At 70.2% G+C, this 114,136-nt stretch carries 104 protein-coding genes and 5 pseudogenes (1 of these 109 cut by a window edge); 55 read left to right on the top strand and 54 right to left on the bottom strand.

The features are described 5' to 3' along the window. Positions 1 to 162: the 5' end (the start) of a nuclear transport factor 2 family protein gene (locus M2271_RS00545; RefSeq protein WP_280885024.1), read on the bottom strand. The gene continues 321 nt to the left of window position 1, outside the view; only the first 162 of its 483 coding nucleotides appear in the window; it begins with the start codon at positions 160 to 162; its stop codon lies off the left edge, out of view. A 214-nt stretch (positions 163 to 376) separates the two neighbouring features. Between M2271_RS00545 and M2271_RS00540 the strand changes: the two genes are divergently transcribed. Beyond that, positions 377 to 826 (top strand): nitroreductase family deazaflavin-dependent oxidoreductase, encoded by a 450-nt coding sequence (locus M2271_RS00540; protein WP_280885023.1) that lies wholly within the window; start codon positions 377 to 379, stop codon positions 824 to 826. Between the two features lie 61 nt (positions 827 to 887). Here M2271_RS00540 and M2271_RS00535 read toward each other — a convergent pair whose 3' ends face one another. Next, the gene (locus M2271_RS00535; protein WP_280885022.1) at positions 888 to 1,889 is read right to left on the bottom strand and encodes a cation diffusion facilitator family transporter; all 1,002 of its coding nucleotides are present in this window, start codon (positions 1,887 to 1,889) and stop codon (positions 888 to 890) included. 144 nt (positions 1,890 to 2,033) lie between these two features. On the opposite strand from M2271_RS00535, the gene M2271_RS00530 reads away from it, so the two are divergent. Continuing rightward, on the top strand, positions 2,034 to 3,059 hold the full coding sequence (locus M2271_RS00530; RefSeq protein WP_280885021.1) for a glutathione S-transferase C-terminal domain-containing protein: 1,026 nt from the start codon (positions 2,034 to 2,036) through the stop codon (positions 3,057 to 3,059). A gap of 14 nt (positions 3,060 to 3,073) precedes the next feature. Then, positions 3,074 to 3,370, top strand: coding sequence for a DUF4235 domain-containing protein (locus tag M2271_RS00525; protein ID WP_280885020.1), 297 nt, complete (start codon positions 3,074 to 3,076; stop codon positions 3,368 to 3,370). 368 nt (positions 3,371 to 3,738) lie between these two features. On the opposite strand, the gene M2271_RS00520 is transcribed toward M2271_RS00525, so the two are convergent. After that, complete coding sequence (locus M2271_RS00520) at positions 3,739 to 4,131, bottom strand: VOC family protein (protein ID WP_280885019.1); 393 nt, start codon at positions 4,129 to 4,131, stop codon at positions 3,739 to 3,741. Positions 4,132 to 4,384: 253 nt separating this feature from the next. On the opposite strand from M2271_RS00520, the gene M2271_RS00515 reads away from it, so the two are divergent. Next, positions 4,385 to 4,747, top strand: a complete 363-nt coding sequence (locus M2271_RS00515; RefSeq protein ID WP_280885018.1) for a DUF1304 domain-containing protein — start codon at positions 4,385 to 4,387, stop codon at positions 4,745 to 4,747. A gap of 7 nt (positions 4,748 to 4,754) precedes the next feature. Beyond that, complete coding sequence (locus M2271_RS00510; RefSeq protein ID WP_280885017.1) at positions 4,755 to 5,318, top strand: TetR/AcrR family transcriptional regulator; 564 nt, start codon at positions 4,755 to 4,757, stop codon at positions 5,316 to 5,318. A gap of 175 nt (positions 5,319 to 5,493) precedes the next feature. On the opposite strand, the gene M2271_RS00505 is transcribed toward M2271_RS00510, so the two are convergent. Both M2271_RS00505 and M2271_RS00500 read right to left on the bottom strand, forming a co-directional pair. Then, the gene (locus M2271_RS00505; protein ID WP_280885016.1) at positions 5,494 to 6,600 is read right to left on the bottom strand and encodes an NAD(P)-dependent alcohol dehydrogenase; all 1,107 of its coding nucleotides are present in this window, start codon (positions 6,598 to 6,600) and stop codon (positions 5,494 to 5,496) included. 33 nt (positions 6,601 to 6,633) lie between these two features. Continuing rightward, positions 6,634 to 8,088: an aldehyde dehydrogenase family protein gene (locus M2271_RS00500; RefSeq protein WP_280885015.1), complete on the bottom strand. Its 1,455-nt coding sequence runs from the start codon at positions 8,086 to 8,088 to the stop codon at positions 6,634 to 6,636. 115 nt (positions 8,089 to 8,203) lie between these two features. Here M2271_RS00500 and M2271_RS00495 point away from each other — a divergent pair, with 115 nt between their 5' ends. Both M2271_RS00495 and M2271_RS00490 read left to right on the top strand, forming a co-directional pair. Then, complete coding sequence (locus M2271_RS00495) at positions 8,204 to 8,641, top strand: MarR family transcriptional regulator (protein ID WP_280885014.1); 438 nt, start codon at positions 8,204 to 8,206, stop codon at positions 8,639 to 8,641. 87 nt (positions 8,642 to 8,728) lie between these two features. Then, a complete protein-coding gene (locus tag M2271_RS00490) occupies positions 8,729 to 9,157 on the top strand; it encodes an anti-sigma factor antagonist (protein WP_280885013.1) in 429 nt (142 codons plus the stop codon). 186 nt (positions 9,158 to 9,343) lie between these two features. Here the strand turns inward: M2271_RS00490 and M2271_RS00485 are convergent, their stop codons facing one another. Further along, positions 9,344 to 10,297, bottom strand: coding sequence for a ribose-phosphate pyrophosphokinase (locus M2271_RS00485; protein WP_280885012.1), 954 nt, complete (start codon positions 10,295 to 10,297; stop codon positions 9,344 to 9,346). A gap of 376 nt (positions 10,298 to 10,673) precedes the next feature. Here M2271_RS00485 and M2271_RS00480 point away from each other — a divergent pair, with 376 nt between their 5' ends. The 3 genes from M2271_RS00480 (at position 10,674) to M2271_RS00470 (ending at position 13,497) form a co-directional block, all read left to right on the top strand. Then, complete coding sequence (locus tag M2271_RS00480; RefSeq protein ID WP_280885011.1) at positions 10,674 to 11,336, top strand: DUF4230 domain-containing protein; 663 nt, start codon at positions 10,674 to 10,676, stop codon at positions 11,334 to 11,336. Positions 11,337 to 11,539: 203 nt separating this feature from the next. Continuing rightward, complete coding sequence (locus M2271_RS00475) at positions 11,540 to 12,094, top strand: VanZ family protein (RefSeq protein ID WP_280885010.1); 555 nt, start codon at positions 11,540 to 11,542, stop codon at positions 12,092 to 12,094. A gap of 173 nt (positions 12,095 to 12,267) precedes the next feature. After that, a complete protein-coding gene (locus tag M2271_RS00470) occupies positions 12,268 to 13,497 on the top strand; it encodes a family 16 glycosylhydrolase (protein ID WP_280885009.1) in 1,230 nt (409 codons plus the stop codon). 84 nt (positions 13,498 to 13,581) lie between these two features. Here M2271_RS00470 and M2271_RS00465 read toward each other — a convergent pair whose 3' ends face one another. Beyond that, a complete protein-coding gene (locus M2271_RS00465) occupies positions 13,582 to 13,818 on the bottom strand; it encodes a hypothetical protein (protein ID WP_280885008.1) in 237 nt (78 codons plus the stop codon). Positions 13,819 to 14,159: 341 nt separating this feature from the next. Between M2271_RS00465 and M2271_RS00460 the strand changes: the two genes are divergently transcribed. Next, the gene (locus M2271_RS00460) at positions 14,160 to 15,197 is read left to right on the top strand and encodes a PHP domain-containing protein (protein ID WP_280885007.1); all 1,038 of its coding nucleotides are present in this window, start codon (positions 14,160 to 14,162) and stop codon (positions 15,195 to 15,197) included. A 786-nt stretch (positions 15,198 to 15,983) separates the two neighbouring features. Here the strand turns inward: M2271_RS00460 and M2271_RS00455 are convergent. Continuing rightward, the gene (locus M2271_RS00455) at positions 15,984 to 16,337 is read right to left on the bottom strand and encodes a hypothetical protein (protein ID WP_280885006.1); all 354 of its coding nucleotides are present in this window, start codon (positions 16,335 to 16,337) and stop codon (positions 15,984 to 15,986) included. 118 nt (positions 16,338 to 16,455) lie between these two features. After that, positions 16,456 to 16,986 (bottom strand): annotated as a pseudogene (locus M2271_RS00450) (phosphotransferase); the annotation flags it as partial. A 501-nt stretch (positions 16,987 to 17,487) separates the two neighbouring features. Here M2271_RS00450 and M2271_RS00445 point away from each other — a divergent pair. Next, positions 17,488 to 17,982 (top strand): FBP domain-containing protein, encoded by a 495-nt coding sequence (locus M2271_RS00445; RefSeq protein ID WP_280885005.1) that lies wholly within the window; start codon positions 17,488 to 17,490, stop codon positions 17,980 to 17,982. A gap of 211 nt (positions 17,983 to 18,193) precedes the next feature. Here the strand turns inward: M2271_RS00445 and M2271_RS00440 are convergent. The 4 genes and pseudogenes from M2271_RS00440 to M2271_RS00425 form a co-directional block, all read right to left on the bottom strand. Then, positions 18,194 to 18,385: pseudogene (locus M2271_RS00440) on the bottom strand (aldo/keto reductase); the annotation flags it as partial. A gap of 44 nt (positions 18,386 to 18,429) precedes the next feature. After that, positions 18,430 to 19,140 (bottom strand): TetR/AcrR family transcriptional regulator, encoded by a 711-nt coding sequence (locus M2271_RS00435; RefSeq protein WP_280885003.1) that lies wholly within the window; start codon positions 19,138 to 19,140, stop codon positions 18,430 to 18,432. A 135-nt stretch (positions 19,141 to 19,275) separates the two neighbouring features. Further along, a complete protein-coding gene (locus tag M2271_RS00430) occupies positions 19,276 to 19,644 on the bottom strand; it encodes an MmcQ/YjbR family DNA-binding protein (protein WP_181652256.1) in 369 nt (122 codons plus the stop codon). Further along, the gene (locus M2271_RS00425; RefSeq protein WP_280885002.1) at positions 19,641 to 20,036 is read right to left on the bottom strand and encodes an MmcQ/YjbR family DNA-binding protein; all 396 of its coding nucleotides are present in this window, start codon (positions 20,034 to 20,036) and stop codon (positions 19,641 to 19,643) included. The genes M2271_RS00430 and M2271_RS00425 overlap by 4 nt, the downstream gene beginning before the upstream one ends. A gap of 132 nt (positions 20,037 to 20,168) precedes the next feature. Here M2271_RS00425 and M2271_RS00420 point away from each other — a divergent pair, with 132 nt between their 5' ends. Next, the gene (locus M2271_RS00420) at positions 20,169 to 21,104 is read left to right on the top strand and encodes an AraC family transcriptional regulator (RefSeq protein ID WP_280885323.1); all 936 of its coding nucleotides are present in this window, start codon (positions 20,169 to 20,171) and stop codon (positions 21,102 to 21,104) included. A gap of 54 nt (positions 21,105 to 21,158) precedes the next feature. Here the strand turns inward: M2271_RS00420 and M2271_RS00415 are convergent, their stop codons facing one another. Beyond that, entirely contained in the window at positions 21,159 to 22,151 is a 993-nt protein-coding gene (locus M2271_RS00415) for an aldo/keto reductase (protein ID WP_280885001.1), read from the bottom strand. A gap of 124 nt (positions 22,152 to 22,275) precedes the next feature. On the opposite strand from M2271_RS00415, the gene M2271_RS00410 reads away from it, so the two are divergent. After that, entirely contained in the window at positions 22,276 to 22,905 is a 630-nt protein-coding gene (locus tag M2271_RS00410) for a TetR family transcriptional regulator (protein WP_280885000.1), read from the top strand. Positions 22,906 to 22,990: 85 nt separating this feature from the next. On the opposite strand, the gene M2271_RS00405 is transcribed toward M2271_RS00410, so the two are convergent. The 3 genes from M2271_RS00405 to M2271_RS00395 form a co-directional block, all read right to left on the bottom strand. After that, a complete protein-coding gene (locus M2271_RS00405) occupies positions 22,991 to 24,013 on the bottom strand; it encodes a zinc-binding dehydrogenase (protein ID WP_280884999.1) in 1,023 nt (340 codons plus the stop codon). Between the two features lie 58 nt (positions 24,014 to 24,071). Continuing rightward, positions 24,072 to 25,508, bottom strand: coding sequence for a carboxylesterase family protein (locus M2271_RS00400; protein WP_280884998.1), 1,437 nt, complete (start codon positions 25,506 to 25,508; stop codon positions 24,072 to 24,074). A gap of 122 nt (positions 25,509 to 25,630) precedes the next feature. After that, the gene (locus tag M2271_RS00395) at positions 25,631 to 26,356 is read right to left on the bottom strand and encodes an aminotransferase class V-fold PLP-dependent enzyme (RefSeq protein ID WP_280884997.1); all 726 of its coding nucleotides are present in this window, start codon (positions 26,354 to 26,356) and stop codon (positions 25,631 to 25,633) included. 353 nt (positions 26,357 to 26,709) lie between these two features. Here M2271_RS00395 and phzG point away from each other — a divergent pair, with 353 nt between their 5' ends. The 4 genes from phzG to M2271_RS00375 all read left to right on the top strand — a co-directional run bounded on the left by phzG (position 26,710) and on the right by M2271_RS00375 (position 30,716). Then, a complete protein-coding gene (phzG, locus tag M2271_RS00390; protein WP_280884996.1) occupies positions 26,710 to 27,348 on the top strand; it encodes a phenazine biosynthesis FMN-dependent oxidase PhzG in 639 nt (212 codons plus the stop codon). A 127-nt stretch (positions 27,349 to 27,475) separates the two neighbouring features. Then, the gene (locus M2271_RS00385; RefSeq protein WP_348539137.1) at positions 27,476 to 27,787 is read left to right on the top strand and encodes an AfsR/SARP family transcriptional regulator; all 312 of its coding nucleotides are present in this window, start codon (positions 27,476 to 27,478) and stop codon (positions 27,785 to 27,787) included. A 333-nt stretch (positions 27,788 to 28,120) separates the two neighbouring features. Further along, positions 28,121 to 29,374, top strand: coding sequence for an aromatic acid exporter family protein (locus M2271_RS00380; protein WP_280884995.1), 1,254 nt, complete (start codon positions 28,121 to 28,123; stop codon positions 29,372 to 29,374). Positions 29,375 to 29,501: 127 nt separating this feature from the next. Further along, entirely contained in the window at positions 29,502 to 30,716 is a 1,215-nt protein-coding gene (locus tag M2271_RS00375) for a lactonase family protein (protein ID WP_280884994.1), read from the top strand. An 11-nt stretch (positions 30,717 to 30,727) separates the two neighbouring features. Here the strand turns inward: M2271_RS00375 and M2271_RS00370 are convergent, their stop codons facing one another. From M2271_RS00370 to M2271_RS00330, 9 genes are all read right to left on the bottom strand, one after another. Next, positions 30,728 to 31,588: a pentapeptide repeat-containing protein gene (locus M2271_RS00370; RefSeq protein ID WP_280884993.1), complete on the bottom strand. Its 861-nt coding sequence runs from the start codon at positions 31,586 to 31,588 to the stop codon at positions 30,728 to 30,730. 185 nt (positions 31,589 to 31,773) lie between these two features. Then, positions 31,774 to 33,075 carry an alpha/beta fold hydrolase gene (locus M2271_RS00365; protein ID WP_280884992.1) on the bottom strand — a complete coding sequence of 434 codons (1,302 nt, stop codon included), beginning with the start codon at positions 33,073 to 33,075 and terminating at the stop codon, positions 31,774 to 31,776. 100 nt (positions 33,076 to 33,175) lie between these two features. Next, on the bottom strand, positions 33,176 to 34,201 hold the full coding sequence (locus M2271_RS00360; protein WP_280884991.1) for a LacI family DNA-binding transcriptional regulator: 1,026 nt from the start codon (positions 34,199 to 34,201) through the stop codon (positions 33,176 to 33,178). 79 nt (positions 34,202 to 34,280) lie between these two features. Next, positions 34,281 to 35,693, bottom strand: a complete 1,413-nt coding sequence (locus M2271_RS00355; protein ID WP_280884990.1) for a BNR repeat-containing protein — start codon at positions 35,691 to 35,693, stop codon at positions 34,281 to 34,283. Between the two features lie 24 nt (positions 35,694 to 35,717). Next, positions 35,718 to 36,041, bottom strand: a complete 324-nt coding sequence (locus M2271_RS00350; protein ID WP_280884989.1) for an L-rhamnose mutarotase — start codon at positions 36,039 to 36,041, stop codon at positions 35,718 to 35,720. 14 nt (positions 36,042 to 36,055) lie between these two features. After that, a complete protein-coding gene (rhaS, locus tag M2271_RS00345) occupies positions 36,056 to 37,141 on the bottom strand; it encodes a rhamnose ABC transporter substrate-binding protein (RefSeq protein WP_280884988.1) in 1,086 nt (361 codons plus the stop codon). Positions 37,142 to 37,154: 13 nt separating this feature from the next. Continuing rightward, the gene (locus M2271_RS00340) at positions 37,155 to 38,162 is read right to left on the bottom strand and encodes an ABC transporter permease (RefSeq protein ID WP_280884987.1); all 1,008 of its coding nucleotides are present in this window, start codon (positions 38,160 to 38,162) and stop codon (positions 37,155 to 37,157) included. Further along, positions 38,155 to 39,240 (bottom strand): ABC transporter permease, encoded by a 1,086-nt coding sequence (locus M2271_RS00335; RefSeq protein WP_280884986.1) that lies wholly within the window; start codon positions 39,238 to 39,240, stop codon positions 38,155 to 38,157. The genes M2271_RS00340 and M2271_RS00335 overlap by 8 nt, the downstream gene beginning before the upstream one ends. A 55-nt stretch (positions 39,241 to 39,295) precedes the next feature. After that, positions 39,296 to 40,813, bottom strand: a complete 1,518-nt coding sequence (locus tag M2271_RS00330) for a sugar ABC transporter ATP-binding protein (RefSeq protein WP_280884985.1) — start codon at positions 40,811 to 40,813, stop codon at positions 39,296 to 39,298. A 249-nt stretch (positions 40,814 to 41,062) separates the two neighbouring features. Here M2271_RS00330 and rhaI point away from each other — a divergent pair, with 249 nt between their 5' ends. From rhaI to M2271_RS00290, 8 genes are all read left to right on the top strand, one after another. Further along, entirely contained in the window at positions 41,063 to 42,232 is a 1,170-nt protein-coding gene (gene rhaI, locus M2271_RS00325; protein ID WP_280884984.1) for an L-rhamnose isomerase, read from the top strand. A 243-nt stretch (positions 42,233 to 42,475) separates the two neighbouring features. Beyond that, positions 42,476 to 44,515 carry a bifunctional aldolase/short-chain dehydrogenase gene (locus tag M2271_RS00320; RefSeq protein WP_280884983.1) on the top strand — a complete coding sequence of 680 codons (2,040 nt, stop codon included), beginning with the start codon at positions 42,476 to 42,478 and terminating at the stop codon, positions 44,513 to 44,515. Next, positions 44,512 to 45,960 (top strand): rhamnulokinase family protein, encoded by a 1,449-nt coding sequence (locus M2271_RS00315; RefSeq protein WP_280884982.1) that lies wholly within the window; start codon positions 44,512 to 44,514, stop codon positions 45,958 to 45,960. The genes M2271_RS00320 and M2271_RS00315 overlap by 4 nt, the downstream gene beginning before the upstream one ends. Positions 45,961 to 46,031: 71 nt before the next feature. Beyond that, positions 46,032 to 46,787, top strand: coding sequence for a (Fe-S)-binding protein (locus M2271_RS00310; RefSeq protein WP_280884981.1), 756 nt, complete (start codon positions 46,032 to 46,034; stop codon positions 46,785 to 46,787). Beyond that, entirely contained in the window at positions 46,784 to 48,271 is a 1,488-nt protein-coding gene (locus tag M2271_RS00305; protein WP_280884980.1) for a LutB/LldF family L-lactate oxidation iron-sulfur protein, read from the top strand. Before M2271_RS00310 ends, M2271_RS00305 begins: the two co-directional genes overlap by 4 nt. Beyond that, positions 48,268 to 48,936 (top strand): LUD domain-containing protein, encoded by a 669-nt coding sequence (locus M2271_RS00300; protein WP_280884979.1) that lies wholly within the window; start codon positions 48,268 to 48,270, stop codon positions 48,934 to 48,936. The genes M2271_RS00305 and M2271_RS00300 overlap by 4 nt, the downstream gene beginning before the upstream one ends. 134 nt (positions 48,937 to 49,070) lie before the next feature. Beyond that, positions 49,071 to 49,856, top strand: a complete 786-nt coding sequence (locus M2271_RS00295) for an ABC transporter ATP-binding protein (RefSeq protein ID WP_280884978.1) — start codon at positions 49,071 to 49,073, stop codon at positions 49,854 to 49,856. Positions 49,857 to 49,859: 3 nt separating this feature from the next. After that, positions 49,860 to 51,191, top strand: a complete 1,332-nt coding sequence (locus M2271_RS00290) for an FtsX-like permease family protein (RefSeq protein ID WP_280884977.1) — start codon at positions 49,860 to 49,862, stop codon at positions 51,189 to 51,191. Positions 51,192 to 51,405: 214 nt separating this feature from the next. On the opposite strand, the gene M2271_RS00285 is transcribed toward M2271_RS00290, so the two are convergent. Then, complete coding sequence (locus tag M2271_RS00285) at positions 51,406 to 52,107, bottom strand: SDR family oxidoreductase (protein ID WP_280884976.1); 702 nt, start codon at positions 52,105 to 52,107, stop codon at positions 51,406 to 51,408. Between the two features lie 470 nt (positions 52,108 to 52,577). Between M2271_RS00285 and M2271_RS00280 the strand changes: the two genes are divergently transcribed. After that, positions 52,578 to 53,600, top strand: a complete 1,023-nt coding sequence (locus tag M2271_RS00280; RefSeq protein ID WP_280884975.1) for a LacI family DNA-binding transcriptional regulator — start codon at positions 52,578 to 52,580, stop codon at positions 53,598 to 53,600. A gap of 243 nt (positions 53,601 to 53,843) precedes the next feature. Here M2271_RS00280 and M2271_RS00275 read toward each other — a convergent pair whose 3' ends face one another. Together M2271_RS00275 and M2271_RS00270 are read right to left on the bottom strand one after the other, a co-directional pair. Continuing rightward, the gene (locus M2271_RS00275) at positions 53,844 to 55,391 is read right to left on the bottom strand and encodes a hypothetical protein (protein WP_280884974.1); all 1,548 of its coding nucleotides are present in this window, start codon (positions 55,389 to 55,391) and stop codon (positions 53,844 to 53,846) included. A gap of 344 nt (positions 55,392 to 55,735) precedes the next feature. Continuing rightward, positions 55,736 to 56,479: an MgtC/SapB family protein gene (locus M2271_RS00270; protein WP_280884973.1), complete on the bottom strand. Its 744-nt coding sequence runs from the start codon at positions 56,477 to 56,479 to the stop codon at positions 55,736 to 55,738. A 260-nt stretch (positions 56,480 to 56,739) separates the two neighbouring features. Between M2271_RS00270 and M2271_RS00265 the strand changes: the two genes are divergently transcribed. The 5 genes from M2271_RS00265 to M2271_RS00245 all read left to right on the top strand — a co-directional run bounded on the left by M2271_RS00265 (position 56,740) and on the right by M2271_RS00245 (position 61,391). After that, positions 56,740 to 57,645, top strand: a complete 906-nt coding sequence (locus M2271_RS00265) for a sugar ABC transporter permease (RefSeq protein WP_280884972.1) — start codon at positions 56,740 to 56,742, stop codon at positions 57,643 to 57,645. Further along, on the top strand, positions 57,642 to 58,559 hold the full coding sequence (locus M2271_RS00260) for a carbohydrate ABC transporter permease (protein WP_280884971.1): 918 nt from the start codon (positions 57,642 to 57,644) through the stop codon (positions 58,557 to 58,559). The genes M2271_RS00265 and M2271_RS00260 overlap by 4 nt, the downstream gene beginning before the upstream one ends. Positions 58,560 to 58,623: 64 nt before the next feature. Next, the gene (locus M2271_RS00255) at positions 58,624 to 59,997 is read left to right on the top strand and encodes an extracellular solute-binding protein (protein ID WP_280884970.1); all 1,374 of its coding nucleotides are present in this window, start codon (positions 58,624 to 58,626) and stop codon (positions 59,995 to 59,997) included. A gap of 99 nt (positions 59,998 to 60,096) precedes the next feature. Next, positions 60,097 to 60,711, top strand: coding sequence for a hypothetical protein (locus tag M2271_RS00250; protein WP_280884969.1), 615 nt, complete (start codon positions 60,097 to 60,099; stop codon positions 60,709 to 60,711). Beyond that, a complete protein-coding gene (locus M2271_RS00245; protein WP_280884968.1) occupies positions 60,708 to 61,391 on the top strand; it encodes an HAD family phosphatase in 684 nt (227 codons plus the stop codon). The genes M2271_RS00250 and M2271_RS00245 overlap by 4 nt, the downstream gene beginning before the upstream one ends. A gap of 267 nt (positions 61,392 to 61,658) precedes the next feature. On the opposite strand, the gene M2271_RS00240 is transcribed toward M2271_RS00245, so the two are convergent. The 3 genes from M2271_RS00240 to M2271_RS00230 all read right to left on the bottom strand — a co-directional run bounded on the left by M2271_RS00240 (position 61,659) and on the right by M2271_RS00230 (position 63,902). After that, a complete protein-coding gene (locus M2271_RS00240; protein ID WP_280884967.1) occupies positions 61,659 to 62,018 on the bottom strand; it encodes a cupin domain-containing protein in 360 nt (119 codons plus the stop codon). Between the two features lie 142 nt (positions 62,019 to 62,160). Then, positions 62,161 to 63,138 carry a threo-3-hydroxy-L-aspartate ammonia-lyase gene (locus M2271_RS00235; RefSeq protein WP_280884966.1) on the bottom strand — a complete coding sequence of 326 codons (978 nt, stop codon included), beginning with the start codon at positions 63,136 to 63,138 and terminating at the stop codon, positions 62,161 to 62,163. Then, positions 63,135 to 63,902 (bottom strand): PAS domain-containing protein, encoded by a 768-nt coding sequence (locus M2271_RS00230; protein ID WP_280884965.1) that lies wholly within the window; start codon positions 63,900 to 63,902, stop codon positions 63,135 to 63,137. Before M2271_RS00230 ends, M2271_RS00235 begins: the two co-directional genes overlap by 4 nt. A gap of 198 nt (positions 63,903 to 64,100) precedes the next feature. Here M2271_RS00230 and M2271_RS00225 point away from each other — a divergent pair, with 198 nt between their 5' ends. Beyond that, the gene (locus M2271_RS00225; protein WP_280885321.1) at positions 64,101 to 65,309 is read left to right on the top strand and encodes an MFS transporter; all 1,209 of its coding nucleotides are present in this window, start codon (positions 64,101 to 64,103) and stop codon (positions 65,307 to 65,309) included. On the opposite strand, the gene M2271_RS00220 is transcribed toward M2271_RS00225, so the two are convergent. Next, on the bottom strand, positions 65,306 to 66,544 hold the full coding sequence (locus tag M2271_RS00220) for a transposase (RefSeq protein ID WP_280884964.1): 1,239 nt from the start codon (positions 66,542 to 66,544) through the stop codon (positions 65,306 to 65,308). The genes M2271_RS00225 and M2271_RS00220 overlap by 4 nt on opposite strands. A 212-nt stretch (positions 66,545 to 66,756) precedes the next feature. Here M2271_RS00220 and M2271_RS00215 point away from each other — a divergent pair, with 212 nt between their 5' ends. The 3 genes and pseudogenes from M2271_RS00215 to M2271_RS00205 form a co-directional block, all read left to right on the top strand. Further along, complete coding sequence (locus tag M2271_RS00215) at positions 66,757 to 67,944, top strand: beta-galactosidase (RefSeq protein WP_280884963.1); 1,188 nt, start codon at positions 66,757 to 66,759, stop codon at positions 67,942 to 67,944. A gap of 333 nt (positions 67,945 to 68,277) precedes the next feature. Then, a complete protein-coding gene (locus M2271_RS00210; protein ID WP_280884962.1) occupies positions 68,278 to 69,345 on the top strand; it encodes a LacI family DNA-binding transcriptional regulator in 1,068 nt (355 codons plus the stop codon). 48 nt (positions 69,346 to 69,393) lie between these two features. Further along, a pseudogene (locus tag M2271_RS00205) lies at positions 69,394 to 69,744 on the top strand (alpha/beta hydrolase fold domain-containing protein); the annotation flags it as partial. A gap of 80 nt (positions 69,745 to 69,824) precedes the next feature. Here M2271_RS00205 and M2271_RS00200 read toward each other — a convergent pair. From M2271_RS00200 to M2271_RS00140, 13 genes are all read right to left on the bottom strand, one after another. After that, positions 69,825 to 70,955: a low temperature requirement protein A gene (locus M2271_RS00200; RefSeq protein ID WP_280884961.1), complete on the bottom strand. Its 1,131-nt coding sequence runs from the start codon at positions 70,953 to 70,955 to the stop codon at positions 69,825 to 69,827. 38 nt (positions 70,956 to 70,993) lie between these two features. Further along, the gene (locus M2271_RS00195; protein ID WP_280884960.1) at positions 70,994 to 71,314 is read right to left on the bottom strand and encodes a hypothetical protein; all 321 of its coding nucleotides are present in this window, start codon (positions 71,312 to 71,314) and stop codon (positions 70,994 to 70,996) included. 343 nt (positions 71,315 to 71,657) lie between these two features. After that, the gene (locus M2271_RS00190) at positions 71,658 to 72,074 is read right to left on the bottom strand and encodes a hypothetical protein (protein ID WP_280884959.1); all 417 of its coding nucleotides are present in this window, start codon (positions 72,072 to 72,074) and stop codon (positions 71,658 to 71,660) included. A 110-nt stretch (positions 72,075 to 72,184) separates the two neighbouring features. Further along, complete coding sequence (locus tag M2271_RS00185; protein ID WP_280884958.1) at positions 72,185 to 72,352, bottom strand: hypothetical protein; 168 nt, start codon at positions 72,350 to 72,352, stop codon at positions 72,185 to 72,187. A 609-nt stretch (positions 72,353 to 72,961) separates the two neighbouring features. Further along, positions 72,962 to 73,813 (bottom strand): endo alpha-1,4 polygalactosaminidase, encoded by an 852-nt coding sequence (locus M2271_RS00180; RefSeq protein WP_280884957.1) that lies wholly within the window; start codon positions 73,811 to 73,813, stop codon positions 72,962 to 72,964. Continuing rightward, the gene (locus tag M2271_RS00175) at positions 73,810 to 74,478 is read right to left on the bottom strand and encodes a spherulation-specific family 4 protein (RefSeq protein WP_280884956.1); all 669 of its coding nucleotides are present in this window, start codon (positions 74,476 to 74,478) and stop codon (positions 73,810 to 73,812) included. The genes M2271_RS00180 and M2271_RS00175 overlap by 4 nt, the downstream gene beginning before the upstream one ends. After that, the gene (locus M2271_RS00170; RefSeq protein ID WP_280884955.1) at positions 74,475 to 75,380 is read right to left on the bottom strand and encodes an NAD(P)-dependent oxidoreductase; all 906 of its coding nucleotides are present in this window, start codon (positions 75,378 to 75,380) and stop codon (positions 74,475 to 74,477) included. Before M2271_RS00170 ends, M2271_RS00175 begins: the two co-directional genes overlap by 4 nt. A 4-nt stretch (positions 75,381 to 75,384) precedes the next feature. Beyond that, a complete protein-coding gene (locus tag M2271_RS00165) occupies positions 75,385 to 76,098 on the bottom strand; it encodes a sugar phosphate nucleotidyltransferase (RefSeq protein WP_280884954.1) in 714 nt (237 codons plus the stop codon). 46 nt (positions 76,099 to 76,144) lie between these two features. Then, a complete protein-coding gene (locus M2271_RS00160; protein WP_280884953.1) occupies positions 76,145 to 77,152 on the bottom strand; it encodes an SDR family NAD(P)-dependent oxidoreductase in 1,008 nt (335 codons plus the stop codon). Between the two features lie 229 nt (positions 77,153 to 77,381). Then, the gene (locus M2271_RS00155; RefSeq protein WP_280884952.1) at positions 77,382 to 78,728 is read right to left on the bottom strand and encodes a hypothetical protein; all 1,347 of its coding nucleotides are present in this window, start codon (positions 78,726 to 78,728) and stop codon (positions 77,382 to 77,384) included. Next, positions 78,725 to 80,218 (bottom strand): GT4 family glycosyltransferase PelF, encoded by a 1,494-nt coding sequence (pelF, locus tag M2271_RS00150; protein ID WP_280885320.1) that lies wholly within the window; start codon positions 80,216 to 80,218, stop codon positions 78,725 to 78,727. Before pelF ends, M2271_RS00155 begins: the two co-directional genes overlap by 4 nt. A 197-nt stretch (positions 80,219 to 80,415) precedes the next feature. Then, a complete protein-coding gene (locus tag M2271_RS00145; RefSeq protein ID WP_280884951.1) occupies positions 80,416 to 82,599 on the bottom strand; it encodes a hypothetical protein in 2,184 nt (727 codons plus the stop codon). A gap of 846 nt (positions 82,600 to 83,445) precedes the next feature. Next, positions 83,446 to 84,411: a pirin family protein gene (locus tag M2271_RS00140; RefSeq protein ID WP_280884950.1), complete on the bottom strand. Its 966-nt coding sequence runs from the start codon at positions 84,409 to 84,411 to the stop codon at positions 83,446 to 83,448. 95 nt (positions 84,412 to 84,506) lie between these two features. Here M2271_RS00140 and M2271_RS00135 point away from each other — a divergent pair, with 95 nt between their 5' ends. After that, complete coding sequence (locus M2271_RS00135; RefSeq protein ID WP_280884949.1) at positions 84,507 to 84,662, top strand: hypothetical protein; 156 nt, start codon at positions 84,507 to 84,509, stop codon at positions 84,660 to 84,662. A gap of 104 nt (positions 84,663 to 84,766) precedes the next feature. After that, complete coding sequence (locus tag M2271_RS00130) at positions 84,767 to 85,114, top strand: tetratricopeptide repeat protein (RefSeq protein ID WP_280884948.1); 348 nt, start codon at positions 84,767 to 84,769, stop codon at positions 85,112 to 85,114. A gap of 116 nt (positions 85,115 to 85,230) precedes the next feature. Here M2271_RS00130 and M2271_RS00125 read toward each other — a convergent pair whose 3' ends face one another. Next, positions 85,231 to 86,634: a PepSY-associated TM helix domain-containing protein gene (locus tag M2271_RS00125; RefSeq protein ID WP_280884947.1), complete on the bottom strand. Its 1,404-nt coding sequence runs from the start codon at positions 86,632 to 86,634 to the stop codon at positions 85,231 to 85,233. A gap of 149 nt (positions 86,635 to 86,783) precedes the next feature. Between M2271_RS00125 and M2271_RS00120 the strand changes: the two genes are divergently transcribed. Next, on the top strand, positions 86,784 to 87,431 hold the full coding sequence (locus M2271_RS00120; RefSeq protein ID WP_280884946.1) for a peptide deformylase: 648 nt from the start codon (positions 86,784 to 86,786) through the stop codon (positions 87,429 to 87,431). 29 nt (positions 87,432 to 87,460) lie between these two features. On the opposite strand, the gene M2271_RS00115 is transcribed toward M2271_RS00120, so the two are convergent. Continuing rightward, positions 87,461 to 88,894 (bottom strand): NAD(P)/FAD-dependent oxidoreductase, encoded by a 1,434-nt coding sequence (locus M2271_RS00115; protein ID WP_280884945.1) that lies wholly within the window; start codon positions 88,892 to 88,894, stop codon positions 87,461 to 87,463. Positions 88,895 to 89,016: 122 nt separating this feature from the next. Here M2271_RS00115 and trxA point away from each other — a divergent pair, with 122 nt between their 5' ends. After that, on the top strand, positions 89,017 to 89,403 hold the full coding sequence (gene trxA / locus M2271_RS00110; RefSeq protein ID WP_280884944.1) for a thioredoxin: 387 nt from the start codon (positions 89,017 to 89,019) through the stop codon (positions 89,401 to 89,403). A gap of 102 nt (positions 89,404 to 89,505) precedes the next feature. Here trxA and M2271_RS00105 read toward each other — a convergent pair whose 3' ends face one another. From M2271_RS00105 to M2271_RS00095, 3 genes are all read right to left on the bottom strand, one after another. Further along, complete coding sequence (locus tag M2271_RS00105; protein ID WP_280884943.1) at positions 89,506 to 90,942, bottom strand: benzaldehyde dehydrogenase; 1,437 nt, start codon at positions 90,940 to 90,942, stop codon at positions 89,506 to 89,508. A gap of 321 nt (positions 90,943 to 91,263) precedes the next feature. Continuing rightward, complete coding sequence (locus tag M2271_RS00100) at positions 91,264 to 92,310, bottom strand: LacI family DNA-binding transcriptional regulator (protein WP_280884942.1); 1,047 nt, start codon at positions 92,308 to 92,310, stop codon at positions 91,264 to 91,266. Between the two features lie 59 nt (positions 92,311 to 92,369). Next, positions 92,370 to 93,032, bottom strand: a complete 663-nt coding sequence (locus M2271_RS00095) for a helix-turn-helix domain-containing protein (protein WP_280884941.1) — start codon at positions 93,030 to 93,032, stop codon at positions 92,370 to 92,372. Between the two features lie 117 nt (positions 93,033 to 93,149). On the opposite strand from M2271_RS00095, the gene M2271_RS00090 reads away from it, so the two are divergent. Further along, a complete protein-coding gene (locus M2271_RS00090; protein WP_280884940.1) occupies positions 93,150 to 93,713 on the top strand; it encodes an NAD(P)H-dependent oxidoreductase in 564 nt (187 codons plus the stop codon). A 126-nt stretch (positions 93,714 to 93,839) separates the two neighbouring features. On the opposite strand, the pseudogene M2271_RS00085 reads toward M2271_RS00090, so the two are convergent. Continuing rightward, positions 93,840 to 94,022: pseudogene (locus tag M2271_RS00085) on the bottom strand (LysR family transcriptional regulator); the annotation flags it as partial. Between the two features lie 196 nt (positions 94,023 to 94,218). Here M2271_RS00085 and M2271_RS00080 point away from each other — a divergent pair. The 14 genes and pseudogenes from M2271_RS00080 to M2271_RS00015 all read left to right on the top strand — a co-directional run bounded on the left by M2271_RS00080 (position 94,219) and on the right by M2271_RS00015 (position 110,134). Continuing rightward, positions 94,219 to 95,193, top strand: a complete 975-nt coding sequence (locus M2271_RS00080) for an alpha/beta hydrolase (RefSeq protein ID WP_280884939.1) — start codon at positions 94,219 to 94,221, stop codon at positions 95,191 to 95,193. Positions 95,194 to 95,499: 306 nt separating this feature from the next. Beyond that, a complete protein-coding gene (locus tag M2271_RS00075) occupies positions 95,500 to 96,489 on the top strand; it encodes a helix-turn-helix domain-containing protein (protein WP_280884938.1) in 990 nt (329 codons plus the stop codon). A gap of 169 nt (positions 96,490 to 96,658) precedes the next feature. After that, a complete protein-coding gene (locus tag M2271_RS00070) occupies positions 96,659 to 97,117 on the top strand; it encodes a MarR family transcriptional regulator (RefSeq protein WP_280884937.1) in 459 nt (152 codons plus the stop codon). Between the two features lie 225 nt (positions 97,118 to 97,342). After that, the gene (ppk2, locus tag M2271_RS00065; protein WP_280884936.1) at positions 97,343 to 98,251 is read left to right on the top strand and encodes a polyphosphate kinase 2; all 909 of its coding nucleotides are present in this window, start codon (positions 97,343 to 97,345) and stop codon (positions 98,249 to 98,251) included. Positions 98,252 to 98,621: 370 nt separating this feature from the next. Continuing rightward, on the top strand, positions 98,622 to 99,167 hold the full coding sequence (locus M2271_RS00060; RefSeq protein ID WP_280884935.1) for a hypothetical protein: 546 nt from the start codon (positions 98,622 to 98,624) through the stop codon (positions 99,165 to 99,167). A gap of 120 nt (positions 99,168 to 99,287) precedes the next feature. Continuing rightward, a pseudogene (locus M2271_RS00055) lies at positions 99,288 to 99,413 on the top strand (hypothetical protein); the annotation flags it as partial. A 16-nt stretch (positions 99,414 to 99,429) separates the two neighbouring features. Then, a complete protein-coding gene (locus M2271_RS00050) occupies positions 99,430 to 99,612 on the top strand; it encodes a hypothetical protein (protein WP_280884934.1) in 183 nt (60 codons plus the stop codon). 311 nt (positions 99,613 to 99,923) lie between these two features. Further along, positions 99,924 to 101,066, top strand: coding sequence for a LacI family DNA-binding transcriptional regulator (locus M2271_RS00045; protein WP_280884933.1), 1,143 nt, complete (start codon positions 99,924 to 99,926; stop codon positions 101,064 to 101,066). Positions 101,067 to 101,365: 299 nt separating this feature from the next. Continuing rightward, positions 101,366 to 102,763, top strand: a complete 1,398-nt coding sequence (locus tag M2271_RS00040; protein WP_280884932.1) for an extracellular solute-binding protein — start codon at positions 101,366 to 101,368, stop codon at positions 102,761 to 102,763. Position 102,764: 1 nt separating this feature from the next. Next, the gene (locus M2271_RS00035) at positions 102,765 to 103,664 is read left to right on the top strand and encodes a sugar ABC transporter permease (protein WP_280884931.1); all 900 of its coding nucleotides are present in this window, start codon (positions 102,765 to 102,767) and stop codon (positions 103,662 to 103,664) included. A 47-nt stretch (positions 103,665 to 103,711) separates the two neighbouring features. Next, positions 103,712 to 104,590, top strand: a complete 879-nt coding sequence (locus tag M2271_RS00030) for a carbohydrate ABC transporter permease (protein ID WP_280885319.1) — start codon at positions 103,712 to 103,714, stop codon at positions 104,588 to 104,590. Between the two features lie 128 nt (positions 104,591 to 104,718). Then, a complete protein-coding gene (locus tag M2271_RS00025; protein ID WP_280884930.1) occupies positions 104,719 to 106,854 on the top strand; it encodes a beta-galactosidase in 2,136 nt (711 codons plus the stop codon). Positions 106,855 to 106,982: 128 nt separating this feature from the next. Next, on the top strand, positions 106,983 to 108,719 hold the full coding sequence (locus tag M2271_RS00020) for an RICIN domain-containing protein (protein WP_280884929.1): 1,737 nt from the start codon (positions 106,983 to 106,985) through the stop codon (positions 108,717 to 108,719). Between the two features lie 323 nt (positions 108,720 to 109,042). Next, positions 109,043 to 110,134, top strand: coding sequence for an acyl-CoA desaturase (locus M2271_RS00015; RefSeq protein ID WP_280884928.1), 1,092 nt, complete (start codon positions 109,043 to 109,045; stop codon positions 110,132 to 110,134). Positions 110,135 to 110,463: 329 nt separating this feature from the next. Here the strand turns inward: M2271_RS00015 and M2271_RS00010 are convergent, their stop codons facing one another. Both M2271_RS00010 and M2271_RS00005 read right to left on the bottom strand, forming a co-directional pair. Further along, positions 110,464 to 110,676, bottom strand: a complete 213-nt coding sequence (locus M2271_RS00010; protein ID WP_280884927.1) for an MbtH family protein — start codon at positions 110,674 to 110,676, stop codon at positions 110,464 to 110,466. 77 nt (positions 110,677 to 110,753) lie between these two features. Then, positions 110,754 to 114,122, bottom strand: coding sequence for an amino acid adenylation domain-containing protein (locus M2271_RS00005; protein ID WP_280884926.1), 3,369 nt, complete (start codon positions 114,120 to 114,122; stop codon positions 110,754 to 110,756). Between the last annotated feature and the right edge of the window lie 14 nt (positions 114,123 to 114,136).

Here is a 114,136-nt window from a genome sequence, read left to right as displayed (position 1 = left end):
CCAAGGGGTCGCGACGCCGCCGTGCGCGTCCTCGGGCCAGTTCAGCTCCCAGTCGACCCGCTCGGCGTACAGTTCGGCGATCCGCTCCGGGTCGCCCTCGCCGATCCGCAGCAGCAGGCCCTCGACCACAGCGCGGGTCGTCGTGCCGGTGGTCATCGTCATGACGCTCCCCTCTCGTTCGGTTCCGTCCGACGGCTGTCGCGCCGGATGGTTCTCGACTGTGCCGTACGTGATCCGCCGGCGCGATGACCCCCGAAGTAATGGCGGGGTGCCGTTTGGGGTCGTAGGGGAACCCGGTAAGGATGAATTCCGCACGGTTCGATGTTGAACCGCGTGGCGAGCAAGCCGTATCGACGACGACGATGGGACGGATGCCATGCCTCTCAAGGGCGAGTACCAAGCGAGCCCGGAGCAGTGGGTGCGCGACCAGGTGGAGCTGTATGAGAGCTCCGGCGGCACCAAGGGGACGACGCTGATGGACACCGGGATGCCCGTCATCCTGCTGACCACCCGGGGCGCGAAGAGCGGCAAGCTCCGCAAGACGCCGCTGATGCGCGTCGAGCACGAGGGCCGCTACGCCGTCGTCGCCTCCAAGGGCGGGGCGCCCGAGCACCCGGTCTGGTACTACAACGTCAATGCCGACCCGCAGGTGGAGCTGCAGGACGGCCCGGCGAAGTGGGACATGACGGCCCGTGAGGTCACCGGGGCGGAGAAGGCCGAGTGGTGGGAGCGTGCGGTCGCGGCCTTCCCGCCGTATGCCGACTACCAGACGAAGACGGACCGGGAGATCCCGGTCTTCGTGCTGGAGACCGTCGAGGGGAACTGAACCGCCGGAAAAAATCCTGCCCGGGGGACGCATGGACCCGCGTCCCCCGGGCACCTGACCGTCAGGCCCCGCCGCGCTCCCCCGTCGCGGCGGGGCTTTCTCGTGCCTCCGCCGTCGCGGCGGGGCTTTCTCCTGCCTCCGCCGCGGGCCGGTCGGTCACGTCGAGGAAGATCTGGTCCGTCTCGGAGACGATGCTCGCGATCGACCGCTTGATCCGTACGGCGACCTCCTCGACCCGTTCGCTGTCCAGGCCGGGCATCAGGTCGACGCGAGCGGCCACCAGGACCGAGTCCAGGCCCATCTTCATCGTGAACAGCGCCTCCACACTGTCGATCTCGGGCTGGGCCTCCAGCAGTGCCCGGATGCGGCCGCTGGACTCCGGGTCGGCGGCCTCGCCGATCAGCTGGGCGCGTGCGTCGCGCCCCAACCCGTAGGCGACGCACACGAGCAGCGCGCCGATCGCCAGAGACGCGGACGCCTCCCACACGACGTTCCCGGTGACCATGTGCAGCGCCATGCCGATCATCGCGAGGGTGACGCCGAGCACCGCGGTGCCGTCCTCGGCGACGACCGTGCGCAGCGCCGGGTCGCGCAGACCCGCACCGCTCCCGCCCTGCCGGCGCACCTGGTACAGGGCCCGGAACAGCGAGGTCCCCTCGGCGAGGAGGGCGACACCCAGCACGATCAGGCCCGCCACGTACCCGCTGAACGTCTCCTCGGCACCGTTGCGCAGGGCCTCGACGCCCTGGAAGAAGGAGAAGCAGCCGCCCATCACGAAGATCCCGACGGCCGCCAGCAGCGACCAGAAGAACCGCTCCTTGCCGTAGCCGAAGGGATGGCGCCGGTCGGCCGGGCGGCGGCTGCGGCGCAGCGCGGCCAGGAGGAAGACCTCGTTGAGGCTGTCGGCCACGGAGTGCGCGGCCTCCGACAGCAGTGCGGGTGATGCGGTGAGCAGACCGCCCACTGCCTTGGCGACGGCTATCACCAGGTTCGCCGCGAGCGCCACCAGTACGGTGACGCGCGTCTTACGGTCGGCCTTCTGGCTTGAGGATGTCCCTGTCACCTCCGCCGACTGCCCCGACCGGTACGACTCATACCGTGCCGTCGGCGGAAAACGGGGAACGCGTTCACCAGAGCGGGCGCACGGCGCCGCGCGCAATGCAGCGCACAGCGGCGGGCGCACCGCGGAGCACGGCAAGGAGGAGACATGGGTGCCGGCGAGGACGGCAACAGCGCATACGGCAGGAAGGCGTTCAAACGGTCCAGGAGCCACTTCGCGGACCGGATCACCGCCGACGGCAGGGACGGCTGGCCGGTGGATGCGGGCCGCTACCGTCTCGTGGTCAGCCGCGCCTGCCCGTGGGCGAGCCGGGCGGTGGTCTCCCGGCGACTCCTCGGGCTGGAGGGCGCCCTCTCCCTCGCGATCACCGATCCGATCCAGGACGACCGCAGCTGGCGCTTCACCCTGGACCCGGACGGCCGCGACCCGGTCCTCGGCATCCGCTACCTCGGCGAGGCCTACGACCGGCGGGAGACCGACTACCCGGGCGGGGTGAGCGTGCCGGCGATCGTGGATGTGCCGAGCGGGCAGCTGGTCACCAACGACTACCAGCAGCTCACCCTGGACCTCGCCACCGAGTGGACGGCCCTGCACCGGGAAGGGGCGCCCGACCTGTATCCGCGGGCTCTGCGCGACGAGATCGACTCGGTGATGGCGGAGGTCTACGAGGACGTCAACAACGGCGTCTACCGTGCGGGCTTCGCCACCGACCAGGAGGAGTACGAGGCCGCGTGCGCCGGTGTGTTCCGCCGCCTGGAGCTGCTGACACCACGGCTGGGCCGGCAGCGCTATCTGGTCGGCGACACGATCACCGAGGCGGACATCCGGCTGTTCACCACACTGGTCCGTTTCGACCCCGTCTATCACGGTCACTTCAAGTGCAACCGGTGGAAGCTGGCGGAGAACGCGGTGCTGTGGGCGTACGCCCGTGACCTCTACCAGACGCCGGGCTTCGGCGACACCGTCGACTTCGACCACATCAAGCGGCACTACTACCAGGTACACACCGGCGTCAATCCGACCGGCATCGTGCCTCTCGGACCGGATCTGTCGGGCTGGCTGACGCCCCATCGCCGGGAGCAGCTGGGCGGCCGGCCGTTCGGCGACGGGACACCCCCGGGTCCGGTGCCGGCGGCCGAGACGGTCCCGGCCCACCACCGAGCCACCCGCTGACCAAGGAGACTCACGTGACGAAGAAGAAGAAGCTGCCCCTCGCCTACAAGCCCCTCGGCTTCGTACTGGGCTGGACGAGCGGAACGCTGGCGGGACTGGCGTTCCAGAAGACCTGGAAGGCGATCCGGCACGAGGACGACGCGCCCGACGCCCTGGACCGGGACCGCCGCTGGGGAGAGATCCTGCTGGCCGCCGCGGTCCAGGGCGCCCTCTTCGCCGTGGTCCGCAGCGCGGTGGACCGCGCGGGCGCCAAGGCCATCGAACGCTCCACCGGCGTCTGGCCGGCCGGTGAAAAGGGCGGCCGCGACTGACGCGGGCCCCGACCGGGTCCGGATGCACCCACAGCAGCATCCGGACCCGGGCTGGTCCTTCCGGGTCGCTCAGGACCGCGGGCCGCGCTGCTCGGTCCGGGCGTAGTCGTCGTACACCGCGTGCGGCGCGGTCCGGCTGTAGCCGCCGTACACCCCGTACGGCTCGGATGCGTCACCCCCGGCCGACGCCGGACGCCTGCCGGCCCTGTGGCCCGCGGTGCCGACGGACGCCTGGCGTCCCGCGGTGCCGGCGGACGCCTGCCGGCCCGCGGTGCCGGCGGACGCCTGCCGGCCCGCTCCGAGGGCCCCGGGTGGTCCCGGCGACGCCCGGGACCACCCTGGCCGACCCTGGACGCCTCGGCGGGTGCTCAGCCCTGCTTGGGTGCTGTCGACGGGATGAGGCGGAGGGTGAAGGAGTGGCCGGCCGGGTCGGCGAAACCGCGTTCCTCGTAGGGGCCGGTCACGTCCTTCGTCTCCAGTGGGCGCCCGCCGAGTCCGATGACCCGGCGTTCCGCCGCGTCCAGGTCCTCCACCACGAAGTCGAGGTGGGCCTGGAGGGCGTTCTCGGGACGGGGCCAGCTCGGCGGTGTCGCGTTCACGTCTCGGCGGAACGCCAGCCGCAGCCCGTCGCCGCCCCTGATCTCCACCCGGTTGGCGCTTTCGTGCGTCTGCTCGGCCTCCAGCAGCTCCTTGTAGAACACCGCGAGCTTCTCCGGCTCGGCACAGTCGAGCACGACGACACCCGCTTTCACCAAGGCCATGTCTCCTCCGAAGGTTTCGGGGCGCGGGACGTTCGTGTCCCGCTGCCCGGTACGTTGCGGATATCCCGAGCCGCCCGATTCAGTCGGTGACCGGTGACTTCCCGAGCCGACGGGGGCTCTTTCCCGCCGAACGCCTCGTTCCGGCCCAGACGTCAGTTCTTGGGCAGGCGCCCACGGAAGCTGGACATCTGTTCATGTATGCTGGACACCTGTCCATGTAATCGCCTGCTCGACATGAAGGAGCGCTCCGCACGTGGAGGTTTTCGCGAAGGTGCTGGTCGGCCTGGTGGCCGTCCTGCACGCCTACATCCTGGTGATGGAGATGTTCCTGTGGCAGAAGAAGCCCGGCCGGGCACTGCACGGCTTCGACCGTGAGATGGCTCGGGCGACCGCTCCCATGGCCGCCAATCAGGGGCTCTACAACGGCTTCCTCGCGGCCGGTCTGGTCTGGGGCCTGATCGCCGCGGATCCGACCGGCTTCCGCGCCCAGGTGTTCTTCCTGTGCTGTGTCGTGGTCGCCGGCGTGTTCGGGGCCGTCACGGCGAACCGTCGGATCCTGTTCGCGCAGGCCCTGCCGGGCGTGCTCGCCCTGGGCGCCGTCCTGATCGCGCGGTGAGCCGGTGGTGAGCCGTGCCGGGCCCGAGGACCCGCGGGCCGCGCGTACCCGGGAGCGCCTGCGCCGGGCCCTCCTCGACGAGTGCGCCGAGCGTCCCCTGGCGGAGGTCGGCGTGGCCGCGCTGGTGCGGCGGGCGGGGGTCGGACGGGCCACGTTCTATGTGCACTACGCCGACCTGGAGGCGCTGGCGGTCGATGCCTGCGCGGATGTCGTACGGGAGGCCGTGGAGGCGCTGCACGCCTGGCGCGGGCGGCCCGACCCGGTGCACGCGCCGCCCGCGCTGGCGGTGTTCTTCGCGTCGCTGGCTCCGCATGCCGCCCTGTACCGGGCCCTGCTGGCTCCGGGCGGTGGCGGCCCGCTCGGGCGGGTTCTGCACCGGGACCTGCGGGCCCACAGCCTGCGTGAGCGCGAACTCGCCGGCGCGGCGGACGCGCCCCTGATCGCCTCGGCCGTCGCCGCCACCTTCGCCGGGGTGCTGGCCGACTGGCTGCACGGGCTCCTCGAAGCCGACGCCGCCGGCATCGCCGACGAGGTCTGGCAGCTGCTGGTCGCCCTGCACGCCAGCAGGTGAGCGCTCTTCGCGGCCCAGGCCCTTGTTCCCCGCGGTCGGGCCACTTCTCCACGTCGTCAGGGGTGCGGACGTACGCCGTCCCGGTACGGTCAGCCACAGCCCCGGCCTCAGCCACAGCCGCCAGTCGCCAGTCGCCAGTCGCCGTACCGGTATCCGGTTCGCGGGCGTCGACGGGTCAGAAGACGAGCACCGGCTTGATCGCCTTGCCCGCGACCATGTCCCGTACCGCCTGATCGATGTCCGCGAACGGATAGCTGCTGATCAGGCGGTGCAGCGGGAGCCGGCCCTCCTTCACCAGGCGGACCAGGGCGGGGATGAAGGTCTGCGTCTCGGCGTCGCCGAGGGTGAGGCCGACGACCTGCTTGCCGCCCAGCATCCCGTTGACGTCCAGGGCGACCTCGGTGCCGAACGCCGGGGCTCCGACGATGACGAGGGTGCCGCGGGCGGCGAGCGCGTCCACGCCCTGGCGCAGGACGGCGGCGCTGCCCGTGGTCTCCACGATGCCGTCCGCGCCCTGACCGCCGGTGATCTCCGCGAGGGCCTCACCGAGGTCGGCCTCGCCGGCGTGGACGGTGTGGGTGGCGCCCAACTCCTTGGCCAGCGACAGCCGTTCGCCGACCCGGTCCACGGCGACGATGGTGGTGGCCGGGGTGAGGGCGGCGGCCATGACCGCCGACAGGCCGACGGCTCCGGCGCCGAGGACGACGATCGTGCTGCCGGTGACCGGCTTCAGCACGTTCCACACGGCGCCGACACCGGTCTGGACGCCGCAGCCCAGCGGGGCGATCGACGCCAGCGGTACGTCCGGGTCGACCTTGACGAGGCTGCGCTCGTCGACCAGCGCGCGTTCGGCGAACGAGGACTGGCCGAAGAAGTGGCCGCCGAGCGGCTCGCCCTCACGGCTGATGGTGCTGCTGCCGTCGGCGCGGCGACCGCCGATGAGGTTCAGCGGCAGCCAGGTCGCGCAGTACGCGGGGTGGCCGCCCCGGCAGTTGCGGCAGCCGCCGCACGAGGTGAAGGACAGCACGACATGGTCGCCGGGGGCGACGCCGGTGACGGCGGATCCGACGGCCTCGACGACACCCGCGCCCTCGTGCCCGAGGACTCCGGGGAGAGGGAAGGGCAGTCCGCCGCTCGCCACACCGAGGTCGGTGTGACACAGGCCGGTGGCGGCCATACGGACGACCGCCTCCTGCGGGCCCGGCTCGTCGAGTTCGACGTCGCTGAGAGTGAAGGGTGCCCCGCCGGACTCGACGACGGCGGCGCGGGTGGTGAGGGACATCGCAGGTACTCCTTTGTTCCTTGCAGAGCGCGCTCAGTCGAGCGAGACGACGACGGATTTGACCTTGGTGTAGGCGGCCAACGCCTCGGGCCCGTACTCGCGGCCGAAGCCGGAGTCCTTGACCCCGCCGAAGGGCACCGCGGGGTCGAGCATCGCCCAGTCGTTGATCCAGACGATGCCGGCCTGGAGCCGCTCGGCGACCCGGTGGGCGCGGGCCAGGTCCGTGGTCTGGACGCCCGAAGCCAGCCCGTACGGCGTGGAGTTGGCGAGGGCGACCGCCTCGTCCTCGGAGTCGAAGGGCTGCACGGTGAGGACCGGGCCGAAGATCTCCTCCTGGACGACCCGGGAGTCGTTGGGCAGGTCGGCGATCACGGTCGGCCGGTAGTAGTAGCCGCCGTCCAGGTCGAGACGCTCACCGCCGCAGACGACGCGGCCGCCCTCCTTGCGGGCCAGGGCGACGTACTCCTCGACCTTCTTCAGGTGCTTCTCCCCCGCCATCGGCCCAACGACCGTCTCGGGCTGCCGGGGGTCGCCGACCGGGACGCCGGGCACCGCGTCGGCGAGGATGCCGAGCAGGGTGCTGTACACCGACCGGGCCACCAGCAGCCGGGGGCCGCCCATGCAGAACTGGCCGGTGTTGAAGACGAAGCCCTTGATGACCGCGCCGACCGCCTTCTCCAGGTCGGCGTCCTCGAAGACCACGTGCGCCGCGTTGCCACCGAGCTCCATGGTGACGGGCTTGAGGGACTCACCGGCGACGCTCGCGGCGTGCCGGCCGACGGCGGTCGAGCCGGTGAAGGCGATCTTGTCGACGCCGCTGTGCCGCAGCAGAGCCTCCCCGGCCACCGGACCCGATCCCGTGACCACGTTGACCACGCCGTCCGGGACGCCCGCCTCCTGGAACAGGCGGGCCATGTAGAGGGCACTGAGCGGCGTCTCGTCGGCCGGCTTGTGCACGACGGTGTTGCCGGCCGCCAGCGCCGGGGCGATCTTGGACCCGGCCAGGATCAGCGGGAAGTTGAAGGGGGTGATCGCCGCGACCACGCCGAGCGGCTCGCGTCGGGTGTAGGCGAGGGCGTTCATGGGTGTGTCGCGGTTCGAGCCGTGCAGGGTGTGGGCGAGGGCGGCGAAGTGCTCGTAGTCGTTGGCCGCGTTCGTCACGTCGACCGCGTGGCACAGCGTGATCGGCTTGCCCACGTCAAGGCTCTCCAGGCGGGCGAGGTCGTCGGCGTTCTCCCGGATCAGCTCGGCGACCCGGTGCAGGATCCGGCCGCGTTCGCGGCCGCTCAGTGCGGACCAGGCGCCCGCGCCGAAGGCCTCCCGGGCGGCCCGCACCGCGGCGTCCACGTCGGCGGCGCCCGCTTCCGCGACGGTGGTGACGACCGCACCCCGGGACGGGTCGACCACCTCGGTGCGCGTTCCGTCGGCGGCCTCGCGCCACTGACCTGCGATGAACAGCCGGCCGGGTTCGATCTCGAAGGTGGTCATCACCACTCCTCAACTTCATTGCCAAGATTTCAACCAACAGGATTCCTGTTGGTTCGCAGCCTTGTCCGCAGTCTCTTTACAGACAGGTTTCCTGTCAATGCTCTAGGGTGAAATCATGCTCGACACCCAGGCAGCCAAGGCGTCCCCGTCGCTTCTCTACATGGTGAAACAAGTGGAGCTCGTCGTGCGATCCCACCTGGACGAGCTGGTCAGGCCGTCCGGGATCACCTCACTGCAGTACACCGCGCTCACCGTCCTGGAGCGGCACGACGGACTGTCCGCCGCCCAGCTGGCCCGTGACTCGTTCGTCACCGCCCAGTCGATCGCCGATCTCGTACGGTCACTGGAGAACCGCGGGCTGGTGCGCCGCGAACGCAACCCCCGAAACCGCCGCGAGCTGCTGATCCTGCTGACCGACGCCGGCCGCGAGCTGCTCGCCCGACACGAGGAGCTCGTACGGGAACTGGAGGAGCGGATGGTGCGGGACCTCACACCGCACCAGACCCAGCAGTTCCGCCAGGCACTTTCCAAGGCCTGGCACGCCCTGTCGTAGGACAGCCCTCACAATTCGAAGACATATGTCAATCGAACATGCTCAAATTCACTCCATCGAGGGTAACTTGCAGTGCGGGGAACGGAATTGAGCGCACTCCGCGCCGCTGCGGAACCGGTGGGAGGCGAGGTCGTCGTGCAGCAGGAACCTGTACCGTTCACCCGGCATCTGCGCGTCCACCAGGACCGGGGCCACACGGTGCTGGAGTTCCGCGGGGAGATCGACATCGTCGCGGCCATGGAGATCATCCCGTACCTGGACCGGGTGACCGGGCGTCCCGGCGTCCGTCTGGTGATCGACCTCAGCGGTGTGGAGTTCTTCGACTGCTCCGGGCTGCGCCTGCTCCACCGCGCCCGCAGCCGGATACTCGGGAACGGCGGGCACCTGCTCCTGGTCTGCACGCACCCGCTCACCCTGCGGGTCCTGCGGGTGACCGGGTTGTCCCGGACGCTGCCGCCGATGCCGACGCTGGACGCGGCGCTGGAGCAGCCCGGGGCCACGTCCGGCTCGGTGTGACCCCGGCCGCTTCCGGTCGCCGACCGCGCCGCCCCCGGCGTCACGGCGGCCGCCCCCGCCGCCCACCGCCCGCGGCTTCGGGGCCTTGGGGCGGCCCCGAGCCTCAAGGGGCTCGCGGGGGTGTCCCGGTCCGAAGGAACTCTCGGTGGCACCCCTGCCTGAAGGGACTCGCGGTGACGCCCCGGTCTATTCGGTGCGCGGCGCGTCGAACAGAGAACTGACGGACTCACCGTTATGGATACGGCGTACCGCCTCGGCGAGCGCCGGGGCGACGGTCAGGATGCGCAGCTTGTCGGTGCGCTCCTCCATCGGGACCGGCACCGTGTTGGTGCACACGATCTCCAGGACGTCGGGCTGCTCCCCGATCCGCTTCAGCGCCCTGTCCGCGAACAGGCCGTGCGTGCAGGCGACCCGGATCGAGCGCGGTCCCAGCTCCCGCAGCCGATCGAGGAGCTCCAGGACCGTACTCCCCTTGGCGATCTCGTCGTCCAGCACGATGACATCCCGGCCGGCGACCTCGCCGATGACGGAGTTGATGCTGACCCGGTCGTCCGCGAACCGCTGCTTGGCGCCCGCGGCCACCTGGGCGCCGAGCATCCGGGCGAACGCGGCGGCCTCCTTGGCGTTGCCGAGGTCCGGCGAGACGACGGTGGTCCGGGTCAGGTCGTACTGCCGGAAGTGCGCGGCGAGCTCGCGCAAGGCGTGCAGGTGATCGACCGGGACCGAGAAGAAGCCGTGGACCTGCGGCGAGTGCAGCGTCATGGCCAGCACCCGGCTGGCGCCCGCGGCCACCATCAGATCGGCGACCAGCCGCCCGCCCAGCGAGATGCGGGGCGCGTCCTTCTTGTCGGAGCGGGCATACGAATAGTGCGGCATGACCACGCTGATGCGTCCGGCCGAGGCCCCGCGGGCCGCGTCACACATCAGCAGCAGCTCCACCAGGTTCTCCTGAACCGGCCTGACCAGCGGCTGGATGAGGAAGACATCCCGTTCCCGGCAGTTGGCCTGAAGCTGTACCTCCAGACAGTCGTTGGCGAACCGGCTGACCCGGGTGGGGCTCAGAGGCACACCGAGATGCGCGCAGACCTCCTGGGCCAGTTCGGGATGGGCGCTCCCGCTGAACACGGCGATGTCTCGCACGCTCTGCTCCTCGCATGATCATTCCAGCTGCCTGCGCTCATGCTACGGGCCCCCGCGGAAACCGGTTGCGGACCGGGCAGGCGGCACCTTTGTCCGGACGGCGACCACGCCCGCCCACCGAAATGGTCCCGCCGCCGACCTCGGCGTCCTGGGTGGCCCGGGGGATCGGTCCGGGCAGCGTCCTGCCCTCGCTGAGCGGAACGGAAGGGTCCGGGATGTGCTGTCCGCGGCCATCCGGTTCTCCGGACGCGCCGGTGGGGAAGGTTTCTCCACGCCCGTGCGCCCTGTGCCCCCGCCGGCGGTACCGATCGGCCAACGAGCCGGTCTGCCAAAGGCTTTGGGGGGAATGCGAACAGTAGGAAGGAGGGCCGTCTCCATGACGACTCCCATCAGACGCGTGTCCCGTCGCACGCCCGGCTGGGCGAAGGCGGTGAGTGCCGTGGTACTGGTGCTCGTCGTGTTCTTCGCGGGCATCCGGCTGAGTGTGCTGCCGGGCCTCAAGGACCTGTTCGGCACCCGGACCCACGACCGTTCCGGTCCCGCACTGCTCCAGTCCATCCAGGACATCAGCCGTTACGACGCCGCCTCCGGCAACTTCCAGGTCGTCGTGGACCTGGAGAAGGACACCAAGTTCCTGCCCGACGCGATCCGAGGTTCCCGCACCCTGTACGTCGGGGCGGGCTCCGCCGACGCCTACGTCGATCTCGGCAAGGTCGACAAGAACGACGTGACGGTCAATGACGCCCGTACGTCGGCCACCCTGCGGCTGCCGCACGCCCAGCTCGGCAAGGCGACCCTCGACGCCGACCGCTCCTACGCGGTCTCCAAGCAGCGGGGTCTCCTCGACCGCCTCGGCGATCTCTTCTCGGACAACCCCAACAGCGAGCAGGCCGTGCAGAAGCTCGCGGTGCGGCACATCACCGAGGCCGCGAAGGAGAGCGAGCTGACCAGGCGGGCCGAGTCCAACACCACCACCATGCTGAAGGGCCTGCTGGGTTCCCTCGGCTTCAAGGAGGTGGAGGTCAGCTACGGCACCTGACCGGAAGCCGGGGGATCCCCGTCGGCGCGAGGGCGCCCAGGGTGGCGCGCCGGCCGCAGTCGGGCCAGGTGGTCGCCGACCTGGCCCGACTGCGGGGAGGAAAATCGCGGGGGCGGGCACGGGTGGCGGGGGGAGGTGACATCGTCGAACGGTTCGCGGGTAACCGCCCTACGAAGCAGGCACGTTGACCATTGGAGGACGGTATGGCCTGGGCAGCCTCACGTGCGCGAACAGTACTGCGTACTCGCACCGCCAAGCCCGAGAGCCCCCCGCGGAAGCCGAGCCGTGAACGGCGCCCCCTCCCCTGGCCCCTGCGCCTGCTGGCGATGGCGTGCGCGTTCGCGTTCATGGTGGCGTTCGCCGTCGTCCTGGCGCGACTGACGCTGGAGCCCTCCCCCGCGTCGGTGGACCTGACGCACACCAACATGCATCCGGGCCGCTCCCTGCGGGCCTATCTGGACCAGCCCGAACTGCGGGACGCCGTCAAGCAGATCGGTGGCAACCTGCTGCTGGGCGTCCCGTTCGGCGTCCTCGTGCCGGTGGTCGCCCCGGGCACGCGGGGGATCCTGCGCATCCTGCTGCTGACCGCGGTCGTGATGCTCATGGTGGAGTTCGCGCAGGGCGCGCTGATCACCGGACGCGCCTTCGACGTCGACGACGTCATCCTCAACACCACCGGGGCGCTGATCGGCTACCTCCTGCTGGGGCGGCGGCTGAGCCGGGCGGTGCACGCACGCAAGCCGAAGAAGACGGCGTGATCGGGAAGGCATCTGTGCAGGCATCTTTGCAGGCACCTGTGACAGAAATCGTGAACTACTGGTCTGTACCAAAGTATTGACGGTCCCTCACCTCACTCCTTAAATCAAGAGGCGACGCACTCACCCCCCACCTCAGTCGGCGCACCCGTGTCCGCCGTACGGAAGGGAGAGCCGTGGCCCGTCCACGCCTGCTCCGCAGTTGCCTCTTCGCCGCTCTGTCCGCCGTGCTGGTCTCGTCCGCCGCGACCAGCACGGCGCAGGCGGATCCGCCGGACGTGGCCGCCGCCGCGGTGACGTTCTCCGACTCCTTCGACGGGCCCGCCGGAGCCGCCGTCGACGCCTCGAAGTGGCAGGTCGAGACCGGCGACAACGTCAACAACCACGAGCGGCAGTACTACACGTCCGGCAACCGGAACGCGACGCTGGACGGCCAGGGCCACCTGGTGATCACGGCCCGCAAGGAGAACCCGGCCAACTACCAGTGCTGGTACGGGACGTGTCAGTACACCTCGGCCCGGCTCAACACCGCCGGGAAGTTCACGGCGCAGTACGGGCACGTCGAGGCGCGGATGAAGATCCCGCGCGGGCAGGGCATGTGGCCCGCTTTCTGGATGCTGGGCACGCCCGTCAACTGGCCGGACTCGGGCGAGATCGACGTCATGGAGAACGTCGGCTTCGAACCGTCCACTGTGCACGGCACCATCCACGGCCCCGGCTACTCCGGATCGGGCGGCATCGGCGCCGCGTACTCCCTCCCGAACGGCCAGGCCTTCGCGGACGCCTTCCACACGTTCGCCGTGGACTGGGCGCCGGACTCGATCACCTGGTCCGTGGACGGAAACGTCTACCAGCGGCGCACACCAGCCGACCTGGGCGGCCGGACGTGGGTGTTCAACAAGCCGTTCTTCCTGATCCTGAACCTGGCGGTGGGCGGCTACTGGCCCGGCGACCCGGACGCCTCCACCGTCTTCCCGCAGCAACTGGTGGTGGACCACGTGTCAGTGACGACCGGCGACACGGCCACCGGCGGGGCGATCCGCGGGCCGGCCGGCAGGTGCGTGGACGTGGCGGGGGCGAACTCCGCCAACGGCACCCCCGTCCAGCTCTACGACTGCAACGGCACCGCCGCCCAGCAGTGGACCGTCGGTTCCGACGGCACACTCCGCGCGCTCGGCAAGTGCCTGGATGTGAGCGGTGACGGCACGGCGGACGGATCGGCCGTCCAGCTGTGGGACTGCACCGGCGGCCCCCACCAGAAGTGGACCGTCAACGCGGCACGGGACATCGTCAATCCGCCGGCCGACAAGTGCCTCGACGCGACGGGCAACAGCTCGGCCAACGAAACCCGGCTGCAGATCTGGACCTGCACGGGCGGGGCCAACCAGAAGTGGACGGTCGGCTGACCCGGTCAGTCAGCGGGCCGGCTGACCCGGTCAGTCAGCGGGCCGGCTGACCCGATCGGTCAGCGGGCCGGCTGACCCGATCGGTCAGTGCCGGTGCCAGGTGAACTTGTCCCCGCCCACCCAGCGGACCACCTCCGGATCGTCCAGGTCGTGGACCTTGATGCCGAACGCCGCCGCGGCTGCCAGGACGTCGATGACGGTCTTCGCCTCACCGACGACCTCGCCGTCGATCTCCACGATCCGGAACGGCGGCGTGCCAGGCTGTACCCCGAGCACCAGGATCCGCGGGTGGGCCATGTACGGGCTCGCGCTTTCGGTCATGCATAGAGCCTAGAACGCGAAGCGCGGGATGGAGAGGCGTGCCTCACCCACCCGGCGGACCCAGCGCCGCCGCCTCGACCGCGCCTGGGTGGCCGCACGTCCGGGTCCCCAGCGGGCGCGCGGGGCCCCGGCCGGCCAGGGCGGCAGGCAACTCGATCAGGTCGCCGCTGTCCAGGTCGCGCCGAACGGAGGGGGCCCAGGGTCACCGCCATCGATCGTGAGGTCGCCGCCTTCGGCCTCGACCGGACGAACCGCCCCGCGCCGCACGGCCCGCGGAAACCGGCGTCCCGCCCGTCGTGCGGTCCCCGGGGAGCTGGGGAACTCTGGAGGTGGAGGTGACCATGGATCCCGTCGAGGCCCTGGACCGGATCGCGTTCCTGCTGGAACGGTCCAGTGAACCCACCTACCGCGTGCGTGCCTTCCGTACGGCGTCCCGGGTGCTGTCCGCACTGCCCGACGGGGAGGTGCGCGAGCGGGCGGACGCCGGGACCCTGGAGACACTCAAGGGCGTCGGCCCGAAGACCGCGCAGGTGGTGCGCGAGGCCCTGGAGGGCCGGATCCCCGGCTATCTGGAGAAGCTGGAGGGCGAGGCCGGGGATGTGCCGGCCCCGGGCGGGGAGCGGTTGCGAGCCCTGCTGCGCGGGGACTGCCATCTGCACTCGGACTGGTCGGACGGTGGCAGCCCGATCGAGGAGATGGGCCGGGCGGCTGTGGGCCTCGGCCATGAGTGGGCCGCGCTGACCGACCACTCGCCCCGGCTGACCGTGGCGCGCGGCCTGTCGCCGGAGCGACTGCGCCGCCAGCTGGAGGTGGTGGCGGAGCTGAACGAGACATGGGCACCGTTCCGGCTACTGACCGGCATCGAGTGCGACATCCTCGACAACGGCTCCCTCGACCAGGAGCCCGAGCTGCTCGACGAGCTGGACGTCGTGGTGGTGTCCGTGCACTCCAAGCTGCGGATGGACGCCCGCTCGATGACCCGGCGCATGGTGGCCGCCGTACGCGATCCGCACGCGGACGTGCTCGGGCACTGCACCGGACGGCTGGTGACGGGGCGAGAGCGGCCCGAGTCGCAGTTCGACGCGGACGAGGTGTTCGCCGCGTGCGCCGAGTCCGGCACGGCCGTCGAGATCAACAGCCGGCCCGAGCGGCTCGATCCGCCCCGGCGGCTGCTGCGCACGGCGCTGGAGGCGGGCGTGCTGTTCTCGGTCGACACCGACGCGCACGCGCCCGGCCAGCTGGACTGGCAGATCCACGGGTGCGCGCGGGCGGAGGAGTGCGGGGTGCCCCCGGAGCGCGTGGTCACCACCTGGTCACTGGAGGAGTTGCTGGCCTGGGCCCGGGAAGGCCGCACTCCGGACCGCGTGACGAGCGGCTGACGTGGTACTCGGCCGCACACCGGCCCCGCCCGACGGCACGGCGCTGCGCTCGTACGCCCGCCTCCTGGAGCTCATCGGGGACGCCTGCCACGGGAAGAGCCGCCGGCTCCTGGAACCCCGCGTGGACACCCGTCCGGACGGCGGCGTCGAGGACGCGATGGAGGACCTGCACGAGCGGTTGCAGGGGGAACTACGCGAGCACGCCTCCCACGGGGCCGTTCCGACGACCGTTCTGGGCACCATTGCAGGCGGAGAACATAAGGACCGAGACCGTTCCGAGCACCCGGGAGCAGTGACGCGGATCACTCCCGAACGCGACGGACCGAGGAACACCCCAGGGTGGTTGTCTGTTGAACAAGCCGTGGGTGTGGATGGGACAGTGTCCCCGGGCCTCACCTTTTGCCCACAGGGACGATCGTTCGGCTGAAGCCCTGTGGAGCCTTTCGCCGAGAGGCGACCGCCATCCGCGCCCACACCTGAGCCGCCCCGACCGTGATTCCCCCGTCCGGTCGGGGCTTTCCCCTGTTCTCCGGCCGAGCGCAGGGCCGGAAACCGCGTGTATCGCTTTCGGCCGGGCACTCGGGGCACTCGCCCTGCCGGGACACTCCCCCTCTCGACCCACCTGCCGTAAGGAGTCGAAGGTAGCCACTTCAACGGGCAGCAGGATCGTCGCCACGGGCGCCACCCGGAATGTGGGGCACCAGCGTGGTGCGCCTTCTCTCCGACGATCCGGAGGTCGCCTCCGTGCGGAGGTTCGTCCGAGGCTCGGTGCTCGGGGTGTACCCGTCACGCGGAGGGTTCGTCCGGGACCGGGTGCTCGGGGTGTACGGCGCCCGAGTGGGGAGTGCCGCGCCGACCCGTCCCGGACTCGTCCGTGTCGGGGACGTCGGCGGCGGAATCGTCTGTCTTCGTTGTCTTCGTTGTCTTCGTTGTCTTCGTTGTCTTCGTTGTCTTCGTTGTCTCCGTCGGCTCACCGGATTCGGGCGCCTGAGCACCCCCGGTGGTGTCGACGGTGTCGCCCTGCGCACTGTCGGATCCGATCTCCCAGGGGTCCTCGCCGTCGTGGGCCTGCTGGTCCGGCAGGTCCCGCGGGATGGGCGCTCCGTTCTCGCCGGGTCCTTCGTCGCGGTGGTCGTCCACGGCGGCCCTCCTTACGTGGGGTTCGGGGGCCATGCGAGTACCTCCACACTGACCAGCGAAACGTCAGTGCGGCGCCCGCTCCCGCAGCGCCGTGCGCCAGGCGGGCGCGGTACTTGATTCACGCAAGCGTGCGGATCTCCTCCAGGGCCGCGACGAGTTCCGGAGCGACCGTCTGCTGCAACCATCGATCATGGTCGACGCCCAGCGCCCGCGGAACCGTCTCCGTGAGCATGATCAGGTACAGGTAGGCACGGTAGAGAGCGAGGCGGAGCCGAGCCGGACCATCGAACTCCGCCCATCCGCCCGCCTCCCGGTAGCCCGCGAGGAACGCGTCGTCCCGCTCGATGTTCCCCAGCAACGCCAGGGAGACGAAATCAGCCAGCGGGTCGCCCCAGAACATGCGCTCCCCGTCGATCAGTCCGCCGATCCGGGGGCGCTGCCCTGCCGGACGGTCCACCAGGATGTTCCCCGGCCACAGGTCGAAGTGGACGAGACGGGGGACGGTGACCTCGTCCAGTGCGGGGTGGGCGGACCGGAGCGTTCGGGCCGTCTCGTCGACGGGGCGGGGCAGTCGGGGGCGGTAGCGGCGGACGTCGGCGAGAACGGCCTCGGTCAGGGCCGTGAAGGCGGTGCGCCAGTCGGGGGCGAGCCGGGCGGCTTCCAGCACGCGCCGCGCCCGTTGCCGGCTTTCGGCCGCGCCGGCCGCTTCCCCGGGGCCCGACGTACGCGTCGAACTCCCGGGATCCGCCCTCACCAAGTCCGTCGAGTCCGTCGAGTCCACGGAATCCGGCACCTGCGCCCGTCCCCTCTCCTGCCTCCGGTCAGCCGACCGCGTTCGCGCTCTCCATGTGAGGGCCTCCCCCGCCGGCCCGTCGAGCCATCACCCGGCTGCCGACCCGTCGGCGTCCGGCATACGCTCCCGACAGAGAGTACGGAACGGGCGCCGCCCACCCGGCGCCCACCACGAACCCTCACACCGGCATATCCCCGGACCCTCTGACCCCCGGCCTCCCCCGGGCACCGCAGTACGGCCCATGCCCACGGTGATCAGACACACTCGAAATCCATTGACCTCCCCCCTTCATTCCTGCGTACCCTAGCCGCAAACCTAGCCACCCTAGGTTAGGCGACCATCCCCAGGAGGCTCCCCATGAGATCACTCACCGATCAGGACATCCGCAACTCATTTGTCAACTGCTCGAAGGGGGAGGCCAAAAGGCTGGCCATACCGCGGGACCTCGACCAACTCCCCTGGGACCACCTCGACTTCCTGGGCTGGCGGGATCCCGGCGCACCCGACCGCAGCTATCTGGTCACCGAACGGGCCGGGCAGCTCGTCGGCGTGACACTGCGTTCCCCCTCCTCGCAGCGCGGATTCCTGCACCGCAGCATGTGTTCGCTGTGCCTGACCACCCATCCGGGAGGCGGCGTCTCTCTCATGACGGGCCGCAAGGCGGGTCCGGCGGGCCGCGAGGGCAACTCGGTCGGCCTGTACATGTGCACCGACCTCGCCTGCTCGCTCTACGTCCGCGGCAGGAAGATCCCCGAGTCCGGGGCCCGCTTCGAGGAGAGTCTCACCCTGGAGGAGCAGATCGCCCGCACGACGGGCAACCTGGCCGCCTTCCTCGACAAGCTGTACACCTGACCCGCCACCCCACCCGCTCCGGCGCCCGCTCCGGCTACTGGTCCCACAGCCGCGCCGACTGCACCTCGTGCGATGTCGGCGCGTACCACTCGAGCTCCCGCCTCGTAAAGGCTTGGGCCTCCCCCCGCCCGATACCCCCTGCCATCGGCACTGGCCGGTGTGCCGCCTTTGGCCGACGGGTCCGGCCTCGCATGCGGGTGTGCCGGTGCGGTCAGTCTGTGGTGAAGCTGGACAGCAGCGCAGCGGGGTAGCGGCTGCCTGCCGAGCCGTGGGGGAGGATCTCGGTGATGCGGGCCAGATCGGCGGCGGAGAGCTGGACGTCGGCGGCGTCGACGTTCTCCTCGAGGCGCTTGGTGCTGCGGGTGCCGGGAATGGGCGCGACGTCCTCGCCCTGGGCGAGCACCAGGCCAGCGGGCGTTGTGGCAGCGTGAACGGGTGGTCCGGGGTTCAGGATCCGGTGCTGTAGCGGCTGAGCATGAGGGCGACGGCTTCGTCCACGATCGCGGCGTCGGTGGGGTTGGGCGGGACGAAGTCGGTCCGTACGAGTTGGGGCCACAGGAACTGGCTGCAGATCATCCCGAGGAACTGTTCGGCCACCGCGGATGCCGACTGCGGTCGTCCGTCGGCTGAACGGAAGTCGAGCGTGCCGGCCTGTGCCTCGGCGTCCAGGTAGTCGCGGAGCCGGTCGAAGAAGGGGCCCCGGTCGATGGCGAAGCCGGTGCCGACGATGTCGGCGAGCTCCGGCATCTGGGGCAGTTCGGTGATGATGAGGCGGCACAGCGCCGCGGTGCCGGGCCGCGCGACCAGGCAGGCGTAGTCACGGCCGATGTGGTCCAGACCGTACCGGGGGTCACCGGGCGGGGGCGGTTCGGCGTACTCCACGTCCAGCTGCCACTGTTCGGAGGTGACGGCAGCGAAGAGCGCGGCCTTGGTGGGGTACCGCTTGAAGAGGGTGCCGGTGGAGACGCGGGCCTCCTTGGCGATCTGGGCCAGGGAGGTCTTGTCGTATCCCCGGGCGAGGAAGAGGTCGCGGGCGGCGCGGATGATGCGCGCACGGTTCTCCGCCTTGATCTGCGCGTGATACCCGGCTCCGGCCGGCGCGTGATCCGTGGCCTGGCACGTATCGCCACCGGTCTTCGCTCGGTCCGCCACCGACATACCCACGCCTCTCGCCGACTCCCGGCCGCGTCCTCGCTGTCAGAGGACGGTCTGGCCGCCGTCCAGGATAAGGTCCTGGCCCACCGCGAAGGCGGAGGCGTCGGAGGCCAGGGCCCCGCATGAATCTCGCGACGCTCATCGCGCTCTGGGGCGGTCACCTCTCGGCAACTGCTCGGCGGCCAGGTCGTAGGAATCCTCGACCGCGTCGGCGATCAGCCGCTCGGTGATGCCGGGTCCCGGCCCCAGTGAGATCCAGTGGCGCTTGTCGAGATAGCGGCCCGGCGTGATCGAGGCATGGCCGCGCTCCAGTGCCCGCGCGTGCTCGGGCTCGCACTTGACCGTGATGATCTGGTCGTCCGGGTCGTCCGTGACGATCAGGAACACCTTGCCCGCGACCTTGTACACGTCGAGTCCGGGTGTGAAGGGGTAGCCGTGGCTGACGCCCGGGAGGGCCAGGGCCGCCTGGCGGGCGGTGTCCTGAAGCCGGTCACCGGCCGCGCTCACCGGGCCACCCGCGTGCCGGTGCCGTAGGTGTGCGGGTCGACGGGCCGCTCGGCCTTGGGCAGCTGGGCGACGACGAGCCGGTAGGAGTCGGTGACGAGCTCCCGGACGAGCTCCTTGTCGACGCCTTCTCCGCCCTCCACGGTGATCCAGTGCTTCTTGTTCATGTGATAGCCGGGGGTGATGTGGCTGTACTGCTCCCGCAGGGCGTGGGCCTCTCCGGGGTCCGCCTTGAGGATCACGACGGGCCGCCCCGGGACTTCCGTCATCAGCATGAACACCTTGCCGCGCACCTTGTAGACCTCCCAGTCGGGGCCGAAGGGGTGCTCCAGGTGGGCTCCGGGGAGTTCCTCCGCGCAGTCGGCGGCGGTCTGGTGCAGGGCCGATCCGTTCATGGGGCGTTACCTTCCTCAGGTGGTGACGGACTGTGGCATCGAGGAATGTGGAGGGCGCGCCGCGCGGGCGCGGTGGCTCGTCCCATCCTTCCGCCGCAGCCGCCCAGAAGGGCGGTAGGCTGCGGACACGTGATGGTCGACATGCGACACCCCGATCCGAGTGGAAGCGCGGCCGGTCCGGCTGCGGTTCCGCTGTTCGGTTTCCAGCCCCCGGTCGGTACCCCGTACGGCCTCGAGGTGAGCACCGTCGAGGACTTCTTCGCCCACCACGACGACTGGCCGTGGAACCCGCCCCGTCCGGGCCGCGCCACCTTCCACTACCTCATCGCCGTCACCGAGGGTGAGCTGCGGCACGACGTCGACCACGTCACGCGGACCGTCACCCCCGGCCAGTGGCTGTGGGTGCGTCCCGGACACGCACAGTGCTGGCATCCGCCCGGCGCGGCCCGCGGCCCGTTCATCCTGTTCGAACCGGACGTACTGCGGCCCGACCTCGCCCGTCTCCTGGCCCCGCTCACCGCGCACGGGGCACCTGCCGTGCTCAGCCCGCACCCCGACGACACCGCCTGGCTCCAGCAGACGGCACTCCAACTCCTGGACGAACACCGCGCACTCGGACGCCGACCCCTCGACATCCACCACGCCCTGCGGCGCAGCCTGCTCGAATCACTGCTGCTGCGCCTGGCCAACTCCCCGGGCATCGCCCCCACCGGGACGGCCACGGCCGGCGCGGGCCGCGCCGACAGATACCGACGCTTCCTGGACGCCTTGGAGCTGCACTTTCGCGAGCTGCACCAAGCCGCGGACTACGCCGAGTTGCTCGGCTGCTCGGTCCGCACCATCAGCCGTGCCGCCCAGGATGCCGCCGGCAAGGGAGTACGTGAACTCATCGACGAGCGGCGACTCCTGGAAGCCCGGCGCCTGCTGGGAGCAGCCCGGTGGGACGCCCGGGCCGTGGCCGTCCACCTCGGCTTCACCGACCCCGCGAACTTCGGCCGCTTCTTCCGCGACCGCACCGGCCTCACCCCGGCCGCCTTCGCGGCCCGCGCAGCCAGGACCGACGCGTGACGGAAACGCGGCGCAGGCCCCTTGCCCGTCAGGAGGAGATGGCTCCCGGCGCGGTCAGTCTGTGGTGAAGCTGGACAGTACCGCGGCCGGGAGGCGGCTGCCTGCCGAGCCGTGGGGAAGGATCTCGGCGATGCGGGCCAGATCGGCGGCCGAGAGCTGGACGTCGACGGCGCCGGCGTTCTCCTCAAGCCGCTTGGTGCTGCGGGTGCCGGGAATGGGCGCGACGTCCTCACCCTGGGCGAGCAGCCAGGCCAGCGCGAGCTGGGCGGTGGTGATGCCCTTGGTGTCGGCCAGGTTCTTGAGCTGTTCGATGGCGTGCACGTTGTACGTGTAGTTCTCGCCCTGCCAACGCTCGTCCCAGCTGCGCATGTCGTCCGCGGGGTACTCGCTGGCGGGCTTGACCTGGCCGGTGAGGAAGCCCCGGCCGAGCGGGGAGTAGGGCACCAGGCCGATGCCGAGTTCCCGCAGGACGGGAAGGATCTTCTCCTCGACCTCCCGCTCGAAGAGCGAGTACTCGTACTGGAGCACGGAGACCGGGGTGACGGCGTGGGCGCGGCGGATGTACTGGGGGCCGACGTTGCTCAGGCCGAAGTACTTCACCTTGCCTTCGGTGATCAGTTCGCCGACCACGCCGGCGACCTCCTCGACCGGAATGTCGGGGTCGGAGATGTGCTGGTAGAAGAGGTCGATGTGGTCGCTCTGCAGGTAGCGCAGGCTGTTCTCGGCGACCTTGCGGATGTTTTCCGGGCGGCTGTTGAAGGCGGGGCTGATCGCCGGGGCGGTCATGTCGAAGCCGAACTTGGTGGCGAGGACCACCTCGTCGCGGAAGTTCTTGACTGCCTTGCCCAGGAGGATCTCGTTGCTGCCGGTGCCGGCGCCGTACAGCTCGGCGGTGTCGAAGAAGTCGATCCCGAGTTCGTGGGCGCGGCGGATGGTCGCGAGGCCCTCGTCGTCGTTCGAGGCGCCGTAGGCCATGGACATGCCCATGATTCCCAGGCCGAGCGCCGAGACGCGCAGACCCTGAGAGCCCAGATTGCGGTGCTGCATGAGTTCACTCCCTCAGTGGTTCGTCGGCTTCACCCGCAGAGGTCAAACCGAACTGTTCCGTTTGACCCTACGCGCCGACCGCCCGGATGCCAAACCAAACGGTTCGGTGCTCTATCCTGGGGCTATGTCCCAGTCCCGCGATTCCGGCCAGACCGCAGCGCCCGCAGGAGCCGCCGCGGGCGGTGACACCACGCGCGAGCGCATCCTCACCGCTGCCATGGAGGAGTTCGCCCGCCACGGCATCGCCGGGGCCCGTGTGGACCGCATCGCCAAGCTCGCCAGGACCAGCAAAGAACGCGTCTATGCCTACTTCCGCGGCAAAGACGCGCTCTATTCGGCTGTCGCTGCACGGGAGTACGTCGTCATCGCCGAGGCCACCCAGATGGACCCGTCCGACCTGCCTGGCTACGCGGGCCGCCTGTTCGACTACTTCGTCGCCCGTCCGGACCACCACCGCCTGATCACCTGGGGCCGCCTCGAACTGCCGGGCACCAGAGCCGTTGCCGACGATCCCGACCAGGCAGTGATCGCCCGCAAAATCGACCAGCTCCGCCGGGTGCAGCAGGCTGGACGACTCGACCTCGCCTGGGACCCGGCCGATGTCCTCGCCCTGGTCAACCAGATCGCCATGACCTGGGCGTCGCAACCCGAACTCAGCGAGGCCGCCGCCGCACACGCCGTGGACCCCACCACCGCCGCCCGCCGCGCCGCGGTGGTGACCGCTGTCGAACGGCTTTTCCCCCGAGCGCACTGACGTCCCCCGGACCGGCGGCCACCCTCCTCGAACATTCCCCAAACGGCGCCGACCGCCCTTGCCGCTCAAGTCGAGGGATCCGGGCTCAGTAGTCCAGGACGACGACGTGCTTGCCCGGCGTGGTACCGGACTCGATGTCGGCCTGGGCGTCACGGACCTGTTCCAGGCCGTGGTAGACCTTCGCGACCGGGACTTCGAGACTCCCCGCGGCGATGGCCTGGAGTTGGCGGGCGAAGACATCGGCCGGGAGGTCGGTGGCCCGACCGCCGTAGGACGTCAGCCGCACCCCGCCCGGGATCATGAACGGGGTGAAATCGGGGATCGTCCACTCGCCCGCCAGGGCTCCGGTGAAGCAGACCGTGCCGTGCCGACGGACGGTGCGGAGGGTGTCGGCAAGGACCGAGCAGCCCACCAGCTCCAGTACGGCGTCGACACCCTCCGGCATCAGCTCGCGCACCTGGTCGGCGATCGTGCCGCTGTCGAGGAGGGGGTGGTCGACGCCCGCGGCCCGCAGGTCCCCGGCCCGTTCCGGGCTGCGGGTGGTGGACAGCACGGTGGCTCCGAGGTCCTTCGCGATCGTGGCCGCGCTCAGCCCGACCGTGGAGGTGCCGCCGCGGATCAGCAGCGTCTGCCCGGCCTTGAGATCCAGGCCGGTGGTCAGCGATCCGTAGGCGGTCTGGAACATCTCCGGCAGCGCACCGACGACCTCCCACGGCAGGCCGGACTCAAACGGGATGACCTGCGCCGCGGGAACACTCACGTACGGGGCGTACGCGCCGTCGTACGAGCGGCCCATGCCGCCCATCATCGTGGCCACCTGCTGTCCCGGCCGCAGCCCGCTGTCCTCGTCGGCCTCATCGACCACGCCGACGCCCTCGATGCCGGGCACACGCGGGTAGGTGACCTCCGCGTCCGACTCTCCCTTGCGGGTGGTGACCTCGGACTCGTTGACGCCGAACGCCTTCACCCTGATCCGCACCCAGCCGGGCTTGCGCACGGGCACCGGCACATCCTTGATCTCCAGTGCGTCCAGGCCGCCGGGCCGCGTGACGACGACCGCTCGCATCGTCCCCGGTGCGGCGTCGCCAGCTGCTGTCGGATGGCTCATGTCGAGCTCCTTACTCTGTTCGCCCCCTGGTGCACTGTTCCGGGTCGCCCGGTCACCGTCAGGGGCGGGCGATGTTCTCGAACAGGTCGAGGACCTCCTGGTAGTGGGCGCTGGGCTCGTAGGGAAGGTTGCCGACACTTCCCGAGGTGGGCCGGTCCGTGACGGCGGGCCACAGGCGGGTTCGTTCACCGGTGACGAAGTCGAGCACGATGTCGCGGATACGCGTGTCACGGTCGGCCTGTTCGGGGCTGCGTCCCGGCCGTTCCTGGCCGACCAGGGCGTACATCTCGGTGCCGTGCACGGCGGGCGCGCCCTCGGCGGGCCCGATCGCGAGGAGATGGGCGTTGCCGCCCGCGGCGGCGTGGGCCAGCGCGCCACGGGCCGCGGGGAGCGTGAAGATGTAGTCCGTCAGGGACGCGGCGCGGACCTCGGCAGGGGTGCGGCCGCCCTGGTCGTAGATGTCGACGATCTTCTTGGCGCGGGAGCGGGGAATGCGCCACCCCGCGAACTCGTCGGTGACGCGATCGACGGTGTGCGGGTCGAACCGGTCGAGGTCGTTCGCCACCCACCAGCCGATCTCGTCGCTGGCCGTGCTCAGCAGTACGTCGATGTTCCGGTGCGAGCCCGAGGCCAGGACGTCCAGGGGGTGGTCGTGCAGCACCCCGCCGGGCTGTTCGGCGTCCAGGACGACGCCGAGGCTCTGGTTGTCCATCCCGCCACGGACTCCCAGGTCCGTCGGACAGACCTTGCGCAGGGCGGCCACCAGGGAGGCCGCGTCGAGATCGATCAGCTTGTCGGGGTTGTCCGCGACACCGAGTTCGGTGACGAACCGCTCCGCGAGCTCCTCGGCCCAACGCGCCGAGATGATACGCGAGGGCGCGCCGGAGAACCCGGCCAGCCGCCGGTACAGGCCGTCCGCGGAGGAGGCCCCGAGCAGCCCGAGAGCGGAGTAGGCGCCGGCGCTGTGGCCGAAGACCGTGACCTCATCCGGGTCGCCACCGAAGGAGGCGATGTTCTGCCCGACCCAGGTGAGCGCGGCGATGACGTCCTGCAGACCCAGGTTGCTCGCCTCGGCGAGCCGCCCGCCGTACTGCGACAGGGAGAGCGCGCCCAGTGCGCCGAGCCGGTAGTTGAGCGACACACCCACCACGCGCCCCGACGCGGCGAGACCGGCGGCGTTCGAGGTGATCTGCGTGCTCGCGCCGTACTCGAATCCGCCGCCATGGATGTACACGGCCACCGGAAGCGCCTTCCCGGCCGGCTGCTCGGGAGCCCACACGTTCAGGTTCAGGCAGTCCTCGCCCATCCCGCTGTCCGCTTCGAGCCAGTCGCCGGCATCGGGCTGGACAGAGACGACGCCCTTGCGGTCGTAGGGGCGCTCCGGATCGAAGTCCGCGACCACGGGGCGGCGGTACCGCTCGGCGGTGGCGTACGGGATTCCCCACCAGGACCGCACCCCTGGTGCGGTGGGAGCCTTGGGCGCGGTCGCGGTCATGGCGTGAGATTCCTTCGTGTGCGGTTGGCGCGGCGTGTTGGCGGCTGATCGCTCGCGGTGACGCTCTCCAAGCATTCCCTGGACTCCGATAAATCGCCGAGCCGACAGCGGTCACCCGGTGGTCAGCAGGTGACACTTCTCTGCACAGCACGGCACCACCGATTAAGGGAGTCGCTGCGGCCGCCGCAGAGGTTGATCAGCGGTGACCGTTCCTGCTGCTCATGAACATCACGTTGCCAGCCCGCCGTCGGCCTCCAGTCGTGGTCGGCGCGCATGTGGAACTCTTCGGCACCCAGACTGCTGATCGAGTCAACCACCAGGGACGCGCCACGGCGGGAGACGACCTCGCCTATGGCACGCAGCGGGTTCATCATGCCGGTGCTGGTCTCGTGGTGGACCATGCCGACGTGGGTGATCGAGGGGTCGGCCGCGAGCGCCGCGTCGACCTCTGCCGGGTCCATCAAGTTGCACCAGCCGAACTCCAGGCGGGTGTGCGCGATGCCGTGCACCGAGACGATCCTGTACATCCGTTCGCCGTAGTTCCCGTTGTCCAGGATCAGGATCTTGCCGTGCTGGGGGACCACAGAGGACAGGGCGGCCTCGAGCGCAGCGGTACCGGAGCCCGCGAGCAGCACACTGGTGTAGGAGTCGTCCCCGCCTGCGACCGCCGTGACCTTGGCCCTGGCCGTAGTCATCAGGTCAATGGGCTCGGGCTCGCGGTGGCACACGTCGGGGTACGCCAGCGCCGCCCGGACGCGGTCATGGACGTTGACCGGCCCCGGATTGAGCAGGATCGAGGGCTGTGGCGGGGTGATCCGCCCTAACGAGCCGTGCGAAGACGCGGTCATAGGCATCCTCATCTCGTCGGTCCCCGGGTCACCGAAGCCGCGCAGGCCGGCCGGCGCAGTGGGCGCGACGGCCTCCGCCGCGAATCCAACGGGGCGAAGCGGTATTTCGGTCAAATTCTGGCCACACTGTCAGCGCAAAACATGGGCGCGATGGCCGGAGATTAATTTCTAAAATACCCGATAAAGGACTACCGGGAATTACAAGAAACGAGCACATAGGTTCCGCCGCGAGCCGGGCGAGTTGCCTGGAGGAGGTCGAGCGGAACTGGACCGACCTGCGCCCGCGCTCCCTGCGCGAGCGCAGCCAGCCTGACAGCCTGACAGCCTGACCGACAGACGACTAGAGGAACCCGATGCCGCAGACGAAGTCCAACACCCTGAGCGGGGACGAGAGCATCGTCCTGCCCGAGTTCGACGCTCCCCCCGCCGACCCCGTCGCCCTGGCGCACGAGTGGATCGCCTCAGCCAAGGCTCGTGGCGTGCGTGAACCCCTCGCAGTCTCCCTCGCCACCGCGGACGCGGCCAGCCGGCCGACGACGCGCGTTGTGCTGATCAAGGAACTTACCGCCGAGGGCTTCGTCTTCACCAGCCACACCGGCAGCCGTAAGGGTCGTGACCTCAAGGCCAACCCTTTCGCCTCGGTCAACTTCTACTGGCGCGAGACGCTCCAGCAGATCACCGCAGCAGGCCGGGTCATCTCTCTCTCCACCGAGCGCTCCGACGAGTTGTTCGCCGAGCGCCCGGTCGCAGCCCAGGCCACCACCGCCGTCTCCACACAGAGCACGCCGCTGTCCGACGAAGACGAACTGCACGCCCGGGCGAACGAGCTGATCGACGCGGGCGTCCCTCTCCCTCGGCCAGTCGGCTGGGGAGGCTACCTACTTATCCCGGACGAGATCCAGTTCTGGCAGGGCAAGGCCAGCCGACTGCACCGCAGGCTCATCTACACAAGGACGGCCGGCGGCTGGGACTCCGAACGCCTCCAGCCCTGACCCGCGCGGCCACCGACGGAGGCGCGCGTTCGAGTAACTGCCCGGGTCACTCCTGCTGGACGATGTGATTGGAGAGCGATCAAGCCCACCCCGACCAGGGCGACGGTAGCGGTCGAGGCCGTGGGCACTGCTGACCAGCGCCCTGTACGAAGAACACCGCCTGCGCGCCAGAGAGCTGCTGTTCGACGCCGAGCTCAGTGCCGGGCACCACGCGAAGGTCCTCGCCGAGCTCTACGACGCCCACATCAGCAACCCCTTGCGCGAGCGGTTCTGCGAGCAGCTCATGATCGCCCTGTACCGCTCCGGCCGTCAGGCCGACGCTCTGGACACCTACCGGCGCATGTGGCAGCGCCTTTCCGAGGAGATCGGTGTGCTGCCCTCCCCCTCGCTGCGCAGCGTGGAGCAGCCATCCTGTCCCACGACCCCTCCCTCACCCTGACCGGCGGCGCCGCGCTGTGCCAGCCCGCGTGAGAGGCCCGGTGACGAGCCCCTCGTGGAAGCCGTAGGTGGCTTCGCCCAGGCCGACCACTTCCGCGTCCCCGATCATCCGGTCGAGGGGGCGCAGGGCCGTCGCCCCGGCGGGGCCGCGGAACCACCAGATCCAGGGCCCGGAGCCAGGGACTCCGGAACCGGCACCCGGGCCCCGGCCCTGTCGTCGATCTACGGCACACTGTCATACCGGAAGGTCGGAACGACAACCTACGCTTCCCTGCGGACACTTACGGTCCTCAATGCGTACCTTCAGCACAATCAGGAAGGGGACAGCCCGAGGATGCGAGATGTACGTGAGGTGACGGCGCCCCTCATGCGGTTCGTGAGCCTGCACCGGGACCCCGCGGTCGTGCAGGCGCTGCGGTCGGCCGCCGCAGCGACGGTCGCCTATGTCGTCGCGCTGCACCTCAGCCCCGAGGCTGCGCCGCTCACCGCACCCCTGACCGCCCTGCTGGTCGTCCAGGTCACCCTCTACTCCACCCTCACCACCGGTATCCGCCGGGTGAACTCCGTGGTGGCCGGGGTTCTGGTCGCCATCGCCTTCAGCCTGCTGGTCGGGCTCACCTGGTGGAGTCTGGCGCTGGTGATCATGGCGGCGCTCGCCGTCGGGCATCTGGTACGGGTCCACGAGTTCGTGAACGAGGTGGCGATCAGCGCGATGCTGGTGCTCGGAGTCACGACCGTCGGGAACACGGCGTGGGCGCGGGTACTGGAGACACTGATCGGCGCGGTCGTCGGCCTCGGCTGCAATCTGCTGCTCGCTCCCCCGGTGTGGGTGGGCGAGGCCGGGGAATCCATCGAAGGGCTGGCCCGCCGGGTGCGGCAGCTGATGCTGCGGATGGGTGAGGAGGCCGCGGGCCTCACGCCCGTCGAGCACGCGACCGAGCGGCTGCATGAGGCACGCCGACTCGATCACGACATCGTCGAGGTGGACGCGGCCCTGCTGCAGGCCGAGGACAGTCTGCGGCTCAATCCGCGGGTGCGCGAGGGGCTGCTGCGCCGGGTGGTGCTGCGTACCGGACTGGACACGCTGGAGATCTGCACGGTGGTGCTGCGGGTGCTCGCGCGCACCTTCACCGACCTCGCGAAGGAACGCGACCCGGATTCGCTGTTCGCACCGCAGACCGGTGCCGCCGTGGAGCAGCTGCTGTCGGAGATCGCCGACGCTGTCGTGAGCTTCTCGGTACTGGTCACCACGGACCTGAGCCAGAACGCCGACGCGGCGGAGTCCCGGCTGACCGCCGAGCTGAGGCAGGCCGCGGCCACCCGCGACAAGCTGGCCCAGCTGCTCCTGGCGGATGTCCAGCGCGACGCGAGCCAGTGGCAGCTGCAGGGTGCCGTGCTGACGGAGGTGAACCGCATCCTCGACGAGCTGGACACCGAACACCGCTCGCACAGGCTGCTGGAGGAACTGGACCGCACCTCCCGCGAGCAGCGCGAACGCATGCCACGGCTCACCCGGCTGCGGGAGAGCTTGCGCGTGCCCACCCCGCTGCGGCGCAACGGCAAGGAGTCCGAACACCAGTCCAGGTGACGTCGCTCAACGGCGCCGCCCCGGGGCGGCGCCCTGCGCGGCGCAAGGTGCTGCTGTTGCACCTGACGGGTGATCCACGTCAAGGTGGCTGTTCGCGACCGCGACGAGCGAGAACCTGAGGTGGGACATGAGTACGGGCGGCTGGAGCAGGCGCCGATTCGTCGGCGCCCTCGCGGGGACGGCCGCCGGGGCCGCACTGCCCGGATGCGGCGACGATCGGCCGCCGGCCGCCGCCTCGGCCCCCGGGGCGAGCCCGAGCGCCGCGGGCTCCCCGGGCACCGTGGCAACACCGAGCGCGACCGGCCGCCTCTCCGGTCCCCGGCCTCTCTTCCTCGGCACCTACACCTCGGTCGAGGGCGGCGGCAAGGGCGTCGGGCTCGCCACCTACGACGTCGACAGCGGCCGCGTCACGGGGACCGGGACCATCACCGGCGTCGGCGACCCTTCGTATCTCGCGGTGCACCCGGGCGGCCGCACGCTGTACGCGGTGGACGAGCGGGAGAACGGCGCGGTGACCGCCGTACGCCTGACCGACCGCAAGGTCCTGGGGAGCCGGAGCACCGGTGGTGCGGGCCCCTGCCATCTGTCGGTGCATCCGGGCGGGCGCTGGCTGCTCAGCGCGAACTACGGCTCCGGCAGCGTGGCCGTGCATCCGATCGACGCGTCGGGCGCACTCGGTGAGCGCGCCGAGCTGGTCACGCACTCCCGTCCGTCGCCCGGGCCGGGGCAGGAGGGCCCGCACGCGCACCAGGTCATCACGAGTCCCGACGGCGGCCATGTGCTCGCCGTGGACCTGGGCAACGACACGGTGTACACGTACCGCCTGGACGAGAAGTCCGGTCGGCTCACCGAGGTCGCACAGGCCCACACCCGTCCGGGCGCCGGACCGCGGCACCTCACCTTCCATCCCGGGGGCAGGTACGCCTACCTGGCGAACGAGGTGGACAACACGGTCGCGGTCTGTGCGTACGATCCGGGCACCGGCCGCCTCACGGTGGGCGAGGCCCAGTCGACGGGCACGGGGTCCGGCACCAACTACCCGGCGCAGATCCTGGTGACCTCGAACGGCGCGTACGCCTATCTCGCCAACCGCGGCCACAACAGCCTCACGCGCTATGCGGTGGAGGCGGAGGGGGCCCGGCTCAGGCTGCTGGACACGGTGCCGGTGTCGGGTGACTTCCCGCGGCAGATCGCCTTCTCGCCGGACGGGTCGTTGCTGTTCGCGGCGAACCAGAAGTCCTCGACCGTGAGCGTGTTCCGGGTGAACGTGGGCAGCGGTGAACTCCGGCTCGCGGGCACGCCGTTCGCCTCACCCGTCGTCGTCTGCACGCTGCCGCTGTAGCGCGCCGGTCCTCAGAGCCGCGCCGTCCAGTGCGCCGGCCGGGTGACCGACCCCGGCAGCCGCGTGCCCGGGCCGCCCCTGGCCGCGTTCAGCTGGGGCTGGGTGAGGAAGAACGCGCCGGTCAGGTCCGCGTCCGTGAGGTCGGTGTCGCGCAGGTCGGCTCCTATCAGGTCCGCGTCGCGCAGATCGGCGCCGGTGAGGTCGGCGGCGATGAGGTAGGCACCGCGCAGGCTGGCGCCCCTGAGGTCTGCTCCCTGAAGGCGGGCGCCCATCAGGTCCGCGCCCCGGCGGTTCTTCTTCTTGCTCCCGCCCGTGGCCGCGCGCGCCAGTTCGCTGGTCCTCAGCAGGAGCACATTGACCTCCTGGCGGTGCGCACCGACGTCCAACGCCCCGAGTTCTTCCGGCGTTCGACGGGTGAGCGCCTCGGTCTTCTCCAGGGTGCGGCGCAGGTCGGCGTGGACCGGGCGGGCGGCCGGCAAGGTGAGGGCCTCGGTGAGATACCACAGCAGTTCGTGGAGCTGGCGGACGACCGGAAAGACGTCGAACATCCGACGGGCGTGCTCGCGCGACCCCGTACGCCAGTCCTGACCGCCGAAGGTGAGCTGCGAGACCTTCTGCCCGGCGCCGAAGCAGTCGTAGACCGTGCAGCCGGTGAAGCCCCGGGGCCGCAACTCGGCGTGGATGCCGCAGCGGTGGTCCCCGCGAAGGTTCGGGCAGGGCGTTCCGGCCTGCTTGTCGATCGCGAAGTCCGCCGAGGCGGCGAAGGGGAGGGCGACGCAGCACAGGCCGAAGCACCGCTCACAGTCCCCGCGCAGGCCGGACCGGTCCGACTGATCCGACTGATCCGACTGGTCGGTCGTATGGTCTCGCATCCGGCCAGCGTACTTACCCACCGGTCAGGTCCCGGAACCGCCCGTCCGCCTGCCCGGAAGGACGGGTCCGGGCCCCGTACCGCCGCTCGCTCGGAACAGCTACCGCACACCCCAGGCCAGACCCCGGACCCCAGTCCCAAGGCCCCAGGCCCCAGGCCCCAGGCCCCAGGCCCCAGAGGCCGGCCTCACACCTCGTCGCGGGTCAGCGCCAGCAGTCGGTCCAGGACTCGGGGGCCGCTCGCCCGGAGGCCGTCGTGCTCGAACTCGTCGGTGACCCAGGTGCGCAGACCGCGGATCGCGCGGGCCGTGGCCAGGGCGTGGGCGGTGTCCACGTACATGTCGTCGTGGTAGACGGCCGCCGCGACGGGCACCTCGTTGTCGGCGAGCCGGGCCGGATCGTACAGGGGCGTCCAGTCGGTGCGGGCGGCGAGCAGGTCGGCGGTCTCGCGCAGCGGGCGCAGCGCCGGGTCGCAGTCGAACATCCAGGGGTGGACGGATTCACCGGTGAACAGCAGGTGGCCGTCGCCCGCGAGGGTCTTGGCCGCGTCGAACTGCGGGAACTCGGCACGGACCCGTTCGGCCGCCCAGGCGGTGGGGCGCTTGTCCTGACCGTAGGTCGCCTCGTGGACCAGGGCGTAGAGCGGGTGGCTCGCGTACGACAGGAGGCCCTGGACCTCTTCCTGGAAGGCGTCGGACAGGGCCGTACCCTGCGGGGTGCGGACGAAGGCGTGTTCCAGGAGGTAGTGCAGACGGTGGCTGCCCTCGCCGCCGCCGAGGAGGATGCCGAGGGACTGGAAGGCTTCGGCGGTGAGGCGGTAGCCGCCCGGCAGGACCGGCTCGTGGTGCAGGACGTACTCGGCGATCTGCCGGGCGCGTTCGACGTCCTGCGGGTAGCGGGCGTAGTGCGCGGTGACCTTGCGCTCGATCCGAGGGTAGGCCGCCCGGTAGATGTCGTCGGCGTGGGCGTCGAGGGAGGGCAGGCCGCCGGTGATCACTGCGGCGCGCAGGCCCTCGGGGGCGGTGGAGAGGTAGTGCACCGCGCAGAAGCCGCCGAAGCTCTGGCCGAGGACGGTCCAGGGGGCACCGCCGGTCACGGACGGGCGGATCGCCTCGCAGTCGCGGACGATCGCGTCGGCGCGGAAGCGGGCGAGGTGGTCGGCCTGTGCGGCGGGGCCGCCGCGCAGCGGGAGTGTCTGCCGGTTGGCGGGGGTGGAGTGGCCGGTGCCGCGCTGGTCCAGGAGCAGAACGCGGAACTCCTTGAGCGCGCGGCCGAGCCAGGCCTGTTTGCCGACGAACCGGTTCGCGCCGAAGCCGGGGCCGCCCTGCAGGTAGACCAGCCACGGCAGGTCCTGGTGCGCCGTGTCGCTCGCGACGGCCTCACGGGCGAACAGCTCGATGCTCTCCCCCGCCGGGTCGTCGTGGTCGAGAGGCACGGTGAAGCGTCGGTCGGTGAGAACGACGCCGGGCTGACGGTAGCTGAGGCTCAACAGGACTCCCGGGACGGACGGATTGCGGGCCGCGTCCCAGTTCAGCACATGTTTCTTCGGCGACCGACCCCGGGATCATGAAATCGTGCTGAACCCCGGTTCAGCGTGCCGACAGGCTGGAGCGTCGTACCACCAGTTCGGGCCGCAGGACGACCCGCCGGTGCTCGTGCGCCCGCGGGGCGCTCTCCGCCTCGGTCTCCTCCAGGAGGAGCTCGGCGGCCAGGGCGCCCATGGTGACGGCGGGCTGGCGGACCGAGGTGAGCGGGACGGCCGCGGCGGCGGCGAACTCGATGTCGTCGTAGCCGACGATCGCGAGATCGTCGGGAACGCCGACGCCGGCCGCGTACATGGCCTGCAGGACGCCGAGGGCGAGCAGGTCGTTGGCGCAGAACACGGCGGTCGGCCGGTCGGCGAGCCCCAGCAGGCGGGCTCCCGCGTCCCGGCCGGCCGCCACGTCGAGCCGCTCGGTGGGCAGCTCACGCAACGCGTCGGGAGCGAGACCGGCCTCGGCGAGCGCGTTCAGGGCGCCCGTACGGCGGTCGTGGACCTGGTTGAGTCCGGGCGGGCCGCTGACGTACGCCAGGGAACGGTGTCCGGCATCCACGAGGTGGCGTACCGCGAGGGCGCCGCCCGCCACGTCGTCGACGGAGACCGAACACTCGGTGGTGCCCTCCGCGACCCGGTCGACGAGGACGAACGGGATGCCGTGGCGGCGGAACGCCTCGATGTTGCGGCCCGTCGCGTCGGCGGGTGTCAGCAGCACGCCCCGCACCCGTTGCTCGGCGAACAGTGAGAGGTAGTCGGCCTCCTCGGCCGGGTTCTGGTCGCTGTTGCACACCATCACCCCGAGTCCGGCCTCGCGCGCGGCCCGTTCGGCACCGCGCGCGACGTCGACGAAGAAGGGGTTGCCCATGTCGAGGACGAGCAGCCCCATGATCCGGCTGCGACCCGCGCGCAGCTGGCGCGCGGACTCGCTGCGGACGTAGCCGAGCCGGTCTATCGCCGACAGGACGCGCGCCCGGGTCTCGGTGGCGACCGTGTCCGGACGGTTGATGACGTTCGACACCGTGCCGACGGAGACTCCGGCAGCACGGGCGACGTCCTTGATACCCACCGACTGGGCCATCAGACAGAGACCTCCAGGAGGGCGAGGGGCGGCCGGAAAGTCTTCACAGTACCGTCCTGACCTCGCGCATCGGGCCCGGTCACGCGGGCAGTGCGAAGTCGACGACGCGGAGCGCCGAGGGTGTCGTACCGCTCGACTTCTCCTGGTACATGAACGACAGGACGTTGTCGGCCTTCACTCTCGTCTCGTCGATGACGACCTCGCCGAACGCGTTGAGATCGCTGCCGTCGTGAAGGAGCTTCCAGTCCGTGTGCCCGGAGGCCGCCGACGCCGCGGCGATCCGGCCGAACGGGAGGATCGCGTACGCGTTGTCGTACCTGTCCAGGACCAGCTTGGTGCGCTGGCTGGAGTTCAGCGGGACCGGGATCTCCGTCTTCTGCCAGGTTCCGGAAGCGCTGCGGCGGAGGTGGAAGGCGCGGCCGTTCGCGGTGCGGTCGGCCACGTAGTCCGTGGTGCATCGGCCGAAGCGGCCGGGGACGTAGCTGATGATCGCGTGCGGCCGGCCGGCCGAGTCGGTGGCCTGGCTCTCCTGGTTCATCAGGGAGTGGTCGGGGTTCAGCGCGTCGACGACGAGTCCGGCGTCGGTGACAGCCACCCGGTCGGAGCCACCGGTGGTGGCGACGACCGTACCCGCGGTGGTGCGCCAGGTCCGCCCGCGGTCGTCGGAGTGGACGTAACCGGTGTCGTGGTTGGTGATGCCGCCGGCGTCGCACATCACGGCGGCGTTCTGCTCACGCCAGGTGAAGAAGGCGTGCAGCCGGCCGTTGCCGTCGTAGTCGATGCCGTGCAGGTACATGCTACGGGCCGTGCTGGAGCCGTGCTCGCTGGTGTAGGTGCCGGTGGAGCCGGACCACTCCCCGAGCACGCTCCATCGGGAGCCGTCGTACTCGGCGAGCGCGTTGCGGCCGTCGCCGGAGCTGCCGACGCGGTAGCTGAGCTGGAGCCTGCCCTCGGGCGTGGCGATGAACTGGGGGTAGGTGAACCGGGAGGTGAGTGCCAGGCCGTCCAGGGTCGTCTGTACGGCGCCGAAGACCGACGCCGTCCAGGCGGTGGAGGCGGGGTGGTCGAGGAGACCCGCCACCGACTTGACGTAGAAGAAGCCGTCGCTGTGGGAGTCCATGTCGAGATGGAGCCGGCCGTCGGCCTCGGACACGCCCATGGAGATGACGTTGTGGGAGTCGTCGGCCTTCAGCTGGTGGGGAAGGGTGATCGTGGACCAGGTGGCGGCGCCGAGAGCCCGGCGGGCGACGACCGCGTCACGGGTGGCGGTGTACCAGGCCGCGTACTGGTGGCCCTTGTAGGTCAGCAGGCCGTTCTTCTGGAACGAGTTGTTGTTGACCAGGCCGTCGTAGGAGACGAAGAAGACCGCCCGGGCATCGAGCAGGGTGGTGCCCTTCCTGCTGACGGAGGGGCCTGGGGTGGCGGCCTGTGCGATGCCCTGCGAGGCCACGGTGGCCGTTATGGCCGTCGCGATGACGGTACGTCTCTTCATGAGCGGCTCCACTCGGGCGGGGCGTCAGGCGAGGTGGAAGACCTCGGTCAGGGGCTTCATCGCTTCGTCGGGTCGGGCGCCGTCCAGCGATTCGAAGAACGGCGCCATCTCCGTCTGCCAGCGGGCGTTGATCTCGGTGGCCTCCATACCGGCCTGGGCCGCGGCGAAGTCCTCGGTCTCCAGGTAGCCGACGAGCAGTCCGTCCTCGCGCAGGAAGAGCGAGTAGTTGTGCCAGCCGGTGGCCGAGAGCGCGTCGAGCATCTGAGGCCACACGGCGGCGTGCCGCTCGCGGTACTCGTCGAGGCGGTCCGCCCGGACCTTCAGCAGGAAGCACACACGCTGTGTCAACGCCCCTCCCGGGACTAGAAGTTGAACTGGTCGATGTTCTTCGCGTCGAACACGGTCGGCTTGCCGAGGCTGATCACGCCGTCCTTGCCGATGGTGTACTCGCCCATGTCGCCGGCCTTGAAGGTCTCGCCCTCCTTGCCGGTGATCTGACCCGACACCAGCGCGACGGCGGTGCGGGCGGCCAGCTCGCCGAGCTTCGCCGGGTTCCACAGCTCGAAGGCGTCGACGGTGCCGTTCTTGACGTACTTGCGCATGTCGTTCGGGGTGCCGAGGCCGCTCAGCTTGACCTTGCCCTTGTACTTGGAACCCGACAGGTACTGGGCGGCGGCCTTGATGCCGACCGTGGTCGGGGAGACGATCCCCTTCAGGTTCGGGTACTGCTGGAGCAGACCCTGGGTCTGCTGGAAGGACTGCTGGGCGTCGTCGTTGCCGTAGGCGACCTTGACGAGCTTGATGTCCTTGTACTTCGGGTCCTTGAGCTCGTCCTTCATGAAGTCGATCCAGGTGTTCTGGTTCGTCGCGGTCTGCGCGGCGGACAGGATCGCGATCTCGCCCTTGTAGCCGATCTGCTTCGCCAGCAGCTGCACCTCGGTCCGGCCCAGGTCCTCGGCGCTGGCCTGCGAGACGAAGGCGTTGCGGCAGCCGGGGTTGGTGTCGGAGTCGTAGGTGACGACCTTGATGTCGTTCTTCATGGCCTGCTTGAGGGCGGTGCACAGGGCGCCCGGGTCCTGCGCGGACACGGCTATCGCGTTGACCTGCTGCTGGGTGAGGGTGTTGACGTAGGACACCTGGCCCGCGGTGTCGGTGGCGCTGGTCGGGCCGACTTCCTTGTAACTGGACCCGAGTTCCTTCACGGCGGCCTCGCCGCCCTTGTCGGAGGTGGTGAAGTACGGGTTGTTGACCGCCTTGGGCAGGAATCCGACGGTCAGGCCCTTCTTGAGGGCCGCGTTCGGGTCGGCCTTTCCTCCGGAGGCGGCGGAGCCGGTGCTCTCGCTCTTCACGTCCTCCTTGGTGGTGCCGCCGCAGGCGGTGGCGGCCAGGGCGAGGGAGGTGACGGCGGCCAGGGCCGCACAGGTACGGCGGAGGGTCGACTTGCGCATGTCGGTGAGTCCTTTACGAGGGTGAGCTGAGGGACGAGGTCGGGGTCGAGGCGGCTCTGCGGCCCGCCCTCGCGACGGATATCTGCCGTGCGACCCGGGGGCCGAGCACGGAGACGACGAGCAGGACGCCGGTGACGACGATCTGCGACTGGGCGGATACGTTCAGGAGGCTCATCACGTTCTGCAGCGCGCCGAGCAGGAAGACTCCCGCGATGGCGCCGCCGAGCGTGCCCTTGCCTCCGTCGAAGTCGATACCGCCGAGCAACACGGCGGCCACGACGGACAGTTCGAGACCGGTGGCGTTGTCGTAGCGGGCGCTGGCGTAGTGCAGCGCCCAGAAGATGCCGGTGAGGGAGGCCATCAGACCGGTCACCGTGAACAGGATGAGCTTCTGCCGCCTGACCCGGATGCCGGAGAAGCGGGCGGCCTCCTCGTTGGCGCCGATCGCGAACAGCGCCCGCCCGAACGGGGTGGCGTGCAGCGCGACCACGGCGATCGCGAGCAGCACCAGGAAGGGCAGGAGGGCCTGCGGGACGAAGGTGTCCCCGATGCGTCCGGCCGCGAAGTCCAGGTACTGGGTGGGGAAGTCGGTCACGGCGTCGGAGCCGAGGATGATCTGGGCGATGCCCCGGTAGGCGGCGAGGGTGCCGATGGTGACGGCCAGGGACGGCAGCCCGAGGCGGGTCACCAGCAGGCCGTTGATCAGTCCGCAGACCACACCGAGCAGCAGACAGATCGGGATGATCACCTCGATCGTCATGCCCTCGTTCCACAGGGCACCCATCACCGCGCCGGACAGACCGGCGGTGGAGGCGACCGACAGGTCGATCTCGCCGGCGACCACGAGCAGCGTCATCGGCAGGGCGATCAGCGCGATGGGCAGGGTGTTGCCGATCAGGAACGACAGGTTCAGGGCGTTGCCGAAGCCGTCCACGGAGGAGAAGGACAGCAGGAGCAGGACGATCAGGAGGGCACCGACGACGGTATCCCAGCGGACTGCGCGGGTGAGCGATTCAGGCATCGCCGGCGTCTCCCTTCTTCGGGGCCTTCGCGGTGGTGGTCCTGGCCGCGGCCGTCTTCTTCTTGAGGGCCGCGGCCACCCGCAGCGCGACGATCCGGTCGACCGCGATGGCGAGGATGAGCAGGATGCCGTTGATGGCGAGCACCCACACCGAGCTGACGCCGAGGGCGGGCAGCACGCTGTTGATGGAGGTCAGCAGCAGCGCGCCGAGGGCGGCGCCGTAGACGCTGCCGGAGCCGCCGGTGAAGACCACCCCGCCGACCACGACGGCGCTGACGACGGTCAGTTCGTAGCCGTTGCCGGTGCCGGAGTCGACGTTGCCGAACCGGGCCAGGTACATCGCTCCGGCGAGTCCGGCGAGACCCCCGCAGAAGGTGTACGCGGCGAGGATCCGCTTGCGGACCGGGATGCCGGCCAGCCGGGCGGCCTCCGGGTTGGAGCCGAGCGCGTACAGCTCCCGCCCGCTGCCGAACTGCTTGAGGTAGTACGCCGTCGCCACCAGCACCACCAGGGCGATCATCGCCAGCCACGGCACCGCGGAGAGGCCGCCGGAGCCGAAGTCCACGAATCCGCCCGGCAGGTCGGCCGCCGTGATCTGCCGGGAGCCGACCCAGATGGAGTCGATGCCGCGGATGATGTAGAGCGTGCCGAGGGTGACCACCAGGGCGGGCACCTGGCCGAGACTGACGAGGAGCCCGTTCAGCAGGCCGAAGCCGATGCCGAGCAGGACCGACAGGGCCACGGCGACGACCGGGTTGCCGCCGCCCTGGAGGTAGACACCGGCGGCGAAGGCGCTGATGCCGAGGGTGGAGCCGACGGACAGGTCGACGTTGCGGGTGATGACGACCAGCGACTGGCCGGTGGCGACCAGCACCAGGATGGTCGCGTTCAGCAACAGGTCCTTGATGCCCTGCTCGGACAGGAACTCGCTGTTGCCGGCCTGGGTGACGGCGATCATCACCAGGAAGACGAGCAGGATGGCGAGTTCGCGCATCTTGAAGACACGGTCCACCAGCCGGGTGCCGCTGGACTTGGGCACCTCGACGACGGGCGTCTCGTTGGGGGTGAGCACCGTCATGCGGCGGCCCTCCCGGTGGCGGGCGGGGTCAAGAGGGCAGCCCTCTTCGTGGCTGTCATGCGGCGGCCCTCCCGGTGGCAGCGGCCATCACGGATTCCTCGGTGGCTTCGGAGCGCGGGATCTCGGCGGCGAGGCGTCCCTCGTGCATCACCAGCACGCGGTCGGCCATGCCGAGGATCTCGGGCAGGTCGGAGGAGATCATCAGTACGGCGACCCCGTCGGCGGCCAACTCGCTGAGCAGCCGGTGCACCTCGGCCTTGGTGCCGACATCGATGCCACGGGTGGGCTCGTCGACGATCAGTACCTTGGGGCCGGTGGCGAGCCACTTGGCCAGGACGACCTTCTGCTGGTTGCCGCCGGACAGCGTGGAGACGCTGTCGGCGATCCGGGCGTACTTGACCTGGAGCTTGACGGCCCAGTCGAGGGAGCGGCTGCGCTCGGCACCGCGGTCGACGAAACCGGCCTTCACGCTCGTGCGCAGACCCGTGAGGCCGATGTTGCGCTCGATGGACATGTCCATCACCAGGCCCTGCGCACGCCGGTCCTCGGGCACGAGGGCGAGCCCGGCGGCCATCGCGGTGGACGGAGCCCCGTTGGTGAGCCTGCGTCCCCGTACCTCGACCTCCCCGGCGTCCCAGCGGTCGATACCGAAGACGGCCCGGGCCACCTCCGTACGGCCCGCGCCCACCAGACCGGCGAGCCCGACGATCTCGCCGTGCCGCACCTCGAAGGAGACGTCGGTGAAGACGCCCTCCCTGGTCAACCGCCGCACGCTGAGGGCGACTTCACCCGGGCTGACGTCCTGCTTCGGGTACAGCTCGTCGAGGTCGCGTCCGACCATCCGGCGGACGAGATCGTCCTCGGTCATGTCCTCGATCGGTTCGCTGGCGATCCAGGCGCCGTCGCGCAGGGTCGTCACCCGCTGGCAGATCTGGAAGATCTCCTCCAGCCGGTGCGAGATGAACAGCACGGCGGCGCCCTGCTCACGCAGGGTACGGACGACTCCGAAGAGGCGTGCCACCTCGCTGCCGGTCAGGGCGGCGGTCGGCTCGTCCATGATCAGGACGCGCGCCTCGAAGGAGAGGGCCTTGGCGATCTCGACGATCTGCTGGTCGGCGATCGACAGGCCGCGCGCGGGACGGTCGGGGTCGAGTTCCACGCCCAGGCGCCGCATCAGAGCGAGCGTCGCGGTGTGCGTGGCCTTGTGGTCGATCCGGCCCAGGGTGCGACGGGGCTGTCGCCCCATGAAGATGTTCTCGGCGATCGACAGGTCGGGGAAGAGTGTGGGCTCCTGGTAGATCACGGCGATACCGGCGTCGCGTGCGTCGCCGGGGCCGTGGAAGAGGACGGGCTCGCCGTCGAGCAGCACCTGGCCGGCGTCCGGTCGGTGCACACCGGCGAGCGTCTTGATGAGGGTCGACTTGCCCGCGCCGTTCTCACCGGCGAGCGCGTGCACCTCACCGGGGAACAGTTCCAGGGACACGTCCCGCAGGGCACGTACCGCTCCGAAGGACTTGGACACGTCCTTGAGCGACAGCACCGGGGTCGGACCCGCTTCGGACGGGTAGGTCATGAGGGGCTCCTCGACGACGCCGGCGGAGACCGTCGCAACGTCGTGAAAGGTTTCAACTTGGTTGCCGGGACGTTAGGCGTGTCAGCCATGTCACGTCAATGGGGCCGCCCCGAAAACCTTTCGATACCCCAAGGTCACAGTAAGACAACGGCAAGCACGGTATGCCGTAGCCCTTGACACCCCTACGGGAGACCCATAGTTTCGCCGTTTGAATCGATTCATACAGTACGGCTGACAGAGGAGCCCCAAGTGACCGAGTTCGCTGCGGTGAAGGCCGCTCTCAAGACCCAGGCAGTCGAGACGCCGTCATGGGCGTACGGGAACTCGGGGACGCGCTTCAAGGTGTTCGCGCAAGCAGGTGTCCCGCGCGACCCCTGGGAGAAGCTGGCGGACGCGGCGAAAGTCCACGAGTTCACGGGCGTGGCGCCGACGGTCGCGCTGCACATTCCCTGGGACAAGGTCGACGGCTCCGACGGATACGCAGAGTTGGCGAAGTACGCCGAGGACCGCGGCGTGAAGCTGGGCGCGATCAACTCGAACACGTTCCAGGACGACGCCTACAAGCTGGGCAGCATCTGCAACGCGGACGCGGCGGTGCGGCGCAAGGCGGTCGATCACCTGCTGGAGTGCGTGGACATCATGGACGCCACCGGGTCGCGGGATCTCAAGCTGTGGTTCGCCGACGGGACGAACTACCCCGGGCAGGACGACATCCGCGAACGCCAGGACCGGCTCACCGAGGGCCTGGCCACGGTGTACGAGCGGCTGGGCGAGGACCAGCGGATGCTGCTGGAGTACAAGTTCTTCGAGCCCGCCTTCTACATGACCGATGTGCCGGACTGGGGCACCGCCTACGCCCACTGCCTCAAGCTCGGGCCGAAGGCACAGGTCGTGGTCGACACCGGCCACCATGCCCCGGGAACCAACATCGAGTTCATCGTCGCCACGCTGCTGCGGGAGGGCAAGCTCGGCGCGTTCGACTTCAACTCGCGGTTCTACGCGGACGACGACCTCATGGTCGGGTCCGCGGATCCCTTCCAGCTGTTCCGGATCATGTACGAGGTCGTGCGTGGCGGCGGGCTCTCCTCCGAGGTCGCGTTCATGCTCGACCAGTGCCACAACATCGAGGCGAAGATCCCCGCGATCATCCGATCGGTGATGAACGTCCAGGAGGCCACGGCGAAGGCGCTGCTCGTGGACCCGGAGGCGCTGGACGCGGCGCAGCGGTCGGGGGACGTGCTGGAGGCCAACGCGGTGATCATGGACGCGTACAACACGGATGTGCGTCCGCTGCTGGCGTCGCTCCGCGAGGAGATGGGACTCGATCCCGACCCGATCGCCGCGTACCGCCGCTCCGGGTGGGCCGAGAAGATCGTGGCGGAGCGGGTCGGTGGTCAGCAGGCGGGGTGGGGGGCGTAACCCCTCTTTCCGGCTCTGCCGGCTGTCCGGCTCTGCCGGCTGTCCGGCCCTGCCGCCTGTCCGGCTCTGCCGTCCGCGGGCTGCTCTCCGCGCGCCGCGGGACGTATCCGGCTGGTCGCGCCCGCGCGGCGGAGCCACACCTTGATACAGCCCGATGCACCTGAGACCCGACGCACCTGAGACCCGATGCCCCTGAGAAGGGGCGACTGTCCCCACCCCCGTTTCCCAAAGGACTGAAGAGACATGGCACCCCATCCCGAAGCCGCCGCCCTCCTCGCTCGTTCCCATCGACTCGGCTCCGATCCCCGTAACACCAACTACGCCGGCGGCAACACGTCGGCCAAGGGCACCGACACCGATCCTGTCACCGGCGGCGACGTCGAGCTGATGTGGGTGAAAGGGTCCGGTGGTGACCTCGGGACACTGACCGAGGGCGGGCTGGCCGCGTTGCGGCTGGACCGGATGCGGGCGCTCGTCGACGTGTATCCGGGGGTGGAGCGCGAGGACGAGATGGTCGCCGCCTTCGACTACTGCCTGCACGGCAAGGGCGGGGCCGCTCCCTCCATCGACACCGCGATGCACGGGCTCGTCGAGGCCGCGCACGTCGACCATCTGCACCCGGACTCGGGAATCGCGCTGGCGTGTGCGGCCGACGGGGAGAAGCTGACCGCCGAGTGTTTCGGCGACACTGTGGTGTGGGTGCCGTGGCGGCGGCCCGGTTTCCAGCTCGGGCTGGACATCGCGGCGGTGAAGGAGGCAAACCCGCAGGCGATCGGCTGCGTTCTCGGCGGGCACGGGATCACGGCGTGGGGTGACACGTCCGAGGAGTGCGAGCGCAACTCGCTGCACATCATCCGGACCGCGGAGGCGTTCCTCGCCGAGCGGGGCAGGCCGGAGCCGTTCGGTCCGGTGATCGAGGGGTACGAGGCGCTGCCCGAGGCCGAGCGGCGGGAGCGGGCGGCGGCGTTGGCGCCGTACGTGCGGGCCGTGGCCTGTGAGGACAAGCCGCAGGTCGGGCACTTCACCGACGCCGAGGTCGTGCTGGAGTTCCTGGCCCGCGCCGAGCATCCGCGGCTCGCCGCGCTCGGCACCTCCTGCCCGGACCACTTCCTGCGGACGAAGGTCCGGCCGCTGGTCCTCAACCTGCCGCCGACGGCTGAGCTGGACGAGACGATCGCGCGGCTGAAGGAGCTGCACGCCGAGTACCGCGAGGAGTACGCGGCCTACTACCAGCGGCACGCGGAGCCCGGCTCGCCCGCGATGCGCGGCGCCGACCCGGCGATCGTGCTGGTCCCGGGTGTCGGCATGTTCAGCTTCGGCAAGGACAAGCAGACCGCACGGGTGGCCGGCGAGTTCTACGTCAACGCGATCAACGTGATGCACGGGGCCGAGGCGGTCTCGACGTACGCGCCGATCGAGGAGTCGGAGAAGTTCCGTATCGAGTACTGGGCGCTGGAGGAGGCCAAGCTCCAGCGGATGCCGAAGCCGAAGCCGCTGGCGACCCGCGTCGCGCTGGTGACCGGCGCCGGCAGCGGGATCGGGAAGGCGATCGCGCAGCGGCTGGTCGCCGAGGGCGCGTGTGTGGTGATCGCGGACCTCAACGCGGAGAACGCCGGTGCCGTCGCCGAGGAGCTGGGCGGGCCCGACAAGGCGGTCGCGGTGACCGTCGACGTCACGTCCGAGGAGCAGATCGCCGAGGCGTTCAAGGCGGCGGCGCTCGCCTTCGGCGGGGTCGACCTGGTGGTCAACAACGCCGGAATCTCCATCTCCAAGCCGTTGCTGGAGACGTCGGCGAAGGACTGGGACCTCCAGCACGACATCATGGCCCGCGGTTCCTTCCTGGTCTCGCGTGAGGCGGCCCGGGTGATGATCGCGCAGGCACTGGGCGGCGACATCGTCTACATCGCCTCGAAGAACGCCGTGTTCGCCGGACCCAACAACATCGCCTACTCCGCCACCAAGGCCGACCAGGCCCACCAGGTGCGACTGCTGGCGGCCGAGCTGGGTGAGCACGGCGTCCGCGTGAACGGGGTCAACCCGGACGGGGTCGTGCGCGGCTCCGGGATCTTCGCGGGCGGCTGGGGCGCGCAGCGGGCGGCCGTGTACGGGGTGCCGGAGGAGAAGCTGGGCGAGTTCTACGCCCAGCGGACCATCCTGAAGCGGGAGGTGCTGCCGGAGCACGTGGCGAACGCCGTGTTCGCCCTGACCGGCGGGGAGCTGAGCCACACCACCGGGCTGCACGTCCCGGTCGACGCCGGCGTCGCGGCCGCCTTCCTGCGATGAGCGGGACCGTGAAGAGGTACGCCGCGGTCGACCTCGGCGCGTCCAGCGGACGTGTCATGGTCGGCCGCGTCGGCCCCGACAGCCTGGAGCTGTCCGAGGCGCACCGCTTCCCCAACCGGCCGGTCCGGGTGCCGGAGGGGCTGCGCTGGGACATCCTCGGGCTGTACGGGGGTGTCCTGGACGGGCTGCGGGCGGCCGGCCAGGTCGACTCCGTCGGCATCGACAGCTGGGCCGTGGACTACGGCCTGCTCGACGCCGACGGGGCCCTGCTCGGCAACCCGGTGCACTACCGGGACGCGCGGACCGAGGGGATCGCGGAGAAGGTCTGGGCGAGTGTGCCGGCACCCGAGCTGTACGCGGCGACCGGGTTGCAGTACGCACCGTTCAACACCCTCTATCAGCTGGTCGCGGCCCGATCGTCCGACCAACTGGCCCACGCCAGAAGGCTGTTGCTCATTCCCGACCTGCTCGCCTACTGGCTCACGGGCGAGCAGGGCACCGAGCTGACCAACGCGTCGACCACCCAGCTGATCGATCCCCGGACGCGGGCGTGGTCGTCCGACCTCGCGTCCCGGCTGGGTGTCGACCTGGGCCTGTTCGCGCCGCTGCGGCAGCCCGGCGATCCGGCCGGGGTGCTGCGGCCGGACGTGCTGGAGGCGGTCGGGCTGGCCGGCCCGGTGCCGGTGACGGCGGTCGGGTCGCACGACACCGCCTCGGCGGTGGCGGCCGTTCCGGCGGGCGGCGAGCGGTTCGCGTACATCTGCACCGGCACCTGGTCGCTGGCGGGGCTGGAGCTGAACGCTCCGGTACTCACGGAGGAGAGCCGACTGGCCAACTTCACCAACGAGTTGGGGCTCGACGGCACGGTCCGCCATCTGCGCAACATCATGGGTCTGTGGCTGCTCCAGGAGTGCGTACGGGACTGGGGCGAGCCCGATCTGGGCACGCTGCTCCGCGACGCGGCCAAGGTGCCGGCGCTGCGGTCGGTGGTGGACGCGGGGGACGCCGGGTTCCTGGCGCCGGGCCGGATGCCCGAGCGGATCGCCGAGGCGTGCCGTGCCTCGGGACAGCCGGTGCCCGAGTCGCCCGCCGAGATCACGCGCTGCATCCTCGACTCGCTCGCCCTGGCCCACCGCCGGGCGGTGCGGGACGCGCAACGGCTGGCCGACCATCCGGTGGACGTCGTGCACATCGTCGGCGGCGGCACCCGCAACGCGCTGCTGTGCCAGCTGACCGCCGACGCCTGCGGGCTGCCGGTCGTCGCGGGCCCGACGGAGGCCGCTGCCCTGGGCAACGTCCTGGTGCAGGCCCGGGCCCACGGGCTGGTGGGCGACCTGGCGGGGATGCGTGAGCTGCTCGTGCGTACCCAGCCGCTGACGCGGTACGAACCGCAGGGCGACCCGGCTCGATGGCGCGAGGCCCAGGCCCGGCTCGCCGTGGGGTGAGGGGGGCTCCCCCGGACCGCGGGCCCGGGTCTACGATCAACTCATCCGATGACCGACCACAAGGAGCCGCGATGCGTGTCGCCCTGTTCCTGACCTGTGTCAACGACACGCTCTATCCGGACACCGGGCGCGCCGTGGTGAAACTGCTGACCAGGCTGGGCGTCGAGGTCGACTTCCCGATGGCCCAGACCTGCTGCGGACAGGCGCACTACAACACCGGGTACCGGCATGAGGCGGAGCCACTGGCCCGGCATTTCTCCGATGTATTCGGGGGGTACGAGGCGATCGTGACCCCGTCCGGGTCCTGCGGGGCGATGGTGCGGGAGCTGTATCCGCGGATGGGTGAGCGGGCCCGGGCCGAGGGCCGCGGGGACAGCCTCGCGGCCACCCTCGCGCCGGTCGTGCCGAAGACGTACGAGCTCACGGAGTTCCTGGTGGACGTGCTGGGGGTGACGGACGTCGGGGCGTACTACCCGCACACGGTGACCTACCACCCGACCTGCCACGGGCTGCGCGGTCTGGGGCTGGGCGACCGGCCCCGCCGGCTGCTCCAGGCCGTCAAGGGGCTGGAGCTGGCCGAGTTGCCGGGCGCCGACGAGTGCTGCGGCTTCGGCGGCACGTTCGCGCTGAAGAACTCCGATGTCTCGGCGGCGATGGGCGCGGACAAGGTGCGCAACGCCGAGTCGACCGGCGCGGAGGTGCTGTGCGCGGCCGACAACTCCTGTCTGATGCACATCGGGGGGACCATGACCCGGCTGAGGTCCGGCATGCGGCCGGTGCACATCGCGGAGATCCTGGCGAGCACGGAGGAGGAACCGGCGGTATGAGCGGGACGTTCGTAGGGATGCCGGCCTTTCCGGAGGCCGCGCGCGAAGCGGTCGACAACCAGACCCTGCGCGGCAATCTGCGCCATGCCACGCACACCATCCGCGCCAAGCGGGCGAAGGCCGTGGCCGAGGTGTCCGACTGGGCGCAGCTGCGGGAAGCCGGCAAGCAGATCAAGGACCACACTCTCCGCCACCTCGACCGGTATCTGGTCCAGGTGGAGGAGTCGGTCACGGCCGCGGGCGGCATCGTCCACTGGGCCGCCGACGCCGAGGAGGCCAACCGGATCGTCGCCGACCTCGTCAAGGAGACAGGCGAGCCGGAGGTCGTCAAGGTCAAGTCGATGGCCACGCAGGAGATCGGGCTCAACGAGGCCCTGGAGGCCGAGGGCATCCGCGCCTACGAGACCGATCTCGCCGAACTGATCGTGCAGTTGGGCAAGGACCGGCCCTCGCACATTCTCGTCCCCGCCATCCATCGCAACCGGGGCGAGATCCGGGACATCTTCACGCACGAGATGAGCGAGTGGGGGCGTCCGGCGCCCGAAGGCCTCACCGACACCCCGGCCGAACTCGCCGACGCGGCCCGGCTGCACCTGCGGGAGAAGTTCCTGCGCGCCAAGGTCGGCATCTCCGGCGCCAACTTCATGGTCGCCGAGACCGGCACGATGGTGGTCGTGGAGTCCGAGGGCAACGGGCGGATGTGCCTGACTCTGCCGGAGACGCTGATCTCGGTCGTCGGCATCGAGAAGATCGTGCCGACCTGGCGGGATCTGGAGGTGTTCCTGCAGACCCTCCCCCGCTCCTCGACGGCCGAGCGCATGAACCCGTACACGTCGATGTGGACCGGCACCACCGACGCGGACGGGCCGCGGACCTTCCACCTGATCCTGCTCGACAACGGCCGCACCGACACCCTCGCCGACGAGGTCGGCCGCCAGGCCCTGCGCTGCATCCGCTGCTCGGCGTGTCTCAACGTCTGCCCGGTGTACGAGCGGGCGGGCGGGCACGCGTACGGCTCGGTCTACCCTGGCCCGATCGGCGCCATCCTCAGTCCCCAGCTCCGGGGCACGGCCAGCGCGATCGACGCGTCCCTGCCGTACGCCTCGTCGCTGTGCGGGGCCTGCTACGAGGTGTGTCCGGTCGCCATCGACATCCCCGAGGTGCTGGTGCATCTGCGGGAGCGGGTGGTGGAGGGCGGCCCGGTGACACGGGACGGCAACAAGGTGGTGCTGAAACCCGCGAAGGGGCATGCCGCCGAGCGGGCGGCGATGCGTGCGGCCCGCTGGGCGTTCTCCCGCCCGGGGGCGCTGCGGACCGGCCAGCGGCTCGCCTCGCGCACCCGCCGCTTCCATCCGCGCACGCTGCCCGGTCCGGGCGGTGCGTGGAGCGACACGCGGGATCTGCCGCCGGTGCCGGCGGAGCCGTTCCGCGACTGGTGGCAGCGGACGCGGGGCGGCAACGACGACAAGGGGACCGCGAAGTGAGCAGCAGGGAACGGATCCTGGGCCGGGTGCGGCGCGCGCTCGTGGACGTGCCCGAGGACGACACGCCGTACGAGCAGGCGGTTCCCCGGGACTATCTGCGTGAGCACGGCGACCTGGGTGTCGAGCGGACGGTGGATCTGCTGGCCGAGAACCTGGCGGACTACCGGGCGATCGTGCACCGCTGCACCGCCGCTGACCTGGCGGCGACGATCGCCGGGATGCTGGCCGCCAGGGGCTCGAAGACCGTGGTCGTGCCGACCGGACTGGATCCGGAGTGGCTGGCGCAGGCGGAGGCCGACCTGATCCCCGACCGGGCAACGAGCACCCCGTACGAACTGGACCGGATCGACAGCGTGGTGACCGCGTGCGCGGTGGCGATCGCCGAGACCGGCACGATCGTCCTGGACGGCGGCCCCGACCAGGGCCGGCGCCGCATCACGCTCGTCCCCGACCACCACATCTGTGTCGTACGGGTTCCCGAGCAGGTGGTGTCGTCGGTGCCGCAGGCCATGCCACGGCTGGTTCCGTCCCGCCCGCTGACCTGGATCTCCGGCCCGTCCGCCACCAGTGACATCGAGCTGGACCGGGTGGAGGGCGTGCACGGGCCGCGCACCCTGGAGGTGGTGCTGGTGAGCTCCCCGACGAGCGCGGAGGTCACCCCCTGACGGGCGCTGGGTGTAGCTGAGTGGTGTCGCTGAGTACACCCCCGGATACGGGTTCTGCGCCCCATGTGCCCCGTCCGTCGTCTCCGTAGCTTCTTCGGTGAGGCACACGGCGTGCCGGACGGAGAGTGGTGACGATGTTTGGCACAGGCTCACGGCGTACGCCCGACCCGGGCCCCGCCCCCGAGGCGCTGCGGCTGGTCAAGGTCAGCAGGATCTACGGCACGGACGACAGTGCCGTGACCGCGTTGGACGGTGTCACGCTCACCCTCGGACGTGGCACGTTCACCGCGGTGATGGGGCCGTCGGGCTCCGGCAAGTCCACGCTGCTGCAGTGCGCGGCCGGGCTCGACCGGCCCGACAGCGGGATCGTGCGGGTGGACGGCACCGAGCTGACCGGCGGCAGCGAGGCCGAGCTGACGAGGTTCCGACGCGGGCGGATCGGGTTCGTGTTCCAGCAGTACAACCTGCTGGACACGCTGACCGTCGCGCAGAACACGGTGCTGCCGCTCAAGCTCGCCGGGCAGCGCGTGGACCGCGGGCGGACCCGGGAGGTCCTGACGTCCGTCGGGCTCGGAGACCGGCTGGGCCACCGGCCCGACCAGCTCTCCGGCGGCCAACGGCAGCGGGTGGCGATCGCCCGGGCGCTGGTCACCGAGCCCCGGGTGATCTTCGCGGACGAGCCGACCGGTGCGCTGGACACGCGCAGCGCTCGCGGTGTGCTGCGGTTGCTCCAGGACGCGGTGAAGGTACACGGACGGACCGTGGTGATGGTGACGCACGACCCGTTCGCCGCCTCCTTCGCCGACGCCGTGCTGTTCCTCGCCGACGGCCGGCTGGCGGGGCGGATGGACGGCCCGACGCCGGACGCGGTGGCCGAACGGCTGGCGCACCTGGGCGACGACATGACGACGGGGGTGTGAGCGATGTTCCTGCTGGCCATGCGGTCGATACGGCGACGGCCCGGACGGTTCCTCGCGACCCTGCTGGCCGCCTTCCTGGGCGCGACGATCATCATGACGTTCAACTCCCTGTACGACACGGCCGGACAGAGCGGTGTCGACTCGGTGAGCGCCGACACGCTGACGACGTCGGCGAGCGTGGTGGGCGGGTACGGCACCCTGCTGGTGTTCTTCGCGGTCGCCTCGACCCTGACGGTCAACGTCCGTCAGCGGGCGGCCGAGTTGGAGCTGCTGCGCTGCTCGGGGGCGACCCCGGGGCAGATCCGGCGGATGGTGGTGGGTGAGGCGGTGGCGGTGGCCCTGGTGGGCGCCGTGCTGGCGATCGGCCCGGCGATGCTGGGCGGGCGGGCACTGTTGGAGATGTTCCAGGACAGCGGTCAGGTCGCGCGGTCCGTCGATCACTCCTTCGGTACGGTCGCGCTGGTGTCGGGGGTCGACGTCACGCTGCTCGCCGCGGCGGGCGCCGCGTTCCTCGCCGTACGGCGGGCGACACGCGGGCAGCGGCCGGCATCGGGCGGGCAGCGGCGGCGGGGCAGGACACGGTCGGTCCTCGCGTACGCGGCACTGCTGGCCGGCGCCCTGGGAGCCCTTTCCACCTTCGCCTTCTCGGCGACCGATGAGGCACTGATGGCGACACCGGCGTACGGGGCGATTCTGCTGTCGGTGGGCTGCGCCCTGCTCGCGCCGCGGCTGCTGAAGGGCGTGCTGGACCGGCTGCCGCTGACCGGCGCGAGCGGCTGGCTGGCGGTGCGCAATCTACGCCGCCGGGCGGACCACCTCGCCGGGATCCTGATGTCGCTGATCCTGTTCACGGCGGTCGCCACGGCCACGTTGTACATGCAGGCCGTGGAGAGCGACGCGGTCGAGGCCTCGGGGCTGACCAGGTCGGTCGAGGCCAAGAACCTGGCGACGCTGAATGTGACGGTCGTCGGGATCATCGTGGTGTTCGTCTGCGTGATGCTGGTCAACTCGCTGTACGCGGCGACCACGTACCGCGGCCGGGAGTTCGGGCAACAGCGCCTCGCGGGGGCGACTCCCGGGCAGGTACTGGGCACGGTGGGCGCCGAGGCGCTGGCCCTGACGGTCATCGGGCTGTTCTTCGGCACGGTGGCCGCGCTGGCCGGGATCATCCCGTTCACCGTCGTCCGCACCGACTCGGTCCTGCCCGACCAGGGCCTGGGCATCTGGCTGGCGGTGGCGTCGATCGCGGCGGCGGCGACGCTGGGGACGAGCCTGGCCACGGCCCGGCGAGTGCTGCGTACGCCGGCTGTGGAGGCGGTGTCGGTGGCCGCGTGACCACGCCGGAGGGAGGGCGGCCGGTTCGACGGCCGCCCTTTCCGCACGTCGACGACCGCCCTTTCCGCACGTCGACGACCGCCCTTTCCGCACGTCGACGACCGCCCTTTCCGCACGTAGCGGTTACGTCACCCGGCCGCGTCGTGACAGATGCGCGGGACGCGTGCTGCTGATCTGGCCAGGGTGTCGGACGGCGGGGAGAAACAGCCTTCGGCTATGCGGCCAACTGCGGGTACAGCACCGCGAGATCGGCGGCCAGCCCCGCCTTCACCTGCCGGGACAGGTCGTCGGCCAGTACCTCGAAGGCGTCGGCCTCGATGCCGTCGAGGGCCTGGGCCGCAACGCTCTCCGGGGTGCTCTTCGGTGCGTCGACCTCCGCGGTCATGTCCGTGTCGACGTATCCGACGTGCAGGCCGGTGACCTCGATACCGCGCGGCTTCAGGTCCAGGCGCAGGGAGTTGGTCTGCGACCACAGGGCGGCCTTGGAGGCGCTGTAGGAGCCGGCGAGGCCCAGCCAGGAGAGCACCGAGTGGACGTTCAGGATGTGACCGCCGCCGTTGCGCTCGATCACGGGGACGAAGGCGCGGGTGACGAGCAGGGGGCCGTAGAAGTTGGTCTCGAACTCGCGGCGCACGTCCTCGACGGGTGAGTCCAGGAAGTTGGCCTTCACGGACCTGCCGGCGTTGTTGATCAGCAGGGTGACGTCCTGTGCCTGCTCGGCGGCGGCCGCGACGGACGCGGGGTCGCTCACCTCAAGGGCCAGCGGCACCGCGTCCGGGTGCGGGACAGTCTTCGGGTCCCGGGCGGTGGCGTACACCTTCTTCGCGCCGCGCTCGTACAGGGCGGCGACCAGCGCCCGGCCGATGCCGCGGCTGCCGCCGGTGACCAGGGCGACGGAACCTTCGATGGTGGTCATGGGAGTCTCCAGAGGCTTGAAACCGATCGGTTATGTGTCTCGAACACAGTAAACCGATCGGTTTCCAATCGGCAAGTACGACAACCGGCGGACTCCTCCCGCAGGATCGGGGCATGTCCCCGGCCTCCCTCATGGCCCGCCCATGGACGACCGAACCGGAACCGCCGTAGTCCGCTTCTCGCCGCTTCGGGACCCTGGCTCCTGGACGGGCACGACAGGAACATCGCCGGGCGCGAAATACTCAACACGGGATGCGCGGGCCGGGCAGGGTTCGGGCCCGTCCGGCGGCTGATCCACGCCGGTGCTGTCGGCTCGCTCCACAGCGTCGATCGGCATCTTTCAGCCGATCACCGCGGCGGTCTCCGAGAGCCTGTCGCAGCCCGTCAGTCACTGCGGCCAACGGTTATAGTCATGGCAGGGAACGTTCCCGGAACACATCGGTGCAGCAGCATGGCGAGGAGTTGGAACGGATGGCGAGGGCCCGTGGCAAGGCTCCTACGATTGTGGACATCGCCGCGGAGGCAGGCGTCTCCAAGTCCGCCGTGTCACGTGCTCTGTCGGGTCAGGGTGAAGTCAGCGCGGAAACGCGGGAGCGGATCGAGCGGGCGGCGCGAGACCTTGGGTATGTGGCCAATGCCATGGCACGGGGACTTGTCAGCTCGCGGACCAAAACGGTCGGCGTCCTGCTCCGGGACGTGACGCGGCCGTTCTATGCCTGGCTGCAGGTTGCGATGCAGCGTGCGGCCGAGCGCCGCGGCTATCAGATCGTCACCGTCACGAGCGCGGGCGACCTGGAGGTCGCCGACGCGTTGCAGTCGCTGAAGAATCTCGTTTCCCTGCAGGTGGACGGTCTGGTCGTGTCCTCTGCCCGGCTGCCCTCGGACAAGATCGTCCCCTTCATCGACCGCGTCCCCATCGTGGTGGCGGGGCGGCGCGAGACAAGTCGGGGCATCACCAGCGTGTTCTGCGATGACGCTGACGGCGGCAACGTGCTGGCGGATCATCTGCTGCAGCTCGGACACCGGCGCATCGCGGTCGTTCTGGTGGAACAGTCGTATTCCTTGAGCCAGTACGCCCGGGGCATGGCGATGATCGACCGCATCCGGGCGGCGGGACGAACGCCCCTGGTATGGGAGGTCCCCTCGGACAAGGAAACGGCCCGAGTGATCGCCTCCGAGATCGACGGTGCCGAAGCGACGGCCATCATGTGTCCCACCGACGCGGCAGCGGTCGACGTCCTGGAGCTTCTGCGGCAGCGGGGTGAGTCCGCCCCCGAAGACTTCGCCGTGACCGGCTACGACGGATTCGGCCCCCTGGCCACTCCCTATCTGGGTCTCACCACATTTCGTCAGCCGGTGGAGGAGATCGGCAGGACCTCGATCGATCTCCTGCTCGACCGAGTCGAGGGAAAGACGGATCAGGACCGGCTGGTCGAGCTCAGAGGCACCCTCGTCGCGGGCAGGACGGCGGCGAAGGTCGTCGAGACGTCCTGATCGGCCGAGCCAGTCGTCAACGAGCCGTGTCATCGTGAAAAACTGCACGTCAGGGCGGCTGGTGTGCTCAGACGCCGGAAGCTCGGCCCAGTCCGGGGGCGGTAGTCCATCGACAAGATCATCGGTCAGCGGCGACTTCCCCGGTTCGTCAGCACCAGCAAGGCCCGCACCAGCGCGGTCGGCGGGGCGGTTCACCGGCGGCCCTGCCCCGTGCCCGCGACGGGGCCGAGGCCCGGGTGGTGGTCAGCTCCGCAACAGCCGGATACCCGACACCCACGCGCACAGAGTGGTCGGTGACCACTCACCGTGGTGCTTCGCGCCCGACCTGACACCCGGGGTTGTGCCGTCCGCCGTGGGTTCCAACTGCCACAGCAGGGAGCCCGGTTCAGTGGGGAGCACCTCGGCTCCGATACCGGTCAGGACGTGTCCGGACGCGGGGAGCGGCAGGGCGCAGGAGGGATGCGGTACCGGGCCGCCCTCGTTCTCCGTGAAGTCCGTCCAGGCATCGACGATGTACTCGGCTCCCTCGATCACGAAGGAGGACTTCAGGCAGACTCCGAAGGCGTCGATGGTGCAGGGGCTGGAGACCTGGTGGTCCTTGGAGCGAACGGTCCAGGCATCGCCCGCCCGGGGAAAGGACGCGGTGGCCAGGTTGCCCTCGGCGTTACCGCCCCGGGGATCCTGCCAGTTGACCCGGAAACCCCCGCCGATCAGGGTGTGGCCATCCGGGACCCGGGCGGAGACGAAGGGGTGCGCGGCGTACCGGCTCCGGGTCCGGACGACGGTCAGCAGTTCCCCGGCCAGCCGCTCACGGCTGACTCCGTCGATCTTCATCCCGATGGCGAAGGCGGTCAGCCGGTGCGGCTGGGGGAGGTTGTGGTCCTTTGAGGATGCCAGCCAGGCAGAGCCGTCGTCCGCCGGGTACGAGGCCGTGAGCAGCGCGCCGTGCGGTGAATCGACGGCGGTCGCGCCGCCGCCGATCGCCACCATGTCGCTGTCGACGTTGGCGCGGAGATCGGTGAAATGCTGCTGGTCGTGGCCGGCCCGGTACCGGAAGGCCGCGGTGGTGATCAGCCCGGAGGCGTCGCGACGGCGGAACAGCTCGATGTCCTGCCGGGACTTGGCTGACGGGAGCAGGGTCTTCCTGAGGGGTCGGAGGGGGGACGCGAGGCTCGGCCCGAACGGGTAGCGGGTGGACGCCAGGTCCGGCCCGAGGTCGGCCAGGGCACGGACGGGGTTGAGCCCGGCGACGAGCGCGCCGGTCGGCGGCCGGAGGTCGATGAGGTGGCGGACCGCCTCCAGATCCGGGGGCGTACCGTAACTCTTGGCGGCGAACCGGCGGGCCCGCTCGGGGGAGCGGTCGGTGAGGCAGCGGAGAAGGGACGGGGCGCCCCCCGGGGCGGACTCGTCCGTCACCCGCCAAGCGTCGTCGCCCTTCTCCCGCCAGAAGGCGGCGGCCATCAGCTGCGGGTCCTCCAGGCAGTCGCACCGGGCGTCGCCCAGTATCGGCCACAGAACCTTGGGGACGTCGTCCAGAACCCTCAGCCGCCCCTGCCCCGGGTCTTGGTGCCAATGCAGCAGCGCCCCGGCCTCGGAGAAGCCGACGCGCAACCATCGGCCGTCCCGGTGCAGCAGCTGAGCTGTCTGCGGCCCGGTCTCCGGGGCGGCGAAGGTGCAGCGCCGGCGGGCAGCGTCCGGTTCAAGGATCGCGTGCAGCACAGCCAGCGAGCGGCAATGGTCACGGAGCGCAGCGGTGCCCGGCATCCGCCGGGCGACCTCGTGGAGGTTCATGACGCCATTCAAGCGCCCGGCACCGACAACGGGGTTTGCCCGTATGGGTTTCGTCAACCTCGTCGACGCCGGCTTCATGGTCGACCCCGGCCAGGACGGCCGCGGCTACGGCCGGGCCCTCGCCGAGGGCGGTGACCGGGAGAGTGCCCGCATCGACCCCGCGGGGCGGGTTGCGGGGCGTGGAAGGTGTCATCACGGTCGGGCCTCCGTCTTTGGTGCGGCAAGCAGACGGGGACAGGCAGCAGGGACCCGATCAGCACCCACTCCGCGGCCCCAGTGGGCGGTGTGCATCGTGGAGAACGTCAATGGACAGTCGCCGGTTGTCAATGGTCAGTCGCCGGTTGTCAGTCGTCGGCTTCGGCCGGCCACCACCGGCTGGACGTCACCTTGGGATCCAGACCGATCCGATGGACAGCGATCTCCAGGCCGGCCGTGGCACCGGCGTGGTGCGCTGACACGCCGGCCAGCACCGTCGTCCGCGTACTCTTCCCGGAACGGATGTCGAGCGACCGCAGGGTGTACTCCGGGCGATCGACCGCCTGCAGAACCAGCGCCCTGACCCTCGGCTCACTCTTGTCCGACGTGACGACCTCAAGCAGGTAGTCGGTCGGGGCGCCGCCCTCCTCGGCCTGCGCCGACGGAGAACCGCCGTGCCGTCGGCGCCCGTTGACGAACCTTCCCAGCGGCCGCAGGAGCGTGTTGGTCGCGATGATCGCCAGGCAGCCGATGAGCGCCATGATGTCCATGCCTGCCCCGGCGAGGGAACCGATCGCGGCGGCGCACCAGAGGGTTGCGGCCGTGGTCAGTCCTCTGATGTCGAACCCGTCTCGCAGAATCACCCCGGCCTCCAGGAAACCGATCCCGGACACGACCTGGGCCGCCACGCGCGTGGGGTCGGCGCCGGGGTTCTGACCGAGCCCGACGGCTCCCATGATGACGAAGAGACAGGCGCCGACGGAGACCAGGGCGTTGGTGCGGATGCCGGCGGTCCGCAGACGCCACTGGCGTTCGAGACCTATCGCCGCACCCAGCGCGATCGCGACGAAGATCCTGAACGAGAGCCCGAGGAGAGTGCCGGGGTCTGTCACGAGGTGACCCTTTCATGGTGCCTTCACTGGGCCTCCCAGCGCACCAACAGGCCGGGAACGTTCCCGGTGCCGCACGCTACGTCGATCACCCCATTTGAGCAAGACGTCCTGTCGCAGAATCGGACTCTTCTGGCAACCTGCTGTTCTTCCGCGCGATGCTTGATCCATCTCTTCCGCCTCTGATACTTTCCAGTCATTGCCAGTCCGGGAACGTTCCCGTAACGTGGTGGACATGGAGAGCGGCGGGCAAAGGAGGAGATATGCATTCAACCGATTCGTCGCGTCCGACGGTCAGATGGGGCAGGGCCGGCATCGGCCCATGGCTGGTGGTACCAGGGCTCGCTCTCCTGGTGGTGTTCGTCTTCAGACCGCTGGTACGAACCCTGCAGCTCAGTACCTACGCCAGCGACCTCATCGGGAATCCGACCCGGTTCGTGGGCCTGGACAACTATGTGTCCCTGCTGACGGACTCCGATTTCCTCCACACGGTCACGATCTCGATCGTCATTGCCCTGCTGGGTATGGTCCTGGCCACGGTCGGCGCACTGTGCGCGGCGCTTCTGCTGCGTCGGCGGCTCATGGGCGCCGGGTTCTTCAACGTGATCTTTTCTCTTCCGTTCGCGTATTCCGCGGCTTCGGCCTCCGCTGTGTTCGCGGGCCTGTTCGCCCCCTCGGTCGGAGTGCTGAACATCATTCTCGCTAATTTCGGATCGGTGGGCCCGCATTGGCTGTCCGACCCGTTCACCGCCGTCTGGGCGATTGCCATCGCGACCGCCTGGTATGAGTTCGGATTCGCCTTTCTGGTGCTCACCGCGGCCGTTCGGGACGTTCCTCCGGAAATCATCGAAGCAGCCCAGCTGGACGGTGCCGGCGGCTTCCGTCTCGCGGCTCGCATTCTCGTGCCGATCATGCGGCCGAGCATCTTGTTCCTGGTGGTGACGCAGACCATCACGGGGCTTCAGTCCTTCGCCCAAATCCAGGTTCTGACCAGGGGCGGGCCCGCCGGCGCGACAACCACCCTCGTGTACCGCCTCTACCAGTTGGCCTTCGGGAACGGAACACCGGACTTCGGCCGCGCATCAGTCATCGCGATCATTCTCATCCTCATTGTCACTGCGATCACGGCGCTTCAGTTCCGACTGTTCGGACGGGAGAAGACAGCGTGATCTCGATAGACATCAGGCCGACCCCGACGCATACGGGTGCGGGCACGCCGACGCGCCCCCGCCATGGCCTGCGCATCCGGTCCCGCAAGGTCCTGCGGATTCCGAGCATCGGGACGATCATCAGATTCCTTGCCGTCCTGGTCCTCGCGGCCGTCGTCTTCCTTCCCGTCTACGTCTCCTTCGTGAGTGCCTTCACCCCGAACGGAGAAATGGCACGCAGTGGGATCGTCCCGAATCCCGCCCATGTGACGCTTCGCAACTTCCACGAAGCGACGACCGCCATCCCGTTGCTGCGCGAATACCTCGTCAGCGTCGGCGTCGTCACGCTGCAGACAGTGGGACAGCTTCTGACCGGTGCGCTGGCCGCGTATGCCCTGGTCTTCCCCCGCTGGCGCGGCCGCCGGCTCGCCTTCGGGCTGGTCCTTGTCACGTTGGCGATCCCCGGCGAGAGCATCGTCATCCCCAACTACGAGCTCGTCAGCTCCATCGGTCTGCGCGACACCGTCCTCGGAGTCGTGATCCCGTACCTGGCCGCGGGATACCCGATCTTCCTGCTCCGGCAGGCCTTCGCGGCTGTCCCCTTCGAAATCTGGGAAGCGGCCAGGCTGGACGGCGCCGGCGACCTGCGGGCACTGTTCACGATCATCATGCCGACCTGCAGGCCCCAGGTCACCAACGCCATCATCTGGAGCGCCCTGGCCGCCTGGAACGGCTTCTTCTGGCCCTTGTTGATCACCGACACGGCCGCCGCCCGGACCATCCAGGTGGGAATCTCCCAGCTCGCCGCCTCGGAAGCGGGCAGCCCGTCCGTGATCTTCGCCGGGGCCGTCCTGGTGGTCGTCCCGACCATGCTCCTCGTCATCTTCGCGCAACGCTTCCTCATCAACGGTCTGAGCCGCGGAGTCCTCCGCTAGGCCGTTTCCTCTGCTCCCCCAGGCCGTTTCCCCTGCTCCACCCACATCGATCCAAGGGATCCCCATGAAGAAAAGAGTCCTGACCACGGCCACAGTGGTGGCGGTCATGGCAGGCGCGGCGGCCTGCAGCTCCTCCTCCAGTGGCAGCACCGGTGCGTCCGCGCCCGACCCGTCCGCACTGAAGAACGCCAAGGGCGTCACGCAGATCACGATCTGGCACGGTCTCGGCGCCGCGAACGGTGTCGCGTTCGAGAAGCTGATCGACAGGTTCAATGCCACCAACAAGGGCAAGATCCACGTCAAGGCCACCTACCAGGGCGCGTACGCCGACCTCCTGGCCAAGTACACGGCAGGACTGCGCAGCAACTCCACACCGACGGTCCTGCTCGCGGGTGACATCGCCACCGGATTCCTGACCGACGTGAAGAAGAGCATCCCGGCCCAGGACATGGCGAAGGCGAACCCCGGTGATCTGAAGCTCGACGAGCTCTCGCGCGCCGGCCGGAACTACTACACGGTCGACGGCACACTGCGAGCCGTTCCCATGAACATGTCCACGCCGGTGCTCTGGGTCAACTGGGATCTGCTGAAGAAAGCCGGCATCTCCAAGGACACGGACCTCAGCACGCTGGACTCCGTGGTGGCCGCGGCGAAGGCCGTAGCCGAGAAGACCGGGCAGAAAGGTTTCACCATGCCCGACGACGACTGGTACATCGAGCAGCTCACGGCAACTGCCGGCCAGGACTTCTGCACCCCTGGCAACGGCCGCAAGAGCAAGGCAGCCACCGGCATCACCATCAACACCGGCCCCGCCAAGTCGGCCATCACCAAGGTCGCGGACCTCTACCGCACCGGTGTGGCAGTGGACGGGGCCCCCGACGGCTCCGCCGGCATTTCCGCCTTCCAGGCAGGCAAGGTCGGCTTCCTGCTGCAGAGCTCGGGCCTCCTCGGGGTTCTCAAGACAGGAACGCCGTTCGACTATCAGGCCATGCCCTTCCCCACCTCCGGACCGAAGAGCACCTCGGGGACCCTGATCGGCGGCTCGGCCCTCTGGCTCAGCAACACCGCCAAGCAGGCGCAGCAGGTGGCGGGCTGGAAGCTCGAGACCTTCCTCACCTCGCCTGCCGCCCAGGAAGAGTTCAGCCACGCGACCGGATACGTGCCGATCAACACCGAGACCGACTCGTCCGCGACGCAGAAGGCCTACCTCAAGGCGAACCCGAACTTCCAGACATTCACCCACCAGGTCCAGAACACGCCGAACGTGTCGGCCGCGGCCGGCTGCGTGACCGGTGCGATGACCGCGATCCGCACCAGCAACATCAACAAGCTCCAGGCCGCCTTCTCCGGTTCGAAGCCGGTCGGTGCGGCACTCGACGAAGCCGCGGCCGACGCGAAGAGCGCGATCAAGACGTATCAGGAACAGGTCGGCCAGTAGCGGGGCCGGCCGGCCTGGCGCCGGCGCCAGGCAGAACACCCGGCAGAACAGCAAGCACAACGGCCAGCACTACAGCAAGCAGAACGGAAAGAGACGACCTTGACCGACATCCGTTACGGAATCTTCCTCCGGCCCGACCCGGCGACCTGCTGGGCCGTCACCCAGGTGACCATCGCGCTGAACAAGCAGTTCGGCCTCGTGTCGGCAGGAGCGTTCCCACCGCACGCCACCCTCATCGGGAATCTGCGCACCAACGCGGCAGCGGCCGAGGTCGTCTCCGCACTCGACCCGGTCTTCGAGAACGTAGACCCGTTCCCCGTCTACAACAGCGGCATCTCCCGCACAGGATCGGGCACCTACGAATACGACGTCAATCTCGATGCCTCCGGGACCAAGCCGAACGAACCGCTCGGCCGGGTCGCCGCCACGGTCGCCAAGGCGGTCGCACCGCTCTCGGTCCCCGTCGACGACTTCCTGGTGACGCCGGTGGCCGAGTACGCGTTCGCCGGGCACCTCGGCCTGGCATCGCATGACCTGTTGGTCGACAACCGGCTCACCGACGAGGTGGGCGAGTTCCTGGCAGGCCTTCCTCTCCAGGCGCCCGCCTCCTTCGCCGCCCGGTGGTACTCGCTGTTCGAGTTCCGCGCCGACTGGAGCGGCCAGTGGTGGCAGAACATGTCGTGGCGCCACCTGCACTCCTGGGATGTGACGTGAAGCTCCCGGCCTCAGCCACCCCGCCCTCGGCCGGCGTGGACACCGGGCCGCAGTCCCGCCCCGAGGCGCATGTCACCCCCCGCATCGTCATCTTCGATCTCGGTGAAGTGCTCGCCACCCCACCAGGGCTCTACCGGTCCCTCGCGGCCTGTCTGTCCCGACAACCCGACGTCGTGGAAGCCGCCTACTGGGCCCACCGGGACGCCTATGACCGCGGCGGGACGGCTCACGCCTTCTGGAGCGCGGTCCTCGCCGAACTCGGCCGCCCCGCGGCGCCCGGCACCGTCAGCGAGCTGACCCGCATCGACACCGAAGCATGGACGACGATCCGCCCGGACGCCCTGTCCCTTCTCAAAACCCTGTCGGAGAGAGATGTCCGCGTGGGGATCCTGTCCAACGCGACACTCGAGATGGCAACGGCTGCCCGGAAAACCTCATGGGCGCCCTACATCACCGACTGGTTCTTCTCCTCCGAGCTTCACCTGGCCAAACCCGACCCCGCGCTCTATCGCCACGTGACAACCGAGCTGGGGCTCCCTGCCGGAACCATCGTGTTCGTCGACGACCGCCGGGTGAACGTCGATGCCGCGCTCAAGTCGGGCTGGAACGCCTGCCTGTGGACCTCCGGCGACGACACCGCGGCGCTGCTGACGGGTCTGGGGCTTCTCGCAGCCGAGTGAGAAACATCGGCACTGGTGGCATTTCCCCCGCACTCGCCGAAAGTTCACCCAGGTGATCCCCAGAGCAGCGATCACCATCACCGCCCAGCGCCATCTCGCCGAGGGAACAAGGGGCCGGCTTCCTCGACCGCACCCCGCGTGCTCTCCGACATGCCGGAGGGCACGTGCATGTCCACCAACCACTCCCGGTGCGTCCCCTCGGCGCCTCACCCACGCCTCTGACCGCGCTCAGTCCGCGTTCTCAGTCGGCCTTCTCAGTCGGCCTTCTCAGTCGGCCTTCGCGTAAGTCGTCGCCATGCCTCCGGCGAAGTCGTACACCACGGCCTGTTCGTCGCCGACCACCCAGGCGTCATGTCCGGGCGGGCACACGAAGACATCGCCGGGGCCGACCTCGCTCTCGGCGCCGTCGTCCATGCGCATGCGCATGCGTCCCTGGACGACATAGCCGTTGTGGTGGACCTGGCAGCTCTCCGTACCCGCGATCGGTGCCACGGACTCCGACCAGCGCCAGCCCGGCTCGAAGGTCGCCACGGCGAAGTCGAGTCCGGTGAGGTGGACGGCTTCCAGGTGCCCCCGGGGGAAGTCTCGGCGCTCGTCCGCCTTTTCGAGGGTCTTGATCTCCAGCATGAGGACTCTCCCTTCCGGCTGTTGTCTCACGGCCGGGGCCGGTCTCCGTCTTCCGCCTACGGCAGGCGGAACCGGCGGAGGCCCACCACTTCATCGTCCACCCGTCCACCCGGGACCGCCATTCGGGTGACAGGAGGCGGCGTCAGGCCTCGGGTGCGCACAGTTGCGCGAACCGTCCCGCGTCGATGTTCCCGCCCGAGACGATCACGCCGATCCGGCGCGGAAGCGGGCCTGCCCGTCCCGCGAGCAGCGCGGCCAGCGGAGTCGCGCCACTGGGCTCGACAACGATCTTCAGCCGTTCGAACGCGAACCGCATCGCCTCTCGGATCTCGTCGTCGGACACCAGGGCGATCTCGTCGACGAGCCGCCGGGTGACCGAGAAGGTCAGCTCCCCCGGGGTCTCCGCGGCCTGACCGTCGGCGATGGTGCGGGGCACCGGGATCGTGACGCGCCGGCCCGCCTCCAGCGATCGTCTGGTGTCGTCCCCGGCCTCCGGCTCCACGCCGATCATCCGGATCCCGGAGTCCAGCCCCTTGGCCACGGTGGCGCTGCCGGCGATCAGCCCGCCACCACCGACCGGCGTCATCAGCGCGTCCAACTCCCCTACTTCTTCCAGGAGTTCCAGTGCGGCTGTGCCCTGGCCCGCCATGACGTGGGGATGTTCGTAGGGCGGGATGAGGGCGAGGTTCCGGTCGGCTGCCAGGGCCTCACCGATGGCCACGCGGTCACCGGTGTAGCGGTCGTACGTCACGATCTCGGCGCCGTAGCCCGCGGTGGCCGCGCGCTTCGAGGCCGGGGTGTCCTCCGGCATGACGATCACCGCGGTGGTGCCCAGTTCACGGGCGGCCAGGGCGACGGCCTGGGCGTGATTGCCGGAGGAGTAGGCGGCGATGCCGCGGGCCAGCTGCTCCGGGGTGAGCCGGGAGGCCGCGTTGTAGGCGCCACGGAACTTGAAGGCGCCCACACGCTGAAAGTTCTCGCACTTGAGGAACACCTCGGCGCCGACCTGTTCGTCAAGGGTGCGCGAGCGCAGGACGGGAGTGCGGTGGGCGACGCCCTTGAGCCGGACGGCCGCGTCACGGATGTCGTCGAGGGTGACCGGCGGGGTGGTGGTCGTCACGTGTGCCCTCCAGGGGAGTCGGAAGAACCGGAAGAACCGGAAGAATCGAGAGAGCCGAAGGAGCCGGAAGCGCCGGACGCGTCAGCGGGGCCGGGGGCCGCTCCGGGCGCGGCCCGGGCCTGCGAGAGGTAGCTGTACGCGGAGGCGCGGGAGATGCCGAGCCGGGCGGCGACCTGTTCGACCGCGCGCCGTACGGCGAACACTCCGCGCTCATCGAGGCTGCGGAACAGCTTCAGGCGTTCCGCGCGGTCGAGGCCCGCCCAGGGGCGGTTCTGGTGGAGTTGACGGGCGTCGAGTATCACGTCGACGACGGAGTCGATATCGTTGCCGAAGGTGGTGACCGGCAGTTCGGCAGGGGTCCCGCCGGCGCCGGCCAGAGCACCGAGCAGGGCGTGGGCCTCGGCGACGGCGGAGACGTCGAGGTTGACGCAGAGCGCGCCGAACACCGCGCCCGTCGAGTCCCGCAGCACCATCGTGGAGGACTTGACGATCTGTCCGGTGACCGTGCGGGTGCGGTAGTTCAGCTCGTCGGCCGCATCGTCGCCGCGCGCGACCATCCGCATGCCGATCTCGCTCATCGCCCCGCCCACCGCCCGCCCGGTCACCGTCCCAGCGAGGGCGACGACCGATTCCTCCGGGCGCCGGTAGTCATGCAGGACCACCTCGCTCACCGGACCGAACGTCGCCACGATTCCGTCGACGACCGGTTTCAGCGCGGCGAGGATCGCGTCCCGCTCGGCCTGCAGGCCCGCTTCGGCCGACATCACTGTCCCCCCTCACGTCCGCCCTCTCCCGACCAGCACGCCTAGACTACACGTCCAATTTATGGACGGAAAGTCCAATCTGCTTCGACTTCTCCCGCGATCAGGCCTTTGCCCGACACCTTGACGGAAGGAATGTTACCGGTAACATCCCTGCCGTAGGCGCGAACGAGAGGTGTTGCTGTGCCAGGGGAAGAAAGCATTGTCGACAGCACCACGCCGGTGCCGTCCGCCCAGCTGCGGCCACCGGACGCCCGGGTCTTCAGCCCCGCCGCCGTGGTGGCCTCCTGCGTGGGCTTCGTTCTCATCGGTGCCCTCCAGGCCCTCTACGGGCCGGCCATCCCCGCATTCCGTCAGGAGTTCGGGCTGACTCCCTCCGCCGCCGGACTGGGGCTGAGCGCCCACTTCGTCGGCGGGGTCGCCGGAGTGCTGCTGTTCGACCGGCTCTACGGCCGTCTCGGCAACCGGCAGATCCTGGGAGCCTCGTACCTGCTCATGGCGGTCGGCGCAACGGGCTTCGCGCTGGCGCCGAACTGGCCGGTCGCACTGGCCGCGGCCCTGTTCGCCGGGCTCGGTTTCGGTGGCATCGACTACGGCCTCAACCAACTGTTCGCGGTGGGCTTCGGACGCCGTTCGACCGCGATGCTGAACATCCTCAACGCGCACTTCGGCATCGGGGCGATCCTCGGCCCGGCACTGATCGGCGCGATCGGCGCGGAACACTACCCGGCGGTCTTCCTCGGGTTCGCCCTCGCCAACCTGCCGTTGCTGCTGTGTCTGACGGGCGTACGCGACCGGGCGCCGCAGCCGGCCGGCGCCCCGGAGCCCGGGGGCACGCAGGTCCTCCGCCGGAGCCTGGGCTCGGTGCTCGGGATGTTCGTCGCGCTCTATGTCCTGCACGTGGGCATCGAGGCGGGCGTCGGCGGCTGGGAGCCCACCCATCTGGAGACCGTCGGGTACGGGGCCGGAGTCGCCGCGACCGCCACCTCCGTGTACTGGCTGATGATGACCATCGGCCGGTTCCTGGTCGCCCCGATCGCGCTGCGCTTCTCGGCACAGGCCATCATCACCGTGTCCTGTGCGGGCATGACGGCCTGTCTGCTGCTGGCCTCGATCCCGGCCCTCGCCCCGTACGCCTACGCCGGTGTCGGTCTGTTCATCGCCCCGATCTTCCCCACCGGCCTGCCCTGGCTGCACCGGGCGGCCCCCAGCGCCCGCCGGGCCGGCGCCCTGGTCATCGCCGCGTCGATGGTCGGCGGTGTCGCGGCGGGCCCTGCACTCGGCAAGGCCATCGAGGCGTCCGGTGTCCGCGCTGTGCCGCTTCTGCTGTGCGGGGTCTCGGCGCTGTGCCTGGCCGCGACGCTGTGGCTGATCCGTCATGCCCGAACCCAGTCAACTACCCGGGACTAAAGTCCCGGGCTTGCACAACGGGCATCACTGGCTGCGATGCTACGTTTGCGTCCAGCTCCACCCCCGGTTGTCCGGGGTGGAGCGGGGGCCGTTGACTGGGCCCCGCGTCGCCACAACTCCCACGCGCGGGCGCGGATGTTGCGGGAGCTGTTCCGGTCTGCGTGATCAACGAATCCGCAGTTCCGGCATGCGAAGAAGGCCTGGGAGACCCGGTTCGCCCTGTCGATGTGCCCGCACTCGGCGCAGGTACGCGAGGTGTACGCCGGGTCGACATACACCACCGGCACCCCCGCCTTGCGGGCCTTGTACGCGATGAACTCTCCGAGCTGGTGAAACGCCCAGGAGGAGTGGGTGGCCCGTTGGGGCTTGCGAAGCCGTACCCGTTCGCGGATGCCCGTCAACTCTTCCAGGGCGATTCCGCGACCGGTGCGTTCTGCCTCGGCCACCACATGTTTCGCGATCTTGTGGTTGATGTCCTTCGCCCGCCGCGCCTCCTTGCGCCTGCGTTTCTTCAGGCGCCGTTTCGCGGACGGAGTGTTCTTCTTCTGCAATGTGGTGCGCAGGCCGCGCTCGCGGACCCGGACGCGGTTGAGTTCGCGCCCGGCCATGATCTCGCCGTCCGAGGTGGTGGCGATGTTGACGATGCCCAGGTCGATGCCGAGGAAGTCCGCCGGAGCCGTATTCAGCTCGGCTTCTGGGACCTCGCAGGTGGCGTTGAGGAACCACATGCCGTCGCGTTCCAGCAGGTCGGACTCGCCCTTGCGGTACAGGGCGAGCGTGGCGAGCTGCTCCACCGAGGCGGTGAACGCCACGTTCTTGACCCGCCCCGACGTGGTCCAGACCGACACCGTGCGCTCGGCGATCTGCCAGGACAGCATCCGGTCGTCGTAGGCCTGGGCGCCCTGGGGGCGGAAGGCGATCGGCTTCTCGGTGGCCTTGCGGTAGCGCTTCGAGCCGGGCTTGCCAAGGTTTCCGGCCTTCAGGTTCGCCCTCAGCGTGGTGTACGCGTCACAGGTCTTCTTGATCACGTGCTGGGCGGCCTGCGCGCCCAGGCTCCACCTCGACTTCACCTCGTCATAGGTGTGCTTGCGCAGGAGGAAGTTCTTGAACTCCCCGCACTCGAAGGCGATCTCACTGACCCAGGTGGCGGCCTCGTTGCAGGCGTGCAGGGTCGCGTTGAGTGCCGCCGCCTGCTCGGGCGTCGGCCCCAGTTTGACCTGCACCACCAGCTTCACGATCACTGATCGTAGGCACCCGTACGAGATGCCACCACGCATTCGGCCCCGTTCATCACATCGAGTGACCCAACCGACCACGCGCTCGCATCACCCGGCCACTCCCCGGCCGAGCCGACACAGTGATGCTGCGGCGCTCCCCGCCGCAGCCACAAGGATGCGATTCCTCCCGGGCGTAAACGCCCGGGGCTGCTCACAAGAATTCGCTGAAGATGAAGGCCGGCGGGGTCACGGCCGTCGCCAGTTACCTCATCTGGATCCATCACGAGGAGATCGAGGGCCGGGTCCGCTTCGACGGAGACCACGACCTGCGCCGCTTCGCCGAGCTGTGCGCCCGGCACGGCCTGGACTTCATCCCGCGCATCGGTCCCTGGTCGCACGCGGAGGTCCGCAACGGGGGCCTGCCCGACTGGCTGCTGGCCCGCGACTGCGTCCCGCGCACCGACGACCCCGGGTACCTGGAGCCCGTACGTGCCTGGTTCGCGGCGATCGCCGAGCAGCTGTGCGGCCTCGACCGCACCCACGGCGGCCCCGTCGTCGCGATCCAGATCGAGAACGAGCTCTACGACCAGCCCGGTCACCTCCTCACCCTGAAGCGCATGCCCCAGGAGGCGGGCCTGAGCGCACCGCTGTGGACCGCGACCGCGTGGGGCGGGGTCCAGCTCCCGCCCGACGAACTCCTTCCGCTGTACGGCGGCTACACCGAGGCCTTCTGGACCGAGGCGGACGGCGGCTGGCCCGACACCTGCCGGAAGCACTTCTTCTTCACCCGCCAGCGCGACGACGTGTGGTCTTCGACCGGGATGAGGTCCGGCTGCACGGCTCGCGCACCGCTGTGTCGTTCGCGGTGCTGCCCGCTCCGGAGCGGGCGCCGGTGGTGGTGGACGGGGCAGGGGGTCACGGAGTCGGCGGACAGGGTGTTCACCCGGTACGCGGTGGCGGGCGGGGCCGAGGGCGTCGCCACCGTCGTGCCCCTCACTCTCCTCTGCCGGGCCGGTCCGGCTCCGGAGACCGTGACGGGCGTACAGGGGCGGGCGAGCGCGCCTGCGGAGAAGTACTTCGACAGCGTGGCCGCCGAGTACCGGGTCGACGTTCCGGACGGGCTGCCGGCGGGGACGCTGCTGCGGCTGCGCTGGAGCGGTGACGTGGGACGGGCGTACGTGGGTGACATGCTCGTCGCCGACCAGTTCTTCTCGGGGCGGGTCTGGGACATCGGCCTGGACCGGCTGCCCGTCGAGGCGCTGCGCACCGAGGGACTGCGGCTGCTGCCGTTGCCCGCGGACGCCGACGCCGACCCGGCGGTGTACGTGCCGACGGAGGCGAAGGACGGGGCGACGACGGCGGCCGTGACACACGCCGAGTGGATCACGGGCCGGGTCTGGAGGGTCCGGGCCGGCTGAGGGCCGGGCGCCTCACCCGGGAGGGGCGGCCGGTCGACCGGCTCCGAGCGGCGGGGGCCGGTCAGGCGTGGCCGGGCCGACCAGCGGGAGCCGGGGCCTACCAGCAGGAGCCGGGGCCTACCGGGTGGTCTGCGAGCTCGTCCGCGCGACCGCGCGCCGGAAACCGCGCCGCACGGCCCCGCGCCCCGCGCCCCGCGCCCCGCGCCCCGCGCCCCGGCGAGGATCCGCGGAGCACCCTGAGGTCCCCGGAATCCTCCCGTCGTACGCCCGGCCTATGCTGTGGTCCTGCCGGGCGGGACCACACCGCCGTAACGACGTCGAGGAACTGCCACCATGACCGGAAGCGCCGCCGACGGAGCGGTTCCCAAGGGGCGCAGCAGACGCAACTTCGCAGGGGCGCGCCCTGTGATGGACGACGTGGCCCGGTTGGCCGGTGTCTCCAAGCAGACCGTGTCCCGCGTGCTCAACGACCATCCGTCCGTCCGCACCGAGACCCGCGAGGCGGTCCTGGAGGCCATGCGCGCGCTGGGCTACCGGCCCAGTCGCAGTGCCAGGTCGCTGGCGAGCGGCCGGACACGGATGCTCGGGGTCATCTCCTTCGACGCGGCCCGCTACGGGCCGGCGTCGATCCTCACCGCGATCAACACGGCGGCGCAGGACGCCGGCTACCTGGTGAGTTCCATCGCCCTCGACACCGCGGAGCACGACACGGTCGTCGAGGCGTTGGACCGGCTCTCGGCGGAGGGCGCGGACGGGGTGATCGCGATCGCGCCGCAACTGTGGGTGGGGCGGGCGCTGGCCGACACGCACCTGGACATTCCGCTGGTGGTCCTGGAGAACGGCCTCGACACCGAGACCCCGCTGGTCACCGGGGACTCTCGGGCCGGGGCGCGCAAGGCCACGGAGCATCTGCTGCGGCTCGGACACGCGAGGGTCTGGCACATCGCGGGCCCGGCGGGCTGGACCTCCGCCGACCACCGGCTGGTCGGCTGGCGGGCGACGCTGGAGGCGGCCGGGGCGGAGGTTCCCGAGCCGCTCGTGGGCGACTGGAGCGCCGACTCGGGGTACGAGCTGGGCCGTCAGCTGGCCGAGAGCCCCGAGGTCACGGCGGTGTTCGTGTCCAACGACCAGATGGCGCTCGGCGTACTGCACGCCTTCCACGAGGCCGGGCGGTCCGTCCCCGGCGATGTCAGCGTCGTCGGCTACGACGACATCCCGGAGGCCGCGCACCTCCTCCCGCCGCTCACCACCGTCCGCACGGACTTCGCGGAGATCGGCACCCGCTCCCTCCGCCTTCTCCTGAACCGCATCGACGGCTCCGCCGAACCGCCCCGCACCGAGTCCCTGGTCCCGGTCGACCTGGTGATCCGCGCCAGCAGCGGCCCCGCCCCGGGACACTGACGGCGTCGGCTCCGCGCGGGTATCGCGCAACGCGGGTCATGCGCAACGACCGACGCGAACTTCGACACCGGTTCGTACCGCCAGTTCGCCACCGGCCACTTCCTGCGGCGCGACGGCATGCAGTGGTTCTGTGACCAGTACACGACCGACGAGGCCGAGCGCGCCCAGATCATCGCGTCGCCGCTGCGCGCCACCGTCGAGCAGCTCAGCGGGCTGCCCCCGGCCCTGGTCATCACGGGCGAGGCCGACGTGCTGCGCGACGAGGGCGAGGACTACGCCAACAAGCTGCGCGAGGCCGGGGTTCCGGTCACCGCCGTGCGCTTCCAGGCCGTCATCCACGACTTCGTGATGCTCAACGCCCTGCGCGGGACCCATGCCCCCGAGGCCCCTGATCCGTGACGCGGTGCGCGCGACGGGCTGACGCGAAGGCGGGCGTCGCGGACGGGCGATGCGGTCGGACCCGGCAAGGGGTCCGACCGCTACTTCCTGCCCGGCGCGCCCGCCACTGCGACCAGCGCGCCCAACAGCAGCCCGGCGGCCAGGGCGGGGGCCGGCGACCACGCGGCCGCCACCAGCCCTGCCGCGGCGACGGGAAACGGCACCTGCTCAGCCGTACGCCGCTGGTGGGGCCGTAGCTGCACGGCCCAGACGGTGATCAGGAAGACCGCCGCCGGGAGGGTGACCGCCAGGCCGGCGGCCGTCGGCGAGGCTCCGCCGTGCCCGGTGACGTGATCGGCGTACGCGGCCAGGCCGGCGCCCTCGGCGGTCGCCGAGGCGAAGATCAGATAGTGGCCGTAGGCCCAGGGGAACCGTCTGTGGTGGGCCTGGTACGTCGTGGCGAGCAGGGTGTGCGCGGGCCGGGCGAAGTACAGCCACCACAGGGCGTACGCCATGAGCAGTCCGCCGGCCGCCAGCGTGTAGAGCCCACCGGTGCCCTGGTGTCGGTCGAAGGCGTCGCGGACAGCGACGGTCGCGGCGGCGACGCACTCGCCGAGGACGATGAGGGTGAACAGTTCGTAGCGTTCGCCGATGTGGTGCGGATGCCAGGGCGTCATCCCGGCGGACTGCGCCCACACGGGCACCGAGAGCTCGGCGACGGCCAGCACCACGATGCCCGCCGGCCAGGTCGCGGCCGGGAGACCCAGCAGGGCGGTCCAGCCGAGCTGGCACACCGTGATCCCGATGGCGAAGCGCAGGGTCGTCCGCCGTCGGGCCGGATCCGACAACGCGGCCCGCAGCCACAGCGCGGCCAGCGCCGTACGCAGGACGACGTATCCGAGGATGACGGCCCGCAGGTCCCCGTCCTCGAACGCGCGGCGCACTCCGGCGGCGAGGATCAGCGAGCCGGTGATCTGGGCCAGCACCGCCAGCCGGTAGGGGACGTCGTCCGAGTCGTAGGCGGAGGCGAACCAGGTGAAGTTCATCCACGCCCACCAGATGGCGAAGAAGACGACGGCGAAGCGCACGCAGCCGGTGAGGTACTCCCCGTCCGTCAACGCCCCGTGCAGGCTCGCGGAGGCCTGGGCGACCGCGATGACGAAGCACAGGTCGAAGAAGAGCTCCAGCGGGGTGGCGGTCCGGTGCGGTTCGCCAGGGTCCCGGCCCGGCATGGTCCGCCAGCTCGCCCGCGGTATGGCCGGAGTGCCGTTCAGCGGAGCGCTCCCCGGGCCGCCTCGATCGCCCGATGGGAGGTGGGACCGGTGTAGATCATGTGCCGGAGCCGGTCGACGGGCACCTCGGCGTGGACGGCCACGTTCAGCCCGTAGAGCACCTCACCGTCCGCGGGGCCGGCCGAGGTCGCGCCGACCAGCACGCCCCGGTCGGCGTCCTCGACCAGCTTCACAAACCCCTCGCCACCCGGCTCGACGCCCACCACGTCCAGCCCGGCCTCGCCCACTGTGCCCGCGACGTGCTCGCCGCCGGGCCCCAGCCCGACGACCACCACGTCCGCCTGCTCGTCCACATCCACGCTCGTCCTCGCTCCCCGGCCGTTCCGCTCTTCCTGGATCCCAAGGGTAGGTCGGCGTGCGATGGGCCCGTACCGTCCAGCGCACGGGTACTTGCCCGAGAGGGAACGACAGGCGGACACGGCACACAGTGCGCCGGGGGCTTCAGCGCGTGCGCTGGAGGGCAAGGCGGCGCTTCCGGGGCACCTGACGTCGCGACCTGCTGGCGCCCGCCACATCCCAGGCGAGATCTCTCCTACGCGGCATAAGTCGGCGAACTCCGTGAGGGGATCGTCCGACCCGGGAAGTTCGTGGCCACCCTGCGGTAGGGCGGCCGGTCAGCTCCCGCCCGAAGCGTCCACATCTTCAGCTGAGCCTGTTGCCGGAAGTGTCGATCAACGTGAGCCGAATGCCCAGTTCAGTCGCCAGCACTCCCGCCAGCACTTCGGCCGACCGCGCGTCGATCTCGTCACTGGTCCGCCTCAACAGCAGGCGCAGCTGCTGACGAGTCGTCAGATCGATCTCCCCTGCCCGCAGATGGCCGTCCTGGAGGATCGCCTGGGTCTCCAGGCGGAGATCCAGATCCACACCCATACGTGCCAGTTCGGCAGTGGGGACCATGGCGTCGCCCTTGGCTCCGACGTCCACCCGGACCGATCTGTCCGCCGAGTGCGCGGTCACGGACGCCGCGTTCAGCCCGACCTGCGCCTTGGCCACGGCTTCTTCCGTCGCCTTGAGATGGGCCATCGCCTCGGCCACACGGTTGTCGATCGACTCACGCATCCTGGTCTCCTCGCTGGACAATGGAACGTCCGGACACTGCACGTCTCAGCTGAGGCCCGCCCGAGTGGCCGGTCTCAAGAGGCCCGCCCCGAGTGGCCGCCGTCATGAGGTCATCGCCCCAGGGGCTCGGGCGTGCCGCCCTCTTCGGTGCCCCAGACGTCCTCGTCCTCCGCCGGGCATGTGGTCGCGGTCGCTGCGCTCCGCCTGCTCCGCTCCCCCTGCTCCGCTCCGCCGCGGGCAGGCCCGGCCCGGAGTTCGTCGGTCACCGGGTCGGGCACGGCGGGCATCGTGCAGGCCACCGCCCATACGCTCCGGCCCGACCGCGCGCGGCAACAGCCGTAGCAACCCGACCAGTTCGCCGTCCCGCCGGACGAACGGCAGCACATCCTGCCCGCGCCTGGGGCTCCCGAACGGATCGCAGCTTGCTGAGGCGCGCGTGGATGGACAACACGCCCGAGGACGGCGCCCTGCCCCCTCACAGATCCTCGCGCAGTCGCTCGAGACCCACCGGTCGACCGGCGTCAAGGGACAGCCCCGACAACGGAACACGACGCTCCGGTGGGCCGAGATCGGCAGGACCGCCGATGTCACTCGCTTCAAGCGGCCCCAGTACGCGTAAGAACGGTTCGTCCGCGGCCCCATGCACTTCGGAAACTCCCACCGGAGTAGTTCACGCGTGCCAGGTGATCAACGCATGGCAAACAGGCAACCAAAAGGGGGCACGCCCTTGTCGAAGACGAGTCAGACCTCAAGCAGCGGATGTACAACGGCATCTCCGGCCGGCCTCCGCCCGCCTCCGGGACGGGTCCGCGCTGCGGTTGCCGACGAGGCCGCCGCCCACCCCCGCTGTCCGTGCCACGGGTCCAGGTCAGCGCGCAGGCGGGGTTTCAGCAGGGGCTGCGCCAGCGGCCCAGGGCGAGCCGTTTGCGCATGGAGTCGAGGCCGAGGCGCTCGGCGATCGGGCAGAACGTGCGCCTGGGCACGCTGTACTCCACGTGGAAGACAGCCTTGTGCGCCTTGATGAAGGGACTCAGCGACGAGCATTCCTGGAACTCCGCGCATTGCTCGTTGACCGCGAAATCGAAGTCGCGGACCAGGTCGGGGATCTGTTCCAGGTCGTTCTTGAGGCCGACTGCCATGCCCCGTTCGTGGGCGAGGGCCGCGATCATGCGGTTGTAGGCGAGCTGGTGGGCGGCGGTCAGCGGGAAGCCGGTGTCGTTGGTGAAGGCGTCCGCGAGGTCGGGCTCGACGGCGTCAAAGCCCTTCGCGCGGCACATGTCGAGACGTGCGGCCATGATGGGGCGGAGCAGCGAGCGGCGGCGGATGTCGAGCCAGCGCTCGCCGCTCCAGCCGTCGGAGCGGCCGAGGACGGAAGCAGGGAAGGCGCTGTGGTCGGGGCGGAAGGACTCCCAGGCGCCGGCGTTGATGTAGCAGATGACTTTGCGGCCGCTCCTGTGGAGGCGTCGCACGACGGCGGCGCTGTTCTCGAAACCGTCGATGTCGTAGACGGGGACGGCGACGCGGGTGTCGACGCGGCCACTGAGCTGCCACTGCCAGGCCGTGCCGGGGCGCGGTTGCCAGCGCCCGGCCGACCGGTGTTCGTCGGGAGTGCGGCCGGGGGCTCGGTCCGGGGCGGTGACGCACCCGGTGAGCAGCGCCATGAGCAACCCCGTGAGCAGTCCTGTGTGCAGCAGGGACACGGATGACGGCAGGAACGGCGGGCGGGTTACGAACCTCATGTGGTTCTCCTCCTCACGGCGGGGGGCAGGGCGGCCCAGGGGTTCGCGCCCTCACCCGGTACCGCGCAGTGGACGCCGGCTCGGCGGATCCGTGCGGTGCGGGCGGCGAGGTCGCACAGGCCGTCGGGGACGCCGTGGATCAGATGGCAGAAGCGGGTCGGCGGGTGCCCTTCGGTCCAGGAGGGCACGGCCGAGGTGAGATAGGTCTGCCAGTCCCCTTCGAAGGTGACCAGCAGATCGGCGAGGGAGGCGTAGCCGGGATCGGGGTGGGTTCCCGGGTTGAGCGCGACGGTGCCGGCTCCGTGGTCGCGGGCCTCGTCGGCCAGCGCGCGGTAGTACGGCAGCAGACCAGCTTCGACGCCGGCCTGATCGAGGAAGACGCCGTCAATTCCGTACCAGCTGATGTGGTGGCGCAGCTCGTGGAGCACCGCCTGGTGGGGACGGGTGCCGTAGGCGGTGTCGAGGTATCCGAGCACGGCTGTGCCCGCCGCGCGCAGAGCCCCGGCGGCGGCGGCGAAGGCCGGGTCGCGGGCCGCGCCGGGGCCGTCGGCGACGTTGAGGACGACTCCGTACAGCCGCGACGGGATCCGCGTCAGGGCCTGCCACGCCGCAGGGTCCACAGCGGGGTGGACGTACAGCGGAACAAGCAGTTGACCGTGTGTCATGCCGGGGCCGGGGCCGGTGGTGTGCCGGTGCGCGAGGTCCACAGGTCGGTGAGCGAGGTGGCGAGGGCACGTTCGGGGTGCCAGCCCAGAGCTGTGGCGGCGGCCGTGATGTCCGCCTGCTGCCAGGAGATGGCTGACGAGCGCTGGGAACCGGTGCCGTTCTCGTCGATTCGGCCGTGGAATCCGCTGATCCGGGCCAGGTCTTCCGCGACCTTGCGGACCCGGGTGGCGCTGCCGCCGGCGATGTTGAGGATGCGGGGCAGCGGGCCGGGCGCGGTGGTGGCGAGGGCTGCGGCGCGGGCCACGTCCCGTGCGTCGACGAAATCGCGGTACGCGGACAGGTCACCGACCGTCACGGTGCCGTCCGGCCCGGCGCGCAGCAGCTCGTCGGCGAGCCGGCCGGGCAGGCTGGTGCCGGGCGAGCCCGGCCCGAGCGGGTTGAACACCCGTAGGACGACGGCGTCCAGTGCGGCCTCGGCGACGGTCAGGGAACCCGCCAGTTTGGTGGCCCCGTACGCGCCCTGCGGACAGGTGGCGGAGTCCTCGCCGAGCGGCTGCCCGGCGGTGGTCCCGTACTCGCCGGCGGATCCGAGATGGACCAGGCGTACCGGGAGGTCGGCCGTGGTCAGCGCCTCGCACAGCACGGCCGGCCCCCGGGCATTGGTCTCCGCCAGCAGAAGCGGGCCGCCTCCGACGGCGCCCGCGCAGTTGACGACGGCGTCCGGGGCCAGCGCGTGCAGGTCGGCGGCGAGAGCGGGGACGGTGGCCGTGGTGAGGTCGACCCGCAGGTCGGCGCCCGGGGAGCGGCCGGCGCGGAGCACCCGGACGCCGGACAGGGCGCGCAGGTGCTCCGTGATGTGCCGGCCCAGGAACCCGGTGGAGCCCAGGACGAGGATACGCATCAGGTCACGCTCCCTTCAGCAGCAGGTCGCGGTGGGTGGTGAACTCGGAGTTCGCCCGGTCGTAGTCGTCCGGGCGGCCGATGTCCAGCCAGTAGCCGTCGAACTCGTGGGCGGCCGGAGGGGTGCCGTCGCGGAGCAGGTCGAGGACGAGTTCGTCGAAGCCGAGCGGCAGGCCGGGGACGTAGCCGCCCAGGGTGGACCGGGAGAGCCCGTAGACGCCCATGGACACCCGGTAGTCCAGGGTCGGCTTCTCGGTGAAGCCGACGACCTGCTTGCCGTCGGTGGTGAGGACACCGAAGTCGATCCTGACCTTGCGGCAGTACGTGGCGATGGTCAGCGGGGCGCCGCCGGCCTGGTGACCGCGCAGGACGGCGCGGAAGTCCAGGTCGGTGAGGATGTCGCCGTTCATGACCAGGAAGTGCTCCGGCAGCCGGTCCAGCATGGTCAGCAGCGGGCCCATGGTGCCCAGCGGACTGTCCTCGGCCGAGTAGTCGACGCGCAGACCCCATTGGGAGCCGTCGCCGACGTAGGCGCGGATGATGTGGCCGAGGTGGCCGATGGCGATGGTGCAGCTGGCGAATCCCGAGTTGACGAGCTGCCGCATCACGATTTCCAGGATGGCGTGCTGATCGCCGATGGGGACGAGCGGCTTGGGCAGGGCGGTGGTGTACGGGCGCAGCCGGACACCCTTGCCTCCGGCCAGAATGACTGCGTGCATGGCGGACTCCGTTGTCGGTCGGTGGTCGATGGCCTGAGACGGGTCGTCAGACGTTGTAGATGGCGGTCTTGTAGCGGGCCAGGTTCGCCGGGTCGGAGAAGAACCGGACGGTCTGCTCCAACCCCTCCTGGAGGCTGTGGGCCGGTTCCCAGCCGGTCGCGGCGTGCAGGCGGGAGGCGTCGCAGACCAGCCTCATCACCTCGGACGCGGCGGGCCGGATGCGCTGTGCGTCCTCGCGGACCTCCAGCTCGGCCCCCATGAGCTTGCCGACCAGCGTCACCAGGTCGCCGACCGAGATCTCGCCGCCCGTACCGGCGTTGAACGTCCTGCCGACGACCGCCTCGGCGGGAGCGGTGCCCACCGCGAGGAACGCCTGGGCGGTGTCCTTGACGAACATGAAGTCCCGGGTGGGCCGCAGGTCACCCAGGGCGATGGTCCGCTCTCCGGCCGCCACCTGCCCGATGACGGTCGGAATCACCGCCCGCATGGACTGGCGCGGCCCGAAGGTGTTGAACGGCCGCAGGGTGGCCACCGGGATGCCGAAGCTGGCGTAGTAGCTGTCGGCCAGCCGGTCGCCGCCCGCCTTGGAGGCGGAGTACGGGGACTGGGTGTTGATCGGGTGATCCTCGGTGATGGGGACGGTCTGCGCGGTGCCGTACGTCTCGCTGGTGGAGGTGTGCACCATCCTGGGGATGCCGAGCCGGCGTACGGCTTCCAGCACGTTGAGCGTCCCGGTGACGTTGGTGGACACGTAGCTGTGCGGTGCCTGGTAGGAGTACGGAATCGCGATCAGCGCGGCCAGGTGGTACACGGTCTCGGTGCCGGTGAGCAGGTGCTGCACCGACCCCGCGTCGCGTACGTCACCGAGTACGACCTCCACACTGGCCATCACGTCCTGCGGCAGGGTCTCCAGCCAGCCGTACGACGAGAAGGAGTTGTACTGGGCCATGGCGCGTACCCGGTGTCCTGATGCGACGAGCGCCTCCACCAGGTGCGAGCCGATGAATCCCTCGGCACCGGTGACGGCGACGGTTGCAGGAGCGGACGAGGTCACGGATCTGTCTCCTCTGATGAATCTGAAGATGAACCTGAATCTGAATCTGACGCTGAAGCTGACGGTCAGGCCCGCGTGGGACACGGGGGTACTGGGATTGCTGGGATTGCTGGGATTGCTGGGACTACTGGGCGGTTGCTGCCTGTGCTGGGTTGCAGCGTCAGGGTGTGAGGACGTCAGGACGCCATGAGGGCACTGGGTTACGGGGCTACGGGCTACCGGGATCTGGTCAGCGGTGGGCCGTGATCCGGCCCATCCGGGTGTACGCGACCGCCAGCAGCACTGCCGTCGCGCAGCCGCAGGCCGCCAACTCGGCGGTCGCCGGGCTGAGCAGACCCGGTCTCCGGTAGGCCCCGCCCGACAGGGCCGCCTCCGCCGCGGCGGCGGCGAGGCAGGCCACGGCGGACGGCCAGGCGATCCCGGCCGCCTGGAGCAGCAGGGCGACCCAGAGCGCCGCGCCGAGGGCGAGCAGCGGCAGCGGCGGCACCCCGGTGAGCAGCGCGGGGGCGGCGAGCACCGCGAGGTACTCGGTGAGGCACAGGGCGAGCACGCCGGCCGCCCGGAGCCGGAACCGCCAAGGGGTCCGGCTGTGCCGCAGGGCGGTGAGGGTCAGGCTCCGGTAGCGGTAGAGCAACCACTCGGCCGCGCCCATGCTCAGCGTCAGCACGACGGCGGCCGCCCTGCCCGCCGCCGGGGCCATCAGCGTCAGCGCCCCGCCGGCCAGGCCGAACAGCCCGTACGGGACGGAGGCGGTGATCCGGGGCGTGCCCGGTGCCGAGGAGCTTGTGGTGCGCAGCGACCGTACGATCTCCCGTACCGCGGACAGCGCCGCCGCCGCGACGGTGGCCAGCAGCAGCACGGCGACCGGTACCGGGCCGGGGCGCCACAGCGGTATGCAGGCCGCCCCGGCCGCCGTCGGTACGAGCGCGATCAGCAGGTGCTGTTCGCGTCCCAGAACGAGCAGCACCGTGGCCGCCGCCAGATAGAGCGCCTCTCCCGCCGCGAAGGCCGGGACGGCGCCCGCCCCCGAGACGGCCAGTGCGGCCGCCGCCGCTGCCGTCACCCCGGCCGGGGCCCCGAGCAGCAGGCACCGCGCGGCTGCCCGCCGGCCGCCCGCGGCGAGCCGTACGTAGGCGCGGTGGGCCAGTGCCTGGTTCCAGGCCCAGGCCACGAGTGCCGAGGCGGCGAGCCCGGTGACCCGGCCGGGCAGCAGTCCTGCGCCCAGAAGGTAGGCCAGCCCCGGCAGGCCGAACAGCATCCCGCGCAGCAGGCACTGCCACGGGCTGGTCCGCCACGGGTCGGGTCCCGGTCCGGGGTCCGGGAAACGGCGCGGCACCCGGGCGTACAGCTCCTCCGCGACGGCGAACAGATCCCGTCGCGAGTAGCGCGTGGTGATCTGTTCGTGCGTCAGCCCGTCGGACTCCAGCACCGCGGCGATCTCGTCCGGGTGGACGGCGGCCCCGCACACGTCCGCCAGCCGTTCGGCGAGCTTGTTGAGCGGGTCGTCGGCCCAGGCCGGCCGCTGCGGCGGGGTCGGCAGGCGCACTACGGTTCGGTCGTCGTCCGGCCGGTTCACCACTCACCTCCGGCCCGTCGGGCGTGCGACGCCGGGCCCTCGGCCGGGTGCGCCCGGTCCTCGCCCGCCGCCAGCGCGCCGTAGATCTCCCGGAAGGAGTCGATGGTGTGCCGGAGTGTGAACTGCTCGATCACCCTCAGCCGCGCGGCCTCGCCCATCCGGGCCCGGCGGGCGGGCGCGCGCAGCAGTTCCAGGACTGCCCGTGCCATCGCCTCCGGTTCGCGCGGCGGTACGACGAGTCCGACGTCGCCCACGGCCTCGCGGACCCCGCCGACGTCGGTGGAGACGGTGGCCCGGCCGCACGACATGGCCTCGATGAGAGTGAAGGGAAAGCCCTCGCTGATGCTGGAGAGCATGACCACGGTGCCCGCCGCGTAGGCGTCGCGGATGTCCTCCACCCGGCCCTCGAAGGCCACCGCTTCGGCGATGCCCAGGTCCCGGCTGAGAGCCTGGCAGCGTTCCCGGTAGGCCTGGCCGCCGCTGGGTGTGCCGCCGAACAGCCGCAACCGCACCTGGGGCATCTCCCGGCGTACCAGGGCGAAGGCCCGGATCAGCGTTTCCAGGTCCTTGATGGGATCGACCCGCCCCGCCCAGGCCAGCGTGGGGGTCTCCGGTTCCGGACCGGCCGGAGGAAAGGCCCCGGGGTCCACACCGTTGTAGACGGTACGGATCTTGTCGGGTGCGGTGCCGCCGCGTTCCTCCCAGCGTCGGTTGTAGTGGCTTCCCGGCGTGATGAGCGCGGCGCGGGCGTAGGTCTCCTGTGCCAGCAGCCGGAAGAAGCCGAGCAGCAGCGCCTTCACCGGCCAGTGGTGACCGCCGGCGCCGTAACCGAGGTAGCGCTCACGTAGGTACACACCGTGTTCGGTGAGCAGCAGGGGCGTGCCGTGCAGGTGCTGGGCCAGCAGTCCGGGGAGGGCCGCCAGTCCGCCGCTGACGGCGTGGGAGATCCCGTGTCGGGGTGGGGCGGCCGCCAGTGGACGCAGGGCGTGTTCCAGCAGGTCGGTCGCGGTCAGTACGTCGTGCATGGTCGGCCGGGCGGCGTGGGTGGGTATGTGCGGACGGTTCCAGACGGCGGCCAGGGTGCGTATCGCTGCCTCCGTGCGCAGTGCGGGCGTGAGTTCCCCGTACCGGGCCCGTGCCGCGAGGCCGTACAGCCCTTCGGCGAAGCGCTCCAGGGTGCTGGGGCCGGAAGAGGAGCCGGCACCGGGGCCGGGGCCGGGATCGAGGAGGGCCAGCAGGAACATCTCGTAGGTGTCGAGGAAGCCCCGCAGCCACCGGCCGCGCGGTGCGCGGCCGGTCGGCGTCGGTCCCCAGGTGGGTACGGAGACCACCTTGCTGATGTGCGCGGGCGTTTCCCAGGTGAGGGGCTCGCGGCCGTCACTGGTGACCGCGAGTATCTGGAAGTCCACGTCGGGCATGCCTTGGACAAGCTGATCGCACCAGACACTCACTCCGCCGTGGTTGTGCGGGTAGGTGCCCTCGGTGAGCATGGTGACGCGGGTCGTGCCGGTGTTGATGGCCGTGGCGGCCCTGACCGTGCCGGATGGCGGTGTGTCCCCCCATGCCGGCATGGTGCGGTCGGTCCCTGACAAGGTCCCCGTGTCCCCGTATCCCCGTGTCCCGTCGGGCCCGCTGGGACGGTTGCGCCCGTCGTGCCGGCCGTGTCGGCCGCGCCCGTTGATCACGGTCAGCGCTTACGGCGGGCGGTGTCGCCCGGGCCTGCCGGGACAGGGCTGGCCACACCACTGGGAACCCGCAGCGCGGGCGCCGGTGCGGCTGCCTTCGCGGTACCGGTGCCGGTGCCGGTGGGGGCCGCGGGCGTGGCCTGCGTGGTCAGTTGCAGGGTGATCGAGGTCTGCAGCGTGCCGGGGGTGGTCCAGCCGGACAGTTGCCCGGCGTAGGCGGTGCCGAAGGCGGTGCTGCCGATCAGCTGCCTCTGGACGGTGCCGACGGGCATGGTCGCGCTGGTCTGGGTGCCGTTCGGCGAGCTGATGGTGACCGTGTTGCCGATCCGGTAGGCGGTGACCTGGTTGTTCTTCACTGCGCCGGCCCAGGCGGCGCGGTACTTCAGCTCGGTCCCGATGTCCTTCAGCCGCAGATTGACCAGCGGCGTGTTGGCGGCGTAGAGGCTGGTGTAGTCGCCCAGGATCTTGTCCAGCACCGGGTAGGCGATGCGGTCCTCGGCGAGGTTCGACTGGTGCATGTACACCGGCCGGGGGTCGTTGGAAAGCGCGTGCCCGAGGGCGATGCGGCTCTCCAAGGGGACGATGTACGACGGGTAGCCGGTCTGGGGGTCCAGCGGGGCGCTCAGGCAGGTGGTGGTCGAGGAGCCCTCGCAGATGCCGCTGCCGCCGTCGGCCTTGCTGGTGTAGACGAAGTTGTACTCGTCCACTTCCTCGGTCGCGTGGCCCGCGTTGTAGTAGACGTTCATCGGGAAGCGCGGCGCGGTGAGGGCGGAGCCGATCTGGCGCTGCTGCGGGTCTCGGGAATTGTCGCTGGCAAGCCACTTCACCCCGGTGGCGTTGAGGGACGGGGCAAGGTTGGGGTTGTCGGTGGGCTGCTGCGGCAGCACCTTCATCCCGGAGTGCTCACCGGTGACCAGTTCCGTGTTGTCGAGGGCGAGGCCCTTGCCGTTGGCCCAGGTACGGTTCTGGGTGATCTGCGAGGTGATGTCGGCCTGGCTGACCCACTGGATCTTTCCGCTCGCGTCGGTGGAGCACTTCCACGGCACCACGCTGACGTCCTGGACGCAGCCCAGGAACGGGTGCTGGTAGGTGTGGTTGACCCACCGGAAGGTGCTCTTGTCGGCGATGAGCTGGTCCGCCGTCGGGTCGGCGCCACCGTGATCCGCCTTGTAGTCCTCGCTGCCGCCGCCGTTGAACACCATGTCCAGAGTGAGTCCGTGGCCGGCGGACCACTGCTTGGCGTACTGTGCGTCCGCCGCCGTCATCCGGATCGGGTCGGGGGTGGCACCTCCGCCCGGGGCGCAGTCCACGTCTCCGGGGGTGCAGTTGAGCGAGGTGTTCCACCGGTCGTCGCCGAGGAGGACATCGTCGACGTGAACCGCGAAGTAGTTGCGGTCGGCGCCCAGGTGGATGCCCTGGGTCAGCCACTCGACGATGCCCCGGGTGAGCAGCCGGTACTGCTCCTGGTACTGGTTGTAGACGAAGTTGACGACCAGTTCCCGGCGCCCGTCGTGGGCGTACTCGCCGACGAGCGAGCCGCGCGCGGAGCTGCCCGGGATCGGGGCGTCCACATAGCTGGTGAACGTGGCCCCGGCCTGCTGTTGGGCGAGCGGCACGGCCAGGTAGCCGTAGCTCTCGGACACGTCGGGCGCGTTGTCCTCGAAGGGGACGTTGCCGCCGAGGTAGCCGAAGGATCCGGACTTCCCGGCGGACGTCACCTGGGCGGTGGTGCCGTCGAGCGAGCCGATGTACCCGGGCGACTGCGCGTAGTTCAGCCCGACCTCGGGCCTGGCGTAGGTGTAGGCGTCGGCCTGCCGGATGCCGAAGGTCTGCTCGAAGGTCGCCAGAGCCGCCATCTCGGCGGAGCCTGCACCGAACGGGTTGTCGTTCGGCAGCACGACGGCCTGGTACTTGGCCCTGGGACGGCCGCTGACGGTGTCGCTCAGGAAGGCGGCGTTGATCTGCGGCCGCCCGCTGTCGGCCAGGTCGACCCTGGTGTACGGGGTGCCTGCCGAGTCGAGTTCGGCGGTGATGGCCCCGGTGGCCGGACCCCCGTCATCGACGACGAGCACCTTCAGGTCGATCCTCGGCTCCAGCGTGGCTGCCCTCGCCACGATGGGCGACGTGACGAGTGCGAGCACGGCAGCGCTGCCGCACACACCGGCTTTCAACAGCATGCAACGCATGATGAACTCCCCCCCCGTGCCGCGGGTCAGCGCGGCACGGCATAACAGTGGATCAGATATGAATCAGATATGAATCACATGGTGATAGAAATTGCGCAGACTTGATTACTTGCGGACATGATCGTGCCAGAAGTGAATACAACTGCGAATACGTGAATCCCCCGATCCCCGCGCCCCCATCACCCAGAGGTATATCACCTTCTGGCCTACCGCCGAGGCTTACCGCCTGTTGCATCAGTGGCCTACGTGAGCCCGTCCGACGGGATGACGGAGCGGGCGATCACGCACCACCGCCTGGGTGAATGATCAATAATATGCGCAGCTCAGGGCGTATGAAGTCACCTAAACGAAGCGCAGGGGAGAGCGTCGGAACCTCGCCCGGGACTTCGTCGACCTGCCACTGATCGGATCACCCGATGGTGTGATTCGAGACGACGGGGCGACGAGTTTGATCACGCGCTTGATCACGCGGTTGATGCCCTCGCTTTCGCCATTGCCGTGTCCGGTGTCGATGAATCCGGTACACCAGGCTGTTGCATTCACTCCGACACCGAGGCAAACCCCCGGATCAGGCGGAACCCCGTACACCACCTCGCAGGAAGCAACCTCTGCCCCTACGGAACACCTGCTTATCAATCAATGGCCGGTAACGCCCTCTTGGCACCGTCTCTGGAGACTTCCACACTGCCCAGCAGGATCGAGGGGGAGGCAACGCGATGCAGAAGAGGAAGGGACGCCCCACCACCAGGCACAGCGGCAACGAGAATTACGGCGACGCGCGCTCCTGGCCGTAGCCGGACTGGCGGCCATGTGGCTCTTGCGGAAGACACACCGAAGAGAGCGCGGTCAGCGGGCCCTTCCCCGCGGTTTCAGACGCGTCGGCGGCAGCTCGGGGGCAGGCAGTGGATCCCCCTCATACCCCTTCACCTCCCCGAATCTCGACCCCTCCATCCAGTCCCGACGCGCCTGTACGATCTCCTCCTGCGATCGTCCGATCCAGTTCCAGAACATGATCAGCTCCTCCTCGAACGGCTCGCCGCCGAGGAGCATCAAGCCCGCGTCCGAGGCGGCGCGCAGCGCGAGTTCGCGGCGGCCGCAGCCGAGGTAGAGCATCGAGCCCGGCACCAGCGGCACGCCGTCCACGTGGGCCTCGCCGGACATCGACAGGACGGCGTACTCGAAGTCCGGTTCCAGCGGGAGTCGTACGTCCGCACCGTGGGCGAGGGCCAGGTCGGCGCCGACGATCGGGGTGTACGTCGTGCCGGGCGAGCGCGCGCCGTCGAGGTCGCCGAGGACGATCGTCGCCGTGAGGCCCGGCGCCGTGACGCGGGGCAGGTCGGCGTGGTGTTCGAAGTGCGGGTCGGTGTGGCGGTGGCCGTCGGGGAGCGCCACCCACAGCTGTGCGCCGTGCAGGACACGGGCGTGCGGCCTCGGGCTCTCCTCGGAGTGGCTGATGGCCCTGCCGGAGGTCATCAGGCCCAGTTCGCGCGGGCGGATCGTCTGGAGGCTGCCCGTGGAGTCACGGTGCAGCACCTCGCCCTCGTGCAGCCAGCTCACGGTCTGGAGACCCATGTGCGGATGTGGGGGCACCTGCATCCCGGGCTCGTCGGCGATGTCGTCCGGGCCGTAGTGATCGACGAAGCACCAGGCGCCGACCATGCGTCGGCCCAGGTTGGGCAGCAGACGGCGCACCTCGGTGGACTCGCCGAGCTTGACACGACGGGGACTGAGGAGTTCACGCACGGGCTCCGCCACCACGAAACCACGGCCGCCGCACAGCGCGGGAACCGCCTCGCGATCAAGATTGCTCATGCCGCTCAACCTAGCCCCGCGCGGGCTTCCCCGTCAGGCCCGAACCCGCACCCATTGGTAGCCATGGAGATAGTATCCATGCACATTATGGCCTCATGGCCACCACACAGTTGGTCACCCTGCGGATCGCCGTGATCGCCGACGCGCCCGTCGAGCGCGACGGGCTCACCGGCCAGGTCACCGACGCCCTCAAGATCGACCCGGTGGAGGTCCGGGGCATCATCGAGGAGCTGATCGCCCGCTCGCGGTAGCGGAACCAGGTAGTGGAAACCGGGGCGTGCAACCGGGGCGCTGGAGCCCGGTAGTGGAATGTTTGACCATCTCGCCGGGTTGACGCCCGCGAAGGAGGTCGGCAGTGAACATCACGTACTACGACCACGGAACACCGTCGGAGCGCTGGGAGCGCGGGCGGATGTTCTTCGACGCGAAGGACTTCGCCGCAGCCGCCCGGGTCCTGGGCGGGCTGGTCGAGGAGGTGCCGGAGCAGACCGGACCGCGGCTGCTGCTGGCGCGGGCCTACTACCACTCGGCCCAACTGCGGCGAGCGGAGCACGAGTTGAGGATCATCGTCGAGCGCGACCCGGTGGAATACTACGCCCGGCTGATGCTCGGTCGCACCCTGGAGCGGCAGGGCCGGAGCGAGGAGGCGGAGCCGCACCTGCGCTTCGCCTCGGCGCTCGCGGGCGACTTCGAGCAGCTCTGAACCGGTCGTGATGCAGCTCTGATCCGTGATGGTGAGCACTGAACCGGTCATGGTGCGGGCCCGGCTCCCCTCGATCTTCGAGGAGCCGGGCCCGCACCGCGTCCCGCACCGGAGCCCTACCTCACGTCGGCACCGCTCACCGGCCCGCGCCGGTGGGCGATCTCGCCGAGGACGACGTCCACGACGAGGAACGAGGCCAGCGGGATGCCCAGCAGCGGTACGAAGTAGCCGAGGACGGCGACGGCCGCCGCGCACGGCACCAGGATCTGCGGGGGCACCTGCTGCCAGGCACCGCGCGGAATCGGCCGGCCGAAGGCAGAACCGCGGCCGCGCTGCCACCACATGCGGTAGCCCCACACGATGAGCAGGATCAGGCTGAGCGCCAGGCCCATCAGGGCGATCTGGTTGACCAGCCCGAAAAGTGATCCGGTGTGCAGGTCGATGCCCCAGCGGCTCAGCTTCGCCAACAACGGATAGTCCGCGAACCGCTGGACGTCGGTGACCTCACCGGTGGCCGGGTCGATCGCGACGGAGTCCTGCTTCTCGGGCCAGCTGCGCTGGATCTGCTGCACGACGTACGCGGACGAGGCGTCGGCCGGCGGAACGATCTCGACGGGGTCGCCGAGCCCTTCGGAGCGGGCGGCGGCCAGGATCCTGTCCAGGCCGGCACCGTGCTCGGCGTCCCCGGCCGAGGCGGAGGCACCGTGGCCCGCGTGGTCGCCGCCGGCCGTCGCGGCGACCGACGGGGTGGCCTGGCCGAGCGAGGTGCGCAGTTCGTCGATGTTCGCTCCCGCGTACGTCGACCAGGTCAGCCCGGTCGCCGAGAGGAACAGGAACCCGGCCGCGGCCCAGGCGCCGACGGTGCCATGCAGCCCGAGCGTGCGACGGCGTCCGCCGGTGCCGCGCAGCCTGCGCAGGGCGCGGCGGCGAGTGAACCACAGCAGCAGACCGCCGAGCGCGATCACCCACAGCCAGCTCGCGGCGAACTCGCTGTAGAGACGGCCGGTCTCACCCAGGTGGAGATCGCGGTGGAGTTCGTCGATCCAGGTACGCAGGGGCAGGGCGCCGGTCGAGCCGTACTGTTCGAGCGCGCCCCGCACCTTCGCGGTGTACGGGTCGACGAACACGGCCAGCGTGTGGTCAGGGTCGACGCCCTTGACGCCGGTCAGCAGCACTCTGGTGGTCGCGTCGGCCGCGGGCGAGGGCCGTACGGCGGAGACCGTGCCCTCGGGGTGCGCCGTGCGGGCGGCGTTCACCTGCTCGGATATGGGGAGCTTGGCGTCACCGACGGCGGCGACGGTCATCTCGTCGGCGTACGCGAACTTCTCGGCCTGGAACGAACCGGCGTACAGGAAACCGGTGACGGCGGCGACGAGCAGGAACGGGGCGACGAGCACTCCGGCGTAGAAGTGCAGACGCAGGACCAGCGGGCGCAGCGGGGCCCATCTGCTGAGGGACGGCGCCGGGGTGGCGGCGGTGTGCGGCGCCTCGTCCGTGGTGGTCGAGGGAGCGGTGGACATCGGCGGGGTCCTCCCGGGGCAAGGGACGTTTCTCAGCTGTAGCGGTCCAGTAGTCGGGGAGAGGGGGCGCCGAGTTCCCGGAGTAACGGGTGGCGCGCGTCACATGTGGGTGGCCGGGTCGTCCGGGAGCGCCGTGGCATGCTGGCGGGATGGCTTCTCCCCCTGATCGCGCGCCCGTTGCCGACCTGGTCGAGGAACTCCTCGCCACGGACGGCCCGTTGCCCATCGTCGCGGCCGGCGATCCGGTGCTGCGGCGGGGCGCCGACCGCTTCGACGGCCAGTTGGACCCCGCGCTGCTGTCCCGTTTCGTCGAGGCCCTGAGAATCACCATGCATGCGGCGCCGGGCGTGGGCCTGGCCGCGCCGCAGGTCGGGGTGGGGCTGCGCATCGCGGTGATCGAGGATCCGGCGCCCGTCCCGGAGGAGGTGCGGCTGGCGCGCGGCCGGGTCCCGCAGCCGTTCCGGGTGCTGGTCAATCCGTCGTACGAACCCGTCGGCACCACCCGTGCCGCGTTCTTCGAGGGCTGCCTGAGCGTGCCGGGCTGGCAGGCGGTGGTGGCCCGCCCCGCCGAGGTGCGGCTGACCGGTGAGGACGAGCGGGGCCGGGCGGTGGACGAGGTGTTCACCGGCTGGCCCGCCCGGATCGTCCAGCACGAGACCGACCACCTCGACGGCCTGCTCTACCTCGACCGCGCGGAGCTGCGCTCACTGTCCTCGAACGAGGCGATGGCGCAGCGGTGGACGCAGCCGACTCCTCAGGAGGCGGCCACGTCTCTCGGGTTCGAGCTTCCCTGGTAGCCCCGCTTCCCTGGTGGTCCCGGTAGGCCTCAGTTGTCCCGGTAGGCCTCCAGCAGCCGCAGCCAGATCTCGCTGATCGTCGGATACGACGGAACCGCGTGCCACAGCCTGCTGATCGGGACCTGCCCCGCGACCGCGATCGTCGCGGAGTGGATGAGTTCCCCGACGCCGGGGCCGACGAAGGTGACGCCCAGGAGGATCTCGCGTTCGAGGTCGACGACCATGCGGGCGCGGCCCTTGTAGCCGTCGGCGTACAGTCCCGCTCCGGAGACGGAGCCGAGGTCGTAGTCGACGGCGCGGACCCGGTGGCCGGCCTGTTCGGCCTCCGCGAGGGAGAGTCCTACCGCGGCCGCTTCCGGATCGGTGAAGACGACCTGGGGGACGGCGTCGTGATCGGCGGTGGCGGCGTGGGCGCCCCAGGGGTCGGACTCCAGCAGCGGCACCCCGGAGGCCCGCGCGGCGATGGCGGCGCCCGCTATCCGGGCCTGGTACTTGCCCTGGTGGGTGAGCAGGGCACGGTGGTTGACGTCGCCGACGGCGTAGAGCCACTCGCTGCCGGTGACCCGCAGGCTGTCGTCGACGTCCAGCCAGGAGCCGGGGTCGAGGCCGATGGTGTCGAGGCCGATGTCGTCGGTGCGCGGGGCGCGTCCGGTGGCGAAGAGGATCTCGTCGGCCTCGATACGGTCGCCGGTGTCGGTGACGACCACGACCGTGCCGCCCTCCCGGGTGACCGACTCGACGGACGTGCCGGTGCGGACGCCGGCGCCCGCCTCGATGAGCGCCTCGGCGACCAGTTCGCCGGCGAAGGGCTCCATGCGGTTCAGCAGGCCCTTGCCGCGGACGAGGACGGTGACCTGCGAGCCCAGGGCCTGCCAGACAGTGGCCATCTCAGTGGCGACCACTCCGCCGCCCACGACGACCAGCCGGCCGGGCACTGCCTTGGCACTGGTGGCCTCGCGGCTGGTCCACGGCCTGACGCCGTCGATTCCGGGCAGGTCGGGCACGACGGCGCGGGTGCCGGTGCAGACAGCCACCGCGTGCCGGGCGGTGAGCACGTGCCGCTCTCCGTCGGGACCGGTGACCGTGATCGTGCGCGGTCCGGTGAGTCGGCCGTGGCCGCGGTAGATGTCGGCGCCGATGCTTTCCAGCCACTGGACCTGGCCGTCGTCCTTCCAGTGGGAGGTGTAGTAGTCACGGTGGGCGAGGACCTCCGAGGCGTCGAGAGGGCCCTGCACCGACTGGCGCAGACCGGGGACGCGGCGGGCGTCGGCGCGGGCGATGACCGGGCGCAGCAGGGCCTTGCTGGGCATGCACGCCCAGTACGAGCATTCGCCGCCGATCAGTTCGCTCTCCACGACCGCGGTGGAGAGTCCGGCCGCACGGGTGCGGTCCGCGACGTTCTCCCCCACGGGCCCGGCACCGAGCACCACGACGTCATAGGCGATGGATTCCGTTTCCGTCATGGGGTCAGTCTGGTGGGTGGTGTGCCCTCAGGCCACAGGGGGTACGCGCGCGGAATACGGTCCAGCGCCGCCGTGTTCTTGCCCACGGCTTCGCCCCCGATATCAGGAAGAGGGATCACGCCATGAGCAGCACCGTGGAGCTCACCAAGGAGAACTTCGATGAGACGGTCACGGACCACGAGTTCGTCCTGATCGACTTCTGGGCGGCCTGGTGCGGTCCGTGCCGTCAGTTCGCGCCGGTCTACGAGAAGGCGGCCGAGGAGAACCCGGACCTGGTGTTCGGCAAGGTGGACACCGAGGCGCAGCCGGAACTGGCCGCGGCCTTCGGTATCCAGTCGATCCCCACGCTGATGATCGTGCGTGACCAGGTCGCCGTGTTCGCCCAGCCGGGAGCGCTGCCCGAGGCCGCCCTGACGGACGTCATCGGGCAGGCCCGCAAGCTGGACATGGACGAGGTCCGCAAGTCCGTCGCCGAGCAGCAGGCTCAGGCGGGGCAGAACGGCGAGTAAGCCCTTTGCTCGTTCTCAGCCGTCTGAGCGTTCCCAGCGTCTGGGCATTCCCAGCGTCTGAGCGTTCCCAGCCGTCTGAGCGTTCTCAGCCTCTCAGCGTTCTCAGAACGGGTACGTCGCCACGTCGCCGCGCACCGTCGTCCAGCGAAGCTCGGTGAAGGCCTCCAGGTTGGCGTCACCGCCGAAGCGGGCGCCGGTTCCGGACGCGGCGACGCCGCCGAAGGGAGCGACGGCCTCGTCGTTCACGGTCTGGTCGTTGATGTGGACGACGCCGGTCGGGATCCGCTCGGCGAGGTCGAGACCGCGGGCGGTGTCCCGGGTGACGATCCCGAGCGAGAGACCGTAGGGGCCGGCCGCGGCGAGGGCGGCCGCCTCGTCGGGTGTGCCGAAGGATCGTACGGGCGCCACCGGGCCGAACACCTCCTGCGTGTAGGCGGGGGTGCGGTCGTCGACGTCGGCGAGCACCGTCGGCCGGTAGAAGAGCCGGTCGTGGGTGCCGCCGGCCGCCAGTTTGGCGCCGCGCGCCGTGCTCGCCTCCACCAGGCCGCTGACCTTGGCGAGCTGGCCGTCGTCGATGATCGGGCCGAGGTGGACCTGCTCGCGGTGCGGGTCGCCGACGGCCAGCGAGTCGGCCTTCGCCGCCAGCCGCTCGACATAGTCGTCGTACAGGGACGCGTGCACCAGGTGGCGGCCGGTCGTCATGCAGATCTGGCCCTGGTGGAAGAAGGAACCCCAGGCGGCCGTGGAGATCACCGCGTCCAGGTCGGCGTCCTCCAGCACGATCAGGGCGGAGTTGCCGCCCAGTTCGAGATGCGCCCGCTTGAGGTGGCGGCCGGCCGCCTCGCCGACGGCACGGCCCGCCGCGGTCGATCCGGTGAACGAGATGACGGGGATACCCGGGTCGGCCACCAGGGCCTGGCCCGCGTCCGGCCCGCCGGGCAGGATGTGCAGCAGGCCCTCCGGCAGCCCGGCCTCGGCGAAGATCGCGGCGAGGGACAGTCCGCCGCAGACCGCCGTACGGGGGTCCGGCTTCAGGACGACCGCGTTGCCCAGGGCGAGCGCCGGGGCGACGGAGCGGATGGAGAGGATCAGCGGGGCGTTGAACGGGGAGATCACGCCCACCACACCGGCCGGCACTCGACGGGTGTACGACAGCCGGGCCGCCTCGCTCGGCAGGACCTGCCCGGCCGGGCGGGAGGCGAGTGCGGCGGCCTCGTAGCACTCCTGGGCGGCGACGTGCAGTTCGAAGTCGGCCTTGCCGGGGATGGACCCGGACTCGCGCACGAGCCATTCGCGCAGTTCGTCGGCGTGCGTGGCGAACAGGTCGCCGGCCTTGCGCAGCACCCCCGCCCGGACGAAGTGCGGGACGCGGGCCCACTCGGTCTGGGCGGCGCGGGCCGTCCGGGCGGCCGTCTCGACGTCCTCGGCGGTGGCGAGGCAGACGGTTCCGAGCGTGTCGCCGGTGGCGGGCTCGGTGACGGGGTGTTCGGGTCCCGACAGACTGCGGGACTGCCAGTTCTCGGGGTCGAGCAATGACATGACGGCTCTCCGTTCGGTCACCGGCGGACGCACAGGGGAAGCGGAGTCCCGTGTCCCGCCCCCATATGGTTGAGCACTCAACAGGCTAGTCCTGCCGGACGGCGAACGGTGTGCCCGCCGTAACCCGCGGACGGCCTGTATCCGTCCGGGCGGACGGCTTGGATCTGGTCTGCACGGACGGCTTATATCCGTGTGCGCGGACGGCTTGGATTTCGTCTGCGCACACGGCCCGTATTCCGATGATGCGACGAGATCCGGTGGCCGTCCTGCGCGATCCGACCCGACGCGGCGTGCGCCCGTGCCAGGCGGCGTGCGCCCGTGTCAGCTGGAGTCGCGGTGCACCATCGAGGCGCCGAGCACCTCGTGCGTCTCGGGGGCGGCGTTCGGGTCGCGTACCGCGCGGTCGACCAGTTCGGCCAGGTCGCGACCGGACGGCAGTTCGACGTGGACCGTGCTCAGCCGCGGCCGCAGGAGCCGGCCGAGCATGAGGTCGTCGGCGCCGACCACCGCCGTGTCCTCGGGGATGCGGACACCCTCGTCCTGAAGGGCGCGCATCAGCAGCATCGCGTACTCGTCGTTGTACGCGAACACCGCGTCGAGGCCGAGGTCCCGCCAGCGGGCGGCGAGCCGGGCGGCGGACGCCTCCTCGTAGGCGAGGGGCAGTTCGACGACCGTGGCGTCCGTGCCGTGCAGTGCGCCGCGTGCACCGTCAAGTCGGGGCGCGGAGAAGGACTCCAGCCCGGGCTCCCGCGGAACGACGACACCTATACGGCGCCTGCCGCGGGCGTACAGGTGGGTGGCCGCGCAGTCGCCGACGGCCGCGTGGTCCATCAGCAGGGCGTGCGCTCCCTCGACGGACTCGGGGCCCAGGACGACCACCGCCCGGGCGCCGGAGCGTTTGAGGACCGTCACGCCCTTCGCGTCGAGGTCGGAGCCGGGCAGCAGGACGGCGACCGGCCGCAGCTCCGCCCAGGCACGGGCGGCCTCGGTGCCGTGCAGGCCGACCGCGCCGTACTGCACGACCGTGTAGTCGAGGCGGCCCAGCTCCCACTGGAGTTCGCTGAGGAACTGGGCGTAGAGCGGGCCCACCGGGACGGTCGGCGCGGGCATCAGCACCATGCGGCTGTGTCCGGCGCGCAGACTACGGGCCGCTGCGTGCGGCACGTACCCGAGTTCCTTCGCGGCCTCGTGGACCCGGCGGCGCGTGGGCTCGCTGATCCTGACGGCGCTGGTGTTGTTGAGGACGTAGGAGACGGTCGCGCGCGAGACGCCGGCCAGGCGGGCCACATCGGCGCTCGTGGGTACAGAGCGCGGTACGGGCGACGCGGGCGTGGGCGTTTTCGGTAATTGCACCATGACGTACCGCATCTTTGCAGAACCTGTTCCCGGGCCTTCGAGTGGGGGAACGTCGCCGGGACCGTCAACCGTCACCGGGAGGGCTCGACACCCGTCACCCGGTCGACCAGGTCGTCCCAGCCGGTCTCCAGCCGCTCCAGCGGCATCCCGCACTGCCGGGTCAGGTGGTGGATCAGAACGGAGTTCAGATATCCCATCAACGTGTGGGACAGGAGCTCGCTGTCCGCTCCCGGCGCCGCCTGTCGCAGCAGCATGGCGACATGGCTGAACTGCACCCGGCGGGCCGGGACCGCGAAACGGCGGTCCGCGTTCGGCTCGGCCGCCAGCTGGAGGTCCAGTTCGTCGACCGAGCGGCGCAGCATGGCACGGCCGAAGGCCCGCAGCCGCTCCACGGGCGGCGCGCCCGGCCCGAGCGGCGGCGGGCCGCTGAGGAAGGCGGCCTGGAACTTCCTCTCGGAGTGGTCGAGCAGTGCCGTCAGCAGCCCGGTCCGGTCACCGAAGCGCCGGAAGACCGTGCCCTTGCCGACTTTCGCCGCGGTCGCCACCGCTTCCATCGTCACCTCGGCCGCCCCGTGCTCCGCCACCAGCCGGGCCGCGGCCTCCAACAACCGGGCCCGGTTCCTGGCCGCGTCCGCTCGCAGACACGGCTCGTCCCCGGCGACGCCCAGCTGAAGCAACTCGGGCGCGGCCATCGGTTGCTGCGGTTCGGCGAACGGGGACGGGAGCGCGGACATGAAGCCAGCGTAAAGCATCGGGAAGAAAACTGGACCGCGGTCCGTTTAGGATGCTAGAACATTAAACGGACCTCGGTCCGGATGTTTCGGCAGTGTTTCAGCCTCTGGGAGTTTCGTATGTCTGTTCGTATCCTCGCGCTCGTCGGCAGCCTTCGCGCCGGTTCGCACAACCGTCAGCTCGCCGAGGCGGCCGTCAAGCTCGCTCCCGAGGGCGCCGACGTGGTGCTGTTCGAGGGCCTGGCCGACGTCCCCTTCTACAACGAGGACATCGACGTCGAGGGCAACGTACCGGCCCCCGCCGCCAAGCTGCGTGAGGCCGCCCAGGCCGCCGACGCGTTCCTCTTCTTCTCGCCCGAGTACAACGGCACCATCCCGGCCGTCCTGAAGAACGCCATCGACTGGCTGTCCCGTCCGTTCGGCGCCGGCGCCTTCGGTGGCAAGCCGGTCGCCGTGGTCGGCACCGCCTACGGCCAGTTCGGCGGCGTGTGGGCGCAGGACGACACCCGCAAGTCGGTGGGCATCGCCGGCGGCAAGGTGATCGAGGACATCAAGCTGTCCATCCCCGGCTCGGTCGTCCGCTTCGCCGAGACGCACCCGGCCGACGACGCCGAGGTCGCCGCCCAGCTGACCGAGGTGGTCACCCGTCTGCACGGCCACGCGGGCGAGACCGCCGCGGCCTGACGCACACACCTGATCATTTGGTCACCTGACCTGCCGCGGGTCCCCGAAGGGGCCGGAGCCGAACGGCTCCGGCCCCTTCGCGCGCGCCGGGCCGGGTCTTTGGAACCCAGCTGCCGCTCAGCACGGTCAGGCCACCGCCGTGGGCGCCAGCTCCCGCAGTTCCTCCAGTGCCGCCACGACCGCCGGACGGGTCCGGCCGCCCCGGCGGGTGCAGGTGAGCAGTGTGCGGTGCGGGGTGCCCGTGCAGCGCACACGGACGATCGGCAGGTGCGGGGTCAGCTGGGCCAGACGCGGGATCAGCGCGACGCCTGTGTTGCCCTCCTCCGGTGAGGTGGTGCAGGTTGCAGGCGTCGCCGTACACCGCAGGTCACATGGGTGTGTGGCCGGAAGTCGGGGGTCACCCGCCAGACGGCGGGGAGGTTCCGCCGGACGGCGGCGCCCCGGACCACGTCCGGTGTGCGGATCATTTCCTCACGAGCCGCCGCGCTTCGCATGAGGAGATCCCATGAGCCATGTCCCGCCCCCGTTCGACCCCGAACTGACCGCCGCCCTCGAACTGATCAAGGACGTCCTGTCTCCCGGTCTCGCACCGGACGAGATCCCCACCGCCCGCCAGGGCCCGGGGATCCAGATGCTGGCCGACCAGGACCTGACCATGGACGGGTTCTTCGAGGTCGAGGACCGTACGGTGCCCGGACCCGAGAACGCCCCCGCCATCTCGCTGCTGATCTGCCGCCCGGCCGCCCCGACGATCGCGGATCCGCTGCCCGTCGTCTACCACGTGCACGGCGGCGGCATGATCCTCGGCAACAACCGGGTGGGCGTGGACGGCCCGCTGGCCTGGGCGAAGGAGCTGGGCGCGGTCGTGGTGTCCGTGGAGTACCGGCTGGCGCCCGAACATCCGTATCCGGCGCCGGTCGAGGACGTGTACGCGGGCCTCGTATGGACAGCGGAGCACGCCGTCGAGATAGGTGGCGACCCGGAACGGATCGTGATCGCGGGAGCCAGCGCGGGCGGGGGCCTGAGCGCGGCACTCGCCCTGCTCTCCCGGGACCGCAAGGGTCCGCAGGCCATCGGTCAGATGCTGCTGTGCCCGATGCTCGACGACCGCAACGACACCCCGTCCTCCCACCAGATGGCGGGCCTCGGCGTCTGGGACCGCACGGCGAACGAGACCGGCTGGGGAGCGCTGCTGGGCGAACTGCGCGGCGGTCCCGAGGTACCCGCGTACGCGGCACCGGCCCGCGCGGAGGACCTGTCCGGGCTTCCCCCGGCCTTCCTCGACGTGGGCTCCGCGGAAACCTTCCGGGACGAGGCCGTCTCCTACGCCTCCCGCATCTGGCAGGCGGGCGGAATGGCCGAACTCCACGTCTGGCCCGGCGGCTTCCACGGCTTCGACGGCTTCGCACCCCAGGCGGCTCTCTCCCAGGCGGCCCGCGCGGCACAGCTGACGTGGCTGCGGAGGTTGTTGGGCGAGTGAGGTGAGGTGAGGTGAGGTGAGGTGAGGTGAGGTGGGAAGGGGTGGGGCACGGCGGGTGGTCGATCGGGGCTGCGGGCGGGGTCGACGGCACGAAGGGGTGCGCAGTTGCTGCGGATCGGGGTGTACGGTCGACGGCCGGAACGGCCGGCCCGTCCCGGAGCCGCAGGGCGCCATGACGCGGCGTCCAGAAGGATCGCGTCCGGCCGCCCGCTGATCCGCCCGGTGAGTCGACGATGCACGACCCCACCCCGCGGAATCTCCCCGCAAGGCTGCACGGAACGTGACCCCATGCCGCACCATGGGCATATGAAAGAGCTGGCCGGGCGTCTGACCGCGCTCGACCCGGACGCCGGGGCCGCCGTGCAGGTCATCGCCTACTTCGACCGTCTGGCCGAGTCCCGGGCGGGGCTGGAGGCGCTGGTGCGCGGGGCCGCGGTGCTGGCCGGGGTGCCCGCACGACTGGCGGACTCCGACCGGCGGGTGCAGGTCCGGGTCGAGCCCGACGGCACGCGCCGGGACACGGGCCTCCCGCCCGACACGGCCTGGCCGTCCACCCCACTGGCCCCGGGCAAGCCGCCCGCCCTGTGGCTGGAGCGGACGGCGACCGCGCCGAGCGTGGTCGACGCGGTGATCCTGGAGCGGGCTGCGGGCGCCGTCCGCCTCGTCCTGGACCGCACCCGGGGACGGGCCCCCGTCGACGACCCCGCGCTGGTCGAGACCGTTCTCGACGCCACCGCTCCGGACCAGGCCCGCCTGCACGCGGCCCGCGGACTGGGCCTGGACCCCGCCGCACCGGCTCGCGCAGTGGCCTCACAAGTGGGCCACCCCCGGATCGTCGCCGCGCACCCGGACGCCGAACTGCCCCCAGGACGCCTCGGCGTCGGGTCAGCCGTCCCGGTGCTCGATCTGCCCCGCTCCTGGACCGAGGCCCGCACCGCCCTGCGGTTCACCGCGGACGGCACCGCCCAGGACCCGGGCCGGCGGGTGGTGTACGCCGACGAGCTCGGCGGTGTCGCCCTGCTGGCCGACCTCGTCGTACCGGGCGCCGAACCGCCCCCGGACGTCCGCGACCTGGAAACGGCCGCCGCGGCCACGCCCTGGCTGCTGGCCACCCTGGACGCGGTCGCCTCGACGGCGAGCCTGCGGGCGGCCGCCGCCGAGGTCAACGTCCACCACTCCACGCTCCAGGACCGTCTGACCCACGCCGAGCACCTGCTCGGCTGGCCGGTGCGTACGCCCCAGGGCCGACTCCGACTGCAACTGGCCCTGACCATGCGGCACTTGGCACGGCCGTAACCCCGCCCCGGCGGGCACCGGAAGCCGTTGTCGCGCTGCCGTCCGTCCTGGCCCGCCCGACCTGAGCCACCCCCTCTTACTTGCGCACGCACTATAAGCGCACACGCCGAAAGTTTCATTGATGCCCTATCCTGGATGTCAGTCGCTTCGGGACGGAGGAGCAATCCCCATGACCGCCACAGACCCCGCACTCACCGCCCTCGCACAGGGCTGGTGCGCTCTCTCCCTGCTGCACGGCAGGATCGAGACCCATATCGAGCGGGCTCTGCAGGCGAAGCACGACCTGAGCGTGCGGGAGTACTCCCTGCTCGACGTGCTGAGCCGCCAACACGACGGGGTGGGCGGCCATCTGCAGATGAAGCAGGTCGCCGAAGCGGTCGTCCTGAGCCAGAGCGCCACCACCCGTCTGGTGACCCGGCTGGAGGACCGCGGGCTGCTCTCCCGCTACCTGTGCCCCACCGACCGCCGCGGCATCTACACGGACGTCACCGAGGCAGGCCGCACCCTGCTGGAAGAAGCGCGCCCCACGAACGAGGCCGCCCTGCGCGAGGCCCTCGACCAGGCCGCCCGGAACCCCGAACTGGCGCCGCTCGTCCGGGCGGTGGAGACACTCGGCGTGCCGGCCTGACGCCTGCGGATCGCCGCGCTCGGCAACATCGTGATCCCGCGACCGCCGGCGCGAGGTCGGCGTGCCCGGCGGCACCCACGTGCCGGCACTGCATCCGCCGGCGGACCTGGCGGGTGCGCCGGCGCGCATGGACCCGGTCTCGACAAGCTTGGCCGAGGTGCCTTGCGCACACCAGCTTTGCCTGGAATTCGCCTGGAGTACGGCCTTCCTTGCTTCCATCGGAGGATGGAACACGAGGGCGAGACGACCGAACTGTTGTCAGGACTGCGGGTCGACTACACCGACCACGACGACCCGGTGCTGATCCGGCCGGACGGCACTCCCATCGACACCTGGCGGGAGAACTACCCGTACGACGAGCGCATGGAGCGCAAGGAGTACGACCTGCACAAGCGGCTCCAGCAGATCGAGCTGCTGAAGCTGCAGAGCTGGATCAAGGGGACCGGCCGTCGGCTCGTCATCGTCTGTGAGGGGCGTGACGCGGCCGGCAAGGGCGGCACGATCAAGCGGTTCACCGAGCACCTCAATCCGCGCGGCGCCCGTGTGGTGGCGCTGGAGAAACCGACCGAACGCGAACGCGGTCAGTGGTACTTCCAGCGGTACGTCGAGTATCTGCCGACCGCGGGCGAGATCGTGCTGTTCGACCGGTCCTGGTACAACCGGGCCGGTGTGGAGCGGGTGATGGGTTTCTGCACGGACGACGAGTACCGCCGCTTCATGCGGCAGGCGCCGCTCTTCGAGCGGATGCTCGTGGACGACGGCGTGGACCTGGTGAAGTTCTGGTTCTCGGTCTCGCAGGGCGAGCAGCGCACGCGTTTCACGATCCGCCAGGTCGACCCCGTGCGGCAGTGGAAGCTCAGCCCCATGGACCTGGCCTCCCTCGACCGCTGGGACGACTACACCGCGGCCAAGGTCGCCATGTTCCGCGAGACGGACACCGAGCAGGCGCCCTGGACGGTGGTGAAGAGCAACGACAAGAAGCGGGCCAGGGTGGAGGCCATGCGCAGCGTTCTGGCCCGCTTCGACTACACGGACAAGGACGAGGAGGTCGTCGGCAGCCCCGACCCGCGAATCGTGGGCTCGGCGGCCACGCTGCTGGAGGCGGGCGAGGACTACACCGGCACCGACCGCTGACGACTACGCCGAGGCCCGGCGACGCGGGACCGGACGGTCACCGACCCGAACGAGCCGCTCCCCCTCCAGGAGCTCACCCGCCCGAACGAGCCGCTCCCTCCCGCCGGGCGGTCACCCGTGCGTCGGCACAATGAGCCGCTCCCTCCCGCCGGGCGGTCACCCGTGCGTCGGCATAACGAGCCGCTCCCCCGGCGGCCGGAGGCCACCCGCCCGAACGAGCCCGTTCCCCCCGGCAACCGGAGCCCACCAACCGCCCGCGCCCGGACTCGCCCTTACCGTGCCACGGAGTGCGACGAGGCCCCCGGGGTACTCGGCGGCACGTCGGATGTACCCGACACACAGCCGACCGGAACCGGAAGGGGGCAGCCCGATGCACGACCGTCCGAACCGAACCGACACGGACCTGCTCGGTATCTACCTCAACGATCACCTCGCCGGCGCCATGCTCGGAGTGGACCGGGCACGCCTGTTGGCCGAGGCAGAGGCCGAGCGGGACCCGGCGCTCGCCGATGCCGTGCGCCCGGTCGCCGACGAGATAGCCGAGGACCGGGCCAGTCTGTTGACGATCATGCGGTCGTTGGAGGTGCCCGTACGCCGGTACAAGATCGTCGCGGGCCGTCTGGCCGAGCGTATGGGCCGGCTCAAGGCCAACGGCCGAATCGTCGGCCGTTCCCCGCTCTCCCCCATGCTGGAGCTGGAGCTGCTGCGTCTGGGCGTGGAGGGCAAGGCCGCCGGCTGGCGGACCCTGCGGCGGCTGGCCGACGCCGACCCGCGCCTCGACTCCGGCCACCTCGACACTCTCCTGGAACGTGCCCGGCGGCAGCTGGAGACGTTGGAGCAGCTCCGTCTGGACCAGATCACGGAGACCTTCCAGCAGAGCGCCGACCGGGCCGTGCCCCAGGGTGCGCACGCCTGAGTGACGGAGGGTCGGGGGCCGTACCCGGCGTACACCGCCCGCGCACGGTGCACGCCGGAAGCCCTGACGCCTCTCGGTGACCACCCTGGAACATGACCTGTCGAAGCGCTTCAACAAACAGGTGCCGAACTCGACGGCCGCTACCTCACCACCGAGGTCGCCGGCGGCTTCACCGGCCGGGTCTTCGGCATGTACGCCACGCGGGGCAGTGCGGCCTTCGACTGGTTCGAGCTGCGGCCTGGCTGACGCTGGACCCACGGCGGTGACCGGCGAGGCCGGCGCCTGGTACGGCTTACCAGGCGTCGGCCTCGCCGATGGCCGCCTGGAGGTCTTCGGCGTCTTCGGCGACGGCACCATCAGGTGCACCTGGCAGAACCGCGCCGGCGACGACAACAACAACTGGTCGGACTGGCTCTCGCTCGGCGTACTCGACAGCCCGAACTGATCGACGGCCCACCCGCATGAACTCATGAGTCCTCGTCGGCGTACCGACGGGGACTCTGTGCGTGGGTGAGGTGCGGTGCGGTGCGGTGGTCTGCAGGAACCGTTGATCATGCGCCTTTCGGCTCGCGACCCGATCCGTTGAGTCGGGCGGACGGTCGCTACCGCCGCTGCCGCCGCTGCCGCCGTCTTCCCGTTACGGATGTGTTCCGAACTCTTGACGGCAGTCTTATGACTGCGTAGACATGACTGCGTAGTCAGCAGCGGGAGTCTGGCATCATCGGGCTCTACCGTGGGGCAGGATCCGGAGGCACCATGACGCGGGAGACAGGACGGGGCCGTGGCTCCGCCACGCCACGCAGCGTGGACGTGGCCCGCCTGGCCGGGGTTTCGCAGAAGACGGTGTCGAGGGTCTTCAACGACGAGCCGTATGTCTCCGCCGACGTGCGCCGGCGTGTGCTGGAAGCCGCGGAACAGCTCGGTTACCGGCTCAACAACGCCGCGCGGGCGCTGGCCTCCGGGCGGACCCGCTCGATCGGCGTGGTCACGCTCGGCACCGCCCTGTACGGACCCGCCTCGCTGCTCATGGGGGTGGAGCGGGTCGTCCGGGACACGGGATACGCGCTGCGTGTGGTCAACACGATGGAAGGCGACCCGGCGGGCATCGCCGGTGCCGTGGACTCGCTCCTCGATCAGGGCGTGGACGGCATCGTCGTCTCCGAACCGATCGACGAGGAGAGATCCGACGGGCAGCAGTCCCTCCGTGTCGACGTGCCGGTCCTCGTCATCGGTGCGCCTTCCCCTCTCATCTCGCCCACGGTTCTGACCGCGGGGGGCCGTGCCGACCTGATGGCCCGCACAGCCACCGAACACCTGCTGAACCTGGGGCATGTGACGGTCCATCATCTGGGCGGCCCGAAGCGGTGGTACGCCGCCGGGGACCGTCTGGAGGGTTGGCGAGCGACGCTGACCGACCACGGGAGAGACGTGCCTCCGGTCGTCGAGGGCGACTGGTCGGCCGGGTCCGGCTACCGGGCGGGACGCGAACTGGCGGACGACGGTGGTGTGACGGCGGTCTTCGCCGCCAACGACGACATGGCGATCGGCCTGATCCGTTCGCTGGCCGAGGCCGGGCGACGGGTACCGGAGGACGTCAGCGTCGTCGGCTTCGACGACATCCCGGTCGCCGCCTATGTGACACCTCCGCTGACCACGGTGCGGCAGCCGTTCGACGCCGTGGCGCAGGAGGGACTCAAGCGTCTCGTGCACGCCATCGAGAATCCCGACGCGGACCCCCTCCCTACGAGCGACCCACCGGTCGAACTCATCGTCCGCGCCTCGACCGCGCCCCCGCCGAGCCGGACGACCCCGGCCCGCGGGCGGCGCAGCGCCTCCCGTCCGCGTGGGGGCACGCACCGTCCGTCGCAGCCGAACGGAGGACAGTCCCCCCACGGGTGAACCACACCGGCCGGCCCGGACAGGCAACACCTCACCGCCGGCGCGTGATCCCGGAACGAGTCGCCGTACCGGTCACGCCCCCGTTCACCCGAAAGCCCTGGTCCGACGGGCGCCGCAGGGCCGCCCCCGAACACAGCGGACTCTGATCCACGTCCGCGCACCCCTCCGCGAACACCCTCACCGGACTGTCCGACCAGGTCGCTTCACGCCCCCGGTCGTCACGTCCGCGTCTTTTCCACCTTGCCCGCGCACGCCCTCGCCAGGCGTGCCGTCCCCTTCGCCACCGGCGGGAGTCCACCATGCCCATATCCACGTCCACGCCCCTGTCCGTCCCCTCCTCCATGAACCGACGGCTGTTCCTCACCGCGACGGGTGCACTGTCGCTGGCCGCCGCCCTCACGGCGTGCGGCGGCGGTGACTCCGGTGGTTCCTCCGCAGCCGCCAAGCCGGTCGGTCAGGCCGACATCGACAAGGCGATGAAGACGCCCACCGAGCTGACGTTCTGGACCTGGGTCCCGAACATCGCCAAGGAGGTCGCGCTCTTCGAGAAGAAGTACCCGGCCGTCAAGGTCAAGGTCGTCAACGCCGGCCAGGGCACCCCGCAGTACACCAAGCTGCGTACCGCGCTGAAGGCCGGCAGCGGCGCTCCGGACATGGTGCAGATGGAGTACCAGGCCATCCCGACCTTCACGATCACCAACAACCTGCTGGACCTGCGCCCCTACGGTGCCTCCGCGCTCAAGGGACAGTTCGTCGACTGGACCTGGGGCCAGGTCAGCGGCACGGGCGGCGAGGTCTGGGCGATCCCCCAGGACACCGGGCCGATGGGCATGCTGTACCGGCAGGACATCTTCGACGAACACGGCATCGAGGTGCCCAGGACCTGGGACGAGTTCGCCGCCGCGGCCCGCAAGCTCCACAAGGCCGACCCCGACGTGTACCTCACCAACCTCGCGGCCAACCAGGCCGCCGCCTGGCACGGCCTGCTGTGGCAGGCGGGCGCCAAGCCGTACGTCACCTCCGGCAAGAGCGACATCACCATCAGCGTCGACGACGCCGCATCCAGGAAGCTCGGCGAGTTCTGGGGCGGGCTCGCGAAGGAGGGGGTCATCGGCGTCGAGCCGGACTTCACCGACGCCTGGTACGCCGCGCTCAACAAGGGCAAGTACGCCACCTGGATCACCGCCGCGTGGGGGCCCGTCTTCCTCTCCGGCTCCGCCAAGGCCACCGCGGGCAAGTGGCGCGCGGCCCCGCTGCCGCAGTGGGACGCCGCCAAGCCCAGCTCGGGCAACTGGGGCGGCTCGACCACCGCGGTCATCCGCTCGACCAAGAACCCCATCGCGGCGGCCCAGTTCGCGCAGTTCCTCAACAGCGACCCGGCCAGCGCGAAGATGTTCGCCACCGAGCAGTTCTTCTTCCCCGCGACCAAGTCCCTGCTCGCGGAAGCCGAGTTCCTCGGGGACGCCCCCTCCTTCTACGGCGGCCAGAAGGTCAACCAGGTCTTCGCCGACATCAGCTCCACGGTCAACGACTCCTTCCAGTGGCCGCCGTTCCTCGATCAGGCCGCGACCTACTGGACCGAGACGGTCGGCAAGTCCCTCGCTGACAAGGCCGACACCGTCCGCGCGCTCGGCACCTGGCAGTCACGGCTGAGCACATACGCCAAGAACCAGGGCTTCACCGTCAAGGGGGGCTGAGATGACCACCGCCACCACCACGGCCCGTGCCAGGGGGAGGCGCCGCTCGGCAGGCCCCCTGTTCGTCGCCCCGTTCATGGTGCTGTTCCTGCTGCTCTTCCTCGCCCCCCTCGGCTACGCCGGATACCTCAGTCTGTTCCAGGAACGCCTGATCGGCGGCACCGCCTTCGTCGGGCTCGACAACTACGTCCAGGCTCTCGGCGACCCCCAGTTCCTGCACGGTGTCGGACGCGTCGCACTGTTCTTCGTCATCCAGGTCCCCGTGATGCTGCTGCTGGCGCTGCTGTTCGCCCTCGCCCTCGACAGCGGCCTGCTGCGGCTCGCGCGGGTGATCCGGCTCGGCATCTTCGTCCCGTACGCGGTCCCGAGCGTGGTCGCCACCCTGATGTGGGGCTATCTGTACGGACCGGACTTCGGGCCGTTCGCCCAGCTGAGCCGGAAGCTCAGTCTGCCGGTCCCCGACTTCCTCAGCGACGGCTGGATGCTCGGCAGCCTGGCGAACATCGTGACCTGGGAGTTCGTCGGCTACAACATGATCATTCTGTACGCCGCCCTGCGTACGATTCCCCAGGAGCTGTACGAGGCGGCCTCGATGGACGGGGCCGGTGCCTGGCGCACCGCCTGGTCCGTCAAGCTGCCCGCACTGCGGCCCGCCATCCTGCTCACCCTGCTGTTCTCGGTGATCGGCAGCTTCCAGCTGTTCAACGAGCCGAGCCTGTTGATGAAGATCGCCCCGGATGTCATCAGCAGCTCCTACACCGCCAACCTCTACGCCTACTCCCTCGCCTTCACCGGCCAGCAGGTCAACTACGCGGCCACGGTGTCCTTCCTCCTCGGCCTCGTCATCGTGGGCGCCTCCTACGCCGTCCTGCTCACCGCGAACCGCCGGAGGACCCCGTGACCACCACAACCCCTCCGGCACCGGTCGCGACCACGCCGACGGAGCCCGTGCACACCGCTCCCGCGAAACGGCAACGGCCCCGCCGCAGCACCCCGCTGACGATCGCCATGCTGGCCGTCCTGGCGTACTTCCTCCTCCCCCTGTTCTGGCTGCTGATCGCCTCGACCAAGAGCGCCCAGGACCTGTTCAACAGCTTCGGCCTGTGGTTCTCGCACGCCCCGCAACTGCTGACGAACGTCAGGAAGACCTTCACCCAGGACGACGGGGTCTTCGTGCACTGGCTGCTCAACACGGTGCTGTACGCCGGCGTCAGCGCGATCGGGGCCGCTCTGCTCGCGGCCGCCGGCGGATACGGTTTCGCCAAGTTCCGTTTCCGCGGCGACCGGGCCGCCTTCAACCTGGTGCTCGGCGCCGTCATGGTCCCGACCACCGCGCTGGCGATCCCGACGTATCTGCTCTTCGCGAAGGCGGGTCTGGTCAACACCCCCTGGGCCATCATCCTGCCCTCGCTCGTCAACCCGTTCGGCCTGTACCTGATGCGTGTCTACGCCCAGGACGCCGTCCCGGACAGCCTCCTGGAGGCCGCCCGTATCGACGGCGCCGGCGAGGCCCGGATCTTCTTCCGGATCGCGCTCAGGCTGCTGGGCCCCGGCCTGGTGACGGTCCTGCTGTTCACGCTCGTGGCGACCTGGAACAACTACTTCCTGCCGCTGATCATGCTGAACGACCCGGACCTGTACCCGATCACGATCGGCCTGTCCTCCTGGGCCGCGCAGGCACAGAACGGCGGGGCCGGCACCAGCAGCGACATGCTCGCGCTGGTCGTGACCGGCTCCCTGATCTCGATCCTGCCCCTCGTCGTGGCCTTCCTCATGCTCCAGCGGTACTGGCAGAGCGGCCTGGCCACGGGCGGCGTCAAACAGTAGGGCACGCAGCCCTCGTGTCAGGGCACGCAGCCCTCGTGTCAGGCCACGCAGCCCTCCCGTCAGGGCCACACCGCCCTCATGTCTGGGCCACGCAGCCCTCGTCCCACTCTTCCTCGGAGGTTCCCTTCATGGCGGCTCTGCCTGCCCGCGTCCTCTTCGGCGCCGCGTACTACCACGAGTACCGGCCCCCCTACGGCACCGATCATCCCGACGAGCGCCTCAAGACCGACCTGGACCTGATGGCCGACGCGCACCTCTCCGTCATCCGGGTCGGCGAGTCGGTGTGGTCGACGTGGGAGCCGGAGAACGGACGCTTCGATCTCGACTGGCTCCAGCCGGTACTGGACGGCGCCCATGAGCGCGGCATCTCCGTCGTCCTCGGCACGCCGACGTACGCGGTGCCGCCGTGGCTGGCCCGCCAGTACCCGGAGATCACGGGCGAGCGGCGCACCGGTGAGCGCATCGGCTGGGGCGCCCGCCAGGAGGTCGACTTCACCCACCCCGCGTTCCGGTTCCACGCCGAGCGGGTGATCCGTGAGATCGCCGCCCGGTACGCCGACCACCCGGCCGTCATCGGTTTCCAGGTCGACAACGAACCGGGGCTGCAGCTCTTCCACAACCACGGCGTCTTCCAGCGCTTCGTGGACCACCTGCGCGCCACGTACGGTGACGTCGAGACCCTCAACCGCGAGTGGGGCCTGGTCTACTGGTCGCACCGGCTGTCCACGTGGGCGGACCTGTGGACCCCGGACGGCAACGCCCAGCCCCAGTACGACGTCGCCTGGCGTGCGTTCCAGGCCCGCCAGGTCACCGAGTTCATCGGCTGGCAGGCGGACATCGTCCGGGAGTACGCGCAGCCCGAGCAGTTCGTCACCACCTGCATCTCCTACAAGCGCCCCGCGGTGGAGGACGACGAGCTCACCGACCGTCTCGACATCACCGCCGGAAACCCCTACTACGACATGCAGGACGGGCTCCTGCTGCCCGACCCCACGCCCGACGGCCACGAGCAGAGCTGGCGAACGACCGGCGTGTGGTCGCTGTACCAGACCGCCGACTGGATGTTCTCCTCTCGCCAGGAGCCGTTCCTGGTCACCGAGACCAACGCGGGCTCCATCGGCTTCCCGTGGGAGAACCGGCCCGCCTACGACGGGCAGTGGCGGCAGGCCGCCTGGGCTCTCGTCTCCCGGGGGGCCCGCATGATCGAGTACTGGCACTGGCACACCCTGCACTTCGGCGCCGAGACCTACTGGGGCGGCATCCTGCCGCACACCGGCCGGCCCGGCCGCACGTACGCCGAACTCGCCCGTCTGGGCGCCGAGTTCGAGGCGGCCGGTCCGCTCGTCGCCGGGCTCGAACCCGACGCGGACATCACGATGGTGTACTCGACGCCGAGCAAGTGGCTGATGCAGAAGTACCCGCCGCTGGCCAAGCCGGACGGCGGACCTGACCCGGAGGCCTACCACCGCATCTTCGACCCCTTCTACCGCGGCGCCTTCGACGCCGGCCGCCAGGTCCGTATCGTCCACTCCCGCCAGTTGCACGACCCGCGCGGGGAACGGGGGGGCAGCACGCCCGAGGAGGCCGTCCGCCGCCACCCCGTCCTCGTCGTCCCGGCGTTGTACATCGCCGCCGACTCGACGCTCGACTGGCTCGCGGCCTACGCGGAGGCGGGCGGCCACCTGGTTCTGGGCCCGCGCACCGGCTACGCCGACCACGAGGCCAGGGCCCGGCAGGAACCGGCGCCCGGGCGGCTGACCGACGCCGCGGGGGTGACGTACGACGAATTCAGCAACCTCGTACAGGAGATCCCCGTGCGCTCGGCGTCCGGCGGACCACTGGACCTGCCCGAGGGCGCGACGGCCACCCGCTGGGCCGACGGCCTGACCGTCACCGACGCCGACGTGCTCGTGACGTACGACCACCCGCACTTCGGCCGCTGGCCCGCGGTCACCACCCGCCGTCACGGCGCGGGCCGCGTCACCTACGTCGGCACCGTGCCCGGCCACGACCTCGCCCAGGCACTCGCCGCGTGGATGGCACCGGCCTCCGGCAGCGGCTGGCAGGACCTCCCGGCCTCCGTCACCGCGACGACCGGCACGTCCCCCGACGGACGCCACGTCCACATCGTCCACAACTGGAGCTGGGAGCCGGCGAGCGTCCCCGCCCCGGTGGACCTCACCGACGCCCTGGACGGCACGTCCCTCCCCGCGGGCGCGGCGCTGGACCTCGGTGCCTGGGACGTCCGCGTGTTCGTGTCCTGATCCATCTCCCGTGCGCATCACCGTCGTCGTTCCCCGAGGAGGGGCTTGTGCAGAGAAGAAGGCAGAGAACAAGGCTGACGCAGGCGCTGGGAACCTTCGCCGCGGCATCCGCGATGCTGGCGATACCCATGACCAGTGCGCAGGCGTACAACCCGACGGGCGGGATCCTCTACCAGCTCGGCGACGAGCCGTGCCTGAAGGGGCGGGGCAACTGCGCGATCTACCCCAAGTCGGCGCAGTTGCCGAGCGGTCGGCTGGTCGCGTCGTTCGAGAAGTCCACTGTCGTACCGGAGACGGGCAGCGCGGACCGGCAGACGCTCCCGGTCCACAAGAGCGACGACCACGGACCGACGTGGCAGCCGCTGTCCGAGGTGAAGGCTCCGGCGTACCTCTCCAGCGACCCCCGGTACGCGAAGTACACGAGCAACTGGACGAACCCGTACCTCTACACACTTCCGCAGGACGTCGGGAACCTGAAGCAGGGCACCCTGCTCCTGGCGAGTGTCGTGTCGGGCGACGACTACTACTACAAGGAGCACAAGGCGGCGGACCCGGACTGGACACCGTCCAACGACGGGGACCGCAAGGACCTGGCGATCGCCCTGTACTCCAGCACCGACGGCGGCGCGACGTGGAAGGTCGTCAACGTCGTCGCCACCGGCGGCTGGCAGGGCGGCAGCGCGGGCGCGACCGGTCAGAACATCGCGAGCGCCAACACGAACCGGCAGACGGATCCCCTGTGGGAGCCGTATCTGATGGTCTACAAGGGCAGACTCGTCTGCTACTACTCCGACGAGAACGACTACACCGGCTTCGATCCGGCCACCGGCGTCCCGGCCCTGGACCCCGCGAATGACACGGCGAAGGATTCGCTCGGCCAGATCCTCGTCCACCGGACCTGGGACGGCCGCGGCACGGCGTGGAGCGCTCCCGTCGTCGACATCGCCGGCCTGGCCCAGGACATGGGCGGCGGCAGAACGGAGATCGGCGGCGGGCGGCCCGGCATGACCAACGTCGTCCGCACGACGGACGGCAAGTGGCTGCTCACCTACGAGTACTGGGGCGGCGGAGCCAACACCCGGTACCGGATCGCCGGCAACCCCCTGGAGTTCTGCCGCGGCTCCCCCACCGACGAGGCCGTCACGTCACTGCCGGTCGACGCCGGCTCCCACCCTCTCGCGACCGGCGGCAGCCCGGTCGTCAGCAGGCTTCCTGACGGGCGTCTGGTCTACAACGCCGCAGGCAGCGGCAACGTCTGGGTCAACGAGAGCGGACGAGGCAACGGCGTCTGGAAGGAGTACCAGACGACCTCCCCGGCCGGCTACAGCCGCACCCTGCAGTACGTCGAGGGCACCGGCCGCCTCGCGATCCTCAACAACCAGGGAACATCCACGCTGGCCTACGCCGAGGTCGACCTCGGCCACTCCACCGGCGCCTACTACCGGCTGGTGAACCGCAGGACCCACCAGGTGATCGGCACCGGGGACCGGACCAACGACGCGAACATCGGCAACGGGGACGTCCCCGACGTCGTCCTGGAGGATCCCGGGTCGGCGACGAACCCGGACACCCAGTACTGGCACGTGGTGACCGAACCGAACGGCGGCACGAGCCTGCTGAACAAGTCGGGCGGCCGGGCGGCTGCCATCTGGACCGGGAACGCGACCGTCGGCCGGCGGATCGGCCAGTGGGTCGACAACAGCGCCACCGGAAGCTGGAACCTCGTCAGGACCAGCGGCGGTTTCTACAGACTGCAGGCGGTCAAGAACACGAACCTGTACCTGACCGGCGCGTCCGACGGGGCGCCGCTGACCCTGCAGAACGCGGCTCAGGACGGTTCCCAGGACTGGAAGCTCGTCCGTTAGGTCCTCGGCGGCCAGGCGTGGAGCCGGGCGCGCACCGTGCCCGTGCTCCTCGTCTCCGCCGCAGGTCAGGGTAGGTGGACGGGCTCCGGCCGGCCAAGAACCTTGCCGGTCTTTCGGAACGCGCTCCGACCGACCGGGAACCTTGCCTGCGCTCCGTACGTTGAAGCGGATGGTTGTGGTTGAAGTGTGCGAACGGGGAAGCGCCGGCGGAGTTCTGCAGCGGGCGTTTGTCGTTTCGGGAGTTCTCTTCGACGGCTGGCGACCAGCAGCCCTGGATCACGCGAGCGCGCGTTGTCCGACTACTCGCCGCTCGAAGGAGACACGTGACCACTGACATCATGGACCGGGGCACTGGTCCGGCGGATCACGCCGGGCCGACCGCATCCCCGCCCGAGAGCCGGGGCAGCGAGTACGCGGCGCTCTCCCGCGAGGTGAAGACGAGCGGGCTGTTGAAGCGGCGCCCGGGCTACTACTCCGCCAAGGTCGGCGCGAACCTGCTTCTGCTGGCCGCCGGATGGACCGCGTTCGTCCTGATCGGGCAGTCGTGGTGGCAGCTGCTGACCGCCGCCTTCCTCGCGGTGATGTTCACCCAGACCGGCTTCATCGGGCACGACGCCGGGCACCACCAGATCGCCGCCTCCAAACGCGTCAACAACCTGGTCGGCCGCCTGCACGCCGACCTGCTGATCGGCCTCAGTTACGGCTGGTGGATCTCCAAGCACAACCGGCACCACTCCCACCCCAACCACGTCGACCGTGACCCCGACATCGCCGACGGCGCGATCGCCTTCACGCAGGACCAGGCCCGTGTCCGCAGCGGGGCGTTCGCCTGGCTGGCCCGGCACCAGGCCTGGCTGTTCTTCCCGATGCTGCTCCTGGAAGGGCTCGCCCTGCACGTCGCCGGCGTACGGGCGATGCTGGAGCGCACCGGCACCGCGACCTCCCGGACGGCCAAACTGGCCGGCAGCGGGCTGCTGACGGCACACCTCGTCGGCTATCTCGCCGCCCTTTTCCTGGTCCTGTCCCCCGTCCAGGCCGTGTGCTTCCTCCTCGTGCACCAAGGACTGTTCGGGCTGTACATGGGGTGCTCGTTCGCCCCCAACCACAAGGGCATGCCCGTCTTCGCCAAAGAAGACAAGATCGACTTTCTGCGTCGGCAGGTACTGACCTCACGCAACATCCGAGGCCACCGGTTCACCGACTTCGCGCTGGGCGGGCTGAACTACCAGATCGAACACCATCTGTTCCCGTCCATGCCGCGGCCCAGCCTGCGTCACGCCCAGCAACTCGTACGCACCTTCTGCGCCCGGCATGACATCGCTTACCTCGAGACCGGCCTCTTCACCTCCTACGCCCAGGTGCTGCGACACCTCCACGCGGTCGGCGGGCCACTGCGCCCCGAGCTGGAGTACTGAGGCGGTAAGGGCGTAAGGGGCGGGCTTCACGTGCCGAGCCCGGAGTGTCAGGGCTCCTGGGCCCGGCACGAGGTGGCCGCCATTCCCGGCGGGCGGCCTGTCCCGGTCTGCCGTCGCCGTGAGCGCGCCCACCGTACGTCCGGACCGTCCGTCCGTCCGTCCGGAAACGGGAGGCAAGTGCCAAGACTGTGTGCGCTGAACTGATTCTTGGCCACGGCATGCCGGAAGCAGGCGGACGAGCCCCGCACGATCTGGTCAGACGCCCAGCGCCAGCACCGCCCCGAGGCCCGCCCCGGCCCTCACCCCCGCCGCCCGCGACGTCATCACACTCAGCCGGCGTTCATGGCGTCTATCAAGCTCTTGGGGCGCATATCGGTCCAGGTCTTCTCGATGAAGTCAAGGCATGCTTGACGCGCTGCCTCTCCGAAGACCAGCTCCCACCCGTCCGGCATGTCGACGAATGTGGGCCAAAGCGAGAACTGACCCTCCTCGTTTTTCAGAACAAGGTAGTTGGCGTCCTGGTCCTCAAAAGGGTTCGTCATGATTCAGTCCTATCTGTCACTCAAAGGTAGAAGTATCAGGGTGGCCGACCCCGGCCAATGGATTGCTCGACACCAGCTCAGCCGAACGATTCTCTGTCCTGTGTCGTGGACAGCCAACCAGCAATTGAATCCCAAAGCAGAGAGAGCATGGGAGGGTTGGCCATTTCGTCGTGAGAACAAGGCAACCGTGACTCGCTTATTTGGCCGGAAGTATAGGGCTGCCACATGGCACGGCCCGATCCGTCCTCGAGTTCGTCCGACGAGATGAAAAGAACATCGCCGTGAAATCTGCGAGGATAATGCTTCACGTAGATGCGGGTATTATTTGCAATGATTCTCGCCCTTACTTCAGCCTCCCCTTCTGAAATCTCGTTGCGGAAGTAGTCCGGAAGTCCGGCGAGATCACGGAGTGAAGGCGCCTCGTCGAGTACATCCGATGCATCCGCGTGATCGTTATGGCCGTTGCCATCACTTTCTTGAATCGCTTGACGGACAAGATCTGCTGAATTCCGGCCGGTCTCGTCCGAGTTGAGTGTGTCGAACGGGGCGGGTGCATAGCCTCCCATGATGATGAGTGCCGCTTGCTGGCCTTCTTCCTGCAGTTGTACAGCCATCTCCTGCGCTACGCGGCCTCCCATCGACCACCCCAGCAGATGATACGGGCCGGACGGTTGCACGGTGCGCAACTCTTTGATGTACTCTTCCGCCATTTGTCGGATGGATCCCGGCAACTCACCCGCACCGTCGACATCCCGCGCCTGCAGACCGTACAAGGGGATGCCAGGAGGTACGAATCCGGCCAGAGGTGCGAAGCACCAACTCAACCCGGATCGCGGATGGACGCAGAAGAGAGGTGGCCGGCTCCCCTGCGTCCTGATGGGAAGAAGCGTACGAAGCGAGTCCTTCATCGCGGGAAGGCTGAGCCGATATGCAAGTCCTGCGACGCTGGGTGCTTCCATCAGCATCTGGACGGAGACATCGACACCCATGATCGTACGAATCCGACGCACCAGCTTGACCGCCAGAAGTGAATGTCCACCGCGTTCGAAGAAGTTGTCCGCGACACCAATGTGAGGCACATTCAGTTCTTCGGCAAAAATTCTGCACAGGATTTCCTCCTGGACCGAGGAGGGATCCGGGCTTGGCGCGGACGCGGTGTAGTCCGGCGCCGGAAGTTCCCGTCGATCCAGCTTCCCGTTCGCCGTCAGCGGCAGACTCTCCAGGACCACCAGCGCGGACGGCACCATGTACTCCGGCAGCATCGCGCCGAGATGGGCGCGCAGGGCAGCCAGGTCAACCTCGGCGGTGTGGCCGTCACTTCTGGTGTTGCCACCCTTGGGGACGAGGTAGCCGACCAGGCGCTTGTCCCCTGGGCGGTCCTCACGCACCATCACCGCTGCCTGGGCCACGGACGGATGTGCGCTCAGCGCGGCCTCGACCTCACCCAGCTCGATCCGGAACCCACGGACCTTCACCTGGTCATCCGTACGGCCCAGGAAGTCCAGGACACCGTCCGGTCGCCATTTCGCCAGGTCGCCGGTGCGGTACATCCGCTCACCGGGGGTGAAGGGGTTCGCGACGAACCGCTGCGCGGTCAGTCCCGGCCGAGCGTGGTAGCCGCGGGCCAGTTGGGCGCCGGAGACGTACAACTCACCCGCAACACCCACCGGAACCGGCCGCAGAGCCGGGTCCAGGACGTAGACCCGGGTGTTCCACACCGGACGGCCGATCGGCGCGGTACCCCCGGGCCATGCCGCCCGGTCCGCCGGCAGGGTATGGGCGGTGACCACATGAGTCTCGGACGGACCGTAGTGGTTGTGCACCACCGTCCCGACTGCTGCCCCGCATAGGTCACGGACCCGATCACTGAGCACAAGGGCCTCGCCGGCCTGGGAAACATGACGCAGCCACGGCAGGTCCGTGCCCTGCTCCGCCACAGCCTCACCAAGCGCGTCCACCATCATGTTGGGGGCGTACAGCTCGGTGGCCTTCTGCTCCCTCAGCCATGCCACGAACTCTTCCGGGTTACGCCGGATCTCTTCGTCCGGCACCACAAGGGTCTTGCCGTCAAAGAGGGCCGAGAGGATCTCCTGGGCCGAGACGTCGAAGCTGATCGCGGTGAACTGAGCGACCCGCGAACCGGCCTCGGCGGGGATGGCAGAAGCGTGCCAGGACATCAGGTTGACCAGCGCGCCACAGGACATCACCACACCCTTGGGACGCCCGGTCGAGCCGGAGGTGTAGATCAGGTACGCGGGGTGCTGCGGCAGCAGCGGACCGGTCCGCTCCTCATCGCCGGGAACGTCGGCCGGCAGTGCGTCGAGTTCGGCGACAACCGCAGGGTCGTCCAGCAGCAGCGCGGGTCCGGTAGCCATGCGCCCGGCGACCTCTGTGGTGGTCAGCGTCAGCGAGGGGACGGCATCGGCCACCATGAAGGCAATCCGCTCGGCCGGGTACTCCGGATCGATCGGCAGGTAACCGGCGCCCGACTTCAGCACCGCCAGCAGACCGACGATCAGGTCCACCGAGCGAGGCACGGCCAGCCCGACGATGCGCTCGGGACCGATACCGCGACGGATCAGCAACCGGGCAAGCCGGTTCGCACGCTCGTCGAGCTCCGCATACGTCACCTCAGCGCCACCGAAGACCACCGCGACCGCATCAGGATGCTTCGCAACCCGGGCCTGGAACAGCTCCGGCAGCGCCGTCCCAGGCACCTCCTGGACGGTGTCGTTCCACCCCGCCACAACCCGGTGCCGCTCCTCCGCCGACAACACCTCCACCACGCTGACCCGCTGGTGCGGTTCCCTGGTGACGGTGTCCAGGACGCGGACGAACCGTTCAGCCAGGGTCTCCACCGTTTCGCGGTCGAACAGGTCGAGGGCGTAGTCGATACCGCCGTGCAGGCCGGCCGGGCGATTACCGGTGCCGGTGCTGGTGTCGGTGTCGGTGTCGGTGTCGGTGTCGGTGTCGAAGGTTTCACTCAAGGCGAAGAACAGGTCGAATTTGGCTGCCGGTTCGCCGGTGGGCAGGGGTTCGGTCTGAATGCCGGGCAGGTCGAGGACGGCCTGGGCGTTGTTCTGCAGCGTGAGCATGACCTGGAAGAGCGGGTGGCGGGCCATCGAGCGGGCCGGGGCGAGGTCCTCGACCAGCCGCTCGAAGGGCACGTCCTGATGCGCGAACGCGGCCAGGCTGTTCTCACGGACCTGCTCCAGCAGGCCGGCGAACGTGGGATCACCGGACAGGTCGGTGCGCATCACCAGGGTGTTGACGAAGAACCCGACCAGGTCGTCCAGCGCCTCGTCCGTGCGTCCGGCGACCGGGGTACCCACCGGGATGTCACTGCCCGCGCCCACCCGGGACAGCAGCACCGCCAGCGCCGCCTGGAGCACCATGAACACGGTCACGCCCTCGGCGCGGGCCAGCTCCACCACCCGGGCATGCACCTCAGCCGGCACAC

The sequence above is a fragment of the Streptomyces sp. LBL genome (genome assembly GCF_029893585.1).
Lineage (GTDB): Bacteria > Actinomycetota > Actinomycetes > Streptomycetales > Streptomycetaceae > Streptomyces.
This window is presented reverse-complemented; position numbering and strand designations above follow the sequence as displayed.

Bases quoted from the DNA above. Each gene is read 5' to 3' on its own strand.
- ppk2 (WP_280884936.1), top strand. From the start codon at position 97,343: ATGGAACACGAGGGCGAGACGACCGAACTGTTGTCAGGACTGCGGGTC.
- M2271_RS00520 (WP_280885019.1), bottom strand. From the start codon at position 4,131: ATGGCCTTGGTGAAAGCGGGTGTCGTCGTGCTCGACTGTGCCGAGCCG.
- M2271_RS00460 (WP_280885007.1), top strand. From the start codon at position 14,160: ATGGATCCCGTCGAGGCCCTGGACCGGATCGCGTTCCTGCTGGAACGG.
- M2271_RS00125 (WP_280884947.1), bottom strand. From the start codon at position 86,634: ATGTCCACCGCTCCCTCGACCACCACGGACGAGGCGCCGCACACCGCC.
- M2271_RS00375 (WP_280884994.1), top strand. From the start codon at position 29,502: ATGAGTACGGGCGGCTGGAGCAGGCGCCGATTCGTCGGCGCCCTCGCG.
- M2271_RS00285 (WP_280884976.1), bottom strand. From the start codon at position 52,107: ATGACCACCATCGAAGGTTCCGTCGCCCTGGTCACCGGCGGCAGCCGC.
- M2271_RS00045 (WP_280884933.1), top strand. From the start codon at position 99,924: ATGACGCGGGAGACAGGACGGGGCCGTGGCTCCGCCACGCCACGCAGC.
- M2271_RS00165 (WP_280884954.1), bottom strand. From the start codon at position 76,098: ATGCACGCAGTCATTCTGGCCGGAGGCAAGGGTGTCCGGCTGCGCCCG.
- M2271_RS00170 (WP_280884955.1), bottom strand. From the start codon at position 75,380: ATGCGTATCCTCGTCCTGGGCTCCACCGGGTTCCTGGGCCGGCACATC.
- M2271_RS00240 (WP_280884967.1), bottom strand. From the start codon at position 62,018: ATGCTGGAGATCAAGACCCTCGAAAAGGCGGACGAGCGCCGAGACTTC.
- M2271_RS00040 (WP_280884932.1), top strand. From the start codon at position 101,366: ATGCCCATATCCACGTCCACGCCCCTGTCCGTCCCCTCCTCCATGAAC.
- M2271_RS00335 (WP_280884986.1), bottom strand. From the start codon at position 39,240: ATGACGGTGCTCACCCCCAACGAGACGCCCGTCGTCGAGGTGCCCAAG.
- M2271_RS00380 (WP_280884995.1), top strand. From the start codon at position 28,121: ATGCGAGATGTACGTGAGGTGACGGCGCCCCTCATGCGGTTCGTGAGC.
- M2271_RS00340 (WP_280884987.1), bottom strand. From the start codon at position 38,162: ATGCCTGAATCGCTCACCCGCGCAGTCCGCTGGGATACCGTCGTCGGT.
- M2271_RS00415 (WP_280885001.1), bottom strand. From the start codon at position 22,151: ATGCAGCACCGCAATCTGGGCTCTCAGGGTCTGCGCGTCTCGGCGCTC.
- M2271_RS00290 (WP_280884977.1), top strand. From the start codon at position 49,860: ATGTTCCTGCTGGCCATGCGGTCGATACGGCGACGGCCCGGACGGTTC.
- M2271_RS00255 (WP_280884970.1), top strand. From the start codon at position 58,624: ATGAAGAAAAGAGTCCTGACCACGGCCACAGTGGTGGCGGTCATGGCA.
- M2271_RS00035 (WP_280884931.1), top strand. From the start codon at position 102,765: ATGACCACCGCCACCACCACGGCCCGTGCCAGGGGGAGGCGCCGCTCG.
- M2271_RS00530 (WP_280885021.1), top strand. From the start codon at position 2,034: ATGGGTGCCGGCGAGGACGGCAACAGCGCATACGGCAGGAAGGCGTTC.
- M2271_RS00320 (WP_280884983.1), top strand. From the start codon at position 42,476: ATGGCACCCCATCCCGAAGCCGCCGCCCTCCTCGCTCGTTCCCATCGA.
- M2271_RS00410 (WP_280885000.1), top strand. From the start codon at position 22,276: ATGTCCCAGTCCCGCGATTCCGGCCAGACCGCAGCGCCCGCAGGAGCC.
- M2271_RS00420 (WP_280885323.1), top strand. From the start codon at position 20,169: ATGGTCGACATGCGACACCCCGATCCGAGTGGAAGCGCGGCCGGTCCG.
- M2271_RS00025 (WP_280884930.1), top strand. From the start codon at position 104,719: ATGGCGGCTCTGCCTGCCCGCGTCCTCTTCGGCGCCGCGTACTACCAC.
- M2271_RS00215 (WP_280884963.1), top strand. From the start codon at position 66,757: ATGAAGGCCGGCGGGGTCACGGCCGTCGCCAGTTACCTCATCTGGATC.
- M2271_RS00145 (WP_280884951.1), bottom strand. From the start codon at position 82,599: ATGCGTTGCATGCTGTTGAAAGCCGGTGTGTGCGGCAGCGCTGCCGTG.
- M2271_RS00105 (WP_280884943.1), bottom strand. From the start codon at position 90,942: ATGTCATTGCTCGACCCCGAGAACTGGCAGTCCCGCAGTCTGTCGGGA.
- M2271_RS00395 (WP_280884997.1), bottom strand. From the start codon at position 26,356: ATGACCGCGTCTTCGCACGGCTCGTTAGGGCGGATCACCCCGCCACAG.
- M2271_RS00060 (WP_280884935.1), top strand. From the start codon at position 98,622: ATGCACGACCGTCCGAACCGAACCGACACGGACCTGCTCGGTATCTAC.
- M2271_RS00435 (WP_280885003.1), bottom strand. From the start codon at position 19,140: ATGTCGGTGGCGGACCGAGCGAAGACCGGTGGCGATACGTGCCAGGCC.
- M2271_RS00475 (WP_280885010.1), top strand. From the start codon at position 11,540: ATGGCCTGGGCAGCCTCACGTGCGCGAACAGTACTGCGTACTCGCACC.
- M2271_RS00310 (WP_280884981.1), top strand. From the start codon at position 46,032: ATGCGTGTCGCCCTGTTCCTGACCTGTGTCAACGACACGCTCTATCCG.
- phzG (WP_280884996.1), top strand. From the start codon at position 26,710: ATGCCGCAGACGAAGTCCAACACCCTGAGCGGGGACGAGAGCATCGTC.
- M2271_RS00480 (WP_280885011.1), top strand. From the start codon at position 10,674: ATGACGACTCCCATCAGACGCGTGTCCCGTCGCACGCCCGGCTGGGCG.
- M2271_RS00020 (WP_280884929.1), top strand. From the start codon at position 106,983: ATGACCAGTGCGCAGGCGTACAACCCGACGGGCGGGATCCTCTACCAG.
- M2271_RS00370 (WP_280884993.1), bottom strand. From the start codon at position 31,588: ATGCGAGACCATACGACCGACCAGTCGGATCAGTCGGATCAGTCGGAC.
- M2271_RS00120 (WP_280884946.1), top strand. From the start codon at position 86,784: ATGGCTTCTCCCCCTGATCGCGCGCCCGTTGCCGACCTGGTCGAGGAA.
- M2271_RS00090 (WP_280884940.1), top strand. From the start codon at position 93,150: ATGTCTGTTCGTATCCTCGCGCTCGTCGGCAGCCTTCGCGCCGGTTCG.
- M2271_RS00175 (WP_280884956.1), bottom strand. From the start codon at position 74,478: ATGACACACGGTCAACTGCTTGTTCCGCTGTACGTCCACCCCGCTGTG.
- M2271_RS00540 (WP_280885023.1), top strand. From the start codon at position 377: ATGCCTCTCAAGGGCGAGTACCAAGCGAGCCCGGAGCAGTGGGTGCGC.
- M2271_RS00315 (WP_280884982.1), top strand. From the start codon at position 44,512: ATGAGCGGGACCGTGAAGAGGTACGCCGCGGTCGACCTCGGCGCGTCC.
- trxA (WP_280884944.1), top strand. From the start codon at position 89,017: ATGAGCAGCACCGTGGAGCTCACCAAGGAGAACTTCGATGAGACGGTC.
- M2271_RS00275 (WP_280884974.1), bottom strand. From the start codon at position 55,391: ATGAACCTCCACGAGGTCGCCCGGCGGATGCCGGGCACCGCTGCGCTC.
- M2271_RS00095 (WP_280884941.1), bottom strand. From the start codon at position 93,032: ATGTCCGCGCTCCCGTCCCCGTTCGCCGAACCGCAGCAACCGATGGCC.
- M2271_RS00445 (WP_280885005.1), top strand. From the start codon at position 17,488: ATGAGATCACTCACCGATCAGGACATCCGCAACTCATTTGTCAACTGC.
- M2271_RS00405 (WP_280884999.1), bottom strand. From the start codon at position 24,013: ATGAGCCATCCGACAGCAGCTGGCGACGCCGCACCGGGGACGATGCGA.
- M2271_RS00100 (WP_280884942.1), bottom strand. From the start codon at position 92,310: ATGCGGTACGTCATGGTGCAATTACCGAAAACGCCCACGCCCGCGTCG.
- M2271_RS00425 (WP_280885002.1), bottom strand. From the start codon at position 20,036: ATGAACGGATCGGCCCTGCACCAGACCGCCGCCGACTGCGCGGAGGAA.
- M2271_RS00140 (WP_280884950.1), bottom strand. From the start codon at position 84,411: ATGAGCAATCTTGATCGCGAGGCGGTTCCCGCGCTGTGCGGCGGCCGT.
- M2271_RS00400 (WP_280884998.1), bottom strand. From the start codon at position 25,508: ATGACCGCGACCGCGCCCAAGGCTCCCACCGCACCAGGGGTGCGGTCC.
- M2271_RS00080 (WP_280884939.1), top strand. From the start codon at position 94,219: ATGAGCCATGTCCCGCCCCCGTTCGACCCCGAACTGACCGCCGCCCTC.
- M2271_RS00075 (WP_280884938.1), top strand. From the start codon at position 95,500: ATGAAAGAGCTGGCCGGGCGTCTGACCGCGCTCGACCCGGACGCCGGG.
- M2271_RS00330 (WP_280884985.1), bottom strand. From the start codon at position 40,813: ATGACCTACCCGTCCGAAGCGGGTCCGACCCCGGTGCTGTCGCTCAAG.
- M2271_RS00230 (WP_280884965.1), bottom strand. From the start codon at position 63,902: ATGTCGGCCGAAGCGGGCCTGCAGGCCGAGCGGGACGCGATCCTCGCC.
- M2271_RS00115 (WP_280884945.1), bottom strand. From the start codon at position 88,894: ATGACGGAAACGGAATCCATCGCCTATGACGTCGTGGTGCTCGGTGCC.
- M2271_RS00495 (WP_280885014.1), top strand. From the start codon at position 8,204: ATGCTCGACACCCAGGCAGCCAAGGCGTCCCCGTCGCTTCTCTACATG.
- M2271_RS00210 (WP_280884962.1), top strand. From the start codon at position 68,278: ATGACCGGAAGCGCCGCCGACGGAGCGGTTCCCAAGGGGCGCAGCAGA.
- M2271_RS00200 (WP_280884961.1), bottom strand. From the start codon at position 70,955: ATGCCGGGCCGGGACCCTGGCGAACCGCACCGGACCGCCACCCCGCTG.
- pelF (WP_280885320.1), bottom strand. From the start codon at position 80,218: ATGCTCACCGAGGGCACCTACCCGCACAACCACGGCGGAGTGAGTGTC.
- rhaS (WP_280884988.1), bottom strand. From the start codon at position 37,141: ATGCGCAAGTCGACCCTCCGCCGTACCTGTGCGGCCCTGGCCGCCGTC.
- M2271_RS00355 (WP_280884990.1), bottom strand. From the start codon at position 35,693: ATGAAGAGACGTACCGTCATCGCGACGGCCATAACGGCCACCGTGGCC.
- M2271_RS00010 (WP_280884927.1), bottom strand. From the start codon at position 110,676: ATGACGAACCCTTTTGAGGACCAGGACGCCAACTACCTTGTTCTGAAA.
- M2271_RS00500 (WP_280885015.1), bottom strand. From the start codon at position 8,088: ATGACCACCTTCGAGATCGAACCCGGCCGGCTGTTCATCGCAGGTCAG.
- M2271_RS00280 (WP_280884975.1), top strand. From the start codon at position 52,578: ATGGCGAGGGCCCGTGGCAAGGCTCCTACGATTGTGGACATCGCCGCG.
- M2271_RS00190 (WP_280884959.1), bottom strand. From the start codon at position 72,074: ATGCGTGAGTCGATCGACAACCGTGTGGCCGAGGCGATGGCCCATCTC.
- M2271_RS00360 (WP_280884991.1), bottom strand. From the start codon at position 34,201: ATGGCCCAGTCGGTGGGTATCAAGGACGTCGCCCGTGCTGCCGGAGTC.
- M2271_RS00465 (WP_280885008.1), bottom strand. From the start codon at position 13,818: ATGACCGAAAGCGCGAGCCCGTACATGGCCCACCCGCGGATCCTGGTG.
- M2271_RS00070 (WP_280884937.1), top strand. From the start codon at position 96,659: ATGACCGCCACAGACCCCGCACTCACCGCCCTCGCACAGGGCTGGTGC.
- M2271_RS00305 (WP_280884980.1), top strand. From the start codon at position 46,784: ATGAGCGGGACGTTCGTAGGGATGCCGGCCTTTCCGGAGGCCGCGCGC.
- M2271_RS00505 (WP_280885016.1), bottom strand. From the start codon at position 6,600: ATGTCCCTCACCACCCGCGCCGCCGTCGTCGAGTCCGGCGGGGCACCC.
- M2271_RS00295 (WP_280884978.1), top strand. From the start codon at position 49,071: ATGTTTGGCACAGGCTCACGGCGTACGCCCGACCCGGGCCCCGCCCCC.
- M2271_RS00265 (WP_280884972.1), top strand. From the start codon at position 56,740: ATGCATTCAACCGATTCGTCGCGTCCGACGGTCAGATGGGGCAGGGCC.
- M2271_RS00180 (WP_280884957.1), bottom strand. From the start codon at position 73,813: ATGAGGTTCGTAACCCGCCCGCCGTTCCTGCCGTCATCCGTGTCCCTG.
- M2271_RS00135 (WP_280884949.1), top strand. From the start codon at position 84,507: ATGGCCACCACACAGTTGGTCACCCTGCGGATCGCCGTGATCGCCGAC.